Below are 113889 nucleotides of genomic sequence, written 5' to 3' on the forward strand. Positions count from 1 at the left end.
GCGCCCGGCAGCACGCCGCCACCCCCGCCGCCCGGACGTCCGGGGTCGGCAACGCCCGCGCCCGGCGCAACCCCGGCCCCGACAGCGACGCCAGCCCCGGGGCAGCAGGGTGGAACGCCTCCTGCCGGCGCGCCCGCCGCCGGGACTCCGGCTGCGCCGCCGCAGGCTGGTGCGCCCGCCCGGCCGCCGGCACCTCCGGCCGGCGCCGCGGCTCCGACCGTGGTGCCCGGCACGCCGGCCGCAGCGCCGCCGCCCGACCGGGCACAATACAGACCGCCGACGGTCGCGCCGGCTTTCCGCGCCGCGCCGACAGTCGCCGCGCCCCTGCCGCCGCCGCCGCGTCCGCAGCAGCGTGACCTGACGCCGCTCGCGATCGGCGCGGGCGTGGTGGCCGGCGCCGTGATCGGCGCCACCATCGCCGATATCCATAACCAGCGGCGCGAGGTCGTCGAAGGCGGCCGCACCGTCTACACCGAGCCGGACCGCATCATCATCCGCGATCCGGGCGGGCAGGCTTACGTCCGCGGCAACGATCTCTATCGCTTCCGCTATGGCGCCCGCGACATCCGCACCGACACCGTCGGCGGCGAAACCCGCACCGTCGTGATCCGTCCCGACGGCAGCGAGGTGATCACCGTGGTCGGGCCGGACGGCTCGCTGCTGCGTCGTATCCGCCGGGACCCGCGCGGACGCGAGATCGTGATCATCGACAACACCTACCGCGATCCGCGGGCGGTCGGCGGCTTCTACGTCGACGTGCCGCCGCCGGTGGTCAACATTCCCTACGATCGCTACATCGTCGACGCCCAGGAGGCGCCGCCGCAGGTGATCTACGAAACGATGCGGGCTCCGCCGGTGCAGCGGATCGACCGGCGCTACTCGCTCGACGAGATCCGCTACAGCCCGAATGTTCGCATGCAGATGCCGAGCATCGACGTCAACACGATCAACTTCGAGACCGGATCGTGGACCATTCCGCCGGATCAGGCGGCGCGGCTGCAAGTGATCGCCGACGGCATCAACCAGGCGCTCCAGGCCAACCCGCAGGAGGTGTTCCTGATCGAGGGCCACACCGATGCGGTCGGCAACGAGGTCGACAATCTGTCGCTGTCGGATCGCCGCGCGCAGGCCGCAGCCGAATTGCTGACGCAGCAATTCAGTGTGCCCGCGGAGAACCTGACGTCGCAGGGCTATGGCGAGCAGTATCTGAAGGAGCAGACGCAAGGCGCGAGCCTGATCAACCGGCGCGTCACCGTCCGTCGCATCACGCCGTTGCTCAACGGCGACCAGGCCAACGCGGCGCCTCCGCCGCGCCAGTAAGACCTTCGCAAGAAGACAATGGCCGGGAGCGATCCCGGCCATTTTTCTTGTCACGCCGTCATTGCTTCCGACGGCAGGCATGCCTCGCAAACGGCGGCAACATGCCGGTGATCAGTGCCGCAACAGCCGCCGAGAATGCGCATGCCGGGGAATGCGCGCCTGAGCAAATGGTAGCGGCGGCCGAGATCTTGGGGATCACCACTGTCCAGCGCCTCCGATTCGTCGAGCTCGGCGTGGCTCTTGACCGATGCATTGGCTCTGATGCCGTGGATGCGCTGAACCCACGCCTCGCCTGCGGCGAGTGCACTCTCGAAGTGAGTTGGGTGCGCGCAATTGATCAGGAAGTATTCGCAGGCACGTTCAGTTGCGTCGTCGACCGCCTCGATCGCCTCGCGCAGCGACTCTCCCCGGACGAGGCGACCATCGGTTTCGACCGTGAAAGAGATCGCGACCGGAATGTCCTGCCTCTTGGCCGCTCGGACTACGCCCACGGCTTCGTTGATGCTGTTCAGCGTGAATGCAGTCGCCATGTCGGCGCCCGCCTCGGCGAAGGCCGCGATCTGGCCTGAGTGGTAGGTTTCCGCCTCCGCCGCGTCCATGTTGCCGGCCTTGTAGCCGTCGCCTCGCGGACCGATCGCGCCATTGATGACGCAAGGCGTGGCGGGGGACTCCCAGGCGCCGCGCAATTCGTCGAGGAAGCGGATGGCGCGCATGTTGATGGCCGCGAGCCTGGCCGCATCATAGCCGAGCTTGGCGCCCCAATCAGGGTTGGCGCGCCAGGTCGGACTGTCGAGGACAAAGCCGAGCCCATGCTGCCGCGCGATACGCAGGTAGGCTTCGTAGTACTGCCTCAAATGCGCGCGGCCATCCGCGCTGTCGAGCAGCACGAATGCCGCAAAGTGGGGCAGCTCCAGCCCGTGCTGAAAGATGAGAGTTGTTTCCATGCCGCCATCGGTCAGGAAAATGCCGCCGCCGCGCTGCGGCAGACCATGTCTGTATCTGGCCATTGATCGCTCCATCATTTGGACGTGCCGCTCTCTTCACTCGGTCGCGCTACGCCCGCGTTCGGTCGCGGCATTTGGTGCCGCATAATGTCGCGTCGCTCTAGAAGCCCCGTGGTGCAGCTGAACTTCCACCCGCAAGCGGAGACAAATCAATGATTTGCACGAGTCACGCGGAGTGGGCCTTGGCCCCGAGGGTCAATTTCCGCACCGTCGGTACAGTTCTGGAGACATCGATGGGAAAGGGCGAAGCGACGCGCGAGCGCATTCTCGAGATCGCGGAAGCGGCGGTGCTCGCAAAGGGCTTCGGCGCCACCTCGATCGAGGAGGTCATTGCCGAGGCCGGACTGACCAAGAGCGGGTTCTTCTATCACTTCAGGGACAAGAACGCGCTCGCACGGGAGATGCTGCGCCGGTACGTGGATACGAATGACCGCCTGTTCGATGAGATCTTCAGGCGCGGACGTGAGCTCTCCGACGACCCGCTGCAGTCGTTCCTGATCTCGCTGAAACTACTCGCTGAAGTCATGGCCGATCTGCCGAACGGCCATCCCGGCTGCCTGATCGCCAGCATCTGCTACCAGGAGCGCTTGTTCGACCGCGATGTTCGCGATCTGACTGCACAATCGGTCCGGAGCTGGAATGCGCACTTCCGCGAGATTCTCGACGGCATCGCCGCGGTCTATCCGCCCCGCGAGCCGATCGACCTCGACGATCTCGCGGAGATGATCTCGTGCGTGGTCGACGGCGCAATCATCATGTCGAAGACGCTCAACGACCCGAAGCGGCTGGAGCGACAGATCCTGCTCTTCCGCAGCTGCGTGAAGCTGGTCTTTACGCCGCCTCACTCGTCGTGAATTGATGGAACGTGAGCGGACCAGGGCGGCCCGTCCTGCCGCGCTCGCCGGCGGCAGGAATGTGATTGGGCCCAGGTTGGCCAGTCGCCCCATCATTCTCGCGCAGCCAATCCCAGCGCCTCGGCCATGACGCGGAACACTTCGGTATTGTCCATCGAGCCGTGCACGCGCTCGCTCCCCGGGCCCGCCGCCGTGACAATGACGTCCTCGCCCGAATGCACGCTGGCGCCGACCAGCGACGACAGATTGCCGGGGCGCAGCACCGCGCCCGGGACCTCCTTGTATTTGTCGTTGGCCTTGAAGGTGCCGTCGTCGCCGGCCTTGACGGTCGGCTCGTTGGGATTGTCGAGCTTCGGACGGAACGTCTCGTAATGATCGGGCAGGCTCGCCGAGAAGATGGCAAGCCGGCGGCTCACGTCGATGCGTGACGGGTAGCCTTCCGCGTCTGGGGCCGGATAGTTCGGAAATCCGGCCTTGTCGTAAACCCCGACGCGCTCGCGTAAGGGAACGTTGGGCACGGTGGCCATGTCGTCATTCACTGTGCCGACCAGGCTGTTGGGGTGATTGTGATCGGCCAGCACCAGGATGAGGGTGTCGTCGCCGCGTGCGCGCGCCCATTCGCGCGTCTGACGCACCGCGTTGTCGAGCATGATCGTGTCGTAGACCGCGCGCTCCATGTCGAGCAAATGCGCGTATTTGTCGATCATTCCGGATTCGACCATTAGGAAGAAGCCGGCTTCGTTCTTCGAGAGGATTTTCAACGCCGCCTGCACCTGCTCGGTCAGATCAGGCTGCTCGGGGAATTTCTTGACGCCGCCTCCTTTCAGGAATTTGCGGTCGAGCGCGCCGTCCATGTTGCCGGTGGCGAACAGGCCGAGCAGCTTGCTCGTCTCCTGCTTGGCGGCGGAGGCGCTGAGCTCGCCCGCGGTGGTCGCCAGCTGATAGCCGGCATCGCGAAACTTCGCGATGTAGTCGGTCTCGTCCTTGCGCTTGGAGCCGGCAGCCGACTTCGGCAGAAAATTCGCACTGCCGCCGCCCATCATCACATCCGGCTTTGCCGCGAAGAATTGCTCGACGATGTCGTCATAGGCGGCACGCCGGCGGGTGTGCGCGACCATCGCCGCCGGCGTCGCGTCTTCGATCTCGGTATTGGTGACGATACCGATCGCCATGCCGAGCCGCCTTTTGGCGAGGCTGGTGATGGTTTCGACCTTGGGATCGTCGAGCGGGCTCGCGCTGCGGTCGGCATAGACGCCGAGGGCATTGACGGCGCTCTTGTGCCCGGTCGCATAGGCACTCGCCGAGTTCGCGGAGTCCGTGATGATCGAGTCCGAGCCGGCGGTTGCCACCAGCGCCATATGGGGCATGTCGTCGATGGCGAGCTTGCCGCGGCTCTTGCCTTCCGAAATGCCCTTGGACAGGATTCGCGCGGCGACCCGATGCGCCGGCGACATGCCGTCGCCGATGAACAGGATGACGTTCTTCGCCTTGCGCGGGCCGGTGTCGTAAACCGTCCATGTGACGCTGCGCTGGCGCGTGCCGTCGCTCACATCCACGTTTACGCTGCCCGGCTTGGTCAGCGTGACGTCGCGCAGGACCAGGGCCGACTGCTCCTTGCCGTCCTCGCGCTCGACGAAGGTTCCGGAGCGGCCGAACGCGGCCGCGTAATCCGCGCCGTTCACCGTCACCTTCAACTTGGCGGGATCGATCAGCCCCGGGAGCTCGACCTTGAAGTCGAACTTGGCTCCGGCCAGGATCTCGGCGCGATCGATCGGATAGATCGTCTGCGCCGACGATGATGATGCCCAACAGAGAACAATGAGAGAGGCGAGTGCCGATCCCCTGACCATGTGCGATGCTCCGCAATCCCGTTTCCAACAGTGGAAGCGTAGCGGTCGAGAATGACAGCGTCATTAAGCTCGGTGCCCGGATGGAGCGAAGCGCAATCCGGCTCCGGAAAGCCTCAGCCCTTATCGCTCTCGAGCCGGAAGATCTGCGAGCCTTCGCTGCCCGACAACAGGCCGGTCTTCGAATAGAGACCGAGCTTGGTGCGGGTGTCGGCGATGTCGAGGTTGCGCATGGTGAGCTGGCCGATGCGGTCGGCCGGCGTGAAGGCAGCGTCCTCCACCTTCTCCATGCTCAGCCGCTCCGGCGCATAGGTAAGGTTGGGGCTCTCGGTGTTGAGGATCGAATAATCGTTGCCGCGGCGCAGCTCGAGCGTGACTTCGCCGGTGACGGCGCGGGCGACCCAGCGCTGTGCGGTCTCGCGGAGCATCAACGCCTGCGAATCGAACCAGCGGCCCTGATAGAGCAGGCGTCCCAAGCGCATGCCGCTGATCCTGTACTGTTCGATCGTGTCCTCGTTGTGGATGCCGGTGACGAGGCGCTCATAGGCGATGTGCAGCAGCGCCATGCCGGGCGCCTCATAGATGCCCCGGCTCTTGGCCTCGATGATGCGGTTCTCGATCTGGTCGCTCATGCCGAGGCCGTGACGGCCGCCGATCGCGTTGGCCTCGAGGAACAGCGCGACCGGATCGGAGAAGGTCTGGCCATTCAGCGCGGTCGGCTGTCCTTCCTCGAAGCGCACCACGACCTTCTCGGCCTTGACATTGCAGTCGTCGCGCCAGAACGGCACGCCCATGATCGGGTTGACGATCTTGATGCCGCTGTCGAGGCTTTCGAGATCCTTCGCCTCGTGCGTGGCGCCGAGCAGATTGCTGTCGGTCGAATACGCCTTCTCCGCGCTCATCTTGTAGGCGAAGCCTTGCGCGGTCATGAACGCAGACATCTCGGCGCGGCCGCCGAGCTCGTCGATGAACTGCTGGTCGAGCCAGGGCTTGTAGATCTTCAAGCCGGGATTGGTGAGCAGGCCGTAGCGGTAGAAGCGCTCGATGTCGTTGCCCTTGAAGGTCGAGCCGTCGCCCCAGATGTTGACACCGTCTTCCTTCATCGCTGCGACCAGCATCGTGCCGGTGACGGCGCGCCCGAGCGGCGTGGTGTTGAAATAGGTGATGCCGCCGGTCGAGATATGGAAGGCGCCGGACTGGATCGCGGCTATGCCCTCGTGAACCAGCTGCGTGCGGCAATCGACGAGCCGCGCGTTCTCGGCACCGAACTCCATCGCCTTGCGCGGGATCTCGTTGTAGTCGGCTTCATCCGGCTGACCGAGATTGGCGGTGTAGGCGTAGCAGCGCGCCCCCTTCTGCTTCATCCAGAGCAGCGCCGCAGAGGTGTCGAGGCCGCCCGAAAAAGCGATGCCGACTTTCTCACCCTTGGGCAGGCTTTTCAGGATCGTGGTCATAGGGCTTCCAATCGGGTCTCAAGCTGATGTGATGGGTGCGTTCGACCGCGCGAATATCAAATTTCGCGGGGCTCGGCACCCCTTTAATGGCTCAAACCGAGGGCTCGGGGCCGGTCTTGCGGCCGAACAGGCGCTGGCGGAGCCGGTAGGCGGGCATGTTCAACCGGGTCAGGGCGGCATCCACCGCTTCGTCCGAGAACCGCGTCCGCGGCCAGCGGTAAATCAGCGCGTAGGCGAACCAGATCACGACGAAGGTGACGAGGCCGGCGATCGACACGTCCGTGAAAAAGTGCCCGCCGAAGGCCATGCGCAGGGCGCTGGTCAAGGCGCCGAACACCACGGCGGCGGCATAGGCGAGCGGCCGCCACGCCGGCGGCGCCAGCGCGGCCGGCGCCAGCGTCCAGAACGCCGTCGCGCCTTCGCCGGAGAAGAACGAGCAATTGCGCCCGCAAGTGCCGCGCGGATCCCACCACGGCACGAATTGCTGATCGCCGGCAAACTCGGTCACCACCACCGGACGCGGACGGCCCCAATAATTCTTGAACGTCAGGTTGGTCAAAATACCGGCCGACATGGTCATCGTCACCAGCAGGAAGATGACCGTACGCCCCGGCACCATCAGCGGCCGGTCGGGCCGGATCATCTTGACCACGAGCGCGACGATCGAGGGAAGGGCGAAGGCCCAGGCGATCCACATCGCCGCATCGCGCGCAAAGCCGGCCCACCCGTTCAGCTTGAGCGGAAACGTCTTGGTCTCCGCGTCGAAGAACAGCGAAGCGAGCTTGAGGTCGAGCTCGGGATAGAGGCCGAAGACGACGCCGATCACGAGCCACAGCGCCAGGGCGATGAAGAGTCCGGTCCTGTTCATGGCGCGCGGTTTAGCGGAGTGGGGCGGGGATGGAAACCCCAGGGGAGGGTAGGAACCTCACCGCGGGCCCGGCCTTGAATTCGCCGGCAATGGCGGCGGTGGTTTCCGCGGGGACGGCGGTTCGCGCCAGACGCCGGCGTTGCGGCCGGCGATCAGCCAGTAGACGAAGCCGGCAACGATGCCCGCGCCGGTCATGATCTCCAGGTGACGCCGGACGATGCCCTCGAACTGCAACGTGTCGGAATGGAACGGGACGAGGCCGAGATAGCAGGCGAGCCCGACAAGGCCGCCGCCGACGGCATAGGCGATCGCACTGCGGATGTAGAGCGCTTCGGTGATCGCGACGATCACCGCCGCCGGCACCAGCGCAAAGCCGGACACGAAGATGAAGCCGAAGCCGAGCAGGATGTCGATCGTGCCCTGGTCGACCGGACCGGCGCCGAGATCGGCGAATTCCGGAAACAGCAGCGCGACGACGACGATCATGCCGCCGACAAAGCAGGCGGCGAGGAAGCCGATGAAGATGACGACGAGGCGGCCGATCAGGGACATGACGTCAAAATCACCTCGCCGTCATTGCAAGGAGCTCGCGACAAAATTGCGCAGCAATTTTGCGCTGATGCGACGAAGCAATCCAGACTGAGGCCGCGGAGATATTCTGGATTGCTTCGCTGCGCTCGCAATGACGAGGAGGCGGGAGCGTGGGCATCCCGACCTAATCCGTCATCGCCATGGCGCGCAGCGCCTGGCGCTCGCGCGCCGAGAGCTTTTCCGTCTCCGACTTGAGCTGGCCGCAGGCGGCGAGGATGTCGCGGCCGCGCGGGGTGCGCACCGGCGAGGAATAGCCGGCGTTGAAGATATATTCGGAGAACTTTTCGATCTGGTCCCAGTCGGAGCATTCATAGGCGGTGCCGGGCCAGGGATTGAACGGGATCAGGTTGATCTTGGCCGGAATGCCCTTGAGCATCTTTACCAGCAGTTTTGCATCGTCGAGCGAATCGTTGACGCCCTTGAGCATCACATATTCGAAGGTAATGCGGCGCGCGTTCGATGCGCCGGGATAGTCGCGGCAGGCCTGCAGCAGCTCCTTGATCGGATATTTGCGGTTGAGCGGCACCAGCTCGTTGCGCAGCTCGTCGCGCACCGCGTGCAGCGAGATCGCGAGCATGACGCCGATCTCCTCGCCGGCCCGCACGATGTTCGGCACCACGCCCGAGGTCGACAGCGTGATGCGGCGGCGGGAGATGCCGATGCCTTCGTTGTCGCCGACGATCAGAAGCGCATCGCGCACCGCGTCGAAATTGTAGAGCGGCTCGCCCATGCCCATCATCACGATGTTGGTGACGCGGCGCGTGCCGTCCTCGCGATCGGCCCAGTCATTCAAACGGTCGCGCGCGACCATCACCTGGCCGACGATCTCGCCGGCGGTGAGGTTGCGCACCAGGCGCTGGGTGCCGGTGTGGCAGAAGGCGCAATTGAGCGTGCAGCCGACCTGCGAGGAAACGCAGAGCGTGCCGCGGTCGGTCTCGGGGATGTAGACGCACTCGACTTCATGCGCCTTCTGAACATTGTCGCCGCTCGGCAGGCGCAACAGCCATTTGCGGGTGCCGTCGTTGGAGATCTGCTCGGCCACGACTTCCGGCCGGTCGACGGTGAAATGCTGCGCGAGCTCGGCGCGGATGCCCTTCGAGATCGAGCTCATCTCGTCAAAACTCTGGGCGCCGCGGAAATAGATCCAGTGCCACAGCTGCTGCACCCGCATCTTGCGCTGCGCCGGTGCGACGCCGATCTCGCCGAGCCGATCGGCAAGCTCGGTGCGCGACAGGCCGATCAGCGACGGCTTGGCCGGCGGCACATAGGTTTCGAGCGGGGTCTTCTCCACCATGAGGCCGTTGTGCGGCTCGGTCGTCGCTTGCATCGAAATGGACCTGATTACGTGGTCGTTCCGGGGCGGCGCGAAGCGTCGAACCTGGAACCTCGAGATTCCGGGTCTGGTCCTTCGGACCATCCCGGAATGACGGAAAAACTTGGAACGGCCCCTATATAGCAACCGGAACCGCCGATTGCGACCTTATCGCCCGCAGTCTTAACGCCGGCAATCCTGCGCGATCTTGTCGAGCGCCTGGGCGAGGCCCTTCAGCGAGAAGGTGTCGGTCGTCTCGGTCCCCTTGGCCGAGACGCCCTTGACGACGAGATCGGCGGATTTGCGCATGGCTTCGACCATCCGCTCCTCCTCGGCCGCGTTCTTGATCCAGAGCCCGTCGCCCTGCGTGTACATGGCGAAGGAGGCGCCGCCGACCTCGGCGGTCGATTCCGAGCCCGGCTTCAGCGCATAGCCGATCATGACCGAGACTTCGTTATTGACCTTCTCGGCCGGCCGGGTCGAGACGAAGGCATAGGCGGGATCGCGCGGCCGGTTCGGCGGATTGGTCTTCGACGACGACGGCTTGGCCAGCGCGAAGCAGACCTTCTTGCCGTTCGGCGTCGCCGAATAGGCACCCCAGGTGCCGAACTGCCCGATCAGGGTCGGCTCCGCGCCCCCCGCAACGGCCGCAGCCGGGGCCGCCGGCTTGCTCTCGGGCTTCGGGGCCGCCTTTGCGTTGGTGTTGGCCGGCGGCGCCGCCGGCTTCGGTGCCGCCTCTTTTGGAGCTGGACTGGACTTGGGCGTCGGTTGCGCCGTCTGCGCCCGCGCAGACACGGCGATTCCCCCGGCCGCCACGCCAGTCATCAAAGCTAAAATCAGCACCCGCCACATGCCGCAGTGGTTCCCTCAATATTGTGACTGGAAGATGGCCCGAGCGCGCTTTGTCCCCGGGCAGGGATAGCCGGGAAAGTTCAATTTGGGAAGGCAGTTAGCGGTATCTTCGGCGGCTAGGCCCTGGATCGGGCGGCGCGTTGCGCGGCCCATTGCGCCTCGGTCCAGCCGAGCAAATCCTCGGCGCCGGAACTGCGCAGATGCGCGCCACCGTCGATCACCACCATCTCGCCATTGATGTAGGCGGCGTGATCCGAGACCAGGAAGCTGGCGAGATCGGCGAGCTCGCCGTGCTCGCCGGTGCGGCCGAGCGGATTGCGCGAGGTCCAGCCTTCGTCGCGGCCTTCGGGACGGAGCTGCCCGGTGGCCCCTGCGGTCGGAAACGGGCCCGGCGCGATCGCCACGGTCCGGATGCCCTTCGGGCCCCATTCCACCGCAAGACTCCTGGTCATCGCCAGCAGTGCGGATTTCGCCATCGCCGAGGGAACGGTGAAGGCGCGGCCGGTAATGGTGGAGGTCGAGAGGATCGACAGCACGACGCCGCGATGGTTAGCCTCGATCCAGCGCCTGCCGGCGGCGAGCGTGCAATACATCGCGCCATGCAGTGTCGGCGCCAGGATCGCGTCCGCGGCGCGGAAGGAGAGATGCTCGCTCTGTGCGATGAAGGTGGCAGCGGCATTGTTGACGAGGATGTCGAGCGGCGCCTCGCGCCAGATCGCATCCATCATGCCGTCGACCGCCGCACCGTCGCGGATATCGCAGGCGATGGTGATGACCGTGCTGCCGGTCTCGTCGCGCATCTCGCGCGCCGTCGCCTCGAGCCGCTCGAGCTTGCGGCCGCAGATCACGAGCTCAGCGCCGAGCGCGAGGAAGCGACGCCCCATCGCAGCGCCCAGACCCGAACCACCCCCGGTAATGAGGATGCGCTTGTTCTTCAGCAGGCTTGTTTCAAACATCGTTTGAATCCTTTCTCCGCGGATTTCGTCATTGCGAGCCACCGGGTCCGCGCGAAGCGCGGCCCGATGACGGGCTTCGCGAAGCAATTCAGACTATTCCGCAGGACGGACTCTGGATTGCTTCGCTGCGCTCGCAACGACGGAGGATAGGCCGTCGCTGACCCCAGACAAAGAATCCGGATTGTCGCCACTGCCTAAATCCGGCAGAAACGGCCAAACTATAATTCCACCCGAAACGCCCTCAAGGTGCCGCCATGAAAGCCATCCTCTGCTCGCAATATTGCCAGCCCGACGACCTCGTCCTGACTGAGGTGCCCGATCCGGTGGCGGGGCCCGGCGAAGCCGTGATCGCGATCAAGGCGGCGGCGCTGAATTTCTTCGACATCCTGATGATCCAGGGCAAGTACCAGATCAAGCCGCCGTTCCCGTTCTCGCCGGCCGCGGAAGTTGCGGGCGTGATCGAGAGCATCGGCGCTGGTGTCACTGATCTCAAGGTCGGCGATCGCGTGGTCGCCTCCTGCGGCCACAACGGCGCACGCGAGAAGATCGCGCTGCCGGCGGCATCGATCGTGAAGATCCCCGACAATCTCGACTACGACCGCGCGGCCGGCATCATCATCATCTACGGCACCGCGCTGCATGCGCTGGAAGATCGCGCCAGCCCCAAGCCGGGCGAGACGCTCGCTGTGCTGGGCGCGGCCGGCGGCACCGGCCTTGCGGCCTGCGAGCTCGGCAAGCTGATGGGCTTGAAGGTGATCGCCTGCGCCTCGTCGGACGAGAAGCTCGAATTCGCCAAGGCGCACGGCGCCGAGCTGACGCTGAACTACGCCAAGGAAGATCTGAAGGAAGGCCTGCGCAAGCTCACCGGCGGCAAGGGCGTCGACATCATCTTCGATCCCGTTGGTGGTGCTTACGCCGAACAGGCGCTGCGCTCGATCGCATGGGAAGGCCGCTTCCTCGTCATCGGCTTTGCCGCCGGCGACATTCCCAAGATGCCGCTGAACCTCGCGCTCCTGAAGGGCTGCGACATCCGCGGCGTGTTCTGGGGCGCCTGGACCCGGCTCAACCCGGCCAAGAACCGCGCCAATCTGGAGAAGCTGGTGAAGTGGACCGCGGAAGGCAAGATCTCATCGCATGTCGACCGCACCTTCCCGCTGGCGCAGACGGCCGATGCGTTGAAGGTGTTGGCGGGACGTCAGGCCATGGGCAAGGTGATCTTGCATCCGTGAGGATGCGAGACGGAAACGCGTTTGTCGCGACCTGCACACCACACACTCACTGTCATCGCCCGCGAAGGCGGGCGATCCAGTACTCCGTGACGTCAGCGATTGAACCGGGAGGCCGCGGCGTACTGGATTCCCCGCCTTCGCGGGGAATGACAGCGGAAGGCGTGGCGAAACTGTTACGCTGCCTCGACGTCCGCCTCATCTACGCCGCGCCTCAGCACGGCGCGGGCGGCCTCGCGATGCTCGTTCGTGATGTGACCGGCAACCATGCGGATGGCAGTGGCGAGCACGGCGGCGTCATCGGCGAAGCCGAGCATGGGCATCACGTCCGCGACGAAATCGAACGGCAGGACGAAATAGGCGATTGCACCGAGCAGCGAAGCCTGGACGTGACGCGGCGTCTGCCGGTCGAACGCGCAGTAATAGGCGGCAAGTAGATCCTCCGCGAACGGCAGATGCGCAGCGACCCGCTTCAGCTTGCGCCAGAAGCGGCGGCGCACGCTCTCGCGATCTTCCGCGAGCCGATCGGCCGGCTCGAAGCCAACGCTGTGCTCGGCAGCCATGCTCAAATGCTCCCCGTTCTGCGGGAGGCGGAGGACCGCCCGATCCCGGCTGATCACAAGATGGGGATGCAGCCGGTCCCTGCAAGACGTCTGCTTCAAGACGTCTGCTTGGTGTCAGCCTGCGATTGCGTTCATCGCCTTGGCGAGCGCCATGTCGCGCGCGGTGACGCCGCCGGCGTCGTGGGTCGACAGCACCACCTCCACCGTCTTGTAGACGTTGCGCCATTCGGGGTGGTGATCCATCTTCTCGGCGACCAGCGCGGCGCGGGTCATGAAGCCGAACGCCTCGTTGAAATCCTTGAAGACAAAGGTTTTCCCGATGGCGTCGCGGCCTTGGACGTCAGTCCAGCCGGATAGTCCGCCCAGCGCCTGCCTGCGCGCCTCCGCCGAGAGCCGTTCTGCCATGGTCGTCTCCGTCCTCTAGGGGGAACTTTACTCTAACACCGCCCCGGCGCCCCGGTTCATACGGGATTTCCTGCATCCGCTAACCATGACGGAGATGTAACCCCGCCGGACAAGAAATTTGCTACAATTGCGGGCGTAAATCGCCGGCCAAGATGAAACCGAGCCTGAAGCGCCTCTTTGGGAGACCGATGACCGGGGGATTGGACCTGGCCGAAACGCCCCCTCCGCCTTCGCCGCGATCCGCGGCGCGGAAGACGGCGCTCGTGTCTCTGGCGTTCCTGCTTGCGATCGTCGGCGTGGTCGCCGGCGGCTATTACTTCGCGATGCGTCCCGTGACGCTCAGAATCGCGGTCGGCCCCGCCAACAGCGACGACGTCAAGGTCGTGCAGGCGCTGACGCAAGGCTTCGCGCAGCACAAGAGCTATGTGCGGCTGCGCCCGATCCAGACCGACGGCGCGACCGCCAGTGCCAATGCGCTCGCGGAAGGCAAGGTCGATCTCGCCATCGTGCGCGGCGATCTCGACGTGCCGAAGAACGCGCAGGCTGTCGCGACCCTGCGCAAGAACGTCGTGGTGCTGTGGTCCGTGCCCGCCAAAGGAAAGAAGAAGGGCGCGAAGATCACCAAGATCGCGCAGCTCGCCGGCCATCGCGTCGGGGTCGTCGGCCGCACCCAGGCCAACGTCAATCTGCTCAAGGTGATCCTGCACCAATACGGCGTCGACCCGGCCAAGGTCGAGATCGTGCAATTTCCCGTCAATGAAGTTGCCGAGGCGATCAAGGCGCAGAAGGCCGACGTCTACCTCGCGGCAGGCCCGGTCAACAGCAAGATCACGGCGGACGCGATCTCGGCATCGGTCAGGGAGGGCGGCACGCCAACCTTCCTCGCCATCGATTCCGCCGATGCGATCGCGCAAAATCATCCAGTCTATGAAGCGGGCGAGATCCCCGCCGGCACCTACGGCGGCTCGCCCGACCGGCCCGAGGACGAGGTCAAGACCATCAGCTTCGCGCACCACATCGTAGCGCGCAAAGGCGTGTCCGAGGCCGACATCGCAGCGTTCACGCGCCAGCTCTTCGCCGTGCGCCAGCAACTGGTGACGGAATTCCCGCTGGCGGCGAAGATCGAGACGCCCGACACCGACAAGGATGCAGTGATCCCGGTGCATCCGGGTGCGGCCGCTTTCGTCGACGGCGAGGAGAAGACCTTCCTCGACAAGTACAGCGATTACATCTGGTGGAGCCTGATGGCGCTCTCGGCCATGGGCTCGGTCGGCGCCTGGTTCGCCGGTTATCTGAAGAAGGACGAGCGCGACAACAACAATCACCAGCGCGAACGCCTGCTCGACATGATCGCCGCGGCACGCAAGTGCGAGACGACCGAAGAGCTGGACCAGATGCAGACCGAGGCCGACGAGATCCTGCGCGACACGCTGCGCTGCTTCGATCACGGCGCGATCGAGGAAGCCGCGCTCACCGCCTTCAACATCGCACTCGACCAATTCCACGCCGCCGTCGCCGACCGCAAGGCTGTGCTGTTCAGCCTGCCGCCGAACCTGCAACGTGCCAGCGCGCAGTTCCGGGCCGCCGGCAACGCGTGAGCGCCCGCGCGCGTTATTGCTGCGTCACATTGTCTCAATATAGCTCCCAACGTCATTCCGGGGCGATGTGAAGCATCGAACCCGGAATCCATTGCGCAGCATTCGCGGGGAGACATGGATTCCGGGTTCGCGCTACGCGCGCCCCGGAATGACGGACTCCCCCCAAGCCCCGGGGTCGGAGCCTCATGACCATCACATTCTCCCGCCGCCGCTTCCTCGCCAGCAGCGCCGGTGCGCTCGGCACAATGGCGATGCCGTATCTTTCGCGCGCGGCTGATCGGCCGGCGGTCACCCACGGCGTGCAAGCGGGCGACATCACCGTCGACGGCGGCGTGGTGTGGGCGCGAACCGACCGGCCCGCGCAGATGCTGGTCGAGGTCGCCACGAGCGAGTCCTTTAGGGACGCCCGGGCATTGCCGCCGATTGCGGCGCTGCCCGAGAGCGACTTCACCGCCAAGATGCTGGTCGAAAATCTACCCGCCGGCCAGGACATCTTCTACCGCGTCCGCTTCCGCGATCTCTCCCACAGCGCGATCGAGGGCGAGGCGGTGACCGGCCGCTTCCGCACCGCGCCGGCCGACCGCCGCGACGTCAGCTTCGTCTGGGGCGGCGACGTCGCAGGGCAGGGCTGGGGCATCAATTCCGACGACGGCGGCATGGTCACCTTCTCGACCATGCGCAAGCACCGGCCGGATTTCTTCCTGCACTCGGGCGACACGATCTATGCCGACGGTCCGATCCAACCCGAGGTGAAGCTCGCCGACGGCAAGATCTGGAAGAATCTGACCATCCCGGAGAAGGCCAAGGTCGCCGAGACGCTGGACGAGTTTCGCGCCGCGTACAAATACAATCTCACCGACGACAATCTCCGCGCCTTCAATGCCGAGGTGCCGGTCTTCGTGCAGTGGGACGACCACGAGGTCACCAACAACTGGTCGCTGTCGAAAGACTTGCCGGCCGCCTACAAGGTGCGCGACATCTCACTGCTCGCAGCCCGCGCGGGCCGGGCCTTCCACGAGATGTACCCGATGCGGGAGAGCATCACTGAACCCGGCCGCGTCTATCGCCAGATCTCCTACGGCCCGCATCTCGACGTATTCGTGCTCGACGAGCGCAGCTATCGCGCACCGAACGGTGCCAATCTCGAAACCGCCTATGGCCCCGCCAGCTATTTCCTCGGCCCGGACCAGATCACCTGGCTCAAGCGCGGCCTGCTGAATTCACGCGCGACATGGAAGGTGATCGCATCGGACATGCCGATCGGCCTGATCGTCTCCGACACGCCGAAGGGCGGCTCGGAAGCCGTTGCACAGGGCGACGGCCCGGTGCGTGGCCGTGAGTTCGAGATCGCCGACATCCTGCGCTTCATCAAGGTGGCGCCGATTAGCAACACGGTGTGGCTGACCGCGGACGTGCACTACGCCGCCGCGCATTATTACGATCCGAACAAGGCGCAATTCCAGGAGTTCGAGCCGTTCTGGGAGTTCGTCTCGGGCCCGCTGCACGCGGGCACGTTCGGCCCGAACGCGCTCGACAATACCTTTGGTCCCGAGGTGCGCTTCGTCAAGGCGCCGGGCAAGGACAGCCAGAACCTGCCGCCGTCCGCGGGCATGCAGTTCTTTGGTCACGTCAAGATCGACGGCGCGTCCGGCCGGATGACGGTGACCCTGCGCGATCGCGCCGACGTCGCGCTGTGGTCGACCACGCTCGATCCGAAGCTTGCGTGACGGCCATTCGAAGCCGGATGAACCATCCGGCCGGCCCGGACGACAATTGCGAGCGCCCGCGCATTTTCGAGGGCGTGATGCCATCCGAGCCGTTTTCGAGTTGATGCCGTGCCGTTCAGCCGCCCAACGATCGTTATTGCGCTGCTGCTGAGCGCAGCATCCCCCACATGCGCGCAGACCCAAGAGAAGGCTCAGGACAAAGCGACGCTGGTGCGCGAGGCCCTCGCTTCGCCTTACGGCAAGGCGCTGACCGCCGAGCTCGGCAAGTCACTGCGCGCAAGCGCCGACCCGGCATGTCTGACGGACAAGGGGTTGGCTGCCGACCAGCTCGAACCGCGCGGCCGCGATATCGTCATCAGATGGGGCACGCATATGCTGGATGGCGCATCGGCGTTCATCGACCGGCAGACCTCCGACAATCCATTTGCCGGCGCAGCCGAATTGGAAAGCCTGAAGAGCAATCCGGATGTGAAGCGCTATCTCGCGATGGAAGAGCCGATACGTCAGGCGAAGATCCTGGATTTGATCTTCGAGCATTTCGACCGCTATAACGTGATCGCCCGCGTGAAACTTGGAGGGGTCTATCCATTGCAGACAGGCAACGAAGCTCTGCTCCGTCTCAATCCGACCGATGCAACGGAAGAGCGGTTGGAGACATTCGCCAGGAAGAGTCGCTCGAAGGCGCTGAAACGTTTCCTGCAATTGTCCGATCAAGAGGCGATTGCGCAGAGTGCGGCGATCAAGAAAGCCTCATCGCCGCCGCCGCTTCCGCACACCTTCTTCAAGGGCGTCGAGACCGACCTCGCCGAGCTCTGCATTCGCTCCGGCAAGTAGCGATCAGGTGTCCCGTGCCTGCAGCGCCGCCTCCAGCGCCTCGCTCGAGCACGGCTTCTGCAGCCGGGGCCGGCCCGCCAATCCGGGCGGGATGCGCACCTCGGCGCCGTAGCCGGTGACGAACACGAACGGAACCTTTAGCGCGATCAGCCGCTCGGCGATCGCAAAGCTCGTCTCGCGGATCAGCTCGACATCGAGCAGCGCGAAATCGGGTGTCCGTTTGGCGATGGCGTTCAACGCCTGCGTCACCGAACCCGCGGTCCGCACGGCGGCCACACCAAATCCGAGCAGGCGATCCTCGAAATCGATCGCGATGATCGGATCGTCCTCGACGATCAGAACATCGGCCGGCCAGCCTGTGCCATTGGAGTGTGCAGGTACCATGATCGCATCTTGGTTTGGGGTTTTTGGATCAGGACTGCCGCGACACGATGCCTGCGCGCAGCGCATCGGGGGGTTCCCGGAACGAAACTCACCACATCATCGTTCTCTGGTCTGTCCACTTGTGCACACAGGAAACGGATGGAACTCGCTAAGGTGGGAGGAAGGGTGGGAGTTCAGAATGGATGCGCGTATCGGCAAGATCACCGAGGTCGAGAGCCGGCCGGCCAACAATCTGCTGCGGCGTTTGAGTCAGGTCGACTACGGCCTCGTGGCGCCGCACGTGACCGTCGAGGACTCTGCAGCCGGGCACTTGCTCTACAATCCCGGCGATGACGTGCAAGTGGTCCACTTCCCCTGCGGCCCGTCGCTCGCGACTTTCCTCGTCCCCAACGAGGATGGCCGCGACGTCGAAACCATTCTGGTCGGCCGCGAAGGCGCGGTGGGCGGCATCGTCAGCGAGGGGTTTCTGCCGGCCTATACCCGGATCTGCGTCAAATTCGGCGGACCGTTTGCGCGCATTCACGTTGCCAAGCTGGAAGCGGCCAAGCTGCGCTCGGCGTCGCTGCGCAACGTCTTTGCCCGCTATGCCGATTGCATGCTGGCCCAGATCTTCCAGTCGACCGCCTGCAACGCGATCCATTCGATCGAGCAGCGCACCGCCAAATGGATCCTGGCGGCGATGGAGCGGACCGGCGACGAGACCAGTGTGCCGCTGACCCACGAACAGCTCGCGACTTTGCTCGGCGTTGGCCGCTCCTATGCCAGCCGCGTGCTTCAGTCGTTCAAGGCCGAAGGCGTGCTCGACACGCGGCGCGGCTCGATCCTCGTCCGCAACCGCGACGGCCTGAGGCTGCGCGCCTGCCTGTGCAACGATGCGGTGAAGATGCATTTCGAGGAGGTGCTGCGCGGGGTCTATCCGACCGAGGAGCGGGAGGCGGGGTAGCTTCTTCCTTCTCTCTTGTGGCGCTATAATGCGCCGCGCGCCGCTCTAACCGCGGTCGTGCTATACTGGCCCCGCATGAGCGGGGCTTTCCTTCACACTCTCTTCGACATTCTGGCCTGGCTGGCGGCGGCGGCCGCCGTCTATTGGCTGTCGCGACGGGGCTTGCAGTTTCCCTCGCAATCCTTCGCGCTGCCCTATATCGCCGCGCTGGTGTTTGGCGCAGGCCTTGGCGCCTATCTATTCGGCTCCGCCAATCTGTGGCTGTCCGGGCAAAGCGGCATTGCGCGCTCGGTCGAGGGCGGGCTGGCGGGCGGCATCGTGGCGATCGAGCTCTACAAATGGTCCGCAGGCGTCACGGTGCGAACCGGCGCGCGCTTCGCGCTGCCGCTGGCGCTCGGCATCGCGATCGGCCGGATCGGCTGTTACTTCGCAGGGCTCGACGATTTCACCTATGGCACGCCGACGGCGCTGCCCTTCGGCCATGATTTCGGCGACGGCGTTCGCCGCCATCCCGTGCAGCTCTACGAGAGCGCGGCCATGGCCCTGTTCGCGCTCGCCTATGTGGTGGCGGTCTTGAACCGGAACGCGTTCACGATCACCAATGGTTTCTACCTGGTGCTCGCCTATTACGGAATGCAGCGCTTCCTATGGGAATTCCTCAAGCCCTATGGCACGCTGGTCGGGCCCCTGACCCTGTTTCACCTACTGTCGCTGTCCGTCCTGCTCTACGCCGCATTCATGCTCGCGACGGCACCCCAAGCGAGACGCTTACAAAACGAGTCACTTGCATGAACGCGCCGTTGCGTAAGTCGCGCCCCTACATCTTCTGGGGCCAGACCCAATCTCTTTGCGAGATCTGCCTGAAGCTGGTTCCGACCAAGATCCAGATTCTCGGCAACGAGGTCTGGTACGAAAAGCGTTGCAGGGAGCACGGCGTGCAATCGACGTTGGTGTCGACCGATGCCGCCTATTGGCGGCTGTGCAAGGATTTCATCAAGCCGGGCGACCGGCCGCTGCAATTCCAGGAACGCACCCAATTCGGCTGCCCCTATGATTGCGGCCTCTGTCCCGACCACGAGCAGCATTCCTGCTTGGCGCTGATCGAGATCACCGAGCATTGCAACCTCACCTGCCCGGTCTGCTTCGCGGAGTCCTCGCCGGCACGAACCAAATTCACGCCGCTCGCGACGGTGGAGAAGATGCTCGACGCGCTGGTCGCGAGCGAGGGCGAGCCCGATCTCGTGCAGATTTCCGGTGGCGAGCCGACGCTGCATCCTGACTTCTTCGAGATCCTGGACGCCGTGCGCGCCCGGCCGATCCGCCACGTCATGATCAACACCAACGGACTGCGCATCGCCCGCGAAAAGGATTTCGTGGCGCGGCTCGCCGAGAACAAGCGCGGGCTGGAAGTCTATCTCCAATTCGATTCGCTGCAGCGCGACGCGCTGATCAATCTGCGCGGCGCGGACTTGCGAAAAATCCGCCAGCAGGCGCTGGAAAATCTCGAGCATTACGGCATCTCGACCACGCTGGTCGCGACCATCAAGCGCGGCGTCAACGATTCCGAGATCGGCGACATCGTGCGCCACGCGCTGACCTGGACGTGCGTGCGCGGGGTGACATTGCAGCCGGTCCAGGATGCCGGCCGCAACGAGAGCTTCGACAAGAATACCGACCGCATCATGCTGTCGGAGATCCGCAAGCGCGTGATCGAAACCGGCGTGTTCGGCGAGAAGGACATGATCCCGCTGCCCTGCAACCCCGAGAGCATCTCGATCGGCTATGGCCTGCGCAACGGCGAGAAGGTGCTGCCGCTGACCTCGTTGATTCCGCAAGAGCAGCTGGTTGCGGTGATGCCAAACACGATCAGCCCGGAAAAGTATCCGATGCTGCGGGAAAAGTTCATCGACCTGTTCTCGCTCTCCTCAGGGCCCCTCAACACGTCCGAGCGCGTCTGCGAATTGTTGTGCTGCCTGCCGAGCTTTCAGGTGCCGGACGGGCTCACCTACGAAAACGTCTTCCGCGTCACCATCGTGCAGTTTCTCGACCGCTTCAATTTCTGCGTCGGCAACGTCAAGCGCAGCTGCATCCATTTCGTGACCGAGCAGGGGGCGATCATCCCGTTCGACACCTACAATCTGTTCTATCGGAATGGCGCCATCTCCCGGATTCGCGCCGGGCTCGAGGGGCAGACCTATCACGAGGCGAGGCAAACCGAGGAGGCACCACGATGAGCGACACGCCACCGCCGGTTCTACCGCCACCCGCACCAACGCCCGGCCCAGCTCGCAGCGGTTGCCTCACCGCGCTGATGGCGATCGCCGGGATCTTCATGCTGCTGCCAGGTCTCTGCGCACTCCTGTTCGGCGGAGTGTCGATGTTCGAGGACGGCAAGATCGCTGGCGACATCGCGCCATTCGTCTTTCTGGGGCTGGTCGTGGGGATCGGCGGGGTTGCGATGATCTGGGCGGCGATCAAGGGGCGCAGGGTCCCCGCTCATCCCCCGACCCAGCCCTAAGCCCCGGGGATTCCCGGACAAAATTCAGTCAACCAACGGCCAAAGAACACATTGTTTTTTGGCCGTTTTTGCATATATTGCGCCGCAACGCGCAGGGCGCCCGGTCTGATATGGCCGGGCTTCCTTTTTGGGCGGAAAGCGCCCCGTTTCCAGTCTTCCAGCGTTGTTTCGAGAAGAGGTCCCGGTCCGACCGGCGAGATCGCGCTTAACCCATTGTTCGACCGCAAAGAAGCTCACTCATGAATCTTCGTAACGTCGCCATCATCGCCCACGTCGACCACGGCAAGACGACCCTGGTCGACAAACTCCTGCAGCAGTCCGGCACGTTCCGCGAGAACCAGAAGGTGACCGATCGCGCCATGGATTCCAACGATCTGGAGCGCGAGCGCGGCATCACCATCCTGGCCAAGGCGGCCTCGGTGCAGTGGAAGGACACCCGCGTCAACATCGTCGACACCCCCGGCCACGCCGATTTCGGCGGTGAGGTCGAGCGCATCCTCAACATGGTGGACGGCGCCCTGGTGCTGGTCGACGCCGCCGAAGGCCCGCTGCCGCAGACCAAATTCGTGGTCTCCAAGGCGCTCAAGGTCGGCCTCAAGCCGATCGTCGTCATCAACAAGGTCGACCGCCCCGACGCGCGCCCGACCGAAGTCATCAACGAGGTGTTCGACCTGTTCGCGGCGCTCGATGCCAGCGAGGAGCAGCTCGATTTCCCGATCCTCTACGGGTCGGCCAAGCAGGGCTGGATGGCGGATAGCCCCGAAGGTCCGCAGGACAAGGGCATGGAGCCGCTGTTCGACCTGATCCTGCGCCACGTCGCTCCGCCGAAGGTCGAGGAAGGTCCGTTCCGCATGATCGGCACCATCCTCGAAGCCAACCCCTATCTCGGCCGCATCATCACCGGCCGCATCTCTTCCGGCACGCTGAAGCCGAACCAGCAGGTCAAGGTGCTGAACGCCGACGGCAAGCTGGTCGAGTCCGGCCGCATCACCAAGATCCTGGCGTTCCGCGGCCTCGAGCGCACCCCGCTCGATGAAGCCGAAGCCGGCGACATCGTCGCGATCGCGGGCCTCACCAAGGGCACCGTCGCCGACACCTTCTGCGACCCGACCGTCGAGGTGCCGCTGCCGGCGCAGCCGATCGATCCGCCGACCGTGTCGATGTCGTTCATCGTCAACAACTCCCCGCTCGCCGGCACCGAAGGCGACAAGGTGACGAGCCGCATGATCCGCGACCGTCTCCTGCGCGAAGCCGAGGGCAACGTCGCGCTGCGCGTCGTCGAATCCGCCGACAAGGACGCGATGGAAGTGTCGGGCCGCGGCGAACTCCAGCTCGCGATCCTGATCGAGACCATGCGCCGCGAGGGCTTCGAGCTCTCGGTGTCGCGTCCGCGCGTCGTCTACCAGAAGGACGAAGCGACCGGCGCCACCATGGAGCCGATCGAGGAGGTCGTGATCGACGTCGACGAGGAGCATTCCGGCGTCGTCGTGCAGAAGATGAGCGAGCGCAAGTCCGAGCTGATCGAGATGAAGCCGTCCGGCGGCAACCGCCAGCGCCTGGTGTTCTACGCGCCGACCCGCGGCCTGATCGGCTACCAGGGCGAATTGCTCACGGACACCCGCGGCACCGCGATCATGAACCGCCTGTTTCACGGCTATGCCCCGTACAAGGGCGAGATCCAGGGCCGCCGCAACGGCGTCTTGATCTCCAACGACCAGGGCGAAGCGGTGGCTTACGCCATGTTCAAGCTGGAAGACCGCGGCCCGATGATGATCGAGCCGGGCTGGAAGGTCTATCGCGGCATGATCGTCGGCGAGCACACCCGCGACAACGATCTCGAGATCAACGTGCTCAAGGGCAAGCAGCTCACCAACATCCGCACCACCTCGAAGGACGAGGCGGTGCGCCTGACCCCGCCGATCCGCATGACGCTGGAAAAGGCGCTCGCCTATATCGAGGACGACGAGCTCGTCGAGGTCACCCCGAAGTCGATCCGCCTGCGCAAGAAGCACCTCGACCCGAACGAGCGCAAGCGCGCGGAAAAGGCCAAGGAAGCGGTGGCGTAAGCGGGCGAATGGGGATTGGCGAGTAGCGAATAGGGCCGTTTGGCCACAGGCCCTAGTTCCGATACTCTATTCGCCATTCGCCACTCACTATTCGCTTTTTCATGTCCCTCCCCTCCTCCGTCGACGTCGCGATCATCGGCGCTGGTGCCGCCGGCCTCGGCGCGGCGCACGCGCTGGCGGGCCGTGGCCTCTCCGTCATCGTGCTGGAGGCACGTGACCGGCTCGGCGGCCGGGCCTGGACGGTGCAGGCCTCACCCGAGGTGACGTTCGACGTCGGCTGCGGCTGGCTGCATTCGGCCGACAAGAACTCTTTCGTGCCGATCGCGCGACAGCTCGGTTTCGAGCTCAACAAGGACCTGCCGCCCTGGCGCGAGCGGGCCTACGGCAATGCCTTTCCGGAAAGCGAGCGCGACGATTTCATGCGCGCAATGGACGCGTTCTATGAGCGTCTGTGGGAAGCGGCGCAAACAGGTAAGGACGAGGCCGCGAGCTCGCATTTGGAGCCCGGTAATCGCTGGAATCCGATGATCGACGCGATCTCGACCTATATCAACGGCTGCGAGCTGAAGGATATGTCGACGCTGGACTGGGACGCCTATGAGGACACCAACTTCAATTGGCGCGTCCGCCGCGGCTATGGCGCGCTGATTGCGGCCTATGGTGCGCCCTGCCCGGTGGCGCTGAATTGCAATGTCGCGCTGATCGATCATTCGGACAAACGCGTCCACATCGAGACGTCGCGGGGCGCGCTGACCGCGGACAAGGCGATCGTCACCGTGCCGACCAATCTCATCGCGGAAGAAGCCATCCGCTTCTCGCCGCCGCTCCCCGCAAAGGTGAACGCAGCGGCGGGCCTGCCGCTCGGCGTCGACGATAAGGTGACGCTGGCCCTCGATGACGCCGAGACCTTTCCGACAGAAGGCAATCTACGCGGCGCCACCATGCGCACGGAGATGGGCACCTATCACATCCGCCCGTTCGGCCAGCCCTGCATCGAGGGCTTTTTCGGCGGCAGCTTTGCCCGCGCGCTGGAAGATGCCGGCGACGGTGCCATCGCCGCCCAAGCCATCAGCGAGATCGCGGGTTTTCTCGGCAACGATATCCGCCGCAAGCTGAAGCCGCTGTATGAATCGCGTTGGGCCCGCGATCCCTTTGCGCGGGGGTCGTATTCGCATGCGCTGCCCGGCCATGCCGGCGACCGTGCCGTGCTGGCTGCGCCGGTGGATGCACGTCTGTTCTTCGCGGGCGAGGCGACGTCGCCGACCTTCTTCACGACCGCGCATGGTGCACGGGACAGCGGCGAGCGGGCGGCGAAGGAAGTGCTGGCGGCTCTGGGCAAGCCTTAGCTGCAAGCTCCGTCATTGCGGGCTACTCGATCACTCGCGCTCGCAAATCCGCATCTGGCACGAAGCAGGCGTCATACTTTCCGAAGATGCGATAGCGGTTGCGCGCGACGAGGCTGTAGACCGCATCCCGCAGCGGCTTCGGCAACACGAATAATGCGCGCACCCAGCGCCAGCCTGGGAGTTGCGACAGCACCGTCAGCACAGCATCCGACTTCATGAACACCTCGCCGCCGTGGACAACCGCGTTGGTGTCGGGATCATCGGGGTCGATGCCGAACGTGCGCGCGAGCCGGGCGCCATAATCCGACTGGATCGGCGTGAACCGAAACTGCCTCGCCGTGTCGCGCTTGGCGACGAAGCGGACCCAGCGTGAGCAGAAGATGCAGACGCCGTCGAACAGAATGACGTCGTCCTCAGGCCATTTGGGCATCAGACTCTCTTTTTGACGCGTTTTCTTCACGCGAACCGGAATCCACTTCGCTCGAAAACGCTATCGGTTATCCAGCATCAGGAGCGCGACGACCATCAAGACGATCGCCGGCCCGGTCTTCACCAGCGCGCCAAGCGGCTCGATCCAGAGGTCGGGCGTCAGGATCGCCGCGCCCAGCATATAGCCGAGCGAAGCGAAAATACCCGCGACCAAGCCGATCGCAGCCGTTCGGCGGAAGGCGATCAAGACACCGATGCTCATGTCCATCAGGCTGGTGCCGATGGTGATGGGATCAACCAGCGCGGGCGGAAAGTTGTGCGCGGTCAAAATGCCGGCGGCGGCACCGTAGGACACGAACAAGGCGATGAAACCGGAGACGACCCAGAACGCGACCAGGCTTGCGAAAATCAGCGCCTTGACCAGGAACAGGCGCGCGAACCATTTGTCCTGGATGCTGGCAGGATGGCGTCCGATCGCCTCAGCCAGATGCTTCGGCGCGATACCCGTCGCGGCGCTCCACGCTGACGGATCGCCAGTCACGCCGCGACGCAGCTCGGCAATGGCGGTCGAGCGCATCGGCGGCGTCCAGCCGAGATAGCAGGCGACATCGCCGAGTTTCACGCCGAGATCGAGCACAAAGCGGGGCATCGCGATGCGCGGCCAGCCGTCCGTGCCGAACGCATGGCGAAACGGCTTGATGACGCCGGCCATGGTGATCGGTTCGGCCTGCATCAGGTCCCAGCTCACCGCCCTCAACGAGGCATCGTCGATGTCGCGCGCGGCGAGCCAGGCGATGGTCGCCGTAATATCCTCGATCGCCACGGGCTGAAATGGCGTTGCCATGTCCTTGGCCGGCAAATCGATCGGAAAGGCTGCAAGCGCGCGGAGCATGGCGCTACCTCCATAGGCTGACGGTGCGACCACGAAGCCGGGCCGCAGGATGGCATGAGGAATGCCGCTAGCCCCGATCAGGCGCTCGGCCTCGCGTTTGGTCGTAGCGAAGGCGGTGCGGTCCGCCTCCGCGGAGCCGGGGATCGAGATGTGCACCAGCCGGATTGCGCGGCCGCTGCCGCCGATCGCCCGAAGCAGTCGCGCGACGAAATCGCGATGCACCGCGCTCGTGTTGCTGCCGGGGCCATCCTGGAGCACGCCGAGACAGTTCACGACGACGTCTACCGCGTGCTCGCTAAGGAGACGCGTCAGCGCGGCCGTGTCGAGGATGAGGATCGGCAGCTCGATGTCCAGCGCGCTCATCCTCTGCGCCGGCGACAGGCTCCGCGCCACGCCGACGACGCGAAAGCCCCGCGTGCGCAGATCGTCGGTGACGAAGCGGCCGATCAGGCCGGAGGCGCCGAGCACCAAAACGGTTCGCTCACTCATCGCTTCTCTCAAAACGGTTTCGCGATCATCAGCCACAGGATGGCCATCGTCGCGCCGAAGCCGGGGAAGCCGAACGCGAACCAGCGGCGGAATAGCACGAAATAGCGCTGTGGGAGCGCACTGCGCTGCGCAGCAGCCTTGCGCGCGAGGTCGCGCATCTCGATCTGCATGAACACGACCGGCACCCAGAACAAGCCGGCAATCGCGTAGAGCGCGAGTGAGGCCAGCAGCCAGCGCTCCGTGATCGAGGTCGCCGACAGCATCATCAGCACGCCGCCGCTGACCGGCTGGAGGATCACGGCCGACAGCGTGAAGATCGCATCCGGGATAACCACGACCGAAGCGGTGCGGGCGATGAACTCCGGGTCCTGCGTGCGATGCGCCATCAGCATGAAGAAGGCGATGCCGGTTCCGGTGCCGAGAATGACGATGGCGCCGAGGACGTGTACAAATTTGACCAGGAAATACAGCGTCATGGCTTCTTGGTCGCCACAGGCTTGCGCGGGTTCAGCGCCCGCGCGAGCTCGCCGCTGGCGGCTTTGACGCCGGCTTCGGTTTCGATCATCCAATGGCCTTCGCTGCCGACGGCCGCCAGCGGGCGAAACTCGGCCTTGCCGCCCGTGCCGCGAAACGCGTCGACGAGTTTCTGCGAGAATGCCGGCGCGAAATAGCTGTCATTGGGCGCAACGAGCCAGGTGACGGGAATGCGCGCGGTCTTGCCGAATTCCGCGGCGGCGGCGAGCAGGGTGTGCGGCGCGCAGATTCGGTTCGGCTCATCATTGGCATGGCCGCCGCGTCCCGGTGCAAACACGGTGATGGCGGAGATCACCTTCGGATCGGCAGCGGCGAGCGCCAGCGCACCCCATCCGCCGGCGGAATGGCCGATCACGATCGCGCCATCCTTGCGGATGAAATCCTGCTTTTGCAGCTGGACCAGCGCCAGTTTGATTGCGTCGGCCGTTGCGCGGCCCGAGCGCGTGTAGTCGGGCTCGCCGCAGCCGCCCTGATCCTCGAGGTAGCGGCCGCCGGTGGCACCATGGCCTGGCCGCTCCGGCACCAGCACGGCAAAGCCGCGCGCGACGAGATAGCCGGCGAGCGGGCGGTATTCCGGCTGCGGCATTTGCACCCGACGTAGCGTGTTCTGCGTCGAGGCGTGTGCGATCACCGCGAGCCGGAACGGACCTGGGCCCGAGGGGCGAAACAGCAGGGCATGCGCAGCAAGATCGGTATCCGGCGTTGGCACGCGCCATTCCTGCCGACGAAACGGTTCGCCCTCCTCTCCCGATGGACCGAACCTGACCTCTGCGCACAGAGGCGGCGCGGTCAGCAAGGCCAGCAGAGGCAGGAGCGCGATGGTATTGAGGAGCCGCATGAATTGCCGAGGGCGAACAAGAACAGCGACAGGCACACTAGTAGGAACGAATCACAATGAGCGGACTTTCTGCGGTGCCCATTGCCGTTCCTTCGTTGCCGCAAGCAACAGGAGTTTTGCACCGACGGCACGCACGCAGGTGCCCTCGGAGTTGCCGTCCTGTCTTTTTTCGGCACAACTCGGTTGAAATACTGATGCAGAAAGTCCACAGGTTAACCGATAATTAACGATAGGTCTTGCCGCCGGCGCGGCGACTTGGTTTGATCGCGTCCATGAGCACAACCCTGATCGAGGTCCGGCCGGCCAAAGCCGCAGATGCAACTGCGGTGGCGTCGACCCATGACGAAGCCTGGCGTTCGGCCTATCAGGGCATCATTCCCGGCGCCGAGCTGGAGAAGCTGATCAACCGCCGCGGTCCGCAGTGGTGGGACAGCGCGATCCGCAAGGGCAGCCGTGTCAGCGTGCTGGTGTTCGGTGACAAGATCGCCGGCTATGCCAATTACGGCCGCAACCGGGCCCGCAGCCTGCATTTCGACGGCGAGATCTACGAGCTTTATCTGCGGCCCGAGTTTCAGGGCCTCGGCTTCGGCCGCCGCCTGTTTGCCGCCGCCCGCCGCGACCTGATGCAGAGCGGGCTGAAGAGCATGGTGGTGTGGGCGCTCTCGGACAACGATCCCGCTACCGAGTTCTACCGCGCCCTGGGTGGTCGCATGGTGGCGCGCTCGTCGGAGCGTTTCGGACCGAAGGCGCTCGACAAGGTTGCCTTCGCTTGGACCAATTGAGCTGCTGAAACCCTAGCCGGGCAGCGTTCCCATCCGTCGATACCGCAGGCCGCTTGCGCCGGTGATCGCCGGATTCATTATTTCACAAAAACGCGATGGATCAGCGGGCCAAGCCCGCGTATGACAGCGCCAAAATCGCTGCCGGGCGCGATTTATCCTCGGCAACAACGGAGCCTTGAATGCGTATCGATGCGGTCTCGATCGGAAAGAACGTCCCCCACGACGTCAATGTCATCATCGAGGTCCCCGTGGGCGGCGAACCGATCAAGTACGAGATGGACAAGGAGGCCGGCACGCTGGTGGTCGACCGCTTCCTCTACACGCCGATGCGTTACCCCGGCAATTACGGCTTCATCCCGCATACGCTGTCGGATGACGGTGACCCCTGCGACGTGCTGATTATCAACACCCGCGCCATCATCCCCGGCGCCGTCATGAGCGTGCGCCCGGTCGGGGTGCTGTTCATGGAGGACGAAGCCGGCGGCGACGAGAAGATCCTGGCGGTGCCGTCGTCCAAGCTGACGCAGCGCTACGACAAGGTGAAGTCGTATTCCGATTTGCCTGACATCACGCTGCAGCAGATCCAGCACTTCTTCGAGCACTACAAGGATCTCGAAAAGGGCAAGTGGGTGAAGATCCTGCGCTGGGGCGGCCCGGAGGAAGCGCACGAGCTGATCCAAGAAGGCATCGAGCGCGAGAAGAAGAAGAAGGGCTGATCCGCACGGTCATTCCGGGGCGCGTCAGAGCGAACCCGGAATCCAGAGGTCGGGGCGCGAGATTCCGGGTTTGGCTCTGCGAGCCGCCTCGGAATGACGCTCAACTACACCGCCGGCTTCGGCAGGCCGGCGATCGCGCAGGCCGCGCGGAGCGTGTTCACCAACAGGCACGCCACCGTCATCTGGCCGACACCGCCCGGCACCGGCGTGATCGCGCCGGCAACGGCAAGCGCTTCCTGATAGGCGAGATCGCCGACGAGGCGCGTCTTGCCGTTCTCCTTCGGGATGCGATTGATGCCCACATCGATCACGGTCGCACCCGGCTTCAGCCAGTCGCCGCGCACCATCTCTGGCCGGCCCACCGCCGCATAGACAAGATCCGCTTTCTTCACGAGGCCAGGCAGGTCGCGCGAGCGCGAATGCGCGATCGTCACCGTGGCGTTCTCGTTCAGCAGCAACTGCACGAGCGGGCGGCCGACCAGGTTGGAGCGGCCGATGACGATGGCGTTCATGCCTTCGAGCGAGGCGTGCACGCTTTTGGTCAGGATGATGCAGCCGAGCGGCGTGCAGGGCGACAGCGCCTCGAAGCCGCCGGCGAGCCGGCCGGCATTGTTCGGATGCAGCCCGTCGACATCCTTGGCGGGGTCGATGGCGTTGATGACGGCCTCGGTGTTCAGCCCCTTCGGCAACGGCAATTGCACGAGAATGCCGTGCACGGCGGGATCGCGATTGAGCTTTGCGACCAGCGCCAGCAGATCTGCCTGGGAGACGTCGGCCGGCAGCTTGTGCTCGAACGAGGCCATGCCCGCGGCCTGGGTCTGGGTGTGTTTTGAACGGACATAGACTTCGCTGGCGGGGTCGTTGCCGACCAGGACCACTGCAAGGCCCGGCACCAGATTGTGCTCGCGCTTTACGCGGGCGACCTCCTCGGCGACGCGGCCACGGAGTTCCGCCGCAATGACTTTTCCATCGATGATATCAGCGGTCATGTCCGTTCTCTCAATCTGTCGGTTTGGCCGATGTGAGCTGGCGCAGGGTTTCGCCGAGACGCGCCGGATCGCCGTCGACCGCGATCTGCTTCAGCCGCGACGTGGCTCCGGATAGCAGCTTTACATTGCTCTTGGGCACGCCGAGCGATTTCGCCAGCAGCGCCAGCACGGCCTTGTTGGCCTCGCCGCCATCGGCAATGGCGCGCACCCGCACCTTGAGCACGCTGCGGCCATCCGAAAGCTGCTCGATCCCGTCGATGTCGTCGCGGCCGCCGCGCGGCGTCACCCGCAGCGCGATGCTGATTCCTCCGGCCGAGTAGCGCCAAGGGTCCTTAGGGCAAGGCTCCTGACAACAAGGCTCCTTGTTGGCAACCAAGGCGCTCCCGCCCGCTTAGACCACGTTCGGGTAGATGTAGTACAGGATCACCCGCTCGATGAACATGATGATCAGGATCAGGATGATCGGCGAGATGTCGAGACCGCCGAGGCTGGGCAGGAAATTGCGAATCGGCGCCAGCAGAGGCTCGGTGATCCGGTAGAGGAACTCCGCCACCGCCGACACGAACTGGTTACGGGTGTTCACCACGTTGAAGGCGATCAGCCAGGACAGGATCGCGGAGGCGATCAGCAGCCAGACGTAGAGGTCGAGCACGATGATGACGATGTCGAGAACGGCACGCATGGCTTATGAGGCCTCTGGCTTTTGAAAACTCTGGCTCGGTCGGGATTGACGCCCCGTTTGCTAGATATCGGTTCCGTCAGGCCCAAACAAGGGAAGTCGGCACCCGGAGAGCTAAAACCGGGTTACGCCCGTCCTTGACTTGACCTTGGCGGGGACTTAAATGGCGCCCGGTTGTCGGCCGCGTTCACCAGAGCGGCCAGCAAAGGGGCCATAGCTCAGCTGGGAGAGCGCGTCGTTCGCAATGACGAGGTCGGCGGTTCGATCCCGCCTGGCTCCACCAGCCTTCGCTGGCTTCGCCAGCTTCGGCTCGGCAAGCCTTTTCGTAGCGAAGGCTGCCGCGGCGTAGCCCGAAGGGCGAAGCCGGGCTCTCTCGGAATCTCTCTCCCCCTACCTCCCCGTAAACCTTGGCGGCCGCTTCTCCATGAAGCTCGCCACGCCCTCCCTGAAATCACTCCCGTTCAGCGCCACCATCATCTCCCTGTTGGCCTCGATCGTCGCCTCGGCCAGCGTCTGGAACGGCACCTCGTAGAGCTGGCGCTTGATCACGGCCATCGCGCTCGGCGAGACGAAATCGGCGAGATCGCGCGCGTAAGTATACGTCTCTTCACGCAGCTTCTCCGGCGGACAGAGCCGGTTGACCAGCCCGATCCGCAGTGCCTCCTCGCTCGACACGCGCCGCGCCGAGAGCAGCAGATCCAGCGCATTGGCGTGGCCGACGATGCGCGGCAGCATCCAGCTGATGCCGTGCTCGGCGATCAGGCCGCGCCGCGCGAATGCGGTGGTGAACACGGTGTTGTCGGCGGCAAAGCGAAGGTCGCAATAGAGTGCATGCACCAGTCCAATGCCTGCCGTCGCGCCGTTCAGCATGGCGATCACAGGCTTCTTGATCGAAGGATAATAGCCGTACCGCGTCTGCCAGTCTGGCCGGCGATTCATGTCGAACGGCGGCAGGTTCGAGGCGCGCCTGACGTCGTTGGGATCGAGGCCCTTCAGCGCATCCATGTCGGCGCCGGCGCAGAAGGCGCGGCCCGCGCCGGTGAGGACGATGACGCGGACATTGTCGTCGGCGCTTGATGCCTCCATGGCGTGGCGCACGTCGCGCTCCATGATCGGCGTCCATGCATTCATGCGATCGGGGCGGTTGAGCGTGATGGTCGCGATCTTGTCGCTCACCTCATAGAGAATGTGTTCGTAGGCCATGACGCTCTCCCTTGTTTGCCGGCACGCGTTCGCAAGCGCTCGTTAGAAGCGAGCCTAGCATATCCAGGGACGGGAGAAGGACTTGCGCCAAGGACCTGCGCCAAGGACTTGCGCGAAGCCGCGATCACTCGGCGGCTTGCGCCAGCATCGGCCGGCGCTCCAGCCAGCCGTCGAGGAAATGATCGAGCCAGGCGCGTTCGGCGACATCGTAGACGGCGCGATCCGCGAAATGATGATGCCGCTGCCGTGCACCGGGCGCGCTGAAGCCGTCGTAACCGCGCGTGGTCCAGCGGCACATCATCGCATAGGTCACATCGGGGTGGAACTGCACGCCGAAAGCATTGCCCGTGCGGAACGCCTGCACCGGGAAATCATCGCCTTCGGCGAGCAAGTCGGCGCCTTCAGGCAGCTCAAAGCCCTCGCGATGCCAGTGATAGACCTGCGCCGGCCAGTGCGGGCAGAGCGCGCGGCCGGCGGCGGTCGGCCTGATCGGGTAGTACCCGATCTGCGTCAGCGCCTGCGCATGCGGCGCGACACGGGCCCCGAGCTGCATCGCCAGCATCTGCGCCCCCAGGCAGATGCCGAGCAATGGGCGCTGCTCGCGGAGCGGAATTTCGATCCAGTCGATCTCGCGGCGAATGTAGTCGTCGGAATCATTGGCGCTCATCGGCCCGCCGAAGATCACGGCCCCGGCATGCTGATCGAGCGTCTCGGGCAGGGGATCGCCGAAGCGAGGACGGCGGATGTCGAGGCGGTGGCCGAGCGCGCGCAACGCATTGCCGACGCGGCCAGGTGTCGAGCATTCCTGATGCAGGACGATCAGAACCGGCAGCCGGGTTTCAGCGGCGGCGACGCTCGCCGCCCTCTGTGGGAAGGCGACCACCTCTGCGCCACCAAACCTGTCCGTCCGGAACGACATGGCCTCTGCGAGTGCTATCGGTTCAGACCGCCAGCATAGCTAAGCGATGGTTAACATCGTGTGAGTTTGCGCACACACGCGCACGTCTGGAAGCAAGCTCCGGGCCACTACGGACGCGGGCGGCGTTGTCAGCATGATCCGGAAAAGTGTGAAGCGGTTTTCCGAAAAGATCATGCTCAAACAAAGAGCTAAAGCGCGATGACGATTCATCGCGTTTTAGTGCCTCTGCCGCTGGAACCGGCTAGTGGCCGCCAGGATGAAGCCGCGTGGGAAGAAGCGCAGCGCGAACGGCACAATCTTGTTGCCGAGGCCGGGCAGCACTGCCCGTTTGTTGGCCATCAGAGCGCGATACGCCTCCCGCGCAACCTCGGCAGCTGAGACGTTGAGAAAGGCCGTATCATGTTGCGAGCCGACGCCGGCGCGGGCCTGGAATTCCGTGGGGACCGGGCCCGGGCAAAGCACGGTGACACGGACGCCGCGGGGAGCGAGCTCCGCCCGCAATGCTTCGGTGAAGGAAATCACATAGGCCTTGGATGCGTAGTACACGGCCATGCCGGGGCCGGGCAGGAAGCCTGCAACCGAGCCGACATTGAGAAGACCGCCCTTGTTCCGGATGAGCTGATCGGCGAAGCGCAGCGACAGATCCGTCAGGGCCCGGACGTTGACATCGACGATGCCGAGCTGCGCGACGCGATCGCGCTCGATGGCATCGCCGAATACGCCGAAGCCGGCGTTGTTGACGAGATGATCGAGCTCGACACATTCGGCGGCAAGTGCCGCGGCGATCCTCTCGCCGGCATGCGGATCCTCGAGGTTGCAGGCGATCACGATCGGCTTCTTGCCACCCTTGGCGGCGATCTCGTTCGCGAGCGCTTCGAGCCGATCCACCCGTCTCGCCGTCAATGCGAGGCGATGTCCATTGGCGGCAAACACACGCGCCAGCTCCATCCCGATGCCCGCCGAGGCACCGGTGATCAACGTTACCCGCTCAGTCACGATCGAAGTCTCTTGAATTGAAGTCTGTGGTCCCGGCAATACCAGAACGAGAGCATAAGCCGTGCGCGCCAGGCAAGCGGCACTGGCAGCATGGCTGCTTGTGAGAGCGACAGTGGAAGCAGGAAAGACCGGTATTTGCAGTCGAATCAGCAGAAGCGGGGGACCGCCGGGCTTATATTAAAGTTTCGTCATGTGGCTCGCAGGCCAGGCAATCCGCCAGGGACCGGTCCGACGGCGCGATCCTTGACCTGGCCACCGGCACGCTCCGCAATGGCGTGCTTCAGCTCGATCCGGTCACGCTGGGAGATGCCGAGCAGGTCGGACGCGCGCCAGACCACATTGTCCTCGAACTCGCTGACCTCTCCGTCGGCATAGACCAGCTCCCACATCATCTGCACGATCCGCTTGCGACCCGCTTCGTCGAGCGAGCGCATGATGACGCTGGTGAAGTGATAGAGGTCGACGGCCTCGCCTTCGACCTGGGTGGCGTCGGCGATGAGACGGTCAGCGGTGCCGCGGTCGAGCCCGAAATGGCTTTCGATCAGGCTGTGCAGCTTGCGCTGCTCGGCCGCGCTCGGCTGGCCGTCCAGCGAGACCACATGGACCAGCAGCGCGGTCGCGGCCAGCCGGTAATCGCTGTCGCCAAATGCGCGGTCCTGGGCCTGGGGACCGACAATGTCGGCGATGAATTGGCGCAAGCCGTCGAGCATAGGTCCTACCGAGATTGATGACGCCGCAAGGAGCGCGGCCGTTACCAGCATTATATGAGCAGGAAACTCAACCGGCGCAACGTGCGTCAGTTCCGCGCGCGTATTACGTTTCGGCAATCTGGGCGCGCTTTCTGCCGTGATGGCCGGGCTTGACCCGGCCATCAAAGCGTCACCGCGAGGAAGGACATTCATGCCCGGGCATGACGGTGAAGGATGTAAAGCGCTTTTGTTTCCCACGGAGCTAGAGACTGCGGCGCAGCCCACAAGCTCACGGTATCTCGTACACCACCATCTTGTCGGCGATGCCACGGAGCGCGGCCTGCTTCTGGATCGGCTTGATGGCGCGCTGCTTGAGCACCTCGGCGACTGCGGGAGCGTCCAGCACCGGGCCGGTGATGTGGATCTCCTGCGCGGTCGACAGGCTCTGCACGCGGGCGGCGATGTTGACGGTCTGGCCGAAATAATCCTGCCGCTCGTTGAGCATGACTGCGAGGCAGGGGCCTTCGTGGATCCCGATCTTGAGAATGAGGTCGTTGGCGCCGCGCTGCTTGTTCAATTCGTCCATCGCGGCGCGCATGCGCAGTCCCGCGGTGATCGCGTGCTCGGGCCTGACGAAGGTCGCCATCACGGCATCGCCGATCGTCTTCACGACCGCACCCTTCTCGGCGGCGATGATCTCCAGCAGCGCGCGAAAATGCGCTCGCACGAGATCGAAAGCATTGAGGTCGCCGACCCGCTCATACAGCGCCGTCGAACCCTTCAGGTCGGTGAACAGGAACGTCAGGGACGTGATCTTCAGTCGCTGGTCGACATTGAGGTTGTCGGCCTTGAAGACGTCGCGGAACGTCTGGTTGGACAGCATGCGCTTGGCGGTCAGGATCGGCTTGCGCTTGCCGATCATCTCGTGCAACGCGTGGTCGGCAATCCAGACCGAGGGCAATACGCGACTGTCCGATTGGTTCTCGAGCATGAGACGCAACGGTCCGGGGCGCATCACGGTGGTCCCCGTCGGCGCCTCCAGCTTGTTGAACATGATCGACAGCTGCTGACGCTCGCTGGTCGGCTCACCCTGAACGTCCAGGAAATGGGCGGAATGGGTGACCGGCTCGAACACGATGATGAACTGGCTCGGCAGATTGAGTGAGAGGATCGCCTTCTCGCCGGCGGGCAATTCGAGGGCTTCGAGCGTTACCTGGTTGATCAGGCGGGAAAAGGATTCGTCGTTGATGTCGACGCCTGAGCTCCAGAACATCTGCCGCACATACTCCCAGATCGGCAACGTGTCGGGATCATGAGCACCGATGCGGCGGACCCGCGGGCTGACGGTGAAGGCCACTTCGACCATCTCGTCGACGGAGGCCTCGTATCCGGCGGCGCAAAGCGCGCAATTGTAGTCGTCGTGCTTCAACGACTTCAGTGTGGCGTGCGCGCCCAGCACGCCTCCGCAGCCGGGACACAGCACGTTCCAGCTCATGTCGAACAGGCCGAGCCGCGAGGCGTGCAGGAAGCCGGAAATGACCTTCTCCTGGTCGAGCCCGGTCCGGTCGGCAAAATCCAGCGCATTGATCCGGTTGAGATCGCGATCATGACCGTTGGCGATCAGCTGCGCGATGGCCTCCACCACAACGGAATCGGCGGTCTGCTTCAGAACGGAGAACTGGGCCTGGATGTCGCTCATGGCGAAACTCTATGTAGGCTGGATCACGCCAGCGGCCAGACGCGAGCCTGTCACCGACGCGTGATGCGGAACAGGGGTGAATGGTCCGGCTGGGTGGTGACGACGCCGAGCGGAATTACGGGGGTCGCGGGGTCGGCAAGCTCGATTCGGTACGCTCCGATCAGCCGCGCCAGCGCCAGCACGGATTCGGCTTGGGCAAACGGTGCGCCGATGCAGACGCGCGGACCTGCACCGAATGGCAGGTAAGCAAAACGGTCCGGCGCCTCCTGCGACATGAAGCGCTTTGGAATGAATGCGTTCGGCTGATCCCACAGCTTCTCGTGCCGGTGCAAGAGCCAGGGCGCGATCATGATGATGTCGCCCTTGCCGATCTCGACGCCCGCCGCATTGTCCCTATCGCGCGCGGCACGCGCGACCAGGAAGGCCGGCGGATAGAGCCGCATGGTTTCGTCGATCACCGCGCGGGTGAATTTCTGGCGATCGATGTCGGCCATGCTGTCGAGATGCTCGCCGCGGGTCTCGGACGCCACCTCCTCCTGCGTATCGGGATCGAGCGCGAGCAGGTAGAGCGCCCAGAACAGCGCCGTCGCCGTGGTCTCATGACCGGCGAGGATCATGGTCGCGACCTCGTCGACCAGCTGCTCGTCGGAGAAGCCCTGGCCCGTCTCGGGATCGCGTGCCTCGTCCATGAGATCGAACAAATCGCGCGGCGGCGCACCGTCCTTCTTGCCCGCCTTACGCCGCTCGGCGATCAGCATGGCCACGAACTCGGTCCAGCGCTTGCGGAAACGGGCGCGGGCAAAATCCATCGGGCTCGGCCAGGACACCGGCAGCACCATGTCGAGGAAGTACGGACGCCCCAACCGCGCGGCATATTCCATGATGAAGTTGCGCAGGGTTGCGCCGTGCTGGTCCATGCCGAACGAGAACATCGTGCGACCGGCGATCTCAAGCGTCATGCGCTGCATGATCGCGCGCAGGTCGACCGGCTCACCGGTTTGCGCGTCCAGCTTGGCGATGGTTTCGTCGAGCACGGCCGTCATGTGCGGAACGAGGTTTGCGGTCGCGCGCGGCGTGAAGGCCGGGGCGAGCGTGCGGCGCTGAAACGTCCAGGAATGACCTTCCGCAATCAGAAGGCCGTCGCCGAGAACGGGGCGCAGCATGCGGATGCCGGCCGGCGTGCGCGTGTAGTTCTCGTAATTGCTGAGCAGCACGTGCCGGATCGCGTCCGGCTGGTTCAGGATGAAGCTATTGCGGAAGAAGAAGCGGCCAGAAATGACCTCTTCCTCGTAGGCGCGTTGACCCCAGGTCGCGATCATATTCTGCCTGATGACCGCGAGCCGGCCGAAGAACGACATATCGTCGGGCGCTCGCGGAGGAGCCGGAGGGGTGATGGGCCGACGCACGCTGGCGATATTCATGGCTCTCTCCCGCAAGGTGGGACGCAGGTAAATAGCTAGTAAGTCAGCTCGGCGATGGCAATCCGGTTCTCGGACGCAGCCCAGGCGCGTGCCACAATCCGTTCTTCGCCGAATTGGGCCACGATGTTACGGCCAACCTCGGTGGCGGGAAGCCGCAGGGTGGCTGCCGCATCCGTGGGCACGCCCGGCTTGACGTCGGCCGGCTCCTTGCCGTCGAGCAGCACCACGTCGCGCGGCAGGCCGAAATAGCCGCGCGGGCGCGACATGATCACGACGGCGCCGGCGGCCTTGTCGGCCGGCCCGAGCGGCCGCGCGGGCCGCAGATGCACAACCTCGGACGAGCGCGGGAAGGGCGAGCGGTAGATGTGCGTCGTCGGCGCATCCGGCGAGGTCAGCACGAATTCGAGCGACCAGGCGGGATCGACCTGCGCCGGCCCCCAACGGCCATCTGAGCCTGTTGTCGAGCTGTACAGCGCACCGTCTTTGCGCTCCCCGGTATCAGGATCGACACGGAAGACATCGACGATTGCACCCGCGACCGGACGATTGGTCGGCACGCCGCCGGGCGTACCCGTGACGAGGCCGCTCAATCTCACGCTGGTCTCCGGCACGATCGCGATGCGCGCAGGTTCGCGCCCCGCGATGAACTTGTAAATCTCGCGGAACGCGCGCGGGTGAAACGCCACCTCGCGATGGTCGAGCGCGCCAAGCACCATATTGGTGGCGCCCTTCAGCTCCGGCCCTTGGGCGGTGACATTGGTCGGCGTGCCGGGCTTGCCGATGAATCGGCCGTCGCTCTGCGCAAATTTGTCCATGCCATCGCTGCGCAGCGTGAGGAAGGCAACGCCCGGCGTCACCTCGCTCTCGCCTTCGTTCAAGCTGCGCAGGAACGTGCCGCGGCCGTTGAATTCGTTGTTGGGCTGGTCGTCGGTCGCGAACACACCGTGATTGGGCGTACCGCACAGCACCGCATGGCTGACATCACCGGCGCCGCCGTTCTTGATGACGTTACGGATCGCGTAGCCGCCGCGCGAGCTGCCGACCAGCGCCACGCGGGCTGCGCCGGTGCGGCGCTTCAGCTCGGTGATGGCGGCAGCGAGCTCGAGGCGCTGATCCTCGGTCGAGGAGCGACCCGCCTGCTCGACCTTGTCGTCGTTGCGCGCCAGCGGGTCGGTGAAATTGATCGCCATCATGCGATCGCGCGCGATACCGTTGGACTCCATCCGCCAAAGCGTCGTCATCCAGAGCGCGCCGTAATCGCCATTGCCGTGGACGAACAGAATCGGCGGCAGCTCCGTGGCGGGCGCGGTCTGCGCCAGCGCGCCCGTCCGCAAGCTCGCAAGTGCGAAAGGCACGCTCGCAGCCCCTTGCAAGATCGTCCGTCGCGACAGCTTCATCTGTTCCTCCCCGGCAAACCTAGCTCTTTGCACTGCTTATACCGGCCTAAGCACTGGACAGCGAACGACTTTCGCGGGCATCACTGAATTGGCCGGAATCACCACGACCACTTCTGCCATCCGACATGGAAGGGGATATGACCGAGCAGCCGAACCGCCCGAAAATGGCCGCCGACGGCATCACAGCGCCCCTGCGGTACACCGTGTTCCGGCGGATCTGGCTCGCCAGCCTGCTCTCCAATCTCGGCCTCCTGATCCAGGGCGTGGGTGCGGCCTGGGCGATGACGCAGATGGCGGCCTCGGCAGACAAGGTGGCCCTGGTGCAGACCGCGCTCATGCTGCCGATCATGCTGATCTCGATGCCGGCCGGCGCCATCGCCGACATGTATGACCGCCGCATAGTCAGTGTGATTTCGCTGTCGATCGCGCTGATCGGCGCGAGCGTGCTCACCGTGCTGGCCGGCTTCAACCTGATCACCCCGGAATTGCTGCTCGCCTTCTGCTTCATCGTCGGCAGCGGCAATGCGCTGTTCGGTCCGGCCTGGCAGTCCTCGGTCAGCGAACAAGTGCCGCCCGAGGCATTGGCGTCCGCGGTGGCGCTGAACGGCATCAGCTACAACATCGCGCGCAGCTTCGGTCCGGCGGTCGGCGGCGTCATCGTCGCTGCGCTCGGTGCGGTGGCCGCATTCGCCTGCAATGCGATCCTCTATCTGCCGCTGCTGGTGGTGCTGCTGCTCTGGCGCCGCAACACCGAGGTGTCGCGCCTGCCGCGGGAAAAGCTCAACCGCGCCATGGTCTCGGGCGTGCGCTACATCACCAATTCGCCGCCGATCAAGATCGTGCTGTTGCGCACGCTGGTGATGGGCCTGATCGGCGGCGCGGTGATGGCGCTGATGCCGCTGGTCGCGCGCGACCTCCTGCATGGCGGCGCGCAGATGTATGGCATCATGCTCGGCGCCTTCGGCATGGGCGCGGTGATCGGCGCGCTCAACATCCACGAATTGCGCAAGCGCATGAGCGGCGAGGCCGCGATCCGCGCCTGCACCATCACGATGGCCTTCACCATGGCCGCCCTCGCTTTGAGCACGGAGCCGGTGCTGACGGCGGCCGCGCTGGTGCTGGGCGGCGCAGTCTGGATGGCGGCGATCGCGCTGTTCAATATCGGCGTGCAGCTCTCGGCCCCGCGCTGGGTCGCCGGTCGCTCGCTCGCAGCCTTCCAGGCCGCGATCGCCGGGGGCATCGCGATCGGCGCCTGGGGCTGGGGCCATCTCACCGACTATGCCGGCGTCGAGATCGCATTGCTGACCTCGGCCGGCCTGATGCTGATCTCGCCGCTGCTCGGCATCTGGCTCACGATGCCGCGTGTCGGCGCCCGCAACGAGGATGCGGACATGCTGGCCGATCCCGAGGTGAGGCTGTCGCTGACAGGGCGCAGCGGCCCGCTCGTGGTCGAGATCGAATATCGGGTTGCGCAAGAGAATGCGCGCGCGTTCCACAACGTGATGCAGGACGTGCAGCTCTCGCGCCAGCGCAACGGTGCCTATGGCTGGTCGATCGCGCGCGACATCGCCGACCCCGAGCTGTGGACCGAGCGCTATCACTGCCCGACCTGGCTCGACTATTTGCGTCAGCGCAACCGTGCGACCCAGTCCGAACGCGCGCTGCATCAGCAGGCGATCGATTTCCACATCGGTCCCGAGCCGGTGCGAATCCGCCGCATGCTGGAGCGCCCCTTCGGTTCGGTGCGCTGGAAGGACGACACGCCGGACCGCGCCAACAGCGAGGTGCTGCCGGTGGTCGCGACCGCGGCGGGAAGCAGTACGTAGGCCTCTCGTCATTCCGGGGCGCGCCGTAAGGTGCGAACCCGGAATCCATTTATCGCAGGAGTTGGTCGCGCGATGGATTCCGGGTTCGCGCTTCGCGCGCCCCGGAATGACGATCACTGCCCGTGCTGGGTCAGCACCTTGTCGCAGGCCTTGCTCAGCTTGGTGCGGTTCTGCTTCAGGCAGGCCAGCACGGCACCGTCGCCATTGTCCATTACGGGACGGCAGAAGCGCGTGACGTCGCGCGCGCAGGCATCATGGCCGGGCTGCTGTTGCGCGGAGGCGCTCGATGCGCACAGGAGCAAGGAAATAACGAAAAGCAGTCTGGTCATCGCGCAATTGCCTCTTACCCGGAAAGACGTGCGGGCGAAGCTAGTGCGACGATCCCGCACCTGCAACGGCTTTGTTGACTAGCTGCAGCGCGCCGCCGCCATCACCCCGGCTTCATGCCAGGGGACATGGCGAGGGGAGCTGCCGGCGCAACCGCCGGCGTCTTGGTTACTGTGTGTCCTGAGCGTCAGCGACCTTGCGCGAGGCGCCCTTGGCGAGGGTCTTGTCCATCACCGCGCGGCATCCGGCGCTGAGGTCCGAGCGATGCTTGATCATGCACGCGGTGATCTTCGGGATATTGGGGATCTCCGCCGAGCAAAGACGGAAGGCATCGCCCGTGCACATCTGCTGCGCCTCGGCCGAGAAGGCGAAGCTCGCGCCCGTCGAAGCGATGGAGACGATCGCGGCAAAGCCCAGGGCCAGGCTGGCGTCGCGGATCTTGCCGGTAAACGACTTGGTCATTTGAAGCTCCCATTGGCGCCGCCACAGCGGGCCCGTTGTCGATGGGAGCTACGATGCTCCGGCAAAACCGTTTCCACTGTGATGACGCTCACGGGAGACCCGTCCTCTGTGATCTCAGTCACTCAGACGCAGCCCACTGAAATTCCTTCGCAACCGCTGTCGTGTTGGTGTCACGTTAACTCTTACTTCGCATTAATGGCTCGTCGCGCGGGAAACTCCGCCGTTTTGGTTGCGTAATTGGAAAGAGTAACGATGCGTAATGCGTTGGGCCTGATGCTGGCCAGTGTAGTTGCGGCGGTCGTGATCGCCGCCGGCGGTTGGTTTTATTATTCCGCGCGCGCCGACCAGGGCGCTCCCAAGACAGTTGCCGCCCGTGCCGCCGACCCATTGCCGGCACAGGCGAAGCTCGCCGCCAAGGACGACGTCGAGACCACCGCGGCCGTCGCGGCCAAGCCGGCCGCAGCAGCTCCAGCACCTGCCCCCGTGCCGGTCATGCCGATGCAGCCGAAGCAGGCCTGCGCCAATCCGAACGCGCTGGGCGTGTCCCGCGTCGTCGAGATCGACACGACGGGCGGCCCCGGCTTCGGCTTCGAGCATTTCAAGCAGTTCGACTTCCTGACCGAGAAGGAGGTCGTGCTGACCTTCGACGACGGTCCGTGGCCGGTCAACACGCCCACGGTGCTGAAGGCGCTCGCGGACGAATGCACCAAGGGCCTGTTCTTCTCGGTCGGCAAGCACGCGACCTACCATCCGGAGATCCTGAAGCAGGTGCTGGCCCAGGGCCACACGGTGGGCACGCACACCTGGTCGCATGTCAATCTGAACAGCAAGAAGTTGACCGAGCAGCAGGTCAAGGACGAGGTTGAGAAGGGCTTCAGCGCAGTGAAATTCGCGCTCGGCACCAACCCGGCGCCGTTCTTCCGCTTTCCGCAGCTTCAGCACAATCCCGCGATGGTGAGCTATTTCGGCACCCGCAACGTCGCGATGTTCTCGACCGAAATCGACTCCTTCGACTTCAGGAAGGGCGCGACGCCGGAGAAGATCGTCGAGACCGTGATGACGAGGCTGGACAAGCTCGGCAAGGGCATCATCCTGATGCACGACTTCCAGAAGAACACGGGCCTCGCCCTGCCGACGCTGCTCGCGCGGCTGAAGGCCGGCGGTTACAGGGTCGTGCAGATGAAGGCCAAGACGAGCCTCCAGACGCTGCCGGAATATGACGAGGCGCTGATGAAGGACATGAAGGTGCCGACCGCAGGCACGAACTCCCGTCCGATCGCGAGCGTCGTGCAAACGATCTCGCAATAAGCGCCAAATCCAAAACTCTTGCGTCATGGCCGGGCTTGTCCCGGCCATCCACGTTTTAGGATCAGGCGCGACGACGTGGATGCCCGGGTCAAGCCCGGGCATGACGGCGAGATCAGGGTACAGGTCGGCGCCTCACCAATAGATGCCGTGGCGATGCAGCTCGCTGATGATGCGGCGCTCGGTCCAGCTGCGCTTGGGCTTCGGCTTGTCCGCCTTTGCCGTGGTCTTGGCGGCGGGCTTGGGCGTCGTGACCGGCGCGGAGGCCGTCGCCGGTGTGGTGACGGTCGGAGTGGTCGCCACTGTCGGCGCGGAGAGCGACACCGCCGGCGGACGATCATGATATTTCTGAACCTCGGTGGCCGGCGCGGCTTCGCTCACCTGCGCCGTCACGGTGCTCGCCGATGTCGTGGTTTGCGGAGTGGAGGTCTGTTCGCCTGCCGCCGCCAGCGACAGACCGCGGGAGCCGCCTGCCTGGGCGGAGGCCGAAGCCAGCAGCATGGCGGCAATCAGAATGATCTTGCGCATGTGAAGTCTCCCCGTGTTGGCGTGACAGGACGTTAGGGGAGCCATGTCTGCGATTATGTGATCGCGATCACGCAGCCGAGCGAGCCCTGATGCAGGCTGATGCCTGGTCATCGGAGCGCTTGGGGTCGGATGAACCGGGGCGCTGGTGCCGCAAGAGGGATTCGAACCCCCGACCCCGTCATTACGAATGACGTGCTCTACCGACTGAGCTATTGCGGCGAACCTGCCGGGACCAAAGCAATGCCGGCCCCGATACGCGCGCCCCTGATATCGGGCATGGCCCGAATTGGCAAGGACAAGCGGGAGGCGAAATACCGCTCACGCGCCCCAGCGGGACCAGAATCCGCGCCAGCCGCCCGCCTGGGCTTTGGGCGTGCCGATTTGTTCCGTAAATTCGTCGCTTGGGCCGTCGTCGTCGATCCCGGGATCGTCCGGTGCGCGGACGATCGGGATGACGGTCTGGGTCGGCGCCGATGCGGGCTTGCTGAGGTCGGCCCGGGTCCGGAAGACCGGCGTCGGCGCCGGCGGCGATGATTCGGCGGGCGCCGGAGCCGGATTCGCCGGCTCGGCGGGCGTGACGACCGGCTCGTCGACCTTCGCAGTTTGCTCCCCAGTCTCCTTGGCCACTTCCTTGGTAGCCTCCTTCGCGGCGTCCTTGGCCTGAGGGGGTGAATTGTCCTGCGCGGCCGGTGCCGGCAGCGGGGCCACCTCCGGCGGTTCCACCGCGGCTTCGCTGGGAGCGGCGGTCACCCGCTTCGGCGGCGGAGCGGCCAGCATGGCTTCCTCGAAGGCCGAGGATTCGAGCGTGGGGCCCTTGTCCGAGGGCAGGCTCGCGACCGGCGCCTGCCACTGGAACGCATCGAGGCGGCCGGTGACCGGGGAGACCGGACGCCAGCGGTCGCTGACATAGCCGTCCGCGGTCCAGGCGGGATCGAGCCGGGCGCGCACCGCGCGCAAGGTCCAGGCGCGGGCGCGGCCGCCGTCACCATGCTCTGTGCGCTCGATCTCGGCCATCAGCAGCGCGACGCGCTGGGTCGGATCCTTGAGATAAGGCGCGAGCACCTCGCGCGCGCGGGCGAACTCGGAGGCCTCGATCGCAGCACGCGCGATCGCGAGCTGCCCTTCGACATAACCGGGCTTGTCGGCGGGGGTCTTCGCGGCGAGAGTTTCTACCCGCTGCAAGCGGTGCCATGCGGAATCGCCGAGCTTCACATGCGCATATGCGTCCGCGAGATCGGGATGCGGATTGGAGAGCCAGGCGGCTTCCACCAGCTTCATGGCGCGGCGCACCTGATGCGCCTCGCTCTCGAATTTTGCCGCGAGCACGGCCGCCGGCACCAGGGTCGGCGCGAGCTTGACCGCCTCCAGCACGCTCTCGCGCGCGACGTCGCGGTCCATCGTTTCCAGCTCCAGCGCACGCGCGGCGAGCAGCACACCGCGCTGCCGGCGATAGGTCTGCTTGTCGATCAGGCCCGCGGACAGATTCGAATCGAGGATCGCGAGCGCGCCGCTCCAGTCGCCGCGCGCGCAGCGGAAGCCGAGCACCGCGTGCGAGGCCCAGGTCGCGGACGGCGACAGCTTGATCGCTTCCTCCGCGATCATCACGGCGCCGACCGCATCATCGGCGCGCTGCGCCTCGATGAAGAGACCGCGCAGGCCGAGCAGCCGCGTGTCCTCGCGTTCGGCCATGGCGCGGAAGACGCGTTGCGCCTCGTCGCGATTGCCTTCGAGCTGCGCCGACTGCGCGTGCAAAAGCAGTGCGAGCGGATCGTTCGGTGCATGCCGCCGCGCCGCCTCGGCGTGCCGGCGCGCGAGCGCGGAATCGCCGTGGCCGATCGCGAGCAGACCATGGGTGATGGCATGACGGCCGCGGGCATGACGCTTGTCATGACGGCGGCGGCGCAAGCGCCCTGGCATGCGCCAGATCGTCGTCAGGATGCTCCAGACCAGCACGACGGAAGCGGCGAAAAGGCCGAGCAAGAACACGAACCTCGGCAGCGTCGTCGAGATGCGGAAGGTGCCCGCGGTCAGGACGAGGTCGCCGGACTGGTCGGCGACCCAGGCCGCGCCGGCCGCCGCCAGTGCGATCAAGACGAGAAAGAGGACGATGCGAAGCATGGCGATCCCTATACGCGCCGATTGTTGCGCGAATCTTATTGAGTAGATTTGGCGAGATCCGCCATGGCATCGTCGGCGAATTTGCGGGACGCGGCGAGCGCGGCGTCGCGGGCGTCGGCTTTGTCGAGCCAGGCCTGCGCCGGAGCACGATCAGCCTCGGGCAGCGTCTTCAGCTCGCGCCGCGCTTCGGCGAAATCGCTGCGGAGCGCCGCCGCCGTGACGCGCGTCACGATGGCGCCGCGATCGTTGCCGACGCCATCGGTGCGCTCGATCCGCACGAGCTTTGACGCACCCGCCTGGAGCCGCTCGACAATGCCGGCTTCGCTCGACGGAGCTTCAGCCGGCGGCGACAGCTTCGGCACGATATTGAGGAGCTCGCGGCTCAGCGCCGCCGATGTCGGGATACCGGACGATGCAAACGCCTCGAGCGGTTTGAGCATGTCGGGCTTGGTCGCCAGCGACCGCGCCGCGGCCAATTGCGATTGATAGGGATCGCCGTGGCGAACGGCAACGTCGAGCAGGGACGCCGCCACCACATAGCGGAGCGGCTTGTCGTCCATCGTCTTGGCCTCGGCGATCTTCTCGCCCTGCTGCGCAAGCTCGGCCCGCTCGGTCTTGCTGGCGCGCTCGAGCTGAGCGATGCGGTCGATGAGCGCGGCAAGATCGGGCGCGGCACTCGGCGACGCGGATTTCGCGTCGTTCAGTGCGCTCGCCGTCTTATCGAACTGTGCGCGCAAATTGGCGATGTCGCCGCGCAGTGCGCTCGCCGCTTTCTCCAACGCGTCGATCCGCGCGACTTGGGCCGGATCGGCCGCCGGCCTCGCGGCCCTGGCTTCGACCGCGGCAACGCGTCCGCTCAGCGCATCGACGGTCGCACTGGTGACCTGCGGCGCGGCCGGCGGGGCCTGCACCGCGGGCCAGCCCAGCATCCAGCCGACTGCGATCACGACCGCAGCCGCGGCAACGCCGGAGAACGGCGCGATGACCCAGGGCGAAATCGGCGCCGATACAGGCACCGCCGCGGAGGCCTGCTGCTCTGCAGATTCGGACTGAGGCTCGGCCTTGACCTGTTCCGAGCCGGGCTCTTCCACCCTGGCCTGCTCCTGCGCGACATGCTCGGATGCCTCGGGCTCGCCCGCGACCTGCTGCGGCTGGGTCGAGACTTCCGTCGCCTCGAGGTCGATGGTGGGCGGGGTGCGCTTGGCACGACCCGGATCGGGCGCCAATCCAGCGTCTTCAGGCTTGTCGTCGGCCATCGTGACGGTTCCTCACACTTCCATACCAGGGTGGATTAGATTGCGTCGGATTCGGCCCGACCTTTACGCCAAACGGGTCCGCAACGCACGCTCCAAGGTGTCGAATAAGGCAGTTTCGTCCGGCGTTGCGGCCACCAGAACCTGTGACGCGCCGGCATCGCGCAGCACGCCCGCAACGGTCTCGGACAGGCAGCAATGCGGGATCGCCAGCGCCGAAATTTCGACACCTTCGTCCCGCGCCGCATCGAGGAACGCACGTGCGCTGCGCCGGGAGTAGTGCAGCACCGCCTCGATCCCGTGGGCGGCAAAGCCCTCGCACACCTCGCGCGGCAGATGCTTCACCGGCGCCATGCGGTAGGTCGTCTGCGTCACCACGCGGAAACCTTCCGCCCCGAGTTCGCCGCCGAGGTCGCGCGACAGATCCGCGCCGGCGAGATACAGCAGCGTGCTGTTTTTCTTCAACACCTTGTCGCACGCGCTCTGCATCACCTTGTCGCGCAAGGACGCGGCGTCGCCCCCGGCGACGATCACCTCGGCAAAACCAGCCTCTCGCGCCGCTGCAGCCGTATGTTCGCCGACCGCGAACAATGGCAGCTCCAGCAGACCGAGATCCGGCAATTGCGGCGCTATGGCGCGAATCGCGTTGGCCGAGGTGACGAGAACGGCATCATAAGAAACTTCGCTCTCGCCTTGGAAGGCGACCGGCTCGAGCTTGAGCGCCGGCGCAAGCAGTACCGCATGCCCGCGCGTGCGCAGATTGTCCGCCGTCGCCGCATTGTCGGGATGCGGCCGTGTGACAAGAATGGACATCGCTGCTGTTCCCGGACCATTTGGCGGTGACGCATTGACCAGAACGGCTGCGCGTGACGATTGCGCAAGCCGACCCCGGGATGCTACCGGACGTACCAGAACTCTGCTTTATGGATGAGCGCAAGGGCGCAAATTGGATAACAATTCACCAATGCTGGTGCTGGGCATCGAAACCACCTGCGACGAGACCGCCGCGGCCGTGATCGAACGCGCGGCCGACGGCAAGGGCAAGATCCTGTCCAACATCGTGCGGTCGCAGATCGAGGAGCATGCCCGCTTCGGCGGCGTGGTGCCGGAGATCGCCGCGCGCGCGCATGTCGACGTGCTCGATGGGATCATCGACCGCGCCATGAACGAGGCCGGCATCGATTATGCTCAGCTCGACGGCGTCGCGGCGGCCGCGGGGCCCGGGCTGATCGGCGGCGTCATCGTCGGACTCACCACCGCGAAGGCGATCGCGATGGTGCACGACACGCCGCTGGTCGCGGTGAATCATCTCGAAGCGCATGCGCTGACGCCGCGTCTCACCGACGGCATCGAATTTCCCTATTGCCTGTTCCTCGCCTCCGGCGGCCATACCCAGATCGTCGCAGTCACCGGTGTCGGCCAGTATGTGCGGCTCGGCACCACGGTTGACGACGCCATCGGCGAGGCCTTCGACAAGGTCGCGAAGATGCTGGGCCTGCCCTATCCCGGCGGCCCGCAGGTCGAGCGCGCGGCGGCAGGTGGCGATGCCACGCGCTTTGCGTTTCCCCGGCCGATGCAGGGGCGCCCCGATGCCAATTTCTCGCTGTCGGGACTGAAGACGGCGGTGCGCACCGAAGCGAGCCGGCTGGCCGAGCTCATGCCGCAGGACATCAGCGATCTCTGCGCGAGCTTCCAGGCCGCCGTGCTCGATTCAACGGCCGACCGGCTGAGCGTCGGCCTGAAGCTTTTCCGCGAGCAGTTCGGCGCACCGCGCGCGCTGGTCGCCGCCGGCGGCGTTGCCGCCAATCAGGCGATCCGCGGCGCGCTTGACGATGTCGCGAAGCAGGCCGGGACGCAGCTGATCATGCCACCGCCCGCGCTGTGCACCGACAACGGCGCCATGATCGCCTGGGCCGGCGCCGAGCGCCTGGCGCTTGGCCTGACCGACACGATGGACGCGCAGCCGCGCGCACGCTGGCTGCTCGATGCCAACGCGACGGCGCCCGCGGGCTACGGCAAGACTCGGGCGGGATTCTAGGGATGACCGCGTTCCAATCCGTCGCAGTGATCGGCGCGGGCGCCTGGGGTACGGCGCTGGCGACGGTGGCGGCGCGAGCAGGGCGAAACGTGACGCTGTGGGCACGCAATGCCGAGCACGCCGCGCGGATCGCATCGACGCGCGACAATCCGCGGCTGCCCGGGATTCGGATCGTGCCTGAGCTCGTCGTGACGAGCGATCTGGCGCTCGCCGCGCGTGCCGACATGCTGCTGATTGCGACGCCGGCGCAACATTTGCGCGGTGCGGTCAACATGCTGGCCTCGCACATCACGAAGGCGGTGCCGATCGTCGCCTGCGCCAAGGGTATCGAGCACGGCACCCATAAGTTCATGACCGACGTGATCGCCGAGGCCGCGCCGCACGCGCAGCCGGCGATCCTGTCGGGGCCGAGCTTTGCCAACGACGTCGCACGCGGCCTGCCGACGGCAGTGACCCTGGCGGCAAGCGATGAGGCGCTCGCCAGCAGCCTGGTGCAGGCGCTGGGCTCGCGGACATTCCGCCCCTATCACTCCACCGACATTCGCGGCGTCGAGATCGGTGGCGCCGCCAAGAATGTGCTGGCGATCGCGGTCGGCATTGCGGTCGGGCGCGAGCTTGGCGCCTCCGCGCAGGCGGCGCTCACGACCCGCGGCTTTGCCGAGCTGACGCGCCTCGGCCGTGCGCTCGGCGCACGCAGCGAGACGCTCACCGGCCTGTCGGGCCTCGGTGATCTCATTCTGACCTGCTCGAGCCCGCAATCGCGCAACTTCGCGCTCGGCCTCGCGCTCGGCCGCGGCGAGCAGCCTCCCGCCGGCAAGCTCGCCGAGGGCGAGTTCACCGCCCCCGTGCTGATCGAGCTCGCCGCTTCGCAAAACATCGAGTTGCCGGTATCTGAGGCGGTCGCATCGATCCTGAGCGGCAAAAGCACGATCGATGCCGCGATCTCGGCGCTGATGACGCGCCCCTTCAAGGCAGAGGAATAAGCATGGCGTACTGGCTCGTGAAATCCGAACCGTCGGTGTGGTCCTGGGACCAGCAGGTTGCGAAGGGCGCCAAGGGCGAGGCCTGGACCGGCGTGCGCAATTTCACCGCCCGTCAGAATCTCGTGAGCATGAAGAAGGGCGACAAGGCGTTCTTCTATCATTCCAACGAGGGCAAGGAGATCGTCGGCATCGCCGAGATCATCAAGGAGGCCTATCCCGATCCAACCGACAAGACCGGCAAATTCGTCTGCGTCGACATCAAGGCCGACAAGCCCCTGAAGACGCCGGTGACGATGGCCGCGATCAAGGCGGAGAAGAAGCTCGCGGATATGGCGCTGGTGAAATATTCGCGCCTCTCCGTGCAGCCGGTGACGGCAGAGGAGTGGAAGCTCGTCTGCAAGATGGGCGGGATGTAGTTACGTCGTTTCGTAGCCCGGATGGAGCGCAGCGCAATCCGGGAAAGTCTCGATTGAAGCCCGATCCCGGATTACGCTTCGCTCCATCCGGGCTACGATATCCGGGCTTGCGACTCCTCCAGCGCAAACACCTCGCACGGCGCGGCAATGCCGCGCAGCGAGTGCGACCCGAGCGCGACCAGCGGCACCTCCGTCTCGGCGGCGAGTGCACCCGACACCAGCACCGTCCGGCCCAACGGCTTGCACAATCCCTCCAGCCGGCTGGCGAGGTTGACGGCGGGGCCGATCGCGGTGAAGTCGAGCCGGTTGGCGGCGCCGATATTGCCCCAGAGCATCTCGCCGAGATGGAGCGCGGCGCCAAACGACAAAGGCGGCAGCCCTTGCGCGCGGCGCTCCTTGTTGAGATACGCCATCCCGGCTTCGGCTGCGCTTGCCGCGCGCAAAGCAGCGTCACAGGCGCGGCGCGGGGACGCCTCGAGCACCGGAAAGATCGCGAGCACGCCGTCGCCGATGAATTTCAGCACCTCGCCGCCGAAGGCGTGAACCGCGCCGGCGATGCGATCGAACCAGGCATCGAGCGCCGCAATGACATCGGCCGGCGGTGTCGTCTCCGACAGGGTCGTGAAATTGCGCAAATCCGCATAGAGCAGTGCGGCCTGGATGGTCTCGCCGAGATCGCGGCGCAGAGGCGCCGCCAGTACCCGCTCCGCGCTGCGCGTGCCAAGGTATGCATCGAGCGTTGCCCGCAAGGTGGCGCGCGCGGCGAGCACGGCCAGCGGCGTTGCGGCGAAACGCGCGGCCTGACGCAATTGCTCGATCTCATCCGCCGTGAACGGACGCGGCCCGATCCAGCCGAGCAGCGGGCCATCGGGCCGTCCGGCGACATCTTCATGCACATCGCCGCCGGCGATATCGCGCAGCCAGCGGCGGCCGGCGTCGTCGGGTGGATCGGGCGCGAGGCCGCCCGGCGCGAAGCCGAGCGCTTCGATCACCTGGCCGCTGTCGGCACGCCACAGCCAGGTCCGCTTCGCGATCAGCGGATGCGGCACCTCCAGCGTCAGGGCGCCTGCCGCGAGCGGCACGCCATCGGCGGCCAGATGCGCGCCGAGCTCCGCGAGCAGGTGGTCGGCCCCGCGACAATCCGAGGCCGCGTCGAGGAGCCAGGCGAGGGTTGGGGAGAGCTGCATGAGGCGATCATGGCGAAACAGGGCCGTCTTTGCCACGGGCAATCCTTGACGGAGCGCAGGGCCGCCGCCATGTCCCATCGTCAGACCAGGGATGATTGCCGATGCCCGAACCCTTCATAGTGCGACGCGAGACCCAGATCGCGGCCCCGCGCGCCACTGTCTTCGCCTACCTCACCGACCCCGAAAAGATCCTGAGCTGGATGGGCTCCGACGCAACCACGGAGCCTTATCCCGGCGGGCTCTACCTGCTCAAGGGCGTCAGCCCGGACGGCGCCGCCGCCCGCGGCGCATTCCGCGAGGTCGTGCCGGTGCATCGTCTGGCCTATACGTTCGGGTGGGAGGGCGGTCAGGAAGTGCCGCCCGGCTCGAGCCTGATCGAGATCGACCTGATCGAGCAGGACGGCGGCACGCTGCTGCGCATGACCCATAGCGGCCTGCCGAACGAAGCGCAGGCGGCCGCTCATGCAACGGGTTGGGCGCACTACCTTAAGCGGCTCACGATCGCAGCCGCAGGCGGCGATCCCGGTCCTGACATAGGTGTGTCAGATAATAAGTAGCTCTCGTAGGTTGGGCAAAGGCGCTCTTCGCGCCGTGCCCACCACCCGTCACCATGGGCGAATGGTGGGCACGCTTCGCTTTGCCCACCTTACGAGAGCGGCGCTTCGTTACACTGCTGCCGTCGCCACCACCTGCGCCAGTAACTGCTCGCGCCTGGCCTGCGAGCGCTGACCCGTCATGGTCGCGGCGAAGCGCTCGAGGATGCCCTCCTCGAAGGCGGTGACGATGGTGTCGTGGACGTAGCTCTTGCGGCAGATCGCCGGCGTGTTGGAGAGCTGGTCGGCGGCGGCGCGGATCGCATCCAGCACCTGCTTCTTGCGGCCGCGCTGGCTGCTCGCCGGCGTGATCCGCGACAGCGATTCCACCACGACGGCGGACGCCATCAGCGTGCGGAAATCCTTCAGGGAAATCTTGATGCCGGCGATCTCGCGCAGAAACGCGTTCACCTGGGTGGTGCTGACCGCGCGCACGATGCCGGAGGCATCGCGATACTGGAACATGCGCTTGCCGGGAACGCTCTGCAAAATGCCGATGGCGCGCACCAGCTTGGCGGCGTCGCACTCCTTGCGCACCGCCTTACCGCCCTTGGCCTTGAAGGTCAGCACGAAACAATCGTCTTCCAGCGTGACGTTGGACTTCAGCAGCGTGGTCGCGCCGCGGGTGCCGTTGAGGCGGGCGTAGGATTCATTGCCGGGGCGGATCGCGGTGCGCGCGATCAGCTCGATCACGGCCGAGAGCGCGAACTCGCGCGTCGGCTCGTCCCCTGACAGGAACGCCGAGACCTTGCGCCGGATTTTCGGCAGCGCGCCGACGAGCTTTGCCAGGCGATGCGCCTTGCGCTGCTCGCGGACCTTCTCCCAGTCGGCGTGATAGCGGTATTGCAGCCGGCCCGCGGCATCGCGGCCGACGGCCTGCAGATGCGAGTTCGGGTCGGCGGAGTAGCGCACCTCGCGATAGGCCGGCGGCACCGCCATGGAATGCAGCCGCCGGATGGTGCGGGCGTCGCGGATATGCGCACCGTTGGGGCGGACGAAGGAATAGCCCTTGCCGCGCCTGATACGACGGATGGTCAGCTCGTTCTGGTCGCCGAGCCGCAATCCGAGCTCCTTGGCGAGGGCCTCGACCGTCGCCGCAGGCGCCGCGTCGTAGGTCTTCTTGGGGCTCGGGCGCCTGAAACCGGTCGGTTTCGGCCATTGTCCGAGGGCCTTGGCTAGGGCAATGGCTGCAGGATCGGCTGAAGCGGGCCGTATCGTCCCGAGATTCTGCTGATCCATCATGGTCTTACGCCTTAGCCCTGTCCTGTTGTCGATCAATGCCGCTGTTGTGATTTTTGTTCCAAGGGGTCTCTTTGGACCCGGGTTGGCCATTTAGGGTGTTCCGAACACGATTGCGAGTCCCGAATCAGTGAGAAGAGGTTGCTAAATACCTCTCCTCGCCGCATGGGGGCTCTGCGGTCTCTGTTCTGGCGGTTTGGGTAGAGAGCCGGAAGGTGCCCGTCGGCCCTGTTTCAGATTTGCGACAGCGGGCCTTCCGGACCTTGATCCTTCGCATGGCCAGCTGCCCGCCGAAGGTCCAGCTTGTGCTCCTTGTCGGGTCCGGTTAGCCCGACGCATAATCCATCAAATGATGATGTCGGCATTGCCTGAGCTTGCCGCATGTGGAGGGAAGCATGTCCGAGAAGATCTACGATATCCCCGCGGAGTGGGCGAAGCGCGCCTGGGTCGACCAGGCCAAGTACAAGGAGATGTACGCCCGTTCGATCTCGGACCCGAACGGTTTCTGGGCGGAGCAGGCCAAGCGCATCGACTGGATGAAGGCGCCGACGAAAATCGAGAACGTCTCGTTCGCGCCGGGCAACATCTCGATCAAATGGTTCGAAGACGGCATCCTGAACGTCGCCTACAATTGCATCGACCGGCATCTCGCCAAACGCGCCAACCAGACCGCGATCATCTGGGAGGGCGACGATCCCTCGCAGTCCAAGCACATCACCTACAAGGAGCTGCATGACGAGGTCTGCCGGATGGCCAACATCCTGCGCACCCGCAACGTCGGGAAGGGCGACCGCGTCACCATCTACCTGCCGATGATTCCCGAGGCCGCCTATGCAATGCTGGCCTGCGCGCGGATCGGCGCGATCCACTCCGTGGTGTTCGCGGGCTTCTCACCTGACAGCCTCGCCCAACGCATCAACGACTGCCAATCCAAGGTGATCATCACCGCGGACGAAGGCCTACGCGGCGGCAAGAAGGTGCCGCTGAAGGCCAATGTCGATGCGGCGCTTGGCAAGGCCGACGGCGTCGACTGGGTCGTCGTGGTCAAGCGCACCGGCGCCAAGGTCGACATGAACCCCACGCGCGACCTCTGGTACCACGAGGCCGCGGCGATGGTGACCACGGAATGCCCGGTCGAGCACATGCACGCCGAGGATCCGCTGTTCATCCTCTACACGTCGGGCTCGACCGGCCAACCCAAGGGCGTGCTGCACACCTCCGGCGGCTATCTCGTATTCGCCTCGATGACGCATCAATACGTCTTCGACTATCACGACGGCGACATCTACTGGTGCACCGCCGACGTCGGCTGGGTCACCGGCCACAGCTACATCCTCTATGGGCCGCTCGCCAACGGCGCGACCACGCTGATGTTCGAGGGCGTGCCCAATTATCCGGATAATTCGCGGTTCTGGAACGTCATCGACAAGCACAAAGTCAACATCTTCTACACCGCGCCGACCGCGATCCGCGCGCTGATGCAGTCCGGCGACGAACCGGTGAAGAAGACCTCGCGCGCCTCGCTCCGCCTGCTCGGCTCGGTCGGCGAGCCCATCAATCCCGAAGCCTGGGAGTGGTATCATCGCGTCGTCGGCGACGACCGCTGCCCGATCGTCGACACGTGGTGGCAGACCGAGACCGGCGGCATTCTGATCACGCCGCTGCCGGGCGCGACCAAGCTGAAGCCCGGCTCGGCGACGCAACCGTTCTTCGGCGTGGTGCCTGAAATCGTCGATGCCGACGGCAAGGTGCTGGAAGGCGAAACATCAGGCAATCTCTGCCTGACGCGGTCCTGGCCCGGCCAGATGCGCACGGTCTACGGCGACCACGCCCGCTTCGAACAAACTTACTTCTCGACCTACAAGGGCAAATACTTCACCGGCGACGGCTGCCGCCGCGACGCCGACGGCTATTACTGGATCACCGGCCGCGTCGACGACGTCATCAACGTCTCCGGCCACCGCATGGGCACCGCCGAAGTCGAGAGCGCGCTGGTCGCGCATGAGAAGGTGTCGGAAGCCGCCGTCGTCGGCTTCCCGCACGACATCAAGGGTCAGGGCATCTACGCCTATGTCACCCTGATGGCCGGCGTGCAGCCGAGCGACGAGTTGCGCAAGGAGCTCGTCACCTGGGTGCGCAAGGAGATCGGCCCGATCGCCTCGCCCGACCAGATCCAGTTCGCCCCGGGCCTGCCCAAGACCCGCTCCGGCAAGATCATGCGCCGCATCCTGCGCAAGATCGCCGAGGACGAGCCGGGCAGCCTCGGCGACACCTCGACGCTCGCCGATCCCGCCGTTGTCGATGATCTCGTCAAGAACCGGCAGAACAAGAAGTCGGCGTAAGGCGAGTTCGTGCCCCGGACGCAGCGCAGCGCTCCTTCAGCGGTGCGCTGCTGAGCCGGGGCCCATCTAAACGTCAGAACGTGTAGCTTCCTGGATCCCGGCTCTGCGCAGCAGCGTTTCACGCTGCAGCGCATCCGGGACACGCGATTAGTTTTCGCGTCAGCGCGCCCTCTCAACCAACGGCCATTCACACCCTCACGCTGTTGTCAGCGGGCGCGGCAGCGCGCCTGCATCTTTCCCGTCGAGTGTTGTTTTCTGGTCATTTACTTTATTTCGAACATTTCCTTTGTTCCCCCTGCTGGCCTGCCCTCGGCAGCCGCGGCTGGAAACCATTGGGTTAACGGGCGCGGTTAAGAATGAGCATCGACGAGGGCTTGGTGCGGCGACGATTGCCGGTTCTGCGTCATTTTGGACGATCCGTTTTGGGCAAGGGGAAGCATCGATGTCGATGAGGATTGCGGTGGCGCTGGCCGCCACCATCGCGGCTGGGGCCTTGACGTCGACGGCGGCGCAGGCGCGGCCGGAAATGGTGGGGGCGCACCTGGCCGACTATTCGCCGGGCACCATCGTGGTCAAAACCAGCGAGCGGCGGCTTTATCTCATCCTCGGGAGCGGCCAGGCCGTGCGCTATCCGGTCGGCGTCGGCAAAGCCGGCAAGCAGTGGGCCGGCACCACGAAGATCGACGGCAAATATCTCAATCCGGCCTGGGCGCCGCCCGCCGAGGTGAAGCGCGACAAGCCTGGTATCCCCGACGTCATTCCGGGCGGCTCGCCGCGCAACCCGATGGGCGTTGCGGCGATGACGCTCGCCGGCGGCGAATATGCGATCCACGGCACCAACGTGCCGGGCTCGATCGGCGGCTTCGTCTCCTATGGCTGCATCCGCATGCTCAACGACGACATCACCGATCTCTACGGCCGCGTCTCCGTCGGCACGACGGTGGTCGTGACGCGCTGATCGCCTGAATCAGCCGAGATGAAATGAAAGGCCGCGTCCTCGACGCGGCCTTTTTATTGCCAGAACCGCCAGCCGCGCGCGCACCAGCCGTCGCGATGGCCGCCATTGTAGCTGCGCACGAAGCCGCCGGCGAGCAGTGCCGCCGAGACGTTCACAGTCCGCCGGGTCGCGACGTCGGCGAGGACTCGGCCGTATTTGTCGGGAGCGAGATTGGTGATGGTCACGCCGCCCTGGCCGAGCAGATCGCGCAAGGCACGGGCCGCAGCTTCGGCCTTGTCCAGCTCCTCCTGGCAGGATGCTTTCAGTTCGGGCGCATCGATGCCGCGCAGCCGAATGCGGACCACGGGATCGCGTCCCTCGTGCAGACGAACACGGGCGAGAAAAGTGTCGCCATCGATGGCGCGGATGAATTCGACCGGACGCACATCCGCGTGGCCGGTCTGCTGAAGAACGATCTCAGCATCTCCATTGCGATCGGTATCGCGAACAAGCCAGTGCGTTCCATGACGGAATGTGAGCACGACGGCCAGCGCGATGCCCACCACGAACATCCAGGGCAATAGGCCGGAGAAGCGGCGGCCGAACGGCGAGCCGCTGAACTGCGGCCGGTAGGAATTGGGGCGATCCTGGAAACGCATCAACTCACGCTATGTCTGAGTCGGGGGAACTCACAAGCACGAGCGTGTCCATAAACGACGCCGAATGCGCCGGAGGCCATGCACGAAAGTTCCGTCTGTCAAAGAGGTTAGCCGTAGTTCTACTGGGGATCCGCGAATATTTTCCAAATCTCAATCATTGGTTGCGAATAGCTGTTATACGACAAACCGAGGGGAGATTGCCGTGAGGTCATTCAGGTTTCGCATTGGAACAAAGCTCGGCATCGTGACGGGCGTGAGCGTCGTGCTGGTCGGCGGCATGCTGACCAATCAGATGCTCGGCAACCGCTCCATTGCCGAATCCAATCGCCTCGTCACGATCAACTATCTCAACAAGGGCAATGCGCAGGCGGCTCAGACGGCGATGGCACGCGCGCAGCTCGCCGCTCTCGAACTCGGCTCGGCACCGTCAGCCGGAGAGGTCGACAGGCTCCTCGAGCTTCTCCGTACCCGGGCCGGCGAAGCCGGCACCGAAATCGATGCCGCGAGAGAGCGGGCGACCCGCAAGGTCACACAGGACGCTTACCGCGAGGCCAAGAAGTTCGTCGATGCGTATCTGGCCAGCGGCGTCGAGCTCGCCGCGGCGCAAAAGGCGGTCATCGCCGCCCCCGCGGGTGGCGCCAAGCTTGCAGCAGAGTCGGCCAAGGCAAGTATTCTCGCAGAGCATATGCGTCCGGCAGCGCAGGAAGTCAGCAAGCGCATCGACGATCTCGTCGGCGTCGCCAACGAATTCGCCGCGCGCCGCAAGGGCGAGATGCTGGCCGAGTTGGACCGCGTCGCCAATTTCGCTTTGATCGTCGGCCTATTCGTCGTCCTGACGTTGGTCGGCTCCGCAGTCTTTTCCGTCTTGAACGTCGCCCGTCCGATCCGTCGCATCGGCGATGTGCTCCTGCAGCTCGCCGGAGGCAACAAGGCGATCGAAATTCCCTACACCCGCCGTGGCGACGAGGTCGGCGACAACGCCCGCGCGGCACAGACCTTCAAGGACAATCTGATCCGCATCGAGCAGATGGAAGCCGAGCAGAAGAACCATCAAGCCGCTGCGGCCGCTCAGCGCAAGCAGGAGATGACGCGGCTTGCCAACGCGTTCGAAACTGCGGTCGGCGGCATCATCAACTCGGTGTCAGCCGCATCCCAGGAGCTCGAATCCGCGGCCGGCACGTTGTCGGGTACGGCCGAACAAACCCAGCAGCTCTCCGGAATGGTCGCCGCCGCCTCGGAGGAAGCCTCGACCAATGTCGGGGCCGTGGCGTCCGCGGCCGAGGAAATGAGCACGTCGGTCGTCGAGATCGGCCGTCAGGTGCACGATTCCAGCCGTATCGCCGGCGATGCGGTCAAGCAGGCCGAGCGCACCGATGCCCGGATCAACGAGCTGCTCAAGGCGGCGGGCCGCATCGGCGACGTCGTCAAATTGATCACGGCGATCGCCGAACAGACCAACCTCCTGGCGCTAAACGCAACAATCGAGGCGGCACGCGCCGGCGAGTCCGGCCGCGGCTTTGCGGTCGTGGCGAGCGAGGTCAAGGCGCTCGCGGCGCAAACCGCGCGAGCGACCGAGGAAATCAGCGCGCAGATCGCCGGCATGCAATCGGCAACGCAGGACTCCGTCGGAGCGATCAAGGAAATCGGAACGACCATCGGCCGCATCTCCGATATTTCCACGACCATTGCCGCGACGATCGAACAGCAGGGCGCAGCGACGGCCGAGATTGCGCGAAACGTCAGCGAAGCCGCCAAGGGAACGGTCGAAGTCGCAGACAAGATCGCCCAGGTCAGCCATGGCGCGAGCGCGACCGGCGCGGCGTCGGGACAGGTGTTGGCGTCGGCGCGTTCGCTGTCGAGCGAAAGCAGCCTCCTGAAGACCGAGGTCGAGAAGTTCCTCAGCACCGTGCGCGCCGCGTAATGCGCAACGGAGCGGCGAGCACGATTGCCGTGCTCGCCGGACATTTATGAAGCCCCCGGGATTTCCCGGGTTTGACCGGGGTCCTAATCAACACTAGGTTGAACATTGAGCCGTAAGCAACTCGCTTGCGGAACCTGTTCAGCGAGTCCCCCGCCATGAATATCGATGCGTCGTCCCCCGATTCGCTCGAGCGAATCGCCGAACTCGTTCGTCGGCAAGATAGTTCTCTCGACACCACGCTGCTTCCGCCGGTGGAGGGGTTCCAAACCAGGACCGTCGCGCTCGAAACACTGATGCGCGAGGTGACGGAGTGCTTGGCGGACGGCTTCCGGCATCGCTCGCCGCAAGACTTTCCCATGCTCTATTTTGCATGCGGCAAGGCGCGCGTCGGATCGACGGCCCTGAGCAATCTGTTCGGCATGACCGGGATGCCTTCCTACTATCAGCCTTTGAAGGCCATGCTGCGCGATGCGCTCGTCGGCAAGAGGCCGGCGCCGTGGGCCGTGCCGTCGGCAGACGACGAGCCGCACATCTTCAGCAAGGAAACGATCGGGCCCTACGTGCTCGCCGAGAGCCTGTTCAATCCGCTCAAGCTGCTGATCGAGGCGGGCTATCCGCGGCACCGGCTGCATCTCATCATGCTCGACCGTGAGCCGGCGAGTTCACTGGCATCGTGGCTCGACAAGCTGATCTCGCGCGCGCCTGAAGATGTATTGCTGCGGCACTATGTCGTCGCCGCGCTCAGCGCGGCTCAAGTCGCAAGCTACGCCCAGCGACAGGGCGTTGCCGTCACTCACTACGTCTACGAGGTGAGCAAGGAGGCCGTGTCCTCGGTTCGTGTCCTGTTCGAACGGATCGGCCTTTCGGGCAGCTTCAACGAGAATGCCGTGACGTCCTGGCGTGAGCCGGGAGACTCGCACGCGAACAATGCGCGCGTCATCTTCCCGAGCGAAGCGACGATCTACAAGGTGCCCAATTTGCACACCTCCGACAGTGCCTATCGCTACCAGCGCCGTGCGACGGCCTCTCTGAGCGAAGCGCAACGCGAAGCTCTGGAGCGCTGCGGGGTCAGTGATGCCTATCGCGTCGCGGTCGCCGCCTGTGTTCGCGATCTCGGCCTGAATGCGGCACTGTCGCAACGTCTGTTCGGCGACTGGTTTGCTGCGGCTGCGTGATGGTCATGCTGGACGTTCCCACCGGAGCCGATTCCGCACTCCGTGAAGGTGCTGGCGGCAAGCAGCGTCACGTCGCCAGCCACCTCCGCCGTCTGGAGGCGGAAAGCATCCACATCCTGCGAGAGACGGCGGCCGAGTTCCGCAAGCCGGTCATGCTGTATTCCATTGGGAAGGATTCCTCGGTGCTGCTGCATCTGGCGATGAAGGCCTTCGATCCCGGCAAGCCGCCGTTTCCGCTGCTGCATGTCGATACGACCTGGAAGTTTCGCGAGATGATCGCGTTTCGGGACCGACGCGCGCGCGAGCTCGGCCTCGACCTGATCGTCCATACCAACAATGACGGATTGAGCCAGGGCATCGACCCTTTCACCCACGGCTCGGCCCGCTACACCGACGTCATGAAGACGCAAGCGCTGCGACAGGCGCTGGACTTCCACGGCTTCGACGCCGCGATCGGAGGCGCGCGGCGCGACGAGGAGAAGTCGCGCGCCAAGGAGCGCGTGTTCTCACACCGCAGCGCGGCGCATCGCTGGGATCCGAAGAACCAGCGGCCGGAGCTGTGGGGCTTGTACAACACGAGGCTCGCGCCCGGCGAGAGCATGCGGGTGTTTCCGCTGTCGAACTGGACCGAGATCGACGTGTGGGACTACATCCTGCTCGAGGACATCCCGATCGTTCCGCTCTATCTCGCAGCGTCGCGCCCCGTGGTCGAGCGCGACGGAGCATTGATCATGGTGGACGACGACCGGATGCCGCTGCAGCCCGGCGAGGAGCCGCAATCGCGCTCCGTCAGGTTTCGCACCCTCGGCTGCTATCCCCTCACCGGTGCAACGAGCTCGACGGCGGCAACCCTGCCCGAGATCGTGCAGGAGATGATGGCGTCGCGCACCTCCGAACGACAGGGACGCATGATCGACCGGGACAGTCCCGCATCGATGGAGCGCAAGAAGGCGGAAGGTTATTTCTGATGTCCTATCACGAGGCACCGGCGATCGCCGCCGCCGATGCGCCGCAGCTCGAGCAAGACGATCGCCCGACGTTGCGTTTCGTCACCTGCGGCAGCGTCGACGACGGCAAGAGCACGCTGGTCGGTCGGCTGCTCTACGATTCGAAGACGCTGCTCGACGACCAGCTCGACGCGCTCGCCTCGGAGAGCAGGACCGCCGGCACCACCGGCGGCGACCTCGACTTCGCGCTGCTGGTCGACGGGTTGCAGGCCGAGCGCGAGCAGGGCATCACCATCGACGTGGCCTACCGCTTCTTCGCCACGAAGCTGCGCCGCTTCATCGTCGCGGACACGCCGGGCCATGCGCAATATACGCGCAACATGGCGACCGGCGCCTCCAATGCCGATCTCGCCGTGGTGCTGGTCGACGCGCGCAAGGGCGTCATCACGCAGACGCGGCGCCACAGCCACATCCTGTCGCTGCTCGGCATCCGCCACGTCGTGCTCGCCGTGAACAAGATGGACCTGATCGGATTCGACGGCGATCGCTTCGCTTCCATCACCGCCGAATACCTGACTCTGGCCGGCCAGCTCGGGATCTCCCAGGTTCAGTGCATCCCGGTCGTGGCGCCCGACGGCGACAACATCGTCGCTGCGAGCACGCGCATGCCCTGGTACGAGGGGCCGACCGTTACGGCCTATCTGGAATCCGTAGACGTGACCGGCGACGCCTCGCAGCAGCCGTTCCGGCTGCCGGTGCAATGGGTGAGTCGGCCGCATGCGGATTTTCGCGGCTTCTGCGGACGGATCGCGAGTGGAACGATCGCAGTGGGCGATGCCGTTCGCGCGCAACCGTCGGGACACCAGACCCGCATCGCGCGCATTCTCACGCCCGCCGGCGAGCGCAATCACGCAAGGTCGGGCGAGTCCATCACCCTAACGCTCGCCGATGAGATCGACGTCAGCCGCGGCGACGTGCTGACCGCCGGATCTGCAGCGCCGGTGTCGGATCAGCTCGCGGCCCATCTCGTCTGGTTCGATGGCGAGGCCATGGTCGCCGGCCGGCGCTATTTGCTCCGGTGCGGTACCGCCTCGACCGGCGCGGTGATCACGGAACTCAAGCACCGGATCGCCATCGACACCATGGCGCGGGAAAGCGCCGCCACGCTCGACGTCAATGAGATCGGCTATGTCCATCTCGATCTCGACCGCCCGCTGGTGTTCGAGGCCTATCGCGACAACCGCGATATGGGCAGTTTCATCCTGATCGACCCGATCAGCCATCGCACTGCCGCGGCGGGAATGATCGACATGTCGCTCCGCCGCGCCACCAACGTTCATTGGCAGCGGCTTGCGGTCGACAAATCCGTGCGAGCCCGGCTGAAGCAGCAACGGCCCTGCGTGCTCTGGTTCACGGGGCTGAGCGGCGCCGGCAAATCGACCATCGCCAATCTCGTCGACAGCCGGCTCGCCGAGCTCGGGCGCCATGCCGCGTTGCTCGACGGCGACAATCTTCGTCACGGCATCAACCGCGACCTCGGCTTTTCCAACGCGGAGAGAACGGAGAACGTCCGGCGCGTCGCGGAGATCGCGGGGCTGTTCGTCGAGGCCGGCTTGATCGCGCTGGTGGCGCTGATCTCGCCGTTCCGCAGCGAGCGGGAGCTGGCGCGCCAGCGGCTCGAAGCGGGCGAGTTCATCGAGATCCATGTCGCGACGCCGCTTGCCGAATGCGAGCGCCGCGATCCCAAGGGGCTCTATCGCAAGGCTAGGTCGGGCCAGCTACCGGCATTCACCGGCATCGATGCCCCCTACGAAGCGCCGCTGGCGCCCGACATCACCATCGACACCTCGGAGCTGTCGAGCGAGGCGGCCTGCGAACGCATCATCCGCTACTTGCGAGCGCACAACTACCTGTGACGACCGGGACGAGATCTGCCGGTGTTATCCAGCCGCTCCGACTGCAAGCTCAGAAGTCGGAAGCGATGCCCTTGCGCTCCCAATCGCCGTAGCGGGTGGGCTCGGGCCCCTTCGGCCCCTGCAGCTCCTTCGCCTTGGTCTTGTTCTTGGCCTCATCCTTGGCCTTGGCGGCCGCAGCCTGCCGGCGCGCCTCGGCCTCGGCCAGCGCGCGCTGGGCGGCCGGCGACAGCGGCTTGCGATCGGGAACGGGGTCACTCATCGCCGCGCTTTCTAGCGCAGGACCGGGCACAACGCGATGCCCAATAACGCATTCCTGAAATCGGCTCGGAGCGCTGAAAAACCCGCAAGCGATTCTTACATTTGGCATATTCGCGTGTCAGAGATCGCCTTCTCAAGGCATGCGCCCATCGCGGCGGAACTGCCGCTCGTTCAGAACCTTGCTTCCGCATGCCATCTCAACGTTTCGTCCCTCCGTCCGAAGTGCCCGGCCTTGCGGCGCGACGGATTGCCGCCGACATCGTCGACGGCGTGCTGCACAAGCACCGCACGCTCGACGACCAGCTCGACGGCGGCGGTGCCCATCCCGGACTGAAGACGCTGGCCGACCGCGACCGCGCGCTGATGCGGCGCCTGGTCGCCACCGTGCTGCGCCGGCTCGGCACGCTCGGCCATGTGCTGTCCCGCCTGCTCGACAAGGGCGTTCCCTCCGACGCGCCACGCGCGCAGAGCGCCCTTTTGATCGGCGCCGCGCAGATCCTTTGGATGGACGTGCCGGATCACGCCGCGGTCGATCTCTCCGTCCGCCTCGTGCAATCCGACCGCCGCGCCGCGCGCTATGCCGGGCTCGTCAACGCCGTGCTGCGCCGCTGTGCGCGCGAGGGCAAGGCGCTGGTCGAGGAGGTCGCGACGCAATCGCTGGATCTGCCGCCATGGCTGCTCGCGCGCTGGAGCGCTCATTATGGCGAGGCGACCGCACGAGACATGGCATCGGCGCTCGGCCACGAGCCCTCGCTCGATCTCACGGTGAAATCGGATCCCGCCCAATGGGCAAGCCGCCTGCATGGTGAGATGCTGCCGACGGGAACGGTGCGGATGCTGCTGCATGGTGCGGTAACCATGCTGCCCGGCTTCGCCGAAGGACAATGGTGGGTACAGGACGCCGCCGCCGCGTTGCCCGCCCGGCTGTTCGGCGATGTCAAAGGCAAGTCCATTGCCGATCTCTGCGCCGCCCCTGGCGGCAAGACCGCGCAGCTGGTGCTCTCGGGCGCGCAGGTCACGGCGATCGACCGCTCGCCGGCGCGGGTGGCGCGTTTGCGCGAAAACCTGGCGCGGCTGTCGCTGCAAGCCGAGACCGTCGTCGCTGACGCCGTGGAATGGGCCGGCCCGGCGGAGGCGTTCGACGGTATTCTGATCGATGCTCCCTGCACCTCCACCGGCACGATCCGCCGGCATCCCGACGTCGCATGGCTGCGGCAGGACTCCGACATCGCTACCCTGGCCGCGCTCCAGCAGCGGCTGCTGCGCAAGTCGGTGTCGCTGCTCAAGCCGGGCGGGACGCTCGTCTATTGCACCTGTTCGCTGGAACCGGAGGAGGGCGAGCAGGCGGTGGCGGCACTGCTCGCCGCCGAGCCCGCGCTTCGCCGCGCTCCGATCGTGGCATCGGAGGTTGCGGGCCTCGACGAAATCCTCAACGGGGACGGCGACCTGCGCACCCTGCCCTGCCATCTGCCGAACGCCGATCCCAGGCTCGGCGGGCTCGACGGATTTTTCGCGGCCCGGCTCGTTAAATCCTGATTTTGCACTGGATTTTGCGACCACGAGCCTGATTCGCGCCGTTCAAGGTGGTGTCAGGCGTCCGATTTTGGGATTAATAAGGATTCGTCACTGATCCTCTCCCCCATCAAGGCAAGGCGTGTCGGTCGCTCAACGCAGACGTATCTCGACGCTGGTCATGAACCGCTTCGCGCGGAACATGCTCGCGCGCGCGAGCGGCGGTTCCGTTGTGCTGTCGCGAGTCTGGCCCGGCCGCACCGACCGGCTGATCATCGCGCCGCATGACCTGCGGACCGCGGATGCGACTCGCGCTGCCGAGATCTATGCCGGTCGCTTCGTCTTCGCCGGCAAGATCGTCAATTGCCATGGCCGCTCGATCTTCGACCTCGAGCCGCCGTCGGAGGATTGGGAGGTTGCGCTGCTCGGCTTCGGCTGGCTGCGGCACTTGCGCGCCGCCGATACGGCGCTGACGCGGGCGAATGCGCGCGCGCTGATCGAGGACTGGATCTCGAATCCCGCCAACAAGCGCCGCCCCGTCGCGCGGCGCGCCGACGTACTGGCGAGGCGCGTGATCTCGCTGCTCTCGCAGGCGCCGCTGGTGCTGAGCGAGACCGACAACAAGTTCTACCGCCGTTACTTGCGGGCGCTGGCGCGCGAGATCCGCTTCCTGCGCTACACCATGGTCGACATTCCGGACGGGGTGCCGAAGCTGCAGGTGCTGATCGCGCTGTGCTATGCGTCCCTGTGCCTCGCCAACCAGACGCGTCACATCCGCAGCGCCTCCAAGAAGCTGTCCGACGAATTGCAGCGGCAGATCCTGCCCGATGGCGGCCACATCTCGCGCAATCCGGGCGCGCTGATCGAGCTCCTGATCGACCTCTTGCCGCTGCGGCAGACTTTTGCCGCGCGCAATATCGCGCCGCCGCCGGCCCTGCTCAATGCGATCGACCGCATGATGCCGATGCTGCGCTTCTTCCGGCACGGCGACGGCAATTTCGCCCTGTTCAACGGCATGAGCGCGACCTCGTCCGACCTGCTCGCCACGCTGCTTGCCTATGACGACACCCACGGCGCGCCGATGGCGAACATGCCGCATACCGGCTTTCAGCGCCTCGATGCCGGCCAGACCACTGTGATCATCGACACCGGCCCGCCGCCGCCGGCCGGCGTCAGTCACGACGCCCATGCCGGCTGCCTCTCGTTCGAATTGTCGTCCGGCATCAGCCGCATCGTCACCAATTGCGGCATGCCGACCACCGGCCGCGACAATTGGCGGCCGTTCGCGCGCAGCACGGCGGCGCATTCGACGCTGACCTATCACGAGACGTCGTCATGCCAGTTCGTCGAGATGTCGGCGATGAAGCGGCTCCTGCACGGCGCGCCCGTCACCAGCGGCCCGGTCGAGGTCGAGAGCTATCGCGAGGTCGTGCAGAACGGCACGCTGCTCACGACCTCGCATGACGGCTATCTCGCCAAGTTCGGCGCGATCCACCGCCGCGTGCTGATGATCGCCAATGACGGCGCGCGCATCGACGGCGAGGACGCGCTGTCGCCGCCGCAGGGCGGACGCTTCAAGGGCGCCGATGCCGATTTCGCGCTGCGCTTCCATCTGCATCCCGCAGTGAAGGCAAGCCGGCTGTCGGATGCGCGCGGCGTCATGCTGGTGCTGCCGAACCGCGACGTCTGGACCTTCGAGGCATTGGACGACAAGGTCGATCTCGAGGACAGCGTATTCCTGGCCGGCAATGACGGCCCGCGCCGCACCGCCCAGATCGTGATCCGTCAGAACGCCCGCCAGGCCCCCTCGATCCGCTGGAGCTTTGTCCGCTCCACCGCCTCGCCCGCAGTGACCAATGCCCGCCGCAACGCCCGGCGCGAGCCGGAACTTCCGTTGTAAACAGGCGCGATCCGGCCCTATCTACCCGTTGAGAGCGACGCCAAAAGCTGCTATCGAGCGCTCGCTCGCGCGACTGGCGACCTTGGATGGAGCACCATCGGGAAGCGCGGGACATATAAGCCGCGCGCCTGGGCATAGACACTCCCTGAACAGAGGATCTTGCTCATGACTGACCGTCCCCGCCGCGTCACCCGCGCCCTTCTGTCCGTCTCCGACAAGACCGGCCTGATCGAGTTCGCCAAGGCGCTCGCCGCGCACGATGTCGAGCTGGTCTCGACCGGCGGCACCGCGAGAGCGATCGCGGCGGCCGGCCTCAAGGTCAAGGACGTTTCCGACCTCACCGGCTTCCCCGAGATGATGGACGGCCGCGTCAAGACGCTGCATCCGAAGGTGCATGGCGGCTTGCTCGCGATTCGCGACAACAAGGACCATGCGGAGGCGATGCAGGCGCACGGCATCGCGCCGATCGACCTGCTCGTCGTCAATCTCTATCCGTTCGAGGCCACCGTCGACAAAGGCGCGGGCTTCGAGGATTGCATCGAGAACATCGACATCGGCGGCCCCGCGATGATCCGCGCCGCCGCCAAGAATCACGACGATGTTGCCGTCGTGGTCGAGGCGCAGGACTATCAGGCCGTGCTCGACGAGCTCGCCGCCAACAAGGGCGCGACCACGCTAAAGCTGCGCCGGCGGCTTGCCGCGAAGGCCTATGCCCGCACTGCGGCGTATGACGCCGCGATCTCGAACTGGTTCAATCGTCAGCTCGAGATCGACGCGCCCGACTTCCGCGCTTTCGGCGGCAGGCTGATCCAGTCGTTGCGCTACGGCGAGAACCCGCACCAGACCGCCGCCTTCTACGCGACGCCGGACAAGCGCCCCGGCGTCTCCACCGCGCGGCAGCTCCAGGGCAAGGAGCTCTCCTACAACAACATCAACGACACCGATGCCGCCTATGAATGCATCGGCGAGTTCGACGCCAAGCGCACCGCGGCCTGCGTCATCGTCAAGCATGCCAATCCCTGCGGCGTCGCCGAAGGTCCGAACCTCGTCGAGGCCTATCGCAGGGCGCTGGCCTGCGATTCCACCTCGGCCTTCGGCGGCATCATCGCGATGAACCGCGCCCTCGATGCCGATACCGCGCGCGAGATCACCAAGATCTTCACGGAGGTCATCATCGCGCCAGATGCCAGCGAAGAGGCGATCGCCATCATCGGCGGCAAGAAGAACCTGCGCCTGCTGCTCGCCGGCAGCCTGCCCGATCCGCGTGCGCCGGGCCTGACCGCCAAGACGGTGGCCGGCGGCCTGCTGGTGCAAAGCCGCGACAACGCCGTTGTCGACGACATGACGTTCAAGGTCGTCACCAAGCGCGCGCCGACGGATGCGGAGATGCGTGATCTGAAGTTTGCGTTCCGGGTGGCAAAACACGTCAAGTCCAACACCATCATCTACGCCAAGGATCTCGCCACCGTCGGTATCGGCGCGGGTCAGATGAGCCGGGTGGATTCAGCGCGGATCGCCGCACGCAAGGCGCAGGATGCGGCGGCCGAGCTGAAGCTCGCCGAACCGCACACCAAGGGTTCGGTGGTGGCCTCGGATGCGTTCTTCCCGTTCGCCGACGGCATGCTTGCCTGCATCGAAGCCGGCGCCACCGCCGTGGTGCAGCCCGGCGGCTCCATGCGCGACGACGAGGTGATCAAGGCCGCCGACGAGCACGGCATCGCCATGGTGTTCACGGGAACGCGGCACTTCAGGCATTGAGTCCATCGACTCGTCATTGCGAGCGAAGCGAAGCAATCCAGTCTGTCTCCGCAAGGAAGGTCTAGATTGCTTCGTCGCAAGTGCTCCTCGCAATGACGAGGATAAAGTTGCATGATGCGGGCTAATCCCGCACCCGCATCAACAGCCCCAATCCCGCAACGAAGAACACCACCAGCACGGCCATGCCGGCCTTCTGGCTGGCGGTCAGCGCGGTGACCAGGCCGATCAGGAGCGGGCCGATGAAGGACGTCACCTTTCCCGTCAGCGCAAACAGGCCGAAATATTGCGCGATGCGATCCTTCGGCGCGAGATGGATCAGCAGCGTGCGGGAAGCGGCCTGGAGCGGGCCGCCGGCTGCACCGATCAGGCAGCCCAGCACGAGATAGGCGCGCTCGGCCGTACTCGAGAACAGGGCAGCGCCCGCTTGCGGCGGCGCGGTCTTGACGAACAGGACGCTGTCCTTGTCGACGAGGAGAATCGCGGCCACCGACAGCAGCAGGACCAGCAGGCTGCCGGCGATGACGCGCTTCGGCCCGAGACGATCATCCAGCTTGCCGCCGAACCAGGCGCCGAGCGCGCCGGCGATCGCGAGCATGATGCCGAACGTCCCGATCTGGATGGTGTGCCAGCCGAAGGTGCCCGCGGCATAGATGCCGCCGAAGGCGAACAGCGACACCAGACCATCGGTGTAGATCATGTTGGCGAGCAGGAATGCCGCGAGCGATTTCTGCCTCGGCAGACTCTTGATCGACTGCTTCAGCTCCGACAGGCCTTCGCGCAACGCCTCGCCCAGCGGGCGCTTCGCCGGATAATCCGGCGTGAACAGGAACATCGGCGTCACGAAGATGATGAACCACAGCGCAGTCAGCGGCCCCGCGGCACGATCGCCCTGACGTGTGAGGGGATCGAGGCCGAAGAGCGGCGTGACGCCGAGCAGCGTGCGGCCGGTCTCGGGATTGGCGGCGAGCAGGCCGAGCACGATGATCAGGCTGACGATGCCGCCAATGTAGCCCGTGGCCCAGCCGGTGCCGGAGAGACGACCGATCCGCTCCGGCGGCACCAGCGTCGGCATCATCGCGTTGTTGAAGAGCGTGGCAAATTCCGCACCGACGCTGGCGAGCGCAACTGCGGTGAGCACCAGCGGAATGACGGCATGATCGCCGGGCTTGCCGATCCAGAGCGTGCAGGACGCCAGCACAAGCACCGTACCGAAACCTGCGATCCACGGTTTCCTGCGGCCCGAAGCGTCGGCGATGGCGCCGAGCACCGGCGACAACAGCGCGATCGCAAGGCCCGCGGCCGCCATCGCAAAGCCCCACAAGGATTGACCGGCGGCGGGATTTGGCGCAATGGCCGTCGCGAAATAGGGCGCGAACACGAAGGTCGTGATCAGCGTGAAATATGGCTGCGCGGCCCAATCGAAGAAGATCCAACTCACGACGGCGGCGCGCGGCGGATAGGTCCGCGCCACGCCGGCCATGCGCGCATCCGGAGCGATTGTCGTCATCACGCAGCACCCATCACGAACAGTTTTGCCTCTCTTAGAGCAAACGGTATAGCATTACAGTGACGGGTGTGAACCGGTGCAACGCCACGGCGGGAATTCGATGATGTCGTCATATTCGACACGGCGGAGATTTTTAGCCGCCATTACCGTCCTGGTGCTCGGTCTCGCCCCTGCGACCGCTCAGGATGCACGGCAGGGCTATGTTCCGCCCGCACGCGAGGCAGTGCGCGCCGTCGCCGCCGAGCACGGCATGGTGGTGGCGCAGGAGAAGATCTCCGCGCAGATCGGCGCCGACATCCTGCGGCGCGGCGGCAATGCCATCGACGCTGCGGTCGCGACCGGCTTCGCGATGGCCGTGACCTATCCGCGTGCCGGCAATATCGGCGGCGGCGGCTTCATGGTGATCCATTCCGCCGATCGCAATGAAGACATCACGATCGACTATCGCGAAACCGCGCCGGCCGCGACCACGCCGCAGATCTTCCTCGGCGCCGACGGCAAGCCCGACGCGACGAAGTCACGGGATTCCGCGCTCGGCATCGGCGTGCCCGGCACCGTCGCCGGCCTTGCGCTCGCGCTCGAGAAATACGGCTCGGGTCAGTTCACGCTGGCGCAACTGCTGGCGCCTGCGATCGCGCTCGCACGCGATGGCTTCATCGTCAGCGACGACATGGCCGATACGTTGCCGGGCTGGCACCGGCGGCTGGCACGCTGGCCTTCTTCGGCCAGGATATTCTCGCGTCCGGATGGCACGCCGCTGGGCGAAGGCGATCGGCTGGTGCAGGGCGATCTCGCCGAAACGCTGGCGGCCGTCGCTGCACAGGGGCCGCGGGGATTCTACGAGGGGCCGGTCGCCGAGAAGCTCGCCAAGGCCGTGACCGATGCCGGCGGCATCATGACGCCGGCCGACCTCAAGGCCTATCAGCCGGTCATCCGCACGCCGGTGCGTGGCAGCTACCGCGGCTATGACATCGTGTCGATGCCGCTACCCTCATCCGGCGGCGTCGTGCTGATGGAGACGCTCAACATCCTCGAAGGCTTCCCTCTGGCCGATCTGAAGCAGGGATCGGCGGCGTCGCTGCATCTCTTGATCGAAGCCATGAAGCGCGCTTATGCCGATCGCGCCCGCTATCTCGGTGATCCCGCCTTCGTCAACGCGCCGATCGAGACCCTCATTGCGAAGGACTATGCCGCGAAGCTGCGCGCGCACATTTCCCCCGAACGCGCCACGCCGTCAAAAGAGCTCGTGGCCTCTCCTGCCGCGCCGCGTGAGGGCAGCAACACCACGCATTTTTCCGTCGTCGATGCCCACGGCAACGCCGTCAGCAACACTTACACGCTGAACTTCAGCTACGGCGTCGGCCTCGTCGCCGACGGCACCGGCGTGCTGCTCAACAACGAACTCGACGATTTCACCGCGGCAATCGGCGCCTCCAACGCCTATGGCCTGGTCGGCTTCGAAGCGAATCTTCCCGGTCCCGGTAAGCGGCCGCTGTCGTCGATGTCACCGACCATCGTGCTGAGGGACGGCAAGCCGGTGCTGGTGACGGGCTCGCCCGGCGGCAGCCGCATCATCTCGACCGTGCTGCAGGTGATCGTGAACGTGCTCGATTACAAGATGGATGTTGCGGCCGCCGTCGCAGCGCCGCGGCTGCACCACCAATGGCTGCCGGATGAAGTGCGCGTCGAGCGCGGCTTTCCCGAGGGCGTGCTGCTCGAGCTGAAGGCGATGGGGCACCTCGTCGTCGAGCCGATGGGCCAGACATCTGCCAACTCGATTCTGGTGACGCCGAACGGAACGCTGGGCGCAGCCGATCCGCGCACGCGCGGCGCGGAGGCGGCGGGGCAGTAACCTGCTCCCGGAATGACGGGGTAAGGGAGCTTACCGCCCGACCTGATACGGCCCGCCCTTCTCCAGCGCGCGCGCATAGGCAGGCCGGGCGTGGATGCGCTCCAGGAACGCCATCGCCTTGGGATGGCCCTGCTCGAGGCCGCCGCGAGCTTGGGCGGCTTCGAGCGGAAAGCTCATCTGGATGTCAGCCGCGGTGAACTCGCTGCCGGCGAACCATTCGCTCTTGCCGAGCTCGCCTTCCCAATAGTCCATGTGCTGCTTCAGCTGCGGATTGACCAGCGCGGTCAGCGCCTGGTTGGAGACTTTGCGCACCAGCGGGCGCAGCAAGGCCGGCGCACGTTTCGGCATCAGCGTGAACAGCAGCTTGAGCAGCAGCGGCTGCATCGCGGATCCTTCCGCATAGTGCAGCCAATAGGTGTAGCGCAGCCGCTCCGGCGTGTTCGGCGGCGGGATCAGCCGCCCGTTGCCATAGGTGGCGATGAGATACTCGATGATCGCGCCTGATTCGGCGATGGTGTTGCCGTTGTCGGTGATGACGGGCGATTTGCCGAGCGGATGGATGGCGCGCAGCTCCTTCGGCGCGCGCATGTCCGGCTGACGCTGATAGCGCACGATCTCGTAGGGAACGCCCAGCTCCTCGAGCAGCCACAGCACGCGCTGCGAGCGGGAATTGTTGAGGTGGTGAACGGTCAGCATCGCGGCGTCCTCAAAGGCTTGGTCGTGGTCATCGGCCGCGCCGTTGGTGCCAGCCCGGGAACACATTGTCGAGCCGTCGCTGCTGATATTTTTATCCGGGTATATTGACGCGAGTAATTTACCCGGGTATTAAGAAACCCAGCATCGTCAAAATGGCAATGATTCCAATGCAGAAATTTTTCACCGCTTTCCAGGGACAACGCCGCCTGGTGTCCGGGCCGGCTGGAGAGGTTGCGCTGGTCGTCAAGCGGGTGGCGTCACAGCCGGACGAGCCAATCATCATCTTCGAGGACGCCACGGGCCGATCGATCGACTTCGATCTGCGTGGTGGAGATCGCGAGGTGTTGGCGCGCTTGGCGAAGCTTGTCCCGCCGTCGGCTGAGGCGACCGAAGCACCCGCAGAGCCGCGCGGTCGCGGCCGGCCGAAGCTCGGCGTGGTCGCGCGCGAGGTGACCTTGCTGCCGCGGCACTGGGAGTGGCTCAACGCACAGGCCGGCGGCGCTTCGGTCGCGCTGCGCAAGCTCGTCGACGAAGCCAGGCGCGCCAGCGGCGACAAGGACCGCGAGCGGCAGGCGCGCGATGCGGCCTACCACTTCATGTCGACCATGGCCGGCGATCTGCCGCAGTTCGAGGAAGCCTCGCGCGCCCTGTTCGCGGATGACCGGCGACGCTTCACCGGCCTGATCGCCGACTGGCCGACCGACATCCGCGACCACATCGTCAAGCTCGCCTACAGCGACCGCGCTTAAACCGCGCGCCGCTTCTCACGCCCCATCGACGGCCGAGCCGCGCATTGCGCGGCAACGGCTTCGCACGCCCTGATGAAAGGCCAATGCCATGTCTGCCGCAAAGCCGCTCTGGACCACATTCCTCCGCTTTCTCGCACCCCTGATGCTGAGCAACGCGCTGCAATCGCTGTTCGGCACCGTCAGCAACGTCTATCTCGGCCAGATGGTCGGCGTCGGCGCGCTCGCCGCGGTCTCGGCGTTCTTCCCGGTGATGTTCTTCCTGTTCGCCTTCGTCATGGGCCTCAGCACCGGCGCCACCGTGCTGATCGGCCAGGCCTTCGGCGCCGGCGAGCATGGCCGGATCAAGATCATCGTCGGCACGACACTCGCCGTCGGCCTGCTGCTCTCGATAGCGATTGCACTCGTTGGCGGGATCTTCAGCCGGCCCCTGATGGTGATGCTCGCCACGCCCGCGGACATTCTCGATGAAGCCAGCGCCTATGCGCGCATCATGCTGTTGACGATGCCGCTCGGCTTCATCTTCCTGCTGATGACGGCGATGATCCGCGGCGTCGGCGATGGACTGACGCCGCTGCTGGCGCTGGCCTTGTCGACGGCGATCGGCCTGATCCTGACGCCGATGCTGATCCGCGGCACGTTCGGATTGCCGGCCGTCGGCATCACCAGTGCTGCCTGGGCGGCTGCGATCTCGAACACGCTGACGCTGATCGTGCTGGCTGCCTATCTGCTGCGGAGAAAGCACGCGCTCGCGCCGGATGCGACGCTGCTGCGTCACCTCCGACTAAACGGCGCCGTGCTCGGCAAAGTCCTCGGGATCGGCCTGCCGAGCGCGATCGGCATGGTGGTGATGGCGATCGCCGAGCTTGTGCTGCTCGGCCTCGTCAACGGCTTCGGCTCGAATGCCACCGCGGCCTATGGCGCCGTCAACCAGGTGATGGGCTACACCCAGTTCACGGCGATGTCGATTTCGATCGCGGTCTCGATCCTCGGCGCCCAGGCCGTCGGCGGCGGCGACCGGGCCCAGCTTGACGGCATCGTGCGGATGGGCCTTGCGTTCAATATCGTCCTGACCGGCGGGTTGGTGGCGCTGATCTACCTCGCGCCACTCGCGGTGCTCGGTATCTTCATCACCGACGGCGCCGTGCTGGATCTGGCGAAGGGATTGCTCAACATCGCCTTGTGGAGCTCGGTGCCGTTCGGGCTCGCCACGGTGTTCTCGGGCGCAATGCGCGGCGCCGGCGTCGCGTTGACGCCGATGCTGCTGTCGATCTTCGCGATTGCCGCAATCGAGCTGCCGGCTGCAATCATCCTCAGCCACACGGTCGGCCTGAACGGCGTGTGGGCCGCCTATCCCATCGTGTTCTGCGCCATGTTGATTCTGCAGATGGGCTATTACCATCTGGTGTGGCGCAAGCGGGCGATGCAGCGCCTGATCTGACGGTCAAAGTATTATGACCGTCATTAAACGATAGACCTGTGGCGCGGCCTGCGCCACAATGAGAAAAAGCCGCTCAGAAAGCCAGGCCAGGGAGAATGATTTTGACCCGCACCGCCCCGCAATTCCTGTTCGATTTCGGTAGCCCCAACGCCTATCTCAGCCATCTGGCGATTCCAGCCATCGAACAGCGGATCGGCGTCAAGTTCGAATATGTGCCGATCCTGCTCGGCGGCATCTTCAAGTCGACCAACAACAAGTCGCCGGCCGAGACGCTCGCCGGCATCAAGAACAAGCGGGAGTTCCAGCAGGTCGAGACCGAGCGCTTCATCAAACGCTTCCATGTCCAGCCCTATGTCTGGAATCCGCACTTTCCCGTCAACACGCTGAACCTGATGCGCGCAGCGATCGCAGCGCAGCTCGAGGGCGTGTTCGAGACATATGTCGAGGCCACCTTCCACCACATGTGGCGCGAGCCGAAGAAGATGGACGATCCCGAGATCGCGGTGAAGGCGCTGGCGTCGTCTGGTCTCGATGCGCAAAAGCTGTTCGCCCGCGCCGGGGAACCCGAGGTGAAGGCCAAGCTGATCAAGAACACCGAGGAGGCGGTCGCCCGCGGCGCCTTCGGCTCGCCGACCTTCTTCGTCGGCAATGAAATGTTCTTCGGCAAGGAGCAGTTGCGCGAGGTCGAGGAGATGGTGTCGGGAAAGTGAAGCGCGCGAATGGCGAGTAGCGAATAGCGAGTGGAAATCGCGCCCACTATTCGCTACTCCCTATTCGCCATTCGCCAATAGTAAAAGCGGAGTTCTCCCATGCGCATCCTCGTGGTCGGCGCCGGCGCCATCGGCGGCTATTTCGGTGGCAGGCTGTTGCAGGCCGGCCGCGACGTGACCTTCCTGGTTAGGCCTCGCCGCGCCGACGAGCTCGCGAGCGCCGGCCTCGTCATCAAGAGCCCGAACGGCGATGTGACCTTGAAGAACCCGCCGACGGTTCAGGCCGACGCAATCAAGGACACGTTCGACGTCGTGCTGCTCAGCTGCAAGGCATTCGACCTCGACGATGCCATCAAGTCGTTCGTCCCCGCGGTGGGGCCGAACACCGCAATCATCCCGATGCTCAACGGCATGAAGCATCTCGACACGCTGGACACGAAGTTCGGCAAGGAGCGCGTACTCGGCGGCCTCTGCGCCATTGCGGCCACGCTGAACGAGAAGCGCGAGGTGGTGCAGCTCCAGCCGATGCAGTCGCTCAGCTACGGCGAGCGCGACGGCGGGATGTCGGACCGGGTGAAGGCGATCGACGAGGCCTTCAGGAGCGGCATCAATGGGGCCAGCGCCAGCCAGAACATTATGCAGGACATGTGGGAGAAGTGGGTGTTCCTGTCCTCGCTCGCTGCAAGCACCAGCCTGATGCGGACGTCCGTCGGCAATATCCTCGCCGCGCCCGGCGGCCGCGATTTCCTGCTCGGCATGCTGGATGAGACCAGCGCGATTGCCACGGCGTCCGGCTATCCGCCGGGCGGCCCGTTCTTCGATCGCGTCAAAGGCAATCTCACCACCGAGGGCTCGCCGCTGACGGCATCGATGTTCCGCGACATCAAGGCGGGCCTGCCTGTCGAGGCCGACCACGTCATCGGCGATCTCATCGCGCGCGCCGACGCCGCCAAGGTGCCGGTGCCGAAGCTGCGCATCGCGTATACGCATCTGAAGGCATATGAGAGGCAGCGGGCGGGGTAGGGCGTAACCACACATTCGGTGTCGTCCCGGGGCGCGCGCCGCGCGAGCCCGGGACCCATAACCACAGGGAGTGGTTATGGAGCGAAGTGGTGACTCCGGGTCTTCGCAAAACGCTTCCTTGTGGTTATGGATCCCGGGCCCGCGACTGTGTCTCGCCCCGGGATGACGAGCTGCGATTGCCGAAACAGCTCAGCGCTATTTCAAATGCGCGAGATAGTGCGACACGGCGGTAATTTCCTCGTCGCTCATGTGATAGGCGACGTCGGCCATTGCGGCGACGCCGCCGCCGACGCGCTGGCCGGCCTTGTAATCGTGCAGCGCCTTGACGAGATATTCCTCACGCTGGCCCGCGAGCCGCGCCACCGCCTTGGTGCCGGCATAGCTGTCGGTATGGCATGAGGCGCAGCGGCGGCCGGCGGCAACCTGCGCGCCCTTCTTCGACAGGTCGGGATCCCCGTCCTCGGGTCCCTTCGGCGGCGTCAGCGAGGCGAAGTAAGCGCCGAAATTGCGGATGTCCTCGTTGGTGATCCCTTCCACGATCGGCTGCATCTGATCGTTCTTGCGCGCGCCGGCGCGGAAGAACACGAGCTGCCATTGCAGGAATTGATCGGGCTGGCCGGCGAGCGAGGGGATGTTCTCGGTCTGCGAAATGCCGTTCTCGCCGTGGCAGCCGGAGCAGGCGGCGGCCTTCTCCTTGATCGCGGCATTGTCGGCGGCCTCGGCTGGGAAGGCGCCGAGCGTCAGGAGCGCAAACACGCTGATTGCGTGCGAAATGAACTGCCGGCGCATGGGGAAGGATTCCGATCTATCGAGCTCGTCATTCCGGGGCGTGCGGAGCACGAACCCGGAATCCATAACCGCGAGCCGGGGTTATGGGTTCCGGACTTGCGCTACCGCGCAATCCGGAACGACAGCATGAGATTTTAAAATTAAGGAGGCTGCGGCACCTCCCGGCCGCCGCAGCCTCTGCGTCCGATCGCGCTACTTCTTGCTATAGCTGATGCGATAGATCGCGCCGGCCCAATCGTCGGCCACGAGGATCGATCCGTCCTTGGCGATAATGATGTCGTTGGGACGGCCGAGATAGCCCTGGTCGCCCTCGAGCCAGCCGGAGGCGAAAACCTCTCGCTTCGGGTTCTTGCCGTCGGGTCCGACGATCACGCGCACGATGCGCGCGCCCTGGTACTTGTGGCGATTCCAGGAGCCGTGCTCCGCGATCAGGATGTTGTTCTTGTAATCGGCGGGGAATTGATCGCCGGTGTAGAACTTCATGCCGAGCGGCGCGACATGGGCACCGAGGTTCAGTACGGGCGGCGTGAACTCGGAGCATTTGTGGCCCATCGCGAACTTGTCGTCAGGCAGATTGCCCTGATGGCAATAGGGATAGCCGAAATGCTCGCCGATCCGGTTGATCATGTTCAGCTTGTCCGAGGGCAGATCATCGCTGATCCAGTCGCGGGCATTCTCCGTGAACCAGAGCTTGCCGGTGCGCGGATCGACGTCGCCGCCGACCGAGTTGCGGACGCCGAGCGCCCAGATTTCGGCGTTGCCGGTCTTGGGATCGACGCGCCGGATCTGCGATACGCTGGTCGGCGGAATGCCGATGTTGAAGGGCGGGCCGAACGGCAGGAAGAACCAGCCTTCCTTGTCGACCGCGATGTACTTCCAGCCATGCGCGGCATAGGACGGCATGTCGTCATAAACGACCTTGCCCTGGCCGAGATTGTCGAGATTGGCTTCGGCGTTGTCGTAGCGGATCAGCTTGTCGACGGCGATGACATAGAGCGCGCCGTCCTTGAAGGCGAGACCGGTGGGCATGTTCAGGCCCTTGAGGACGGTCTTGACCTCTTTCTTTCCGTTGTTGTCCTTGATGGCATAGACGTTGCCGAGACCGAACGAGCCGACGAACAACGTGCCCTTGTCGCCCCAGGCCATCTGCCGCGCGGCCAGCACGCCCGAGGCGTAGACCTCGATCTTGAAGCCCGGCGGCAGCTTGATCTTCTTGACGATGTTGGCGAGCTCAGCGTCGGAGGCGCCGGTCGGCGGGCCCGACGGCGGCGCGAGGCCCTTCTGCGCCTCGGTCTCGTCACCGAGGAACCAGTCATCCGGCGGATGGGTCCAGAACTCCTTGGTGCTGGAATCGTATTTCTTCAGCGGCTTGTTCTTGTCCTGCTGCTGCGCGTTGCCGGCGCCGGTCCCCGCGAGAAGGGCCACGGCTGCAAGCGCCAACACGGATCGATGGAACATCGATGTCATCGCATCACTCCCCTAAGGCAGCCGTCAGGGCTGCGCATTATTTTCTTTTGCTAGTCGAGAGGCGAAGTCTTGAGCCCGTCGGGACGACAGGCGCAAAAAGGTTAGCACATCTGCCCATCGTGAGAAGCGCGCCGGATGCAGCGCGGCTGCGCGCAGCAAAAATTGAGACGGAATGTCAATGAACGGATGAACGCTGCGACGATCGCGCCTCGCGCTGCAACGCGGAATCAACAGCCCGCGCGCAACGTCGTCAGGCGGTCCGCCGGGGTGGGCATACAAAAGTGCAAAAACAACCCCATGCACAGTAGAACTGCGCAAGTTGATCCGCGCGCGGTGACGCCGGACAATCATTTGAAGCGTCGAGTAAAATAATCGCGGCGCTCACGGGGCGACGGGGTAGGGTCCGTCGTCGAACAGCGTGTCGTGGTAGCCTTTCGATCCGACCTCACGCGCCAGCGTGCTGCGGACGTCGCGGCCATCGCGCAGGCTGCGCAGCACATGCGCGAAGTCGAATTCGGGTCGCCAGCCGAGCTCCCGCCGCGCGCGCTCGTTGACATAGACCCGGTCAATCGCGGGGAAGAGCCGCCAGCCGCGCGCCGCATAGAGCTGCGCGCACTCCGGATAGAGCTCGCGCACGACGCCGGCGGCATCGCGCGCCAGCGCTCCGAGATGACGTTGCTCGAACGGGCTCGTCGCCGAGACGATGTAGCGGGCGAAGCCGATGCCGGGCGCACGCTCGACGGCGAGCAGATGCGCGCTCACTGCGTCCGCGATATCCAGCCGGCGGTAGAGCAGCTCGTTGGCCTGCGCGTTGTCCAGCGTGTAGGCCGATCGCATCGCCGGATCGTCGTCGTCCTCCGGAAAGAAGCGCGAGGTCCGCAGAACCACGATCGGTAGCGCGCGCTCGCGAAAGAACAGCTCGCAGAGGTTCTCGGCCATCAGCTTGGTCGTGCCGTAGATGTTCTTCGGCACCGATGGCAGCTCCTCGGTGACCCACACCGCCGCCTGTCCCGCCTCGGGCCGCAGCTGCGAGCCGAATGCGCTGGTGGTGCTGGTGAAGACAAAGCTCTTCACGCCGGCCGCGACTGCCGCCTCGAGCAGGTTCAGCGTTCCTGACACGTTGGTGTCGACAAAATCCTGCTTGGAATGGGTCGCCACATGCGGCTTGTGCAGCGTCGCGGTGTGGACCACGGCGGTGACGCCGTCCATCTGGCGCCGCACGAAGGCGGGATCGACGATGGAGCCGACGGCATCGGTGAAGGGGGAGGGCTTGAGATCGACGCCGCGGGCGGGGGCACCACGCCCACGCAGGGTCCGGAGAATGGCTTCACCGAGGTGACCTGCGCTGCCTGTGACCAGAATTGTCATGTGAGACCCGAAACAGCCGCCAGCGGCGCGGAAAACCACGGCCCGATCCGGTTTGGCTGGATGCTTTGGAGAAAACTGGAGCGGGCGAAGGGGCTCGAACCCTCGACCCCGACCTTGGCAAGGTCGTGCTCTACCACTGAGCTACACCCGCATCCTGTGTCGGTCGCGTGACGCGCCGACAACGGCTGTCGTATGCCAAAAGCGGGAGGGGAATGCAACAGCTACAGGCGGCCTCAATTCGCAATTCGGACCCCGTATGGAGCCCGAAGCCGGCCAAATCGACCGGAAACGTCTCGGAACCGGCGAATCGGGGTGCCTGGATTGAAATTCGGCCCATTCGGCCCAATTTAGGAGCCGACCACAAGCATATGACGCGGCGGCGTGCTAAAGAGCCGCCATTCCAGACATGACGAGGGAATCCCGTGACGATCATCGACCAGGGTAACGGAGCGGCGGGCCCGGCTGCGGCCGACCTGATCAAGGACACCACCACCCAGACCTTCGTGAAGGACGTCATCGAGGAATCGAAGCGCCAGCCCGTGCTGATCGATTTCTGGGCGGAATGGTGCGGCCCCTGCAAGCAGCTCACCCCCGTCCTGGAGAAGGCGGTGAAGGCGGCCAAGGGCAAGGTCAAGCTGGTCAAGATGAACATCGACCATCATCCGGCGATCCCGGGCCAGATGGGCATCCAGTCGATCCCGGCCGTGATCGCCTTCGTCAACGGCCAGCCGGCCGACGGCTTCATGGGCGCGGTGCCGGAGAGCCAGGTCAACGCCTTCATCGAGCGGCTGACCAAGGGCGTCACCGCGCCGGGCGAGGTCAACGTCGCCGAGATCGTGCAGGAGGCCGACGCGGTGCTCGCCGAGGGCGACGCGGCGGCGGCGGCGCAGATCTATGCCGAGGCGCTGCAGCATGATTCCACCAACATCGCGGCGCTTGCGGGCCTTGCGAAGTGCTACGCCGTTTCCGGCGCGATGGAACAGGCCAAGCAGACGCTGGCCATGGTGCCGGAATCCAAGCGCAACGACCCGGCCGTGAAGGCCGTGCAGACCGCAATCGATCTCGCCGAGCAGGCGAAATCGCTTGGACCGGTCGCCGAGCTGGAACAGAAAGTCGCCGCAAATCCGCTCGATCATCAGGCCCGGTTCGACCTCGCCACCGCGCTCAACGCCCAAGGCAACCGCGCGGCGGCGACCGAGCAGCTGCTCGAGATCATCAAGCGCGACCGCAAATGGAACGACGACGGCGCCCGCAAGCAGCTGGTGCAGTTCTTCGAGGCCTGGGGCGGCACGGATGATGCAACCGTCGAAGGCCGCAAACGTTTGTCGACGATCCTGTTTTCGTAACGGCCTTTTTTGAGCATGATCTGTTCGGAAAACCGCTCCACACTTTGCGCTAACGCGGTCCTTCGGATCCGGATCATGCGCTAGCAACGCCAGGGGACCGGGCAGATGCCGATCAACATCGAATATCGCGGGCCCGCCGACCTCCCGGAGATCATTCCGGTCTTCCCGCTGCCGGGCGCGCTGCTGCTGCCGCGCGGCCAGATGCCGCTCAACATCTTCGAGCCGCGCTACCTTTCGATGGTCGACGATTCCTTCCGCGACGGCCATCGCCTGATCGGCATGATCCAGCCCGACATCGCGCATTCGCGGAAGGATTCCGACAAGCCGGCGCTGTTCCGCGTCGGCTGCGTCGGCCGCATCACCCAGCTCGCCGAGTCCGGCGACGGCCGCTACATCCTCGAGCTCACCGGCGTTTCGCGCTTCAAGGTGGTCGAGGAGCTCGAGGTGCTCACCCCCTATCGGCAGTGCAAGGTGGACTTCTTCGCCTACGTCGACGATTTCACCGCGCGCCGCGGCGAGGAGGAGGTCGACCGCGAGGCGCTGCTGGCGGTGCTGGCGGACTTCCTGAAGGCCAACAACCTCAAGGTCGACTGGGAGGGCGTCGAGAGCGCGCCCAATGAAGCCCTCGTCAATGCGCTCGCGATGATGTCGCCCTACGGCCCCGCGGAAAAGCAGGCCATGCTGGAGGCGCCCGACCTGAAGACCCGCGCCGAGATCCTGATCGCCGTCACCGAGATGGACCTCGCCAAGAAGCGCACTAGCGGCGACCCGCCGCTGCAGTGATCGTCAAGCGACCCAAAGCGCGATGCGATTAGGATGAATCCTCATCGCGCTTTGGGTTTTTTGGTTTGAGCATGATCTTTTCGGAAAACCGCTACACACTTTGCGCTGACGCGGCCCTTCGGGTCCGGATCATGCTCTATGCGGCAAACTCGCCGGCCTCGGCCTTTCGATCCGCAAGCCGTGCGATCGTCGAGGCTCGTATCGGCGGGCTGAGGTGGAAGCCCTGGGCCTCGACGCAGCCCTCCTGGCGCAGGATGTCCAGCTGCTCGGCGGTTTCGACGCCTTCGGCGGTGGACGTCTTACCGAGACTCGTGGCGAACTGGACCACGGCCCGCGCGATCCGATGGGGCTCCTCCATCGGACTGGACAGCTCGCTGACGAAGCTGCGATCGATCTTGATCTTGTCGAAGGGAAACTTCTGCAGAAAGCTGAGCGACGAATAGCCGGTGCCGAAATCGTCGAGGGCAATCCGCACCCCGAGCTCGCGCAGCTGGCTGAGTGCTGCGAATACGGTCCCGCTGTCATGCATGATGACGGTTTCGGTGACCTCGAGCTCGAGCCGGTCTGAAGCAATCCCCGACGCCGCCAGTGCGCTCACGATCGTCGACACGAGCTCCTTGCTCCTGAATTGCGCTGGAGACAGGTTGATCGCGATCTTCAGGTCGGAACGCCATTTTGCCGCTTCGGCACAGGCGGTTCTCAACACCCATTCCCCCAGCGGCAGGATCAAGCCAGTTTCCTCCGCGACGGGAATGAATTCGCCGGGCGAGACCAGACCCCGCTCGGGGTGGTGCCAACGCAGCAACGCCTCGAAGCCACAGGTCTCGCCGCTCTTCAAATTGACGAACGGCTGGTAGTGGAGTTCGAATTCGCTCCTCGCAAGCGCCTTCCGCAGATCCCGCTCCAGGTTCCGGCGCGCATGCAGGAGCCGGTCCAGCTCCGGCTCGAAGAAGCGGAATGCACCACGTCCGCCGCTCTTGGCCGAGTAGAGGGCAAGATCTGCGCTCCTGAGGATCGTGTCGGAATCGGCGCCGTCTCGGGGCGCAAGGGCGATCCCGATGCTGGTGCCGACAATGACCTGATGATCGCCGAGATCGAACGGCTCGCTGAGCGCGCCATGGATCGCCTCGGCGAGAGAGGCCGCGTCCGCAGCCGGATTGGTCACGTAGTCGACGATTGCGAATTCGTCGCCGCCCAGTCGGGCGACGAACGTCGTCTCCCTGATGCAATCCAGCAAGCGCGCCGCGACTGAGCGCAGCAGCAGGTCGCCCGCCGGATGTCCGAGCGTGTCGTTGACCTCCTTGAAGCGGTCGAGGTCGAGCAGGAGAACCGCCAGATGGAGATTTCCGCCACGCGTATCGGCAAGTGCAGGCTCCAGACGCGCCTTGAGCAGCACGCGGTTCGGCAGCTCGGTGAGCGCATCGTGTTCCGCCATGTAGGTGATCTTCGCTTCGGACCGGCGTTGCTCGGTGACATCCAGATGCGTAGCCACCCAGCCGCCGCCGGCCATCGGCTGCCGCGTCACGCAGATCAGCCGCCCATCGGCGAACGCATCGATGCGGCTCGAGACGGCATGGATCGGCAGTGCTTCGAGCCTGGCGATCTGCCGTTCGGCGGCGAAATCGCTGGCCTCGCCTTCGAGTATGCCGCTGGTGACGCGATGACGGATGATGTCGCGGTGCGGAGTTCCCGCACGCAGCAATTCCGGCGGCAGCCGGTACAAACGGGCGTAACGCTCGTTGCAGATGACGAGCCGCTTCCCGGCGTCGAACATGCAAAGGCCCTCGACCATATGGTTGATGGCCGTGTCCAGCCTCAGCTTCTGTTCCTTGAGCTCGTTCTGCGACCCTTCGAGCTGCTGCCGGGCGATGGAGAGCTGGCTGATGATCTCCTCGAACCTGGCGGTTCTGGTCGCCAGACGACGATCGGCCAGCACTCCGATCAGGCTCATGCCCAGCACGGACAATGCGACGCCGGCGATGGCGAGCGCGAGGAAGGCCGGAGACAGCGAAAGCGTATCGGTCGCGAGCGCCGGATCCGGTGTGATCTGCACGGCGCCCATGGCCGTGAAGTGATGCGACACGATGGCGAGCGTCAGCAGGGTGGCGGCTGCCAGCGTGCCGCTATAACCCTGACGGGTGAGCGCTGCCGCCAGCGCAGCGTAGCCAAAACACATGCCCAGAACGATGGAGAGGAGCACGAGGTCCACGGACCAGGAGACTCGGCCCGGCACTTCGAGCGCCCACATTCCGAGATAGTGCATGCTGGCAATGCCGCCACCGATGATGACGCCGCCAGCCGCCGCGCGCCAGCGGCCGGACGTGACGACCGCGACGCCGAAGCCGACCGAGGTCAGCAGCATTGCCGCCGCGAGAGAGGACGCCGTCAACACGATGCCGTAGCCCGTCGTGACCCCGGGCTCGTAGGCGAGCATCGCGACGAAATGCGTAGCCCAAATGCCGTATCCGATGGCCGCGCCGGCAATGGCGATCCAGATCCACCGGGTTCTCCCGCGCGTTGCGATCGCGCGGTGGAAGATGCTGACCGCGACGATGCTGGCAACGAAGCAGACCAGAGCAGCGAGCACGACGAGCCGCCAATCGTGCTCGGCCGTAAGGCAGGAGAAAACGCGGAACATTCAGTTTCGCCCCATCGTCGATATTGTTGATGTTTGTCGATGCTGGACCGGCTAATCGCCCTTCGCGTTAATTTTGTGCCGCGCCTGATCGCATGCTTAGCGGCTTGCCAACACCGTCCGTAAAATTTGATCTGTGGGGCTAACACGTTCCGCGCGCCGGTCGCGCCGGAAGCCCGCTGCGCGCGTTTGCGGATGACTGGAGATGGCCGCGGATGCGCTTGCGTCCGGTGATCATCGCGCTGCAGGAGTCCTATCAGCGCCACGCCAGCAACGTGGAGCACGAAAGGGACGAGACGGCATCCGAAGAATGCCTGGTCGATCGGTAACGGATCTGGTCCGCTTTAGATGAGTTCTAGTACCCGACAACCGACATCACGACGACCGCACTGAGCGCCATCCAGCCGAAATGCCGGCCCCGCGTCGCCCATGCGTTGGCGAGGGCGGAGCAGCCGAACACGCAGGCCATGGTCGCGACGATCCAGTGGCGAGCCGGCTCCGATTGCAGCCACGGCGCCGCGATCAGCAGCACGCCACCGCCGATCCAGGCCACGGTCGAGGCCTGCCACACCAGCCGGATCAAGGTGCGGAGGCGCTCCGGCTCGATGCGCGCGCGGGCGAAGACCTTGGCTTCGCCGAGGTAGCCGTGAACGAGCGCAACGGCGATGGTCACGACGCCCGCACACTGGAGCAGCAGATCCCGCATCGACGCCTCCATACACTCATGTATGTTTCGATAGCGTATGGCCAAGCGCTTGTCAATACACTAGTGTATGGTGCGCTTCCGGGAAACGACATGAACCAACAGCTCTCCGCTGACGATTGGACTGGCCAGGGCCTCAAGGCCCTGGCCAAGAGCGGCTTCACGGCCTTGAAGGCCGAGCCGCTCGCCAAGGCCATGGGCGTATCGCGCGGCAGCTTCTATTGGCATTTCGCCGATCTCGCCGCGTTTCACGCCGCGGTGCTGAAGCGCTGGCGCGAGATCGCGGCCGAGCGGATCATCGCCGACGTCGAAGCCGCCGGCGACGAGCCGGTCAAGATGCTGCTGCGGAGATCCTTCGGCGCGCGGCTCGACCTCGAACGCGCGGTGCGCAATTGGGCGGCGTTCGATGCGAGCGCGCAAGGGGCGGTGCGTGCCATCGATCGCCGCAGGCTCGATTATATCGAGGAGCTGCTGCAGAAGCGGGGACTCGCCCCGGCAACGGCGCAGGCCCGCGCGCAGATCCTGTACTGGACATTTCTCGGTTTCGCCCTGTCAGGCCCGTCAATCCCGGCCGCGCGGCTGCGGACCATGCTCGACGAGCTCCTGGCGATGGTCTCCGCCTAAAGCGCGATGGCGGGCGCGAATTTCTATGCTAAAGGCAAGCAAGTGCCGGAGACTTCCATGAACGCGCCCACCGAACGTCCCGAAGCCAGCGTCGATCCAAAATTGCTGGAGATCCTGGTCTGCCCGCTGACAAAGGGCCCGTTGGAATTCGATGCTGAGCGGCAGGAGCTGATCTCGCGCAGCGCCAAGCTCGCTTATCCCATTCGCGACGGCATCCCGATCATGCTGCCGGAAGAGGCGCGCAAGATCGATTGATAACAGCGAGTGGGGAGTGGCGAATGGCGAATGGGTCCACTCGCCACTCGATACTCACCATTCGCCCTTACAACGCCTCGCCCTTCAACAGCCGCGGCACCTCGCCGGTGAGGCCTGCGGCCTGGCGGATGAAGAGGTTCTTCAGCGGCGGGGCGCGGTCGACGAGGCCGAGGCCGATGTCGCGCACCGTGCGCAACAGCGTCGACTGGTTGGAGAACAGGAAGTTCAGCGAGTTGGTGGCGACGCCCATTGCCATGGTGTCGAACCGGCGCCAGCGCTGGTAGCGTTCGAGCACGTCCGCCCCGCCGATATCCAGGCCGAGCCGCGCGGCATCGACCACCACTTCCGCCAGCGCAGCGACGTCCTTCAGGCCCATGTTGAGGCCCTGGCCCGCGATGGGGTGGATGACATGGGCAGCGTCGCCGACCAGCGCGAGGCGCTCGGCGATGAAGGACCGCGCGACGAAATAAGACAGCGGAAACGCCCGCGGCTTGTCGAGCACACTGACCTCGCCGAGATGCAGGCCGAAGCGCTGCTCGAGCTCGGCGTGGAATTCCTCGTCGCTGAGGGCGATGATGCGCGCGGCCTCAGTGCGGCGCTCGGTCCACACCAGCGAGGAGCGTTTGCCGGTGAGCGGCAGGATCGCGAACGGGCCGGCCGGCAGGAAGTGTTCCTCGGCGCGGCCCTCGTGATCGCGTTCGTGGCCGACGGTGACGACGATGCCGGACTGATCGTACTCCCAGCCATGAGTGACGATGCCGGCGCGCTCGCGCAGCTTCGACCGCGCGCCATCGGCGGCGACCAAGAGGCCCGCCGCGATCACGCTGCCGTCGCCGAGCGTCACCTCGATGCCGTCGGTGCGCGCATCGTAGGAGGCGACCGGGGTGGCGCGAAGATCGATGCCGTCGGCCTCGGCGCGCACCACCAGCGCGTCGATCAGGCGGCGGTTCTCGATCATATGCGCGAAGGGCTCGCCCGGCGCGACGTCGCCGGCGAAGTTCAGGAACACCGGGCGGGTGGCGTCCTCGAGCTTGGAATCGGTGACGACCATGTCGAGGATCGGCTGGGCCTCGCCCCGGACGTCGTCCCAGGCGCCGATCGTCTCGAACAGGCAGCGGCAGGCGGCGACGATCGCGGTGGCGCGGGGGTCGCGGCTCGGCCGCGTGCCGAGCGCGGGATCGGCGACGATGATTGGGATCTCGGGCCCGAGCCCCTGGCGTAGCGCCAAGGCCAGCGCAAGGCCGGCAAACGCGCCGCCACCGATGACAATGCTACCCTGTACCGACATACCAAAGCTTCCCGGACAATTCTCGGTCTTGCTAGCAGACTTGAGCTGGGCGAAACAGTGCGGTGAAACGAGGACCGTTAGCCCTTCGTTCCGTCATTCCGGGGCGCGCAACGCGCGTACCCGGAATCCGGAGGTTTATCAGCTCGAGATTTTCGGGTTCGCACCGCGTGCGCCCCGGAATGAGGCATCACTGGAAAGCACCATCATGTCCAAAGGACTGATCGACCTCATCGGGATCCTCGACCTCGAGCAGCTCGAGGTGAACCTGTTCCGCGGCAACAGCCCGAAGACGAGCTGGCAGCGGGTGTTCGGCGGCCAGGTGATCGGGCAGGCGATGGTCGCGGCCTGCCGCACCGTGGAGGGCCGGCTGCCGCATTCGCTGCATTGCTATTTCATCCTGCCGGGCGATCCGCAGATCCCGATCATCTATCAGGTCGAGCGCCTGCGCGACGGCAAAAGCTACTCGACCCGCCGCGTCACCGCGATCCAGCACGGCAACGCGATCTTCTCGATCATGGTGTCGTTCCACGCCGAGGAGGAGACTGCGTTCGACCACCAGGACAAGATGCCGGACGTGCCGCCGCCGGAAAAGCTCACGGCGGAGGAGGTGGCGAAGCAGCCGATGTTCAAGGAGATGCCGGACTTCATCCGCCGGTATTACGAATCCGATCGGCCGATCGAGCTGCGCCCGGTCGAGCTCGGCCGTTATTTCGGCCAGAAGATCGACGACGGCCGCATCCACGTCTGGATCAAGACCGCCGCCAAGCTGCCCGACGATCCGGCGCTGCACATGTGCGCGCTCGCTTACGCCTCGGACTTCTCGCTGCTCGATGCGATCATGGCGCGCTATGGCCGCACGCTGTTCGACAAGCGCATGATGCCGGCGAGTCTCGACCACGCGATGTGGTTCCATCGCCCGTTCCGCGCCGACGAATGGCTGCTCTACGCGCAGGATTCGCCGAGCGCGCAATCGGGACGGGGGCTGACCCGCGGCTCGATCTTCAAGCCGGACGGCACGCTGGTCGCCTCCGTCGCGCAGGAAGGCTCGGTGCGCGAACGGAAGGCCTGATCGCTTCAAGCAGCGCCTGAAGCGTTCGGATCATGCCCCGAGCGAGCCGCGCGGCGCGAGCTCGGTCTGCGAGGCGAACCAGTTCATGATCCAGCGGTACACCCACGGGATCGGGATGATGAAGCACATCAGGATGGCGGCCACGATGCCGCGCCAGAGGATATCGAGGCCGCTGCCCTTGAAGACGATCTCGCGCCGGGTGCCCTCGACGTTGCGGCAGAACCAGCGCATCTGGGCCGCGGCCACCCAGGCCCAGCCGATGATGGTGATGATGGAAATCGCAAACAACAGATTCCAGCCGATATAGGCCCAGACCGAACCGGTGAAGCTGAGGCCCAGCGGCTGCCCGTTGGAGGCGAGGTTCGCGACCATCCATTTGATCAGGAGCCAGTAGAGCACGATCTGCACGATGAACAGCAGATTGCTCAATATCTCGCTGCCGACGAAGCCGAGCGCGATGGCGAGAACGATGAAGCCGAAATACCACGGCACCAACGTCATCGCATTGCCGGTGAAGCTGAGGTTCGGCCGCCCAGGGACCTTCACGCAGGAGACGATCCATCTGGTGTACCAGACGAAGGCCCAGGGCGCCGGGATGACGAAGATCATTCCGATCAGCAGGACGATGCTGCGCCAGGTGAATTCAAGGATGCTGAAATCGACCGAGAGCGATCCACCGCTTGCATAGCCGGCAGCGCCGCCATAGCCACTTCCGCCCGTCGGGACCATCGGCGGCGCACCGCCGCCGATCAGGCCGGGAATTTCGGCGGCCTTCTGCCAGCCGGCCATGCCCTCGGTCCAGACCAAGGTGTCCGGACGCACGACGCCCTGGGCAACGAGGTCGCGGAATTGCCCTTCCGGAAAGGGCCCCTGCTGCTTACCCTCGGATGCGTAGAACCAACTCGCCATGGAACGTCCCCCCTCGAACTTAGGTATGTACCGGCCGGGACGCTTCGGTTCACGCCTGGGTTCACCGCATCCATGCCAAAAATGCATTGTGAATGATGAACAGCTGCCCTGTACAGAGGCGGCCGTTCACATGATCGCCCTTGGCCAAACGTTTTTCCGCTTCAATCTGCAACTTTTTTGTGCCATTTGCCCGGAAAGATGCCAGATTGACGCAGCGCCGGGGACATACGGCGCGGCGCATCCCGGGGAATAGGCCTGACCATGAAACTCGTCGTCGCGATCATCAAACCCTTCAAGCTCGATGAGGTCCGCCAGGCCCTGACGGCGATCGGCGTGCACGGCATGACCGTGACCGAGGTGAAAGGCTATGGCCGGCAGAAGGGCCACACCGAGATCTATCGCGGCGCCGAATATGTCGTGAACTTCCTGCCGAAGCTGCGCATCGAGATCGCGGTCGCTTCCGACGTCGCCGACAAGGCGGTCGCCGTGATCACCGCGACGGCGCGCACCGGCCAGATCGGCGACGGCAAGATCTTCGTCACGCCGATCGACCACGCGCTGCGCATCCGCACCGGCGAGACCGACAGCGACGCGCTCTGACTTTTTGTTTTGACGCGTTTTCTTGTCACGCGAACCGGTATCCACTTCGCTCGAAAACGCTTTGACACGACTGCTTCGATCGCACCGGGCAAATACGCCATGATGTGCGACGCCAATTGATGCCGGGGGGAACGATATGGCGGGATTGTCGCGCCGCGCAGCTGCCAAGGCTGCGCCAATCGGATTTGTGTCCGTCCTAGCTGCGCCGGCGCACGCGGCGGCAAACGAGATCAGCACCGCCGACACCGCCTGGATGATCGTCGCGACAGCGCTGGTGCTGATGATGACGATCCCGGGGCTTGCGCTGTTCTATTCCGGCATGGTGCGCAAGAAGAACGTGCTCGCCACCATGGCGCAGAGCCTGGCCGCGGTGATGCTGATCTCAATCCTCTGGGTGGCGTTCGGCTACTCGCTGTGCTTCGTCGGCGACGGCCCCTGGATCGGCACGCTCGATCGCTGGTTTCTCGCGGGCATGACCATGGACAGCGTCAACCCCGCGGCGAAGACGATCCCGGAATCGCTGTTCATGCTGTACCAGATGACGTTTGCCATCATCACGGTGGCGCTGGTCGCCGGCTCGGTCGCCGACCGCATGCGGTTCTCCGCCTATCTCCTGTTCTCGGTCGCCTGGTTCATCTTCGTCTACATTCCGCTGGCGCATTGGGTGTGGGGTGGCGGCTTCCTCGCCAGCATGGGCGTGCTCGATTTCGCCGGCGGTCTCGTCGTGCATCTGTCGGCCGGCACCGGCGGCCTCGTTGCAGCCAAGGTGATGGGACGCCGTCACGGCTACGGCACCGAGAATCTCTCGCCGTTCGATCTGTCGCTCGCAGTGATGGGCACCGGCCTGTTGTGGGTCGGCTGGTTCGGCTTCAACGGCGGCTCGGCACTCGGAGCGAACTCACGCGCGGTGATGGCGATCATCGCGACCCATCTGGCCGCCTGCGCGGGCGCGCTGACCTGGGGCGCGATCGAATGGGCGACGCGGCGCAAGCCCTCGGTGCTCGGCATGATCTCCGGCGCGGTCGCAGGTCTCGGCACCATCACGCCGGCCTCGGGCTTCGTCGCGCCATGGCACGGCATCGTCATCGGCATCATTGCCGGTGCACTCTGCTACTGGGCCTGTACCTGGCTGAAGCACCGCTTCGACTACGACGATTCGCTCGACGTCTTCGGCGTCCACGGCATCGGCGGCCTGACCGGCACCCTGCTCGGCGGCGTGTTCGCCACCAGCGCCATCGGCGGCACCGCCGGCCTGCTGGAGGGCAATCCGCAGCAGCTCCTGATCCAGTTCTATGGGGTCGCCGTGACCTTCGTCTGGTCGGCGGGCGTCAGCTTCATCCTGCTCAAGCTGGTCGGCCTGTTCGTGCCCTTGCGCGTATCCCGTGAGCACGAGCTGGAGGGTCTGGATATTTCGCAGCACGGTGAAGCCCTGCAATAGGCGCCGACGCTACGTAAATACCGCCTCGCTGCCCGACACGTGAGCAACATTGTGTCGGGAGCCTGTCTTGCCCTTATTTTCAGCAGGCGTGACCACGTTTTGAGCGCGACGTAATAGCGCACTGCATCGCAACACCCGCCAAAGGCGAAAACCCCCGTCTTCATAGTCCGTTAGGCAATCCGCCTGATCTGGCACGGCATTTGATTCTAGGGGTCCGGCTGTGCCCGCGTAGTGAAACTTCTCCCTCGTGGCGAACCAGTCGAGAACGCCCGGCCACGTCCGGACCGGGCCCAAGCGGGGATAGGACCCATGAAAATTGTTATGGCGATCATCAAGCCATTCAAGCTTGAAGAAGTCCGTGACGCCCTGACCGCCATCGGCGTTCACGGTCTCACGGTGACGGAAGTCAAGGGGTATGGCCGCCAGAAGGGCCATACGGAAATCTATCGCGGCGCCGAATATGCCGTGAGCTTCCTGCCCAAGATCAAGATCGAGGTCGCTGTCGCCTCCGACCAGGTCGACAAGACCATCGATGCCATCACGTCCGCCGCGAAAACCGGACAGATCGGCGACGGCAAGATCTTCGTCATCAACCTCGACCACGCGGTGCGTATCCGCACCGGCGAGGCCGATGCCGCGGCCCTCTGATTTCGCGCTCAACCTTATCCAAGCAGGAGTAAACAATATGACGTTCAAGCGTCCCTATGGCGCGGGACTGGCGGCTCTCGCAGTCGGCCTGTTCGCTGCGACCGCAGCCTACGCCGAGCCAACGGTCAACAAGGGAGACAACGCCTGGATGCTGACATCGACAGTGCTGGTGCTGTTGATGACGATCCCCGGCCTCGCGCTGTTCTACGGCGGTCTGGTTCGTTCCAAGAACATGCTCTCGGTCCTGATGCAGGTGTTCTACACCGTCTGCGTCGTCTGCGTGATCTGGGCCGTATACGGCTACAGCCTCACCTTCACCGGCGGCTCCGACTTCATTGGCGGCTTCTCCAAGGCCTTCATGATGGGCGTCACCACCGACACGAAGGCCGCGACCTTCTCGGTCGACGCCAACATCTCGGAGCTGATTTACGTCTGCTTCCAGATGACCTTCGCGGCGATCACGCCCGCTCTCATCGTCGGCGCCTTCGCCGAGCGCATGAAGTTCGCGGCGATCGCGCTGTTCGTTCCGCTCTGGGTGACGCTGGTCTATTTCCCGATCGCGCACATGGTCTGGTACTGGCAGGGTCCGGACCTGATCCAGGATGCGGCCAAAGCGTTGGCTGCCGCTACTGACGCGGCGGCGAAGACCGCGGCCCAGGCCAAGCTCGACGAGCTCAACGCCGATGCCGGCTGGATCTTCAAGATGGGCGCGATCGACTTCGCGGGCGGCACCGTGGTGCACATCAACGCCGGTATCGCGGGCTTGGTCGGCGCTCTCCTGATCGGCAAGCGCGTCGGCTACGGCAAGGAGCTGATGGCCCCGCACTCGCTGACCATGTCGATGATCGGCGCCTCGCTGCTCTGGGTCGGCTGGTTCGGCTTCAATGCCGGCTCCAATCTCGAGGCCAGCGGCGGCGCTGCGCTCGCCATGACCAACTCCTTCGTCGCCACCGCAGCCGCCGCGCTGTCGTGGATGTTCGCGGAGTGGATCATCAAGGGTCATCCCTCCGTGCTCGGCGTGATCTCAGGCGCCGTCGCGGGCCTCGTGGCCGTCACGCCCGCCGCCGGCTTCTCCGGCGTCATGGGAGCGATCGTCCTCGGCCTCGTCGTCGGCGTGGTCTGCCTGTTCTTCTGCACCGTGGTGAAGAACGCGCTCGGCTACGATGACTCCCTCGACGTGTTCGGCGTGCACTGCATCGGCGGCATCGTCGGCGCCATCGGCACCGGCATTCTGGTCAACCCCGCGCTCGGCGGCGCCGGCATCATCGACTATTCGGCGATCCCGCCGAAGGTCGCCGATTACGACTTCGCCACGCAGATGCTCGCCCAGATCAAGGCCGTCTGCACCACGCTGGTGTGGTCGGGCGTCGGCTCGGCGATCCTCTTCAAGGTTGTCGATGTGATCGTCGGCCTCCGCGCCAATGTCGAGAGCGAGCGTGAAGGCCTCGACATCACCGAGCACACCGAGCGCGCCTACAACATGTGACCCTCTCCTCCCGGGCGCGGTCTCTTCGGGGACCGCGTCCACAACTACGGTTCGGGCACATACCCGGCAATGCCCTGACCGTTGAGGGGCTCCAGCGCAAGCTGGAGCCCCTTTCTTTTGATGGCTCCGCCTGCAGGCACCTCCAGGGGAGGGTGGACCGTCCATGTACGCCGCTGTCTCCGGCCCCATTATTCCCGCTCTGGACGCGGGCGGCGGCCGATGGTTAATCGCGTCTTAACCTCGCCCTATCTATGGTGAACTGAACCGCTTCCCGCCGGCGCCTATGGTAGCGACCGGCCGTTCCAAGAGTACTGGCGCCCAACGAATGGCTCTGACCGCTTCATCCCGTGCGCCGCAGGGCGGTAATGGCTCCGATTCCGAACGCTCGCCCTTCGTCCGGCTGAACGAGCTGCTGGCCCCGCATCAGCCGGGCAAGCCCTTGATTTCGCTTGCGGTCGGCGAGCCCCAGCATCCCGTGCCCGACTTCGTCGGCCCGGTGCTGGCCAAGCACATCGCCGATTTCGGCCGTTATCCCGCGAACAAGGGTACCGATCCGTTCCGCAACGCCGCCGGGGCCTGGCTGTCGACGCGGTTCAAGCTGCCGCGGCCGCTCGATCCCGAGAGCGAGATTCTCGTCCTCAATGGCAGCCGCGAGGGGCTGTTCCTCGCCGCGATCGCGGCCGCGCGCTATGTCGGCCCGCGTCCGGGCAAGCCCGCGATCCTGATGCCGAACCCGTTCTATCCGGTCTACGGCGCGGGCGCGCTTGCGGCCGCTTGCGAGCCGGTCCATCTGCCGACCACGGTCGAGAACGGCTTCCTGCCCGACCTCGACGCCATCGACGAAGCGACCCTGGCGCGCACGGTGGCGTTCTACCTGGCTTCGCCCGCCAATCCGCAGGGCTCGGTCGCGAGGCCCGGCTATTTCAAACGCTTGAAGCAGCTCGCCGACCGCTACGGCTTCGTGATCCTCAGCGACGAATGTTATTCCGAGATCTACACCCGCGAGGCACCCGGCAGCGCGCTGGAATGCGCCGGCCCCGACTTCACGCGCGTGGTCGCGTTCCAGTCACTGTCGAAGCGCTCCAACCTGCCGGGCCTGCGCGTCGGCTTTGCCGCCGGCGACAAGAGGTTCATCGGCATGTTCCTCGAGCTGCGCAACATCGCCGCGCCCCAGGTGCCGGTGCCGCTGCAGCATGTCGCGACGGTCGCCTATGGCGACGAGGCGCATGTCGAGGAGAATCGGCGGCTGTACCGGATCAAGTTCGACCTCGCCGACCAGATCATCGGCAATCGTTACGGCTATCGCCGCCCCGATGCCGGCTTCTGCGTCTGGCTCAACACCTCCGAGATCGGCGACGACGTGTCGGTGACGCTCAAGCTGTTCAAGGAAGCCGGCGTGCGCGTGGTGCCCGGCAGCTTCCTGGCGCGACAGCAGCCTGACGGATTCAATCCCGGCGCAGGCTATATCCGCCTCGCACTGGTGCAGGACGGCGAGACCACGGCGCAGGCGCTGCACCGGCTGGTCGAGACTCTGGGTTAGGCGGGGCCCGTGAGCATGTCGGCAATCGAACGCGTCATTCCTCTGGTCGGCCATCTGCCGCCCTCGATCCGCGAGGGGCTGGCGCGGCGCATGCGCGAGCTCGCCGGCCTCGGCCTGATCGCGCTGGCGGGCATCGCCGCGGCGGCGCTGATGACGTGGTCGGTGCAGGATCCCAGTCTCAGCCACGCGACCTCGCGGCCGATCCGCAACATCCTCGGCTATGCCGGCGCGATCGGCGCCGATCTCGCCATGCAGATCCTGGGGCTCGGCGCGATCATGCTGGTCCTGACCGTTGCGGTCTGGGGCTGGCGTATGATGACGCATCGGCCGTTCGACCGCGAGGCGCTGCGGCTCGGCTCCTGGATTCTCTGCACGGTGATCGCGGCAGGCTTCGTCAGTTGCTTTCAGCATGGCGGGGCCTGGCCGCTGCCGACCGGCCTCGGCGGCGTGGTCGGCGATGCGCTGGTGCGCGCGCCCGCGGTGATCTTCGGGCCGGCCGGTACGATCTATCGCATCGTGCTGGGCACGATCCTGTTCGCCGCGATGACAGCGACCTTCCTGATCGCCTGCGGCCTCGGCGCGCGCGAGCAAGACGACGAGATCGCTGAGGTCGCCGATGACGACAAGCCGCTCGACGAAGACGAGGAGAGCGATCGGGGTTCGGTCTCGCTGGGCTGGCTGTTCCATGCATTGATGAGCACCAAGGCGCGGCTGATCTGGCTGTGTGGTGCCGCCTACCGCTCGCTGGTCTCGAGCGGACCGAAGACCAAGGCCGCCCAGTTCAGCCGGCAGGAGCCGAATCTCGGCGGCGGCCGCTCGGCGCCGTCGATCTCGCCGCAGTCTCAAGACGAGGACTACGAGGACGAGCACGAAGACGAATTGGAGGACGAGGAGGAGGAAGAGGAGGAGCCCGCCGCGCGCCCCCCGAAGAAGAAAGCCGCGCCGAAGCCCGCTTCCAAGAAATCCTCCGACAAGTTCGACCTCCCGTCCGTCTCCATGCTGGCCGCACCAAAGGCCGGCGATCGCCAGCCGCTCAGCAAGGCCGAGCTGGAGAACAATTCCCGTTCGCTCGAAGGCGTGCTGCAGGATTTCGGCGTGCGCGGCGAGATCGTGAAGGCCAATCCCGGTCCGGTCGTTACGCTGTACGAGCTGGAGCCGGCGCCCGGCATCAAGTCCTCGCGCGTGATCGGCCTTGCCGACGACATCGCCCGCTCGATGAGCGCGCTGTCGGCACGCGTCGCCGTCGTGCCCGGCCGCAACGCGATCGGCATCGAGCTGCCGAACGCGCATCGCGAGAAAGTCTATTTGCGCGAATTGCTGGTGGCGAAGGAGGCGACCGACACGGTGGCGAAGCTGCCGCTCTGCCTCGGCAAGACCATCGGCGGCGACCCCGTCATCATCGACCTCGCGCGCACCCCGCACATGCTGATCGCCGGTACCACCGGCTCGGGCAAGTCGGTCGCGATCAACACCATGATCCTCAGCCTGGTCTACCGGCTGCGGCCGGACCAGTGCCGCCTGATCATGGTCGATCCGAAGATGCTCGAGCTCTCCGTCTATGACGGCATTCCCCATCTGCTCACGCCTGTTGTGACCGACCCGAAGAAGGCGGTGGTCGCGCTGAAATGGGCCGTGCGCGAGATGGAAGAGCGCTACAAGAACATGGCCAAGCTCGGTGTGCGCAACATCGACGGTTACAACACGCGCCTGCTCGAATTGAAGGCCAAGGGCGAGGAGCCGACGCGCACGGTGCATACCGGCTTCGACAAGGAGACCGGCAAGGCGATCTACGAGGAAGAGAAGCTCTCGCTCGATCCGCTGCCCTACATCGTCATCATCGTCGACGAAATGGCCGACCTGATGATGGTCGCCGGCAAGGACATCGAAGGCGCGGTGCAGCGTCTGGCGCAGATGGCGCGCGCCGCCGGCCTGCACGTGATCCTGGCGACGCAGCGTCCGTCGGTCGACGTCATCACCGGCACCATCAAGGCGAACTTCCCGACCCGTATCGCCTTCCAGGTCACCTCCAAGATCGACAGCCGCACCATTCTCGGCGAGATGGGCGCCGAGCAGCTGCTCGGCCAGGGCGACATGCTCTACATGGCGGGCGGCGGCCGCATCAGCCGCGTGCACGGACCGTTCGCCTCCGACGAGGAAGTCGAGAAGGTGGTGCGTCACCTCAAGACGCAGGGACAGCCGGAATATCTCGAAGCCGTCACCGCCGAAGAGCCGACCGAGGACGAGGACGGTGCCGTGTTCGACGCCACCGGCATGGGCGGCGATGGCGGCGGCGATCTCTTCCAGCAGGCGGTTGCGATCGTCAAACGCGATCGCAAGGCCTCGACCAGCTACATCCAGCGCCGTCTGCAAATCGGCTACAACCGCGCCGCATCGCTGATGGAGCGCATGGAACTGGAAGGCATCGTCGGTCCCGCCAACCATGCCGGCAAGCGCGAGATTCTGGTCGAGGAAGAAGACAGCCATATGTGAGGCGAGGAGCCTCTGAGCAACATTTCACGCAAATTCGATATCTGCTTTTGCCCGAAATCACGGTAAAAGGGCGCCCAGCCACACAGGACGACGCGTTGATCAGACATCCGGACATTCGATTCGCTGCCACGATCGCCGCGCGAAGCGCGCGCATGGCCGGCGTGCTTCTCGTCACCGCCGCGATGGTGACCGCTGCGTCTTTCGCGCAGACCGTGCCGGTGCCGAAGCCCGCGCCGAAGGGGCGTGACGGCGGCGCGACCGCCGGTGGGCCGGCCGTCACCGGCGCGACGCAGGCGCCGCCCAATCCGGTGATCCCGGATCCGCGGCGCAACGTTCCGAGCAGCATCTTCCAGACCTTCGACGCCAACCAGAAAGCGCAGGCGGCCAAGGTCAGCGCCTATCTGTCGTCGCTGCAGACGTTGGTCGGGAATTTCGTCCAGGTCGGTCCCGACGGCAGCAAGACGCAGGGCGACTTCTACATCCAGAAACCCGGCAAGGTACGCTTCGAATATGATGCGCCGAGCCCGATCGACATCGTCGCCGACGGATCCTCGCTCGTGGTGCGCGACCGCAAGCTCGCGACCCAGGACGTCTACCCGCTGTCGCAGACGCCGCTGCGCTTTCTATTGTCCGACCGCATCGACCTGATGAGGGACACCAATGTCGTTGGCGTCTCGGCCGACGACGTCTTCGTCAGCGTCACCATCGAGGAGAAGCAGGCCCTGGTCGGCACCAGCCGCTTGCTGCTGATGTTCGGCGCCAAGGACGGCCAGCTCAAGCAGTGGACCGTCACCGATCCGCAGGGCTACGACACGACGATTGCGGTGTACAATCTGGACTCGAGCAAGAAGCTCGACCCCAACATGTTCAAGATCGATTTCACCAATTACAACACGCCGTCGCGGGGTTGAGCGCTCCGCTGCCGTAGGGTGAGCAAAGGCGCTCTGCGCCGTGCCCACCACCTCTCCTCACGGCCATCACGGTGGGCACGCTTCGCTTTGCCCACCCTACGAGAGCTCGCTGTGGACAAGCATTTTCCCCACGCCAATCCATGCTAAGACGCATTTCCTATGCGTCTTTCCCTGACAACCTGGAACATCAACTCGGTGCGGCTACGCATCGACCTGGTCGCGAAATTTCTCAAGAGCGCGCGGCCAGAAGTGCTGTGCCTGCAGGAGACCAAGTGCATCGACGATGCTTTTCCGCTGAAGCGCTTCAAGCGGCTCGGCTACGAGCACGTCGCGCTGAACGGTCAGAAGGGCTATCACGGCGTCGCCATCATCTCGAAGATCCCGTTCGAATCGAAGGACATCCGCACCTTCTGCGACAAGGTGGATTCGCGCCACATCTCGGTGTCGTTCGGTGAAAAGGCGGGCATCGCAAAACCACTGGTGCTGCATAATTTCTACGTGCCCGCGGGCGGCGACATTCCCGATCCCGCGCTGAACGAGAAATTCGACCACAAGCTCCGCTTCCTCGACGAGATGAAAGCGTGCGAGCCGCTGCATCCGCGCGGTGAGGACCGCCACATCCTGGTCGGCGATCTCAACGTCGCCCCGCACGAGAACGACGTGTGGTCGCACAAGCAGCTGCTGAAAGTGGTCTCGCACACGCCTGTCGAAACGGAGAAGCTGAAGGCGGCGCTCGCGGCCGGCGAATGGGTCGACGTCGCGCGCGAGCGCATCCCGATGTCGGAGAAGGTCTATACGTGGTGGAGCTACCGCTCCGCCGACTGGACCATCGGCGATCGCGGCCGCAGGCTCGACCACATCTGGGTCTCGCGCGCGCTGAAGGATGCAGTCAGCGATTTCAGGATTCTGCGCGATGCGCGCAGCTGGGAGCGGCCATCTGACCACGTGCCTGTGACGGTGACGCTGGAGGTGTGAGCCGCCCTCGTCATTCCGGGGCGCGCCACTTGGCGCGAGCCCGGAATCCATTCATCAACTGACTCTGCCGCTCAATGGATTCTCAAGTGCGCAATTGCGCACCATAGTTCGCGACTTCGTCGCGCCCCGGAATGACGAGTGGAGAGAGCTACGACGTCAGCTTCGCACCCGCCATCAAAATATCGCTGGCGATCTGGCTGGAGCGCACCGCGAACTCGTCGCGCAGGCGCACCGCCGCAGCGGGATCGCTTTCGAGCACGCGCTGGAACAGGCTGCGGGCGACGCGGATGACGGAGGAATGCTCCAGCGCGACCGCGCTCGACGGCCGCTTCATCGGCACCACCAGCGCGAGCTCGCCGATCAACGCGCCGGGACCGGCGATCATTTCGGCGCCGGCGCCGTCTTCAACCCGGAAGGCGCCGCGCTGGACCACGAAGCCGGCGTCGGCGTCGTCGCCGAGATTGAACAGCACGTCGCCGCGGACGAAATCACGCTGCTCCGAGCCGATCGCCAGCATGCGCAACGAGGCGTCTCCCAACAGGCGCAGTGTCGGGACACGCTCGAGAAGCGCTACATCATCGTCGATTGACATTCAGGTCCGAGGCTCGAAGGCGTGCGATCTAAAACGATTCGCACGCCATCGAAGCGTATCACGGCACCAGCTTGTAGCCACCGGCTTCCGTCACCAGGATCTCCGGGTTGGCGGCGTCCTTCTCGATCTTCTGGCGGAGGCGGTAGATGTGGGTTTCCAGCGTGTGCGTGGTGACGCCGGAATTATAGCCCCAAACCTCCTGGAGCAGGGTCTCGCGCGACACCGGCATCTGGCCGGCCCGGTAGAGGAAGCGGAGAATTGCGGTTTCCTTCTCGGTGAGGCGGACCTTGCGGGCATTGGCCGCGGTGAGCATCTTCGAGCCGGGACGGAAGGAGTAGGGTCCGACCGAGAACACCGCGTCCTCGCTGGCTTCATGCTGACGGAGCTGGGCGCGGATGCGCGCCAGCAGCACCGCGAAACGGAAGGGCTTTGCCACATAGTCGTTGGCGCCGGATTCCAGGCCCAGGATCGTGTCGGAATCGGTGTCGTGCCCGGTCAGCATGATGATCGGGGCCTTGAAGCCGCCCTTCCGCAGCGAGCGGACAACCTCGCGGCCGTCGGTGTCGGGCAGGCCGACATCCATCAGAACCAGATCGGGGGAATTGGCCTTCGCGGCGCTGGCGCCCTTGGCGCCGGTATCGACCGCAGAGGCTTCGAATTCTTCGTGTAGCGATAATTGCTCCACCAACGTGTCGCGCAGATCGGTATCGTCATCCACGATCAGGATCTTGCGGGCATTGGCCATGGGGGGTCATCCTTTTGGGGTCCGGCTCGGCGGCACATCCATGCCGCACCCAGCCGCGAGGGGAAGTTTAAGGTCGCCGTGATTATTGTTGTTCGTGTTGAAGTAGTGGGCTGTTACCGATTCACAAGCCAGAAGCACTCTAACTCAGAATAGCAGGACGTTTTGATGAATGTCCTGTAATGAATTCGACATTGCACGTTCACATGAAAAACAAAGCAGCTTCAGTCGGTTACATCAGGAATCGAGGCCCCGGGCCGCTCTCGGCGATCCGCGTTAAGCCTGCTGCCGGCAATCCGCGCCGAGGCTGGCTGACGGCGGGAGCGCTGACCATTCCGGTTGCGCTGGGGCGAGGCGGCATTCTCGCCAACAAGCGCGAGGGCGATGGCGGCACCCCCAGAGGCAGCTTCCGGCCCAGGCAATTGTGGTGGCGGGGCGACCGGCACAGCCGTCCCCGGACGTTCCTGCCGGCCCGGATGATCACCGGCGTGGACGCCTGGTGCGAGGATCCGCGGGACCGCCGCTACAACCAGAGCATCCGGCTCGGCGAGGGGCAGGGCGGCGACCGGCTCCAGCGCGCCGACCATCTCTACGACTTCATCATCGAGATCGACCACAACACCCGACCCCGCATCGCCGGCCGCGGCAGCGCGGTGTTCCTGCACCTTGCCCGCGACAATTTCGGCCCGACCGCCGGCTGCGTCTCCATGACGAAATCCGCCATGCTGCAATTGCTGCGGCGCCTGGGCCCGCGCACAAAGATCATCATCGGGTGAGGCACACCGCCGTCATTGCGAGGCCCTTGCGACGATATTGACAGCGTTCGGGCGGCATCCTCCCTCGCCAACGGCAACTAACGATGACCGAAGATCGCGCTGCCGACGCGCACATGGGTGGCGCCGAGCATGATGGCGGTCGCGAAATCGGCGCTCATGCCCATCGAGAGATTCGTCAAGCCATTGCGCGCGGCGATCTTGGCGGTGAGCGCAAAGTGCGCGGCGGGCGGCTCGTCGACCGGCGGGATGCACATCAATCCGGAGATCGTCAGCCCGTAGGTGTCGCGGCAGCTTGCAATGAAGGCATCGGCCTCGCCCGGGGCAATCCCGGCCTTCTGCGGCTCCTCGCCGGTGTTGATCTGGACGAACAGCTGCGGGTGCCTGTTCTGGGATTCGATTTCCTTGGCTAACGCTTGGCAAATGCTCGGACGGTCGACCGAATGGATGGCGTCGAACAGCGCAACCGCCTCTTTCGCCTTGTTGGATTGCAGCGGCCCGATCAGATGCAGCGCGATATCGGGGTAAGCAGACGTTAACGCCGGCCACTTGGCTTTGGCCTCCTGCACCCGATTCTCGCCAAATACGCGCTGTCCTGCGGCGATAACCGGGATAATTGCATCCGCTGCGAACGTCTTGGACACGGCGATCAGCGTGACCGAGGCGCGGTCACGCTGCGCGTCCCTGCAGGCGCGTGCAATTTCGGCTTCGACCGCGGCGAGCGCGTTTAGTGAATGGCCGGTGACCGGCGCGACGTTGGCTTCCGTCATGACGTCTCTTGGTTGTGACCTTAGCCCGAGTTAGGTCCAATTTTACCGAGTTCAAGAAACAGTTTTTGAACCCTTCGCTTTACCTTAGCCCGCGGGGTGGGTAGCGAAAATGGCAAGCGTCAGTCTCAACCGCAAGCGCGCGAAACTCAAGCAGGTTCTCGGTATCCGGGCGCGGCTTGCGTTGCTCGCGGTGATTCTCGTGACGCCCTTGATGATCGAGCGCATCCGTTCCCTCGAAGACACGCGCGCGCGGCAAGTTGCGCAGGCCGCGGCTGAATTCACCACGGTGGCGAGGCACAGCGCCGATGCGCAGCGCCAGGTGATCTCGTCGGTCGAGACCATTCTGAAATCGGAGGCCTTCATCCGCGCCTCCGCCGGCGGCATCAGCAAGAGCTGCGACGTGCTGCGCGCGAGCCTGCCGTCGAGCCTGCCCTGGATCCGCACGCTTCTGATCGCCGGCCAGGACGGCCGCATCCAATGCGCCACCAACAACATGTATGTTGGCCTCGATCTCAGTGACCGACCGTACTTCCAGCAGGCCCAGGAAACCGGCCGCTTCGTGCTGAGCGACTTCATCATGTCGCGACCGGTACCGTCGCCAACGGTGATGGCGGTCTATCCGGTCTCCGCCTTCAGCGGTGTGGCCGATGCCGTCGTGCTCGCCACCGTCAATCTCGACTGGATGTCGAAGGTCATGAACAATCTGGGCGGTCGCGCCGGCATCACTGCGGTGCTGGTCGACAGCGCGGGCACCGTGCTGGCGGCCCCGGCCGATCAGCACAGCGCGGTCGGCCGTCCGCTCGACAACATGCCGCTGATGTCCGCGATCGCCGACAAGGCGCTGCGCTCTGATCAGGATGAGGGTTCGCTGTCCTTTCTCGCCGCCGACGGCTCCCGCCGCGCGGTCAGCTATATCCGCATCGCCGGCACCAATGCCCGCCTGATCGCCAGCATCGACGAAGACAAGGTATCCGCAGCGGTCAGCCGCGACATCCGCACCGCCTATCTGCAGCTCGCCTTCGTGCTCATGTTCGTCCTGCTCGGCGCGCTGATCGCCGCCGAAAAGCTCGTGATCAAGCCGATCGAGATGCTCGCCGACATGGCCAAGCGGCTCGGCGAGGGCGACCTGTCGGCGCGCGCCGCGCGCAATCGCCTGCCCGCCGAGTTCGTGCCGCTGGCCCGCGCATTCAACGCGATGGCCGCGCAGCTGAGCCAGCGCGAGCGCGAGCTGATCGCAAGCAACGACCGCCTGACGGTGATGGCGTCGATCGACATGCTGTCCGGTCTCGCCAACCGCCGCGGCTTCCAGAGCCGGCTGGATTTCGAATGGATGCGCGCGCAGCAATATGGCAGCGAGCTGGCGCTTCTGATGATCGACGTCGACCATTTCAAGCTGTTCAACGACACCTACGGCCATCTCGAAGGCGATTCCTGCCTGACGCGGCTCGGCGAATCACTGTCCGGCATCGCCGCCGACACGATGGGCTTCGCGGCCCGCTACGGCGGCGAGGAGTTCTGCCTGCTGCTGCCGAACACCGACGTGACGCGCGCCGTCGCGATCGGCGAGCAGGTGCGTTCGGCCGTGCTGAGGCTCTGCCTGCCTCACATCACCTCGAACCACATGATCGTCACGGTCTCGATCGGCGTCGCCGCGACCAAGCCGAGCGAATCCTTGCGTCCCGGCGACCTGATCGAAGCCGCCGACGCCGCGCTCTACGCCGCCAAGCATCGTGGCCGCAACAATGTCGTCGAGCACGGCGTGCAGGCGATCGCGACCGGCACGGCCGAGATAATGATGGTGGCGAGCGCCTAAAGCGCTGGTTCTTCACCTCGCCCCGCTTGCGGCAGGCTATCGCGTATGAGATGTGGGCCATGGGCACCGACTATCTCCACGTCGTCATGGCCGAGCTTGACGCCTCTCGAAAATTCAAATGCGATTGCCCTGCCGCAAGCGGGGCGAGGGAGCATACCGTCGCTGACCGCTAGCCCGCAGCGCCGGCGCGATCGAGCTCGATCTCCGTCACCACACGATTGCGGCCGCCGCCCTTGGCGAGATAGAGCGCACGGTCGCAGCGTTCGATCAGATCCGTGATCGCCTCGCCGACCCGGAATTGCGCAACGCCGATCGACACGCTGATGCCGGGCAGGGTCTCGCCGGTCGAGCGACGCGTGAGCGTGCAATCTGCGATCGCGCGCCTGATGCGTTCGGCGATCTCGGCGCAAGCGGCGAGATCGGCGTCCGGCAGCACCGCGATCAGCTCCTCGCCGCCATAGCGGGCCGGCAGATCTTGCGCGCGAACCTTCTCGCGCAGGACCTTGGCCATCAGGCGCAGCACCTGGTCGCCGACACCGTGGCCGAAATTGTCGTTGAACGACTTGAAGTGGTCGATGTCGAGCATCAGCACGCTGAGCGGCTCGCCCCATTCCGCCGTCGTCTGCGCCTTGCGCAGGAATTCGTCGAGGGCCCGCCGGTTCGCCAGCCCGGTCAGCGTGTCGGTCCGGGCGCGCTGCTCGGACCGCGACAGCGAATCGCGGATCACGTCGAGTTCGCGGGTCTTTTCCGCAAAGCCTGCCTCCAGCCGCGTCGCCCGCGTGGCCGCCCGCGCCAGCTCGTTCATGAGCTGGGCCACCAGCAGCTTTGGATCGACGCCGGCCTTGCCCTGGTCGGCCACCTGGCTGATGACCTGCATCTGCGAATGATTGTCGGCGATCGCCGTCGTCAGAAACTCCTTCGCCGTCCCCATCAGCGCCTGCAGCCGCTCGGAGGTGTCGACCACGACGGCACTCACCTGCGGCGCGACGTAGGTCTCGAACAGATCCTGATTGGTTTGGGCGTCGAAGGGACGATTGTGGTCGATCAGGAGATCGATCGCGTTGCGCAGATCGTCATGGCTGCCCGCCAAATACTGGAACCAGACGGCAAAGTTGGCCGGGGTCGGTGCAATCCGCTGTTCGGCCATGCTCCGCATTGCCCGCCCGGCGACGGACGCGGCATAGTCGTAATCGGGATCGTCGAAGCTGGAATCCATGTGCGGTAACGCGGCCTTGTCGGGCTGCAACTTGGCATCGACGCCTTAATCACACCCCAACGCGGACCCTCGTAGTTATGCGGAGGGGTCAAAGTTCCAAAACGCGGCAACCCATTGACCCCTTAAGGGCTTCTATGGCCTAGTCCGCCGTCTTGAGACGGCCGAACCACGAAAACCCAACGATTCCATGACCTCCGAACGCTATAACGCCCGCGACGCCGAACCGCGCTGGCAACGCCTCTGGGACGAGCAGGCGATCTTCGTCTCCAAAAACGACGATCCGCGGCCGAAATATTACGTGCTCGAGATGTTCCCCTACCCGTCCGGGCGCATCCATATCGGCCATGTCCGGAATTACACGCTCGGCGACGTGCTGGCCCGCTTCATGCGCGCCAAGGGGTTCAACGTGCTGCATCCGATGGGCTGGGACGCCTTCGGCCTGCCGGCCGAGAACGCCGCGATCGAGCGCAAGGTGGCGCCGAAGGCCTGGACCTACGACAACATCGCCGCGATGAAGAAGCAGCTCCGCTCGATCGGGCTGTCGCTGGACTGGTCCAGGGAGATCGCGACCTGCGACCCCTCCTACTACAAGCACCAGCAGAAGATGTTCCTGGATTTCCTGCGCGCAGGGCTTGCCGAGCGCGAGAAGCGCAAGGTGAACTGGGACCCCGTCGACATGACCGTGCTCGCCAACGAGCAGGTGATCGACGGCCGCGGCTGGCGCTCGGGCGCCGTTGTCGAGCAGCGCGAGATGAACCAGTGGGTCTTCAAGATCACGAAGTACTCGCAGGAGCTGCTGTCGGCGCTCGACGGGCTGGACCGCTGGCCCGACAAGGTGCGCCTGATGCAGCGCAACTGGATCGGCCGCTCCGAGGGCTTGTTGATCCGCTTCGCGCTGGATGCGGCGACGACGCCGGCCGGCGAGAGCGAGCTGAAGATCTTCACGACGCGGCCGGATACGCTGTTCGGCGCCAAGTTCATGGCGATCTCGGCGGATCATCCGCTGGCACAGGCCGCCGCCGCAAAGAACCCTGAGCTTGCGGCGTTCGTTGCCGAGATCAAGAAGATCGGCACCGCGCAGGAGATCATCGACACCGCGGAGAAGCAGGGTTTCGACACCGGCATCCGCGCGGTGCACCCGTTCGATCCCTCCTGGAAGCTGCCGGTCTATGTCGCCAATTTCGTGCTGATGGAATACGGCACCGGCGCCATCTTCGGCTGCCCGGCGCACGATCAGCGCGACCTCGACTTCGTCAACAAGTACGCTCTCGGCAACACGCCCGTCGTATGCCCGGAAGGCCAGGACCCGAAGAGCTTCGTCATCACCGACACCGCTTATGACGGCGACGGCCGCATGATCAATTCGCGCTTCCTCGACGGCATGACCATCGAGCAGGCGAAGGAAGAGGTGGCGAAGCGGCTCGAGACGGAGCTGCGCGGCAACGCGCCGGTCGGCGAGCGCCAGGTGAATTTCCGTCTGCGCGACTGGGGCATTTCGCGCCAGCGCTATTGGGGCTGCCCGATTCCCGTCATTCACTGTCCGAAATGCGACGTGGTGCCGGTGCCGGATGCCGACCTGCCCGTGAAGCTGCCGGACGATGCGACCTTCGACAAGCCGGGCAACGCACTCGATCATCATCCGACCTGGAAGCACGTCACCTGCCCGCAATGCGGCGGTAAGGCGCAGCGCGAAACCGACACCATGGACACGTTCGTGGACTCGTCCTGGTACTTTGCGCGCTTCACCGATCCCTGGAACGAGGCTTCGCCGACCACGCCTGCGGTCGCCAACCGCATGCTGCCGGTCGACCAATATATCGGCGGCGTCGAGCACGCGATCCTGCATCTGCTCTACAGCCGCTTCTTCACCCGCGCGATGAAAGCGACCGGGCATATCGCGCTGGACGAGCCGTTCGCCGGCATGTTCACGCAAGGCATGGTGGTGCACGAGACCTACCAGAAGGCCGACGGCAGCTATGTGCAGCCGGCCGAGGTGAAGGTCGAGGTCGGCGGCAACGGACGCCGCGCCACGCTGCTGACGACGGGCGAAGACATCGCGATCGGCCCGATCGAGAAGATGTCCAAGTCGAAGAAGAACACGGTCGACCCCGACGACATCATCGAGACCTATGGCGCCGACGTCGCCCGCTGGTTCATGCTGTCGGACTCCCCGCCCGACCGCGACGTGATCTGGAGCGACGAGCGCGTCCAGGGTGCCTCGCGCTTCGTGCAGCGGCTGTGGCGGCTGGTGAACGATGCCGCCACCCTCGGCAAGGCTGCGCCGGCAGCCCGGCCGGCCAGCTTCGGCCCGGACGCCACCGCCTTGCGCAAGGCCGCCCACGGCGCGCTGGACAAGGTCACCGCCGGCATCGAGCGGCTGCACTTCAACGTTTGCCTCGCCCATATCCGCGAATTCACCAATGCCTTCTCGGAGGTGCTCCAGCGCCCTGGCCAACCTGCCCCGGACCTCGCCTGGGCGATCCAGGAGGCCAGCCAGATCCTGGTCCAGCTGTTCTCGCCGATGATGCCGCACCTCGCCGAGGAGTGCTGGCAGGTGCTTTTTGAGAATGGTCTTGGCCGAAAGGGGCTGGTTTCGGAGGCCGATTGGCCGCAAATCGAACGCGATTTGCTGGTTGAAGACAGCGTGACCCTGGTGGTGCAGGTCAACGGCAAGAAGCGAGGTGAGGTCACAGTTGCAACAGCGGCCCAAAATCCGGAAATCGAGGCTGCCGTTTTGGCCCTCGATGCGGTAAAGCTGGCCCTGGACGGCAAGCCCGTCCGCAAGGTGATCATCGTTCCCAAGAGGATCGTGAATGTTGTCGGCTAGGACCCGTATCGCAGCCCGCTTGCTGGCAGTTGCCGCGCTGGCGGCGCTGACGGCCGGCTGCTTCCAGCCGATGTATGCCGAGCGCAGCGACGGCACCCCGGGCCTGCGCGAGAAGCTGATGGGGGTCGAGCTGCCCCCGATCAACAAGCCCAATGCTTCCCGCGAGGCCCGCGTCGGCGTCGAAATCCGCAACGCGCTGGCCTTCAAGCTTTACGGCACGGCGACGGGCATGCCGCCGACCCACCGGCTCGACATCCGCTTCACCACCAGCCGCTCCTCCCTGATCGTCAGCTCCGCAACGGGATTGCCGACCAGCGAAAATCTCGGCATCGACGCCCAGTACAATCTGGTCGAAGTCGTAACCGGCAAGTCTGTGATGACCGGCTCGACCTTCTCGCGCGTGTCCTATGACATGCCGGGGTCCTATCAGCGCTTCTCGCGCACCCGCGCCGTGCGCGATGCCGAAGACCGGGCCGCCAACGAGATCGCCGAGAACATCACCACCCGGCTCGCCTCGTTCTTCACCGCGGGAACGTAATACGCTTCCGTCATTCCGGGTTCGCCTTCTGACGAGGCATTCCGGAATGACGAGTATCGGACGATATGGTCGCACTGCGCGGAAAAGAGATCGACGCCTTCCTCGCCCGCCCCGATGCGGGCCGTCCGATCATCCTGCTCTACGGTCCCGATGCCGGCCTCGTGCGCGAGCGCGCCGACGCGTTGATCGCGTCCGGCGTCGACGATCCCAACGATCCGTTCTCGCTGGTCAAGCTCGACGGTGACGAGCTCTCCGCCGAGCCGTCGCGCCTGGTCGACGAGGCCATGACGGTGCCGCTGTTCGGCGGCCGACGCGCCATCCGCGTTCGCGCCGGCTCGCGCAGCTTTGCCTCCGGCATCGAAACTCTGGCCGAGATGAACGTGAAGGATTGCCGCATCGTGATCGAGGCCGGCGAGCTCCGCCCGGAATCGCCGCTGCGCAAGACCTGCGAGAAAGCCAAGACCGCCGTGGCGATCGGCTGTTATCCCGACACCGAGCGCGATCTTGCCAAGCTGATGGACGACGAGCTGCGGATCGCGAATTTGCGCATTGCGCCGGACGCCCGCGCGGCGCTGATGTCGTTCCTCGGCGGCGACCGCCAGGCCTCGCGCAACGAGCTGCGCAAGCTGACGCTCTACGCCCATGGCAAGGGCGAGGTCACGCTGGATGACGTCATGGCCGTGGTCGCCGATGCCTCGGAGCTGAAGCTCGATCCGATCGTCGACGGTGCCTTCGCCGGGCGGCCCGACATCGTCGAGACCGAGTTTGCAAAGGCAATGATCGCCGGGACCTATCCCGGCGTGATCATCTCGGCCGCGCAGCGCCAGGCCGCGTGGCTGCACAAATCCGCGCTGGCGATTGCCGACGGCACGCCTGCCTCCGCCGTGCTCGACGGCGGCTTTCCGCGCCTGCATTTTTCACGAAAGCCCGCGGTCGAAACTGCGCTGCGCAATTTCAGCCCGGCGCGGCTCGCCGCTGTGATCGAGCAGCTGGCGACCGCCGCCCTCGACACGCGCAAGCAGTCCACCCTCGCCGCCGCCATCGCCCAACGCGCGCTGATGGCGATCGCCGCGAATGCGAAACGGCGGGGCTAGACCTCCGCTCTCTCCACGTCATTGCGAGCGCAGCGAAGCAATCCAGATTCCCTACGCGGAAAGATTCTGGATTGCTTCGTCGCTTCAGCACAAAATTGCTTCGCAATTTTGTCGCGAGCTCCTCGCAATGACGCGTGGAGAGAGTGGCGTGAAAATGGCTCTACAGCGCGCCCTTGGCCAGCCGCTTCATCACCTCGTCGAGCTGATCGAGGTTGCGGTAGTTGATCTGCACGGAGCCGCCGGGATCGCGGTGATTGACGGTGACCTTGAGTCCGAGCGCGTCGCTGACGCGCTTCTCCAGATCGATCGTGTCGGGGTCCTTCTCCTTGCCCCCGCTGGCGCGCGCCTTCTGCGGCTTGCGCTCCGGCACGCCCTCTTCATGCGCAAGCGCCTCGGCCTGGCGGACGTTGAGACCTTCCTCGACGATGCGCTTGGCGGCGGCGAGTGGATCGGGCACGCCGATCAGCGCGCGGGCGTGGCCGGCCGTCAGCTCGCCGGTCGCGATGAAGGCCTGCACTTCCGCCGGCAGCTTGGTCAGCCGCATCATGTTGGCGACGTGACTGCGGCTCTTGCCGACGACCTTGGCGATGTCCTCCTGGCTGCGTTTGAACTCGTTGGCGAGCGCATGATAGCCCTGCGCCTCTTCCATCGGGTTGAGGTCCTCGCGCTGCACGTTCTCGACGATCGCGAACTCCAGCGCATCGCTGTCGCTGATGTCGACGGGCACGATCGGCACTTCATGCAGGCCGGCCATCTGCGAGGCGCGCCAACGCCGTTCGCCGGCAATGATCTCGTAGCGATCCTGCGCGCCTTTCACCGGACGCACCACGATCGGCTGGATCACGCCATGCTGCTTGATGGACTCCGAGAGCTCCTTCAGCTCGGTGTCCGAAAAGGTGCGGCGCGGGTTGCGCGGATTGGCCTTGATGAATTCGATCGGCACCTTGCGCTGCGCGCGCGGACGATCGACATGCTGAGCCTCGCCGCCGACGTCACCGATCAGACTTGCAAGACCCCGGCCCAGTCGCGAACGCGCTTCGTCGGCCATCGCCAACTCCCTTGGATTCACGGTGCAGCACTCCAGAACTGAATTATCGTAGGGTGGGTAAAGCGAAGCGTGCCCACCGATTGTGTGCGGAAGACGGTGGGCACGGCGAAGACGCCTTTGCCCACCCTACGGCATTGTCAATGCGTGGTGCGCAACTCGCGCTCGCGCTGGATCACTTCGGTGGCGAGGCGCAAGTAAGCTTCGCTGCCGACGCATTTGAGGTCGTAGACCAGCACCGGCTTGCCGTAGGACGGCGCTTCCGAGATGCGCACGTTGCGCGGGATCATGGTCTTGTAGACCTTCTCGCCCATGAACTGGCGGACGTCGGCGACGACCTGGTTCGACAGGTTGTTGCGCGAGTCGAACATGGTCAGCACGATGCCGTGGATCGACAGGTTCGGATTGAGTGTCGAGCGCACCTGCTCCACGGTCTGCAACAATTGCGACAGACCTTCGAGCGCGAAGAACTCGCATTGCAGCGGCACCAGGATCGCATCCGAGGCCGCCATCGCGTTGACCGTGAGCAGGTTGAGCGAGGGCGGGCAGTCGATCAGCACGTAGGTGTAGTCGGCGTCCGGCGAGACGTTGTTGTTGAGTGCGCCGATCGCGTCGCGCAACTTGAAGGCGCGGCCGGGCGTGGTGCCGAGCTCGAGCTCGAGGCCGGAGAGATCCATGGTCGATGGTGCGATGTGCAGCCGCGGCACCGCGGTCGAGACCACCGCCTCGCGCAAGGCGGCTTCGCCGATCAGCACGTCGTATGTCGAGCAGGAGCGGTTGCGGCGATCGATGCCGAGGCCGGTCGAGGCGTTGCCCTGGGGATCGAGATCGACGATCAGGACGCGCTCCCCGATCGCCGCGAGCGCCGTGCCCAAGTTGATCGCTGTGGTTGTTTTCCCCACCCCGCCCTTTTGATTCGCCAGCGCGAGGATGCGCGGATGGCCGTGGGGGACCTCGTCGGTCTTTTGGGCCGTCTGTTCTTGCTGCGGTTCGTCAATCACGCTCATCGCAATTCCCCACTCACCCTCAACGCCTCAGCTGCGCCGTTCGGCGGCATTGAGCTCCACGATCCAGCCGTCGCCCGTGCGGCTTTGGTGGAGCTGCGGCCGAATATTCCAATATTTAGCGGCTTCGGTCAATTCAGCCTCTACATCTTGACCCTTGGGAAACAACGCTTTTGCGCCCTGGCGCATCATCGGCTCCGCAAAGCCGATGAGTTGATGTAGCGGAGCCAGCGCACGCGCGGTGACGCAATCGACGGGGCCGGTGATTCTATCCACATTATCCCCGATCTCAGCGAGATGTACGACTCCCGGAGATGTGGTGACGCGGATCGCTTCGCGCAAAAAAGCGGCCTTCTTGGCGATTCGCTCGACCAGATGGACGCTCGCGCCAGGCGTGCCGGCCATGGCGCAGGCGAGCACGACGCCGGGAAATCCGCCGCCGCTCCCGAGATCAGCCCACCGTTTTGCAGCCGGTGCGAGATCGACGAGCTGGAGCGAGTCAGCGATGTGCCGGGTCCAGAGGTTTGGCAAAGTCGATGGCGCGACGAGATTGGTCTTGGCCTGCCACTCCCGGAGTAGCGCGATGTAGCGATCAAGCCGCTCCTCGGTTTCACGTGAAACGGGAGCGAGCTTCATAGCGGCGGTCTTGTCAGCGGCGATGATCGAATCGAGCACCTTGTCGTTGGCCGCGGCCTTGCTGATCTTCGGGCTGGCCACTCCAGGTTCACTTCGCCGCCCGGCGCCCTCACCCGCTCCGGGTCTTCGCGATGGCGGTCGATCTCCGCCCGATCCGCGCTGTTTCACGTGAAACGCCTATGCGATTGGCTTTATGCGATTGCTTTGGAAGTCTTCCGTGCCTCGCGGCGGAGATAGGCCGCGAGAATGCCGAGCGCCGCCGGCGTCATCCCGTCGATCCGGCCGGCCTGGCCGACGGTGAACGGTCGTGCCTTCTCCAGCTTGGCGCGCACTTCATTGGAGAGACCGGGCACGAGCTGGTAATCGACATCCGCCAGCACCATGCCCTCGTCGCGCCGGAAGGCTTCGACGTCGGCGCTCTGGCGCTCCAGGTAGACGTCGTACTTGGCGTCGATCTCAAGATGGGTCGCGATGACGGGATCGATGGCCGACAGCTCAGGCCAGATCGCGCGGACCTGGCTCCAGCCGATCTCCGGATAGGCCATCAGCTCGAACGCCGAGCGGCGTTGGCCGTCCCGGTTCAGCGACAGCCCGTGCTTG

The 113889-nt window shown here is 65.2% G+C and carries 104 protein-coding genes, 3 tRNA genes and 1 riboswitch (1 of these 108 only partly in view); of the genes, 53 read left to right on the forward strand and 54 right to left on the reverse strand.

Annotation, left to right across the window (positions count from 1 at the left end; all coding sequences use genetic code 11):
* On the forward strand, positions 1-1320 hold a 1320-nt coding region (locus I6F24_RS30310), incomplete at its 5' end, for an OmpA family protein (RefSeq protein ID WP_225156545.1).
* 50 nt (positions 1321-1370) lie between these two features.
* Here the strand turns inward: I6F24_RS30310 and I6F24_RS30315 are convergent.
* On the reverse strand, positions 1371-2327 hold the full coding sequence (locus tag I6F24_RS30315; RefSeq protein WP_057025850.1) for a homocysteine S-methyltransferase family protein: 957 nt from the start codon (positions 2325-2327) through the stop codon (positions 1371-1373).
* 230 nt (positions 2328-2557) lie between these two features.
* Between I6F24_RS30315 and I6F24_RS30320 the strand changes: the two genes are divergently transcribed.
* Positions 2558-3178 carry a TetR/AcrR family transcriptional regulator gene (locus I6F24_RS30320; protein ID WP_074447591.1) on the forward strand — a complete coding sequence of 207 codons (621 nt, stop codon included), beginning with the start codon at positions 2558-2560 and terminating at the stop codon, positions 3176-3178.
* 92 nt (positions 3179-3270) lie between these two features.
* On the opposite strand, the gene I6F24_RS30325 is transcribed toward I6F24_RS30320, so the two are convergent.
* The 7 genes from I6F24_RS30325 to I6F24_RS30355 form a co-directional block, all read right to left on the reverse strand.
* Positions 3271-5028 carry an alkaline phosphatase gene (locus I6F24_RS30325; protein WP_225151868.1) on the reverse strand — a complete coding sequence of 586 codons (1758 nt, stop codon included), beginning with the start codon at positions 5026-5028 and terminating at the stop codon, positions 3271-3273.
* 113 nt (positions 5029-5141) lie between these two features.
* Positions 5142-6479, reverse strand: a complete 1338-nt coding sequence (gene argG / locus I6F24_RS30330) for an argininosuccinate synthase (protein ID WP_036038771.1) — start codon at positions 6477-6479, stop codon at positions 5142-5144.
* Between the two features lie 91 nt (positions 6480-6570).
* On the reverse strand, positions 6571-7347 hold the full coding sequence (locus I6F24_RS30335; RefSeq protein ID WP_036002803.1) for a phosphatase PAP2 family protein: 777 nt from the start codon (positions 7345-7347) through the stop codon (positions 6571-6573).
* A gap of 57 nt (positions 7348-7404) precedes the next feature.
* Positions 7405-7899 carry a hypothetical protein gene (locus tag I6F24_RS30340; protein ID WP_036024186.1) on the reverse strand — a complete coding sequence of 165 codons (495 nt, stop codon included), beginning with the start codon at positions 7897-7899 and terminating at the stop codon, positions 7405-7407.
* Between the two features lie 163 nt (positions 7900-8062).
* The gene (rlmN, locus tag I6F24_RS30345; RefSeq protein ID WP_225151870.1) at positions 8063-9265 is read right to left on the reverse strand and encodes a 23S rRNA (adenine(2503)-C(2))-methyltransferase RlmN; all 1203 of its coding nucleotides are present in this window, start codon (positions 9263-9265) and stop codon (positions 8063-8065) included.
* A 168-nt stretch (positions 9266-9433) separates the two neighbouring features.
* On the reverse strand, positions 9434-10102 hold the full coding sequence (locus tag I6F24_RS30350) for an invasion associated locus B family protein (RefSeq protein ID WP_036002810.1): 669 nt from the start codon (positions 10100-10102) through the stop codon (positions 9434-9436).
* A 116-nt stretch (positions 10103-10218) separates the two neighbouring features.
* The gene (locus I6F24_RS30355) at positions 10219-11058 is read right to left on the reverse strand and encodes an SDR family oxidoreductase (RefSeq protein ID WP_036024188.1); all 840 of its coding nucleotides are present in this window, start codon (positions 11056-11058) and stop codon (positions 10219-10221) included.
* A 254-nt stretch (positions 11059-11312) separates the two neighbouring features.
* On the opposite strand from I6F24_RS30355, the gene I6F24_RS30360 reads away from it, so the two are divergent.
* A complete protein-coding gene (locus I6F24_RS30360) occupies positions 11313-12287 on the forward strand; it encodes an NADPH:quinone oxidoreductase family protein (RefSeq protein WP_036002812.1) in 975 nt (324 codons plus the stop codon).
* 173 nt (positions 12288-12460) lie between these two features.
* Here the strand turns inward: I6F24_RS30360 and I6F24_RS30365 are convergent, their stop codons facing one another.
* Positions 12461-12847, reverse strand: coding sequence for a YkvA family protein (locus I6F24_RS30365; RefSeq protein WP_036024189.1), 387 nt, complete (start codon positions 12845-12847; stop codon positions 12461-12463).
* Positions 12848-12961: 114 nt separating this feature from the next.
* The gene (locus tag I6F24_RS30370) at positions 12962-13252 is read right to left on the reverse strand and encodes a 4a-hydroxytetrahydrobiopterin dehydratase (RefSeq protein ID WP_036002826.1); all 291 of its coding nucleotides are present in this window, start codon (positions 13250-13252) and stop codon (positions 12962-12964) included.
* Positions 13253-13404: 152 nt separating this feature from the next.
* On the opposite strand from I6F24_RS30370, the gene I6F24_RS30375 reads away from it, so the two are divergent.
* The 3 genes from I6F24_RS30375 (at position 13405) to I6F24_RS30385 (ending at position 17411) form a co-directional block, all read left to right on the forward strand.
* On the forward strand, positions 13405-14850 hold the full coding sequence (locus tag I6F24_RS30375; protein WP_225142344.1) for a TAXI family TRAP transporter solute-binding subunit: 1446 nt from the start codon (positions 13405-13407) through the stop codon (positions 14848-14850).
* Between the two features lie 185 nt (positions 14851-15035).
* A complete protein-coding gene (locus I6F24_RS30380; RefSeq protein ID WP_225151872.1) occupies positions 15036-16577 on the forward strand; it encodes an alkaline phosphatase D family protein in 1542 nt (513 codons plus the stop codon).
* 108 nt (positions 16578-16685) lie between these two features.
* Entirely contained in the window at positions 16686-17411 is a 726-nt protein-coding gene (locus I6F24_RS30385) for a hypothetical protein (protein ID WP_036002829.1), read from the forward strand.
* Between the two features lie 3 nt (positions 17412-17414).
* Here the strand turns inward: I6F24_RS30385 and I6F24_RS30390 are convergent, their stop codons facing one another.
* Positions 17415-17795 carry a response regulator gene (locus I6F24_RS30390; RefSeq protein WP_036024192.1) on the reverse strand — a complete coding sequence of 127 codons (381 nt, stop codon included), beginning with the start codon at positions 17793-17795 and terminating at the stop codon, positions 17415-17417.
* A 178-nt stretch (positions 17796-17973) separates the two neighbouring features.
* Between I6F24_RS30390 and I6F24_RS30395 the strand changes: the two genes are divergently transcribed.
* The 6 genes from I6F24_RS30395 (at position 17974) to I6F24_RS30420 (ending at position 24668) form a co-directional block, all read left to right on the forward strand.
* A complete protein-coding gene (locus I6F24_RS30395; protein ID WP_036002835.1) occupies positions 17974-18738 on the forward strand; it encodes a helix-turn-helix domain-containing protein in 765 nt (254 codons plus the stop codon).
* A 75-nt stretch (positions 18739-18813) separates the two neighbouring features.
* Positions 18814-19530: a prolipoprotein diacylglyceryl transferase family protein gene (locus I6F24_RS30400; protein WP_225144202.1), complete on the forward strand. Its 717-nt coding sequence runs from the start codon at positions 18814-18816 to the stop codon at positions 19528-19530.
* Positions 19527-20972, forward strand: coding sequence for a radical SAM protein (locus I6F24_RS30405; protein WP_225144201.1), 1446 nt, complete (start codon positions 19527-19529; stop codon positions 20970-20972). The genes I6F24_RS30400 and I6F24_RS30405 overlap by 4 nt, the downstream gene beginning before the upstream one ends.
* The gene (locus I6F24_RS30410; protein ID WP_225144200.1) at positions 20969-21256 is read left to right on the forward strand and encodes a hypothetical protein; all 288 of its coding nucleotides are present in this window, start codon (positions 20969-20971) and stop codon (positions 21254-21256) included. The genes I6F24_RS30405 and I6F24_RS30410 overlap by 4 nt, the downstream gene beginning before the upstream one ends.
* A gap of 239 nt (positions 21257-21495) precedes the next feature.
* Positions 21496-23322 (forward strand): translational GTPase TypA, encoded by a 1827-nt coding sequence (gene typA, locus I6F24_RS30415; protein WP_036002847.1) that lies wholly within the window; start codon positions 21496-21498, stop codon positions 23320-23322.
* Between the two features lie 101 nt (positions 23323-23423).
* Entirely contained in the window at positions 23424-24668 is a 1245-nt protein-coding gene (locus I6F24_RS30420) for an NAD(P)/FAD-dependent oxidoreductase (protein ID WP_109142007.1), read from the forward strand.
* 22 nt (positions 24669-24690) lie between these two features.
* On the opposite strand, the gene I6F24_RS30425 is transcribed toward I6F24_RS30420, so the two are convergent.
* The 4 genes from I6F24_RS30425 to I6F24_RS30440 are packed head-to-tail and all read right to left on the reverse strand — an operon-like array spanning position 24691 to position 27850.
* Positions 24691-25098, reverse strand: coding sequence for a thiol-disulfide oxidoreductase DCC family protein (locus tag I6F24_RS30425; protein ID WP_036024199.1), 408 nt, complete (start codon positions 25096-25098; stop codon positions 24691-24693).
* A gap of 60 nt (positions 25099-25158) precedes the next feature.
* Positions 25159-26478 carry an SDR family oxidoreductase gene (locus tag I6F24_RS30430; protein WP_225144199.1) on the reverse strand — a complete coding sequence of 440 codons (1320 nt, stop codon included), beginning with the start codon at positions 26476-26478 and terminating at the stop codon, positions 25159-25161.
* Between the two features lie 8 nt (positions 26479-26486).
* On the reverse strand, positions 26487-26954 hold the full coding sequence (locus tag I6F24_RS30435) for a DUF2269 domain-containing protein (protein ID WP_225151876.1): 468 nt from the start codon (positions 26952-26954) through the stop codon (positions 26487-26489).
* Positions 26951-27850 carry an alpha/beta fold hydrolase gene (locus I6F24_RS30440; RefSeq protein ID WP_225151878.1) on the reverse strand — a complete coding sequence of 300 codons (900 nt, stop codon included), beginning with the start codon at positions 27848-27850 and terminating at the stop codon, positions 26951-26953. The genes I6F24_RS30435 and I6F24_RS30440 overlap by 4 nt, the downstream gene beginning before the upstream one ends.
* A gap of 272 nt (positions 27851-28122) precedes the next feature.
* Between I6F24_RS30440 and I6F24_RS30445 the strand changes: the two genes are divergently transcribed.
* Positions 28123-28632: a GNAT family N-acetyltransferase gene (locus I6F24_RS30445; RefSeq protein ID WP_024338772.1), complete on the forward strand. Its 510-nt coding sequence runs from the start codon at positions 28123-28125 to the stop codon at positions 28630-28632.
* A 179-nt stretch (positions 28633-28811) separates the two neighbouring features.
* Positions 28812-29348, forward strand: coding sequence for an inorganic diphosphatase (ppa, locus tag I6F24_RS30450; RefSeq protein WP_225151880.1), 537 nt, complete (start codon positions 28812-28814; stop codon positions 29346-29348).
* A 104-nt stretch (positions 29349-29452) separates the two neighbouring features.
* Here the strand turns inward: ppa and folD are convergent, their stop codons facing one another.
* From folD to I6F24_RS30465, 3 genes are read right to left on the reverse strand one after another with little or no spacing between them, the layout of a single operon-like run.
* Positions 29453-30337, reverse strand: a complete 885-nt coding sequence (folD, locus tag I6F24_RS30455; RefSeq protein ID WP_225151882.1) for a bifunctional methylenetetrahydrofolate dehydrogenase/methenyltetrahydrofolate cyclohydrolase FolD — start codon at positions 30335-30337, stop codon at positions 29453-29455.
* Positions 30338-30347: 10 nt separating this feature from the next.
* Positions 30348-30713, reverse strand: coding sequence for a DUF167 domain-containing protein (locus I6F24_RS30460; protein ID WP_050995912.1), 366 nt, complete (start codon positions 30711-30713; stop codon positions 30348-30350).
* A 15-nt stretch (positions 30714-30728) separates the two neighbouring features.
* Positions 30729-31019 (reverse strand): YggT family protein, encoded by a 291-nt coding sequence (locus tag I6F24_RS30465; RefSeq protein WP_036002872.1) that lies wholly within the window; start codon positions 31017-31019, stop codon positions 30729-30731.
* Positions 31020-31223: 204 nt separating this feature from the next.
* On the opposite strand from I6F24_RS30465, the gene I6F24_RS30470 reads away from it, so the two are divergent.
* Positions 31224-31299, forward strand: a tRNA-Ala gene (locus I6F24_RS30470).
* A gap of 107 nt (positions 31300-31406) precedes the next feature.
* Here the strand turns inward: I6F24_RS30470 and I6F24_RS30475 are convergent.
* The 7 genes from I6F24_RS30475 to I6F24_RS30505 all read right to left on the reverse strand — a co-directional run bounded on the left by I6F24_RS30475 (position 31407) and on the right by I6F24_RS30505 (position 39340).
* Positions 31407-32219, reverse strand: a complete 813-nt coding sequence (locus I6F24_RS30475; RefSeq protein ID WP_036024205.1) for an enoyl-CoA hydratase — start codon at positions 32217-32219, stop codon at positions 31407-31409.
* A 124-nt stretch (positions 32220-32343) separates the two neighbouring features.
* Positions 32344-33138, reverse strand: coding sequence for a glutamine amidotransferase (locus I6F24_RS30480; RefSeq protein WP_036024207.1), 795 nt, complete (start codon positions 33136-33138; stop codon positions 32344-32346).
* Positions 33139-33354: 216 nt separating this feature from the next.
* Entirely contained in the window at positions 33355-34134 is a 780-nt protein-coding gene (locus tag I6F24_RS30485; protein ID WP_036024209.1) for an SDR family oxidoreductase, read from the reverse strand.
* Between the two features lie 188 nt (positions 34135-34322).
* Entirely contained in the window at positions 34323-34844 is a 522-nt protein-coding gene (locus tag I6F24_RS30490) for a TerB family tellurite resistance protein (RefSeq protein WP_036002890.1), read from the reverse strand.
* A gap of 268 nt (positions 34845-35112) precedes the next feature.
* Entirely contained in the window at positions 35113-36522 is a 1410-nt protein-coding gene (locus tag I6F24_RS30495) for an adenylate/guanylate cyclase domain-containing protein (protein ID WP_036024210.1), read from the reverse strand.
* 50 nt (positions 36523-36572) lie between these two features.
* Positions 36573-37943, reverse strand: a complete 1371-nt coding sequence (locus I6F24_RS30500; protein ID WP_036002897.1) for a cytochrome P450 — start codon at positions 37941-37943, stop codon at positions 36573-36575.
* 35 nt (positions 37944-37978) lie between these two features.
* The gene (locus I6F24_RS30505) at positions 37979-39340 is read right to left on the reverse strand and encodes a hydrolase (protein WP_036024212.1); all 1362 of its coding nucleotides are present in this window, start codon (positions 39338-39340) and stop codon (positions 37979-37981) included.
* A 137-nt stretch (positions 39341-39477) separates the two neighbouring features.
* Between I6F24_RS30505 and I6F24_RS30510 the strand changes: the two genes are divergently transcribed.
* Positions 39478-41166 carry an MFS transporter gene (locus I6F24_RS30510; RefSeq protein ID WP_036002980.1) on the forward strand — a complete coding sequence of 563 codons (1689 nt, stop codon included), beginning with the start codon at positions 39478-39480 and terminating at the stop codon, positions 41164-41166.
* A gap of 113 nt (positions 41167-41279) precedes the next feature.
* Here I6F24_RS30510 and I6F24_RS30515 read toward each other — a convergent pair whose 3' ends face one another.
* The gene (locus I6F24_RS30515; protein ID WP_036002903.1) at positions 41280-41495 is read right to left on the reverse strand and encodes a hypothetical protein; all 216 of its coding nucleotides are present in this window, start codon (positions 41493-41495) and stop codon (positions 41280-41282) included.
* Positions 41496-41661: 166 nt separating this feature from the next.
* The gene (locus tag I6F24_RS30520) at positions 41662-41955 is read right to left on the reverse strand and encodes a hypothetical protein (protein WP_036002906.1); all 294 of its coding nucleotides are present in this window, start codon (positions 41953-41955) and stop codon (positions 41662-41664) included.
* Between the two features lie 252 nt (positions 41956-42207).
* Here I6F24_RS30520 and I6F24_RS30525 point away from each other — a divergent pair, with 252 nt between their 5' ends.
* Positions 42208-43263: a polysaccharide deacetylase family protein gene (locus I6F24_RS30525; RefSeq protein ID WP_225127923.1), complete on the forward strand. Its 1056-nt coding sequence runs from the start codon at positions 42208-42210 to the stop codon at positions 43261-43263.
* Positions 43264-43395: 132 nt separating this feature from the next.
* Here the strand turns inward: I6F24_RS30525 and I6F24_RS30530 are convergent, their stop codons facing one another.
* The 5 genes from I6F24_RS30530 to I6F24_RS30550 all read right to left on the reverse strand — a co-directional run bounded on the left by I6F24_RS30530 (position 43396) and on the right by I6F24_RS30550 (position 47972).
* Positions 43396-43788: a hypothetical protein gene (locus I6F24_RS30530; protein WP_036024216.1), complete on the reverse strand. Its 393-nt coding sequence runs from the start codon at positions 43786-43788 to the stop codon at positions 43396-43398.
* Positions 43789-43931: 143 nt separating this feature from the next.
* Positions 43932-44007: transfer RNA gene (locus I6F24_RS30535), tRNA-Thr, on the reverse strand.
* Positions 44008-44106: 99 nt separating this feature from the next.
* A complete protein-coding gene (locus tag I6F24_RS30540) occupies positions 44107-45906 on the reverse strand; it encodes a heme biosynthesis HemY N-terminal domain-containing protein (protein ID WP_225144197.1) in 1800 nt (599 codons plus the stop codon).
* Positions 45907-45941: 35 nt separating this feature from the next.
* Entirely contained in the window at positions 45942-47162 is a 1221-nt protein-coding gene (locus tag I6F24_RS30545) for a hypothetical protein (protein WP_225127468.1), read from the reverse strand.
* Positions 47163-47225: 63 nt separating this feature from the next.
* Positions 47226-47972: a uroporphyrinogen-III synthase gene (locus tag I6F24_RS30550; RefSeq protein WP_036024223.1), complete on the reverse strand. Its 747-nt coding sequence runs from the start codon at positions 47970-47972 to the stop codon at positions 47226-47228.
* A gap of 157 nt (positions 47973-48129) precedes the next feature.
* On the opposite strand from I6F24_RS30550, the gene tsaD reads away from it, so the two are divergent.
* From tsaD to I6F24_RS30565, 3 genes are read left to right on the forward strand one after another with little or no spacing between them, the layout of a single operon-like run.
* A complete protein-coding gene (gene tsaD / locus I6F24_RS30555) occupies positions 48130-49197 on the forward strand; it encodes a tRNA (adenosine(37)-N6)-threonylcarbamoyltransferase complex transferase subunit TsaD (RefSeq protein WP_193375182.1) in 1068 nt (355 codons plus the stop codon).
* Between the two features lie 2 nt (positions 49198-49199).
* Positions 49200-50180: an NAD(P)H-dependent glycerol-3-phosphate dehydrogenase gene (locus I6F24_RS30560; RefSeq protein WP_036024227.1), complete on the forward strand. Its 981-nt coding sequence runs from the start codon at positions 49200-49202 to the stop codon at positions 50178-50180.
* A 2-nt stretch (positions 50181-50182) separates the two neighbouring features.
* On the forward strand, positions 50183-50596 hold the full coding sequence (locus tag I6F24_RS30565) for an EVE domain-containing protein (protein ID WP_036002930.1): 414 nt from the start codon (positions 50183-50185) through the stop codon (positions 50594-50596).
* A gap of 92 nt (positions 50597-50688) precedes the next feature.
* On the opposite strand, the gene I6F24_RS30570 is transcribed toward I6F24_RS30565, so the two are convergent.
* On the reverse strand, positions 50689-51783 hold the full coding sequence (locus I6F24_RS30570) for an adenylate/guanylate cyclase domain-containing protein (protein WP_225152022.1): 1095 nt from the start codon (positions 51781-51783) through the stop codon (positions 50689-50691).
* A gap of 101 nt (positions 51784-51884) precedes the next feature.
* Here I6F24_RS30570 and I6F24_RS30575 point away from each other — a divergent pair, with 101 nt between their 5' ends.
* Positions 51885-52340 (forward strand): SRPBCC domain-containing protein, encoded by a 456-nt coding sequence (locus I6F24_RS30575; RefSeq protein WP_036024228.1) that lies wholly within the window; start codon positions 51885-51887, stop codon positions 52338-52340.
* A gap of 108 nt (positions 52341-52448) precedes the next feature.
* Here the strand turns inward: I6F24_RS30575 and I6F24_RS30580 are convergent, their stop codons facing one another.
* Positions 52449-53618, reverse strand: coding sequence for a DNA topoisomerase IB (locus I6F24_RS30580; RefSeq protein WP_036024230.1), 1170 nt, complete (start codon positions 53616-53618; stop codon positions 52449-52451).
* 392 nt (positions 53619-54010) lie between these two features.
* Between I6F24_RS30580 and acs the strand changes: the two genes are divergently transcribed.
* Together acs and I6F24_RS30590 are read left to right on the forward strand one after the other, a co-directional pair.
* Positions 54011-55957, forward strand: coding sequence for an acetate--CoA ligase (acs, locus tag I6F24_RS30585; protein WP_225135575.1), 1947 nt, complete (start codon positions 54011-54013; stop codon positions 55955-55957).
* Positions 55958-56399: 442 nt separating this feature from the next.
* Entirely contained in the window at positions 56400-56915 is a 516-nt protein-coding gene (locus I6F24_RS30590) for a L,D-transpeptidase (RefSeq protein WP_225151884.1), read from the forward strand.
* Between the two features lie 53 nt (positions 56916-56968).
* Here I6F24_RS30590 and I6F24_RS30595 read toward each other — a convergent pair whose 3' ends face one another.
* The gene (locus I6F24_RS30595; RefSeq protein WP_225151886.1) at positions 56969-57553 is read right to left on the reverse strand and encodes a thermonuclease family protein; all 585 of its coding nucleotides are present in this window, start codon (positions 57551-57553) and stop codon (positions 56969-56971) included.
* A 202-nt stretch (positions 57554-57755) separates the two neighbouring features.
* On the opposite strand from I6F24_RS30595, the gene I6F24_RS30600 reads away from it, so the two are divergent.
* From I6F24_RS30600 to cysN, 4 genes are all read left to right on the forward strand, one after another.
* A complete protein-coding gene (locus tag I6F24_RS30600; RefSeq protein WP_057025815.1) occupies positions 57756-59474 on the forward strand; it encodes a methyl-accepting chemotaxis protein in 1719 nt (572 codons plus the stop codon).
* 155 nt (positions 59475-59629) lie between these two features.
* Positions 59630-60649, forward strand: coding sequence for a sulfotransferase family protein (locus I6F24_RS30605; protein WP_225151888.1), 1020 nt, complete (start codon positions 59630-59632; stop codon positions 60647-60649).
* A gap of 5 nt (positions 60650-60654) precedes the next feature.
* On the forward strand, positions 60655-61617 hold the full coding sequence (cysD, locus tag I6F24_RS30610; protein WP_036024260.1) for a sulfate adenylyltransferase subunit CysD: 963 nt from the start codon (positions 60655-60657) through the stop codon (positions 61615-61617).
* Positions 61617-63512, forward strand: a complete 1896-nt coding sequence (cysN, locus tag I6F24_RS30615; RefSeq protein WP_225151890.1) for a sulfate adenylyltransferase subunit CysN — start codon at positions 61617-61619, stop codon at positions 63510-63512. Before cysD ends, cysN begins: the two co-directional genes overlap by 1 nt.
* Before the next feature lie 49 nt (positions 63513-63561).
* On the opposite strand, the gene I6F24_RS30620 is transcribed toward cysN, so the two are convergent.
* Positions 63562-63771: a DUF1674 domain-containing protein gene (locus I6F24_RS30620; RefSeq protein WP_036024240.1), complete on the reverse strand. Its 210-nt coding sequence runs from the start codon at positions 63769-63771 to the stop codon at positions 63562-63564.
* 188 nt (positions 63772-63959) lie between these two features.
* Between I6F24_RS30620 and I6F24_RS30625 the strand changes: the two genes are divergently transcribed.
* The 3 genes from I6F24_RS30625 (at position 63960) to purH (ending at position 68940) form a co-directional block, all read left to right on the forward strand.
* Positions 63960-65306, forward strand: coding sequence for a transcription antitermination factor NusB (locus I6F24_RS30625; protein WP_109141989.1), 1347 nt, complete (start codon positions 63960-63962; stop codon positions 65304-65306).
* A 157-nt stretch (positions 65307-65463) separates the two neighbouring features.
* Complete coding sequence (locus I6F24_RS30630) at positions 65464-67182, forward strand: heparinase II/III family protein (RefSeq protein WP_036038852.1); 1719 nt, start codon at positions 65464-65466, stop codon at positions 67180-67182.
* A 59-nt stretch (positions 67183-67241) separates the two neighbouring features.
* Positions 67242-67323, forward strand: a riboswitch (ZMP/ZTP riboswitch).
* Between the two features lie 24 nt (positions 67324-67347).
* Positions 67348-68940, forward strand: a complete 1593-nt coding sequence (purH, locus tag I6F24_RS30635; protein ID WP_225151892.1) for a bifunctional phosphoribosylaminoimidazolecarboxamide formyltransferase/IMP cyclohydrolase — start codon at positions 67348-67350, stop codon at positions 68938-68940.
* 121 nt (positions 68941-69061) lie between these two features.
* Here purH and I6F24_RS30640 read toward each other — a convergent pair whose 3' ends face one another.
* Positions 69062-70447, reverse strand: coding sequence for an MFS transporter (locus I6F24_RS30640; protein WP_036024247.1), 1386 nt, complete (start codon positions 70445-70447; stop codon positions 69062-69064).
* 100 nt (positions 70448-70547) lie between these two features.
* Here I6F24_RS30640 and ggt point away from each other — a divergent pair, with 100 nt between their 5' ends.
* Positions 70548-72299, forward strand: coding sequence for a gamma-glutamyltransferase (gene ggt / locus I6F24_RS30645; protein WP_225151894.1), 1752 nt, complete (start codon positions 70548-70550; stop codon positions 72297-72299).
* Positions 72300-72329: 30 nt separating this feature from the next.
* On the opposite strand, the gene I6F24_RS30650 is transcribed toward ggt, so the two are convergent.
* On the reverse strand, positions 72330-72995 hold the full coding sequence (locus tag I6F24_RS30650; RefSeq protein ID WP_036002974.1) for a glutathione S-transferase: 666 nt from the start codon (positions 72993-72995) through the stop codon (positions 72330-72332).
* 152 nt (positions 72996-73147) lie between these two features.
* On the opposite strand from I6F24_RS30650, the gene I6F24_RS30655 reads away from it, so the two are divergent.
* The 4 genes from I6F24_RS30655 (at position 73148) to panE (ending at position 76915) form a co-directional block, all read left to right on the forward strand.
* Entirely contained in the window at positions 73148-73744 is a 597-nt protein-coding gene (locus tag I6F24_RS30655; RefSeq protein WP_109141984.1) for a DUF2239 family protein, read from the forward strand.
* An 88-nt stretch (positions 73745-73832) separates the two neighbouring features.
* On the forward strand, positions 73833-75182 hold the full coding sequence (locus tag I6F24_RS30660; RefSeq protein ID WP_225151896.1) for an MATE family efflux transporter: 1350 nt from the start codon (positions 73833-73835) through the stop codon (positions 75180-75182).
* 101 nt (positions 75183-75283) lie between these two features.
* A complete protein-coding gene (locus I6F24_RS30665; protein WP_225151898.1) occupies positions 75284-75892 on the forward strand; it encodes a 2-hydroxychromene-2-carboxylate isomerase in 609 nt (202 codons plus the stop codon).
* Between the two features lie 99 nt (positions 75893-75991).
* Positions 75992-76915, forward strand: a complete 924-nt coding sequence (gene panE / locus I6F24_RS30670; RefSeq protein ID WP_225151900.1) for a 2-dehydropantoate 2-reductase — start codon at positions 75992-75994, stop codon at positions 76913-76915.
* A 195-nt stretch (positions 76916-77110) separates the two neighbouring features.
* Here panE and I6F24_RS30675 read toward each other — a convergent pair whose 3' ends face one another.
* From I6F24_RS30675 to I6F24_RS30690, 4 genes are all read right to left on the reverse strand, one after another.
* A complete protein-coding gene (locus tag I6F24_RS30675) occupies positions 77111-77704 on the reverse strand; it encodes a c-type cytochrome (protein WP_225151902.1) in 594 nt (197 codons plus the stop codon).
* A 192-nt stretch (positions 77705-77896) separates the two neighbouring features.
* Entirely contained in the window at positions 77897-79171 is a 1275-nt protein-coding gene (locus tag I6F24_RS30680) for a PQQ-dependent sugar dehydrogenase (protein ID WP_036003007.1), read from the reverse strand.
* A gap of 381 nt (positions 79172-79552) precedes the next feature.
* Positions 79553-80539, reverse strand: a complete 987-nt coding sequence (locus I6F24_RS30685; protein ID WP_225151904.1) for an NAD(P)-dependent oxidoreductase — start codon at positions 80537-80539, stop codon at positions 79553-79555.
* A gap of 76 nt (positions 80540-80615) precedes the next feature.
* Positions 80616-80690 (reverse strand) — tRNA-Gly (locus I6F24_RS30690).
* 271 nt (positions 80691-80961) lie between these two features.
* On the opposite strand from I6F24_RS30690, the gene trxA reads away from it, so the two are divergent.
* Positions 80962-81885, forward strand: a complete 924-nt coding sequence (gene trxA, locus I6F24_RS30695) for a thioredoxin (RefSeq protein ID WP_025033093.1) — start codon at positions 80962-80964, stop codon at positions 81883-81885.
* A 105-nt stretch (positions 81886-81990) separates the two neighbouring features.
* Entirely contained in the window at positions 81991-82668 is a 678-nt protein-coding gene (locus I6F24_RS30700) for an LON peptidase substrate-binding domain-containing protein (RefSeq protein ID WP_036003016.1), read from the forward strand.
* Between the two features lie 136 nt (positions 82669-82804).
* On the opposite strand, the gene I6F24_RS30705 is transcribed toward I6F24_RS30700, so the two are convergent.
* Positions 82805-85306: an EAL domain-containing protein gene (locus I6F24_RS30705; RefSeq protein WP_225113162.1), complete on the reverse strand. Its 2502-nt coding sequence runs from the start codon at positions 85304-85306 to the stop codon at positions 82805-82807.
* A gap of 352 nt (positions 85307-85658) precedes the next feature.
* Positions 85659-86009: a hypothetical protein gene (locus I6F24_RS30710; protein WP_225151905.1), complete on the reverse strand. Its 351-nt coding sequence runs from the start codon at positions 86007-86009 to the stop codon at positions 85659-85661.
* 90 nt (positions 86010-86099) lie between these two features.
* Here I6F24_RS30710 and I6F24_RS30715 point away from each other — a divergent pair, with 90 nt between their 5' ends.
* Positions 86100-86630 carry a TetR/AcrR family transcriptional regulator gene (locus I6F24_RS30715; RefSeq protein WP_036024363.1) on the forward strand — a complete coding sequence of 177 codons (531 nt, stop codon included), beginning with the start codon at positions 86100-86102 and terminating at the stop codon, positions 86628-86630.
* A gap of 57 nt (positions 86631-86687) precedes the next feature.
* Positions 86688-86885, forward strand: a complete 198-nt coding sequence (locus I6F24_RS30720) for a Trm112 family protein (RefSeq protein WP_036003042.1) — start codon at positions 86688-86690, stop codon at positions 86883-86885.
* Positions 86886-86952: 67 nt separating this feature from the next.
* On the opposite strand, the gene I6F24_RS30725 is transcribed toward I6F24_RS30720, so the two are convergent.
* Entirely contained in the window at positions 86953-88173 is a 1221-nt protein-coding gene (locus I6F24_RS30725; RefSeq protein ID WP_225151907.1) for a ubiquinone biosynthesis hydroxylase, read from the reverse strand.
* Positions 88174-88378: 205 nt separating this feature from the next.
* Between I6F24_RS30725 and tesB the strand changes: the two genes are divergently transcribed.
* On the forward strand, positions 88379-89242 hold the full coding sequence (tesB, locus tag I6F24_RS30730) for an acyl-CoA thioesterase II (RefSeq protein WP_036003028.1): 864 nt from the start codon (positions 88379-88381) through the stop codon (positions 89240-89242).
* A gap of 30 nt (positions 89243-89272) precedes the next feature.
* On the opposite strand, the gene I6F24_RS30735 is transcribed toward tesB, so the two are convergent.
* Complete coding sequence (locus tag I6F24_RS30735; protein WP_225151910.1) at positions 89273-90151, reverse strand: DUF4339 domain-containing protein; 879 nt, start codon at positions 90149-90151, stop codon at positions 89273-89275.
* A 261-nt stretch (positions 90152-90412) separates the two neighbouring features.
* Here I6F24_RS30735 and I6F24_RS30740 point away from each other — a divergent pair, with 261 nt between their 5' ends.
* From I6F24_RS30740 to I6F24_RS30775, 8 genes are all read left to right on the forward strand, one after another.
* Positions 90413-90751, forward strand: a complete 339-nt coding sequence (locus tag I6F24_RS30740) for a P-II family nitrogen regulator (RefSeq protein ID WP_008142802.1) — start codon at positions 90413-90415, stop codon at positions 90749-90751.
* A gap of 136 nt (positions 90752-90887) precedes the next feature.
* On the forward strand, positions 90888-92189 hold the full coding sequence (locus I6F24_RS30745) for an ammonium transporter (protein WP_225151912.1): 1302 nt from the start codon (positions 90888-90890) through the stop codon (positions 92187-92189).
* A gap of 309 nt (positions 92190-92498) precedes the next feature.
* Entirely contained in the window at positions 92499-92837 is a 339-nt protein-coding gene (locus I6F24_RS30750; RefSeq protein ID WP_008142813.1) for a P-II family nitrogen regulator, read from the forward strand.
* A gap of 37 nt (positions 92838-92874) precedes the next feature.
* Positions 92875-94323, forward strand: a complete 1449-nt coding sequence (locus tag I6F24_RS30755; protein ID WP_036003055.1) for an ammonium transporter — start codon at positions 92875-92877, stop codon at positions 94321-94323.
* 325 nt (positions 94324-94648) lie between these two features.
* Positions 94649-95863 carry an aminotransferase class I/II-fold pyridoxal phosphate-dependent enzyme gene (locus I6F24_RS30760; RefSeq protein WP_109141975.1) on the forward strand — a complete coding sequence of 405 codons (1215 nt, stop codon included), beginning with the start codon at positions 94649-94651 and terminating at the stop codon, positions 95861-95863.
* A 9-nt stretch (positions 95864-95872) separates the two neighbouring features.
* Positions 95873-98353, forward strand: coding sequence for a DNA translocase FtsK (locus I6F24_RS30765; protein ID WP_225151914.1), 2481 nt, complete (start codon positions 95873-95875; stop codon positions 98351-98353).
* A 152-nt stretch (positions 98354-98505) separates the two neighbouring features.
* Positions 98506-99264, forward strand: a complete 759-nt coding sequence (locus I6F24_RS30770; protein WP_036003066.1) for an outer membrane lipoprotein carrier protein LolA — start codon at positions 98506-98508, stop codon at positions 99262-99264.
* A 159-nt stretch (positions 99265-99423) separates the two neighbouring features.
* Positions 99424-100239 carry an exodeoxyribonuclease III gene (locus I6F24_RS30775; protein ID WP_036003067.1) on the forward strand — a complete coding sequence of 272 codons (816 nt, stop codon included), beginning with the start codon at positions 99424-99426 and terminating at the stop codon, positions 100237-100239.
* 148 nt (positions 100240-100387) lie between these two features.
* Here I6F24_RS30775 and I6F24_RS30780 read toward each other — a convergent pair whose 3' ends face one another.
* Entirely contained in the window at positions 100388-100831 is a 444-nt protein-coding gene (locus I6F24_RS30780) for a cyclic nucleotide-binding domain-containing protein (protein WP_025033074.1), read from the reverse strand.
* Positions 100832-100889: 58 nt separating this feature from the next.
* Positions 100890-101576: a response regulator gene (locus I6F24_RS30785; protein WP_008142830.1), complete on the reverse strand. Its 687-nt coding sequence runs from the start codon at positions 101574-101576 to the stop codon at positions 100890-100892.
* Between the two features lie 203 nt (positions 101577-101779).
* Between I6F24_RS30785 and I6F24_RS30790 the strand changes: the two genes are divergently transcribed.
* On the forward strand, positions 101780-102349 hold the full coding sequence (locus I6F24_RS30790; RefSeq protein ID WP_036024277.1) for a L,D-transpeptidase family protein: 570 nt from the start codon (positions 101780-101782) through the stop codon (positions 102347-102349).
* Positions 102350-102426: 77 nt separating this feature from the next.
* On the opposite strand, the gene I6F24_RS30795 is transcribed toward I6F24_RS30790, so the two are convergent.
* Positions 102427-103116, reverse strand: a complete 690-nt coding sequence (locus tag I6F24_RS30795) for a YggS family pyridoxal phosphate-dependent enzyme (RefSeq protein WP_225151916.1) — start codon at positions 103114-103116, stop codon at positions 102427-102429.
* Positions 103117-103225: 109 nt separating this feature from the next.
* Between I6F24_RS30795 and I6F24_RS30800 the strand changes: the two genes are divergently transcribed.
* Positions 103226-104929, forward strand: coding sequence for a diguanylate cyclase (locus I6F24_RS30800; RefSeq protein ID WP_225151918.1), 1704 nt, complete (start codon positions 103226-103228; stop codon positions 104927-104929).
* Positions 104930-105098: 169 nt separating this feature from the next.
* Here I6F24_RS30800 and I6F24_RS30805 read toward each other — a convergent pair whose 3' ends face one another.
* Positions 105099-106076, reverse strand: a complete 978-nt coding sequence (locus tag I6F24_RS30805; protein WP_225152023.1) for a GGDEF domain-containing protein — start codon at positions 106074-106076, stop codon at positions 105099-105101.
* 256 nt (positions 106077-106332) lie between these two features.
* On the opposite strand from I6F24_RS30805, the gene leuS reads away from it, so the two are divergent.
* The 3 genes from leuS to holA all read left to right on the forward strand — a co-directional run bounded on the left by leuS (position 106333) and on the right by holA (position 110604).
* Positions 106333-108972 carry a leucine--tRNA ligase gene (gene leuS, locus I6F24_RS30810; protein ID WP_225151920.1) on the forward strand — a complete coding sequence of 880 codons (2640 nt, stop codon included), beginning with the start codon at positions 106333-106335 and terminating at the stop codon, positions 108970-108972.
* Positions 108959-109510, forward strand: coding sequence for an LPS assembly lipoprotein LptE (gene lptE / locus I6F24_RS30815; RefSeq protein WP_036003091.1), 552 nt, complete (start codon positions 108959-108961; stop codon positions 109508-109510). The genes leuS and lptE overlap by 14 nt, the downstream gene beginning before the upstream one ends.
* A gap of 65 nt (positions 109511-109575) precedes the next feature.
* Positions 109576-110604 (forward strand): DNA polymerase III subunit delta, encoded by a 1029-nt coding sequence (gene holA, locus I6F24_RS30820; RefSeq protein WP_036024285.1) that lies wholly within the window; start codon positions 109576-109578, stop codon positions 110602-110604.
* A 160-nt stretch (positions 110605-110764) separates the two neighbouring features.
* Here holA and I6F24_RS30825 read toward each other — a convergent pair whose 3' ends face one another.
* From I6F24_RS30825 to mnmG, 4 genes are all read right to left on the reverse strand, one after another.
* On the reverse strand, positions 110765-111652 hold the full coding sequence (locus I6F24_RS30825) for a ParB/RepB/Spo0J family partition protein (RefSeq protein WP_036003095.1): 888 nt from the start codon (positions 111650-111652) through the stop codon (positions 110765-110767).
* Positions 111653-111789: 137 nt separating this feature from the next.
* On the reverse strand, positions 111790-112656 hold the full coding sequence (locus I6F24_RS30830; protein ID WP_025033064.1) for a ParA family protein: 867 nt from the start codon (positions 112654-112656) through the stop codon (positions 111790-111792).
* Positions 112657-112683: 27 nt separating this feature from the next.
* Positions 112684-113289, reverse strand: coding sequence for a 16S rRNA (guanine(527)-N(7))-methyltransferase RsmG (gene rsmG, locus I6F24_RS30835; RefSeq protein ID WP_225152024.1), 606 nt, complete (start codon positions 113287-113289; stop codon positions 112684-112686).
* Positions 113290-113480: 191 nt separating this feature from the next.
* Positions 113481-113889, reverse strand: the 3' end of a protein-coding gene (gene mnmG / locus I6F24_RS30840) for a tRNA uridine-5-carboxymethylaminomethyl(34) synthesis enzyme MnmG (protein ID WP_225151922.1). Its footprint extends 1472 nt past the window's final position; 409 of the gene's 1881 nt are visible here — the last part of the coding sequence; the start codon falls outside the window, past its right edge; its stop codon occupies positions 113481-113483.

The organism is Bradyrhizobium sp. BRP23, assembly GCF_020194135.1.
GTDB lineage: Bacteria > Pseudomonadota > Alphaproteobacteria > Rhizobiales > Xanthobacteraceae > Bradyrhizobium > Bradyrhizobium yuanmingense.

Coding starts and splice junctions, on each gene's coding strand:
- I6F24_RS30335 (WP_036002803.1), bottom strand. CDS start 7,347: ATGAACAGGACCGGACTCTTCATCGCCCTGGCGCTGTGGCTCGTGATC.
- I6F24_RS30755 (WP_036003055.1), top strand. CDS start 92,875: ATGACGTTCAAGCGTCCCTATGGCGCGGGACTGGCGGCTCTCGCAGTC.
- I6F24_RS30435 (WP_225151876.1), bottom strand. CDS start 26,954: ATGACGCTGTATTTCCTGGTCAAATTTGTACACGTCCTCGGCGCCATC.
- argG (WP_036038771.1), bottom strand. CDS start 6,479: ATGACCACGATCCTGAAAAGCCTGCCCAAGGGTGAGAAAGTCGGCATC.
- I6F24_RS30625 (WP_109141989.1), top strand. CDS start 63,960: ATGCCATCTCAACGTTTCGTCCCTCCGTCCGAAGTGCCCGGCCTTGCG.
- I6F24_RS30405 (WP_225144201.1), top strand. CDS start 19,527: ATGAACGCGCCGTTGCGTAAGTCGCGCCCCTACATCTTCTGGGGCCAG.
- I6F24_RS30475 (WP_036024205.1), bottom strand. CDS start 32,219: ATGGCCTACGAACACATTCTCTATGAGGTGAGCGACAAGATCGCGACC.
- I6F24_RS30515 (WP_036002903.1), bottom strand. CDS start 41,495: ATGACCAGACTGCTTTTCGTTATTTCCTTGCTCCTGTGCGCATCGAGC.
- I6F24_RS30520 (WP_036002906.1), bottom strand. CDS start 41,955: ATGACCAAGTCGTTTACCGGCAAGATCCGCGACGCCAGCCTGGCCCTG.
- cysN (WP_225151890.1), top strand. CDS start 61,617: ATGTCCTATCACGAGGCACCGGCGATCGCCGCCGCCGATGCGCCGCAG.
- rsmG (WP_225152024.1), bottom strand. CDS start 113,289: ATGAAGCTCGCTCCCGTTTCACGTGAAACCGAGGAGCGGCTTGATCGC.
- I6F24_RS30480 (WP_036024207.1), bottom strand. CDS start 33,138: ATGTCGTTCCGGACGGACAGGTTTGGTGGCGCAGAGGTGGTCGCCTTC.
- I6F24_RS30660 (WP_225151896.1), top strand. CDS start 73,833: ATGTCTGCCGCAAAGCCGCTCTGGACCACATTCCTCCGCTTTCTCGCA.
- rlmN (WP_225151870.1), bottom strand. CDS start 9,265: ATGCAAGCGACGACCGAGCCGCACAACGGCCTCATGGTGGAGAAGACC.
- I6F24_RS30505 (WP_036024212.1), bottom strand. CDS start 39,340: ATGAAGCTGTCGCGACGGACGATCTTGCAAGGGGCTGCGAGCGTGCCT.
- I6F24_RS30620 (WP_036024240.1), bottom strand. CDS start 63,771: ATGAGTGACCCCGTTCCCGATCGCAAGCCGCTGTCGCCGGCCGCCCAG.
- ggt (WP_225151894.1), top strand. CDS start 70,548: ATGATGTCGTCATATTCGACACGGCGGAGATTTTTAGCCGCCATTACC.
- I6F24_RS30725 (WP_225151907.1), bottom strand. CDS start 88,173: ATGTCGGTACAGGGTAGCATTGTCATCGGTGGCGGCGCGTTTGCCGGC.
- I6F24_RS30675 (WP_225151902.1), bottom strand. CDS start 77,704: ATGCGCCGGCAGTTCATTTCGCACGCAATCAGCGTGTTTGCGCTCCTG.
- I6F24_RS30680 (WP_036003007.1), bottom strand. CDS start 79,171: ATGACATCGATGTTCCATCGATCCGTGTTGGCGCTTGCAGCCGTGGCC.
- I6F24_RS30350 (WP_036002810.1), bottom strand. CDS start 10,102: ATGTGGCGGGTGCTGATTTTAGCTTTGATGACTGGCGTGGCGGCCGGG.
- I6F24_RS30375 (WP_225142344.1), top strand. CDS start 13,405: ATGAAACCGAGCCTGAAGCGCCTCTTTGGGAGACCGATGACCGGGGGA.
- I6F24_RS30650 (WP_036002974.1), bottom strand. CDS start 72,995: ATGCTGACCGTTCACCACCTCAACAATTCCCGCTCGCAGCGCGTGCTG.
- I6F24_RS30700 (WP_036003016.1), top strand. CDS start 81,991: ATGCCGATCAACATCGAATATCGCGGGCCCGCCGACCTCCCGGAGATC.
- I6F24_RS30655 (WP_109141984.1), top strand. CDS start 73,148: ATGGCAATGATTCCAATGCAGAAATTTTTCACCGCTTTCCAGGGACAA.
- I6F24_RS30445 (WP_024338772.1), top strand. CDS start 28,123: ATGAGCACAACCCTGATCGAGGTCCGGCCGGCCAAAGCCGCAGATGCA.
- I6F24_RS30595 (WP_225151886.1), bottom strand. CDS start 57,553: ATGCGTTTCCAGGATCGCCCCAATTCCTACCGGCCGCAGTTCAGCGGC.
- I6F24_RS30540 (WP_225144197.1), bottom strand. CDS start 45,906: ATGCTTCGCATCGTCCTCTTTCTCGTCTTGATCGCACTGGCGGCGGCC.
- I6F24_RS30525 (WP_225127923.1), top strand. CDS start 42,208: ATGCGTAATGCGTTGGGCCTGATGCTGGCCAGTGTAGTTGCGGCGGTC.
- I6F24_RS30495 (WP_036024210.1), bottom strand. CDS start 36,522: ATGAGCGACATCCAGGCCCAGTTCTCCGTTCTGAAGCAGACCGCCGAT.
- I6F24_RS30685 (WP_225151904.1), bottom strand. CDS start 80,539: ATGACAATTCTGGTCACAGGCAGCGCAGGTCACCTCGGTGAAGCCATT.
- I6F24_RS30825 (WP_036003095.1), bottom strand. CDS start 111,652: ATGGCCGACGAAGCGCGTTCGCGACTGGGCCGGGGTCTTGCAAGTCTG.
- folD (WP_225151882.1), bottom strand. CDS start 30,337: ATGACCGCTGATATCATCGATGGAAAAGTCATTGCGGCGGAACTCCGT.
- acs (WP_225135575.1), top strand. CDS start 54,011: ATGTCCGAGAAGATCTACGATATCCCCGCGGAGTGGGCGAAGCGCGCC.
- I6F24_RS30770 (WP_036003066.1), top strand. CDS start 98,506: ATGGCCGGCGTGCTTCTCGTCACCGCCGCGATGGTGACCGCTGCGTCT.
- I6F24_RS30710 (WP_225151905.1), bottom strand. CDS start 86,009: ATGCGGGATCTGCTGCTCCAGTGTGCGGGCGTCGTGACCATCGCCGTT.
- I6F24_RS30735 (WP_225151910.1), bottom strand. CDS start 90,151: ATGGCGAGTTGGTTCTACGCATCCGAGGGTAAGCAGCAGGGGCCCTTT.
- I6F24_RS30395 (WP_036002835.1), top strand. CDS start 17,974: ATGGATGCGCGTATCGGCAAGATCACCGAGGTCGAGAGCCGGCCGGCC.
- leuS (WP_225151920.1), top strand. CDS start 106,333: ATGACCTCCGAACGCTATAACGCCCGCGACGCCGAACCGCGCTGGCAA.
- I6F24_RS30565 (WP_036002930.1), top strand. CDS start 50,183: ATGGCGTACTGGCTCGTGAAATCCGAACCGTCGGTGTGGTCCTGGGAC.
- cysD (WP_036024260.1), top strand. CDS start 60,655: ATGCTGGACGTTCCCACCGGAGCCGATTCCGCACTCCGTGAAGGTGCT.
- I6F24_RS30410 (WP_225144200.1), top strand. CDS start 20,969: ATGAGCGACACGCCACCGCCGGTTCTACCGCCACCCGCACCAACGCCC.
- I6F24_RS30420 (WP_109142007.1), top strand. CDS start 23,424: ATGTCCCTCCCCTCCTCCGTCGACGTCGCGATCATCGGCGCTGGTGCC.
- I6F24_RS30550 (WP_036024223.1), bottom strand. CDS start 47,972: ATGTCCATTCTTGTCACACGGCCGCATCCCGACAATGCGGCGACGGCG.
- I6F24_RS30370 (WP_036002826.1), bottom strand. CDS start 13,252: ATGGCAGAACGGCTCTCGGCGGAGGCGCGCAGGCAGGCGCTGGGCGGA.
- I6F24_RS30560 (WP_036024227.1), top strand. CDS start 49,200: ATGACCGCGTTCCAATCCGTCGCAGTGATCGGCGCGGGCGCCTGGGGT.
- I6F24_RS30605 (WP_225151888.1), top strand. CDS start 59,630: ATGAATATCGATGCGTCGTCCCCCGATTCGCTCGAGCGAATCGCCGAA.
- I6F24_RS30800 (WP_225151918.1), top strand. CDS start 103,226: ATGGCAAGCGTCAGTCTCAACCGCAAGCGCGCGAAACTCAAGCAGGTT.
- I6F24_RS30500 (WP_036002897.1), bottom strand. CDS start 37,943: ATGAATATCGCCAGCGTGCGTCGGCCCATCACCCCTCCGGCTCCTCCG.
- I6F24_RS30490 (WP_036002890.1), bottom strand. CDS start 34,844: ATGCTCGACGGCTTGCGCCAATTCATCGCCGACATTGTCGGTCCCCAG.
- I6F24_RS30715 (WP_036024363.1), top strand. CDS start 86,100: ATGAACCAACAGCTCTCCGCTGACGATTGGACTGGCCAGGGCCTCAAG.
- I6F24_RS30775 (WP_036003067.1), top strand. CDS start 99,424: ATGCGTCTTTCCCTGACAACCTGGAACATCAACTCGGTGCGGCTACGC.
- I6F24_RS30380 (WP_225151872.1), top strand. CDS start 15,036: ATGACCATCACATTCTCCCGCCGCCGCTTCCTCGCCAGCAGCGCCGGT.
- I6F24_RS30390 (WP_036024192.1), bottom strand. CDS start 17,795: ATGGTACCTGCACACTCCAATGGCACAGGCTGGCCGGCCGATGTTCTG.
- I6F24_RS30785 (WP_008142830.1), bottom strand. CDS start 101,576: ATGGCCAATGCCCGCAAGATCCTGATCGTGGATGACGATACCGATCTG.
- I6F24_RS30570 (WP_225152022.1), bottom strand. CDS start 51,783: ATGCAGCTCTCCCCAACCCTCGCCTGGCTCCTCGACGCGGCCTCGGAT.
- ppa (WP_225151880.1), top strand. CDS start 28,812: ATGCGTATCGATGCGGTCTCGATCGGAAAGAACGTCCCCCACGACGTC.
- I6F24_RS30750 (WP_008142813.1), top strand. CDS start 92,499: ATGAAAATTGTTATGGCGATCATCAAGCCATTCAAGCTTGAAGAAGTC.
- I6F24_RS30365 (WP_036024189.1), bottom strand. CDS start 12,847: ATGGCTGCCGAGCACAGCGTTGGCTTCGAGCCGGCCGATCGGCTCGCG.
- I6F24_RS30425 (WP_036024199.1), bottom strand. CDS start 25,098: ATGCCCAAATGGCCTGAGGACGACGTCATTCTGTTCGACGGCGTCTGC.
- I6F24_RS30400 (WP_225144202.1), top strand. CDS start 18,814: ATGAGCGGGGCTTTCCTTCACACTCTCTTCGACATTCTGGCCTGGCTG.
- I6F24_RS30315 (WP_057025850.1), bottom strand. CDS start 2,327: ATGGCCAGATACAGACATGGTCTGCCGCAGCGCGGCGGCGGCATTTTC.
- I6F24_RS30705 (WP_225113162.1), bottom strand. CDS start 85,306: ATGTTCCGCGTTTTCTCCTGCCTTACGGCCGAGCACGATTGGCGGCTC.
- I6F24_RS30580 (WP_036024230.1), bottom strand. CDS start 53,618: ATGATGGATCAGCAGAATCTCGGGACGATACGGCCCGCTTCAGCCGAT.
- lptE (WP_036003091.1), top strand. CDS start 108,959: ATGTTGTCGGCTAGGACCCGTATCGCAGCCCGCTTGCTGGCAGTTGCC.
- I6F24_RS30530 (WP_036024216.1), bottom strand. CDS start 43,788: ATGCGCAAGATCATTCTGATTGCCGCCATGCTGCTGGCTTCGGCCTCC.
- I6F24_RS30510 (WP_036002980.1), top strand. CDS start 39,478: ATGACCGAGCAGCCGAACCGCCCGAAAATGGCCGCCGACGGCATCACA.
- typA (WP_036002847.1), top strand. CDS start 21,496: ATGAATCTTCGTAACGTCGCCATCATCGCCCACGTCGACCACGGCAAG.
- panE (WP_225151900.1), top strand. CDS start 75,992: ATGCGCATCCTCGTGGTCGGCGCCGGCGCCATCGGCGGCTATTTCGGT.
- I6F24_RS30465 (WP_036002872.1), bottom strand. CDS start 31,019: ATGCGTGCCGTTCTCGACATCGTCATCATCGTGCTCGACCTCTACGTC.
- I6F24_RS30745 (WP_225151912.1), top strand. CDS start 90,888: ATGGCGGGATTGTCGCGCCGCGCAGCTGCCAAGGCTGCGCCAATCGGA.
- I6F24_RS30760 (WP_109141975.1), top strand. CDS start 94,649: ATGGCTCTGACCGCTTCATCCCGTGCGCCGCAGGGCGGTAATGGCTCC.
- tesB (WP_036003028.1), top strand. CDS start 88,379: ATGTCCAAAGGACTGATCGACCTCATCGGGATCCTCGACCTCGAGCAG.
- I6F24_RS30630 (WP_036038852.1), top strand. CDS start 65,464: ATGAACCGCTTCGCGCGGAACATGCTCGCGCGCGCGAGCGGCGGTTCC.
- I6F24_RS30740 (WP_008142802.1), top strand. CDS start 90,413: ATGAAACTCGTCGTCGCGATCATCAAACCCTTCAAGCTCGATGAGGTC.
- holA (WP_036024285.1), top strand. CDS start 109,576: ATGGTCGCACTGCGCGGAAAAGAGATCGACGCCTTCCTCGCCCGCCCC.
- I6F24_RS30720 (WP_036003042.1), top strand. CDS start 86,688: ATGAACGCGCCCACCGAACGTCCCGAAGCCAGCGTCGATCCAAAATTG.
- I6F24_RS30545 (WP_225127468.1), bottom strand. CDS start 47,162: ATGGCCGACGACAAGCCTGAAGACGCTGGATTGGCGCCCGATCCGGGT.
- I6F24_RS30360 (WP_036002812.1), top strand. CDS start 11,313: ATGAAAGCCATCCTCTGCTCGCAATATTGCCAGCCCGACGACCTCGTC.
- I6F24_RS30795 (WP_225151916.1), bottom strand. CDS start 103,116: ATGACGGAAGCCAACGTCGCGCCGGTCACCGGCCATTCACTAAACGCG.
- I6F24_RS30325 (WP_225151868.1), bottom strand. CDS start 5,028: ATGGTCAGGGGATCGGCACTCGCCTCTCTCATTGTTCTCTGTTGGGCA.
- I6F24_RS30790 (WP_036024277.1), top strand. CDS start 101,780: ATGAAAAACAAAGCAGCTTCAGTCGGTTACATCAGGAATCGAGGCCCC.
- I6F24_RS30320 (WP_074447591.1), top strand. CDS start 2,558: ATGGGAAAGGGCGAAGCGACGCGCGAGCGCATTCTCGAGATCGCGGAA.
- I6F24_RS30340 (WP_036024186.1), bottom strand. CDS start 7,899: ATGTCCCTGATCGGCCGCCTCGTCGTCATCTTCATCGGCTTCCTCGCC.
- I6F24_RS30640 (WP_036024247.1), bottom strand. CDS start 70,447: ATGACGACAATCGCTCCGGATGCGCGCATGGCCGGCGTGGCGCGGACC.
- I6F24_RS30440 (WP_225151878.1), bottom strand. CDS start 27,850: ATGCGGCTCCTCAATACCATCGCGCTCCTGCCTCTGCTGGCCTTGCTG.
- I6F24_RS30805 (WP_225152023.1), bottom strand. CDS start 106,076: ATGGCCGAACAGCGGATTGCACCGACCCCGGCCAACTTTGCCGTCTGG.
- I6F24_RS30355 (WP_036024188.1), bottom strand. CDS start 11,058: ATGTTTGAAACAAGCCTGCTGAAGAACAAGCGCATCCTCATTACCGGG.
- I6F24_RS30575 (WP_036024228.1), top strand. CDS start 51,885: ATGCCCGAACCCTTCATAGTGCGACGCGAGACCCAGATCGCGGCCCCG.
- I6F24_RS30430 (WP_225144199.1), bottom strand. CDS start 26,478: ATGAGTGAGCGAACCGTTTTGGTGCTCGGCGCCTCCGGCCTGATCGGC.
- I6F24_RS30830 (WP_025033064.1), bottom strand. CDS start 112,656: ATGAGCGTGATTGACGAACCGCAGCAAGAACAGACGGCCCAAAAGACC.
- I6F24_RS30780 (WP_025033074.1), bottom strand. CDS start 100,831: ATGTCAATCGACGATGATGTAGCGCTTCTCGAGCGTGTCCCGACACTG.
- purH (WP_225151892.1), top strand. CDS start 67,348: ATGACTGACCGTCCCCGCCGCGTCACCCGCGCCCTTCTGTCCGTCTCC.
- I6F24_RS30590 (WP_225151884.1), top strand. CDS start 56,400: ATGTCGATGAGGATTGCGGTGGCGCTGGCCGCCACCATCGCGGCTGGG.